This is a genomic window from Terrimonas ferruginea DSM 30193, from assembly GCF_000425585.1.
Lineage (GTDB): Bacteria > Bacteroidota > Bacteroidia > Chitinophagales > Chitinophagaceae > Terrimonas > Terrimonas ferruginea.
The window spans coordinates 1-115,343 of sequence record NZ_AUDS01000018.1; the positions used below are offsets into that span (position 1 = coordinate 1).

At 46.9% G+C, this 115,343-nt stretch carries 88 protein-coding genes (1 of these 88 running past the window's edge); 32 read left to right on the forward strand and 56 right to left on the reverse strand.

Annotation, left to right across the window (positions count from 1 at the left end; all coding sequences use genetic code 11):
• The 11 genes from H608_RS21485 to H608_RS21495 form a co-directional block, all read right to left on the reverse strand.
• A partial coding sequence (locus tag H608_RS21485; protein WP_038007497.1) for a hypothetical protein occupies positions 1–217 on the reverse strand: 217 nt, incomplete at its 3' end.
• Between the two features lie 205 nt (positions 218–422).
• Entirely contained in the window at positions 423–1,241 is an 819-nt protein-coding gene (locus H608_RS0106410; protein WP_028786948.1) for a ferritin-like domain-containing protein, read from the reverse strand.
• A gap of 52 nt (positions 1,242–1,293) precedes the next feature.
• Entirely contained in the window at positions 1,294–2,001 is a 708-nt protein-coding gene (locus tag H608_RS21490; protein WP_038007500.1) for a ferritin-like domain-containing protein, read from the reverse strand.
• Positions 2,002–2,368: 367 nt separating this feature from the next.
• Positions 2,369–3,154 (reverse strand): anti-sigma factor, encoded by a 786-nt coding sequence (locus H608_RS0106420; RefSeq protein WP_028786949.1) that lies wholly within the window; start codon positions 3,152–3,154, stop codon positions 2,369–2,371.
• A 31-nt stretch (positions 3,155–3,185) separates the two neighbouring features.
• Complete coding sequence (locus H608_RS0106425) at positions 3,186–3,728, reverse strand: RNA polymerase sigma factor (protein WP_028786950.1); 543 nt, start codon at positions 3,726–3,728, stop codon at positions 3,186–3,188.
• A gap of 108 nt (positions 3,729–3,836) precedes the next feature.
• On the reverse strand, positions 3,837–5,897 hold the full coding sequence (gene dnaG, locus H608_RS0106430) for a DNA primase (protein ID WP_245565730.1): 2,061 nt from the start codon (positions 5,895–5,897) through the stop codon (positions 3,837–3,839).
• Between the two features lie 41 nt (positions 5,898–5,938).
• Complete coding sequence (locus H608_RS0106435; RefSeq protein ID WP_081658812.1) at positions 5,939–7,720, reverse strand: M56 family metallopeptidase; 1,782 nt, start codon at positions 7,718–7,720, stop codon at positions 5,939–5,941.
• Positions 7,721–7,741: 21 nt separating this feature from the next.
• Positions 7,742–8,125: a BlaI/MecI/CopY family transcriptional regulator gene (locus H608_RS0106440; protein ID WP_028786953.1), complete on the reverse strand. Its 384-nt coding sequence runs from the start codon at positions 8,123–8,125 to the stop codon at positions 7,742–7,744.
• 331 nt (positions 8,126–8,456) lie between these two features.
• Positions 8,457–10,685, reverse strand: a complete 2,229-nt coding sequence (locus H608_RS0106445) for a sodium-translocating pyrophosphatase (RefSeq protein ID WP_028786954.1) — start codon at positions 10,683–10,685, stop codon at positions 8,457–8,459.
• A 165-nt stretch (positions 10,686–10,850) separates the two neighbouring features.
• Positions 10,851–12,356 (reverse strand): bifunctional ADP-dependent NAD(P)H-hydrate dehydratase/NAD(P)H-hydrate epimerase, encoded by a 1,506-nt coding sequence (locus H608_RS0106450; protein ID WP_028786955.1) that lies wholly within the window; start codon positions 12,354–12,356, stop codon positions 10,851–10,853.
• Between the two features lie 155 nt (positions 12,357–12,511).
• Positions 12,512–13,780, reverse strand: a complete 1,269-nt coding sequence (locus H608_RS21495) for a serine hydrolase domain-containing protein (protein WP_051268093.1) — start codon at positions 13,778–13,780, stop codon at positions 12,512–12,514.
• Between the two features lie 106 nt (positions 13,781–13,886).
• On the opposite strand from H608_RS21495, the gene serA reads away from it, so the two are divergent.
• A complete protein-coding gene (serA, locus tag H608_RS0106460) occupies positions 13,887–15,125 on the forward strand; it encodes a phosphoglycerate dehydrogenase (RefSeq protein ID WP_028786956.1) in 1,239 nt (412 codons plus the stop codon).
• An 88-nt stretch (positions 15,126–15,213) separates the two neighbouring features.
• On the opposite strand, the gene H608_RS0106465 is transcribed toward serA, so the two are convergent.
• A complete protein-coding gene (locus H608_RS0106465; protein ID WP_245565731.1) occupies positions 15,214–16,716 on the reverse strand; it encodes a c-type cytochrome in 1,503 nt (500 codons plus the stop codon).
• Positions 16,717–16,848: 132 nt separating this feature from the next.
• Here H608_RS0106465 and H608_RS21500 point away from each other — a divergent pair, with 132 nt between their 5' ends.
• The gene (locus tag H608_RS21500; protein WP_051268094.1) at positions 16,849–18,198 is read left to right on the forward strand and encodes an NAD(P)/FAD-dependent oxidoreductase; all 1,350 of its coding nucleotides are present in this window, start codon (positions 16,849–16,851) and stop codon (positions 18,196–18,198) included.
• A 313-nt stretch (positions 18,199–18,511) separates the two neighbouring features.
• Positions 18,512–20,026, forward strand: a complete 1,515-nt coding sequence (locus H608_RS0106480) for a DUF4394 domain-containing protein (protein ID WP_081658817.1) — start codon at positions 18,512–18,514, stop codon at positions 20,024–20,026.
• A 216-nt stretch (positions 20,027–20,242) separates the two neighbouring features.
• Here H608_RS0106480 and H608_RS24335 read toward each other — a convergent pair whose 3' ends face one another.
• The 8 genes from H608_RS24335 to H608_RS0106520 all read right to left on the reverse strand — a co-directional run bounded on the left by H608_RS24335 (position 20,243) and on the right by H608_RS0106520 (position 30,242).
• Positions 20,243–20,785: a hypothetical protein gene (locus tag H608_RS24335; protein WP_071836926.1), complete on the reverse strand. Its 543-nt coding sequence runs from the start codon at positions 20,783–20,785 to the stop codon at positions 20,243–20,245.
• 4 nt (positions 20,786–20,789) lie between these two features.
• The gene (locus H608_RS0106490; protein WP_028786960.1) at positions 20,790–24,017 is read right to left on the reverse strand and encodes a type I restriction endonuclease subunit R; all 3,228 of its coding nucleotides are present in this window, start codon (positions 24,015–24,017) and stop codon (positions 20,790–20,792) included.
• A gap of 73 nt (positions 24,018–24,090) precedes the next feature.
• On the reverse strand, positions 24,091–25,242 hold the full coding sequence (locus tag H608_RS0106495) for a DNA-processing protein DprA (RefSeq protein WP_028786961.1): 1,152 nt from the start codon (positions 25,240–25,242) through the stop codon (positions 24,091–24,093).
• A gap of 3 nt (positions 25,243–25,245) precedes the next feature.
• Complete coding sequence (locus tag H608_RS0106500; RefSeq protein ID WP_028786962.1) at positions 25,246–27,261, reverse strand: RecQ family ATP-dependent DNA helicase; 2,016 nt, start codon at positions 27,259–27,261, stop codon at positions 25,246–25,248.
• 1 nt (position 27,262) lies between these two features.
• On the reverse strand, positions 27,263–27,679 hold the full coding sequence (locus tag H608_RS0106505) for a hypothetical protein (protein ID WP_028786963.1): 417 nt from the start codon (positions 27,677–27,679) through the stop codon (positions 27,263–27,265).
• A gap of 16 nt (positions 27,680–27,695) precedes the next feature.
• The gene (locus H608_RS0106510; protein ID WP_028786964.1) at positions 27,696–28,511 is read right to left on the reverse strand and encodes an HNH endonuclease family protein; all 816 of its coding nucleotides are present in this window, start codon (positions 28,509–28,511) and stop codon (positions 27,696–27,698) included.
• Positions 28,495–29,778: an AAA family ATPase gene (locus tag H608_RS0106515; protein WP_028786965.1), complete on the reverse strand. Its 1,284-nt coding sequence runs from the start codon at positions 29,776–29,778 to the stop codon at positions 28,495–28,497. Before H608_RS0106515 ends, H608_RS0106510 begins: the two co-directional genes overlap by 17 nt.
• 68 nt (positions 29,779–29,846) lie before the next feature.
• Positions 29,847–30,242, reverse strand: a complete 396-nt coding sequence (locus H608_RS0106520) for a helix-turn-helix domain-containing protein (protein ID WP_245565732.1) — start codon at positions 30,240–30,242, stop codon at positions 29,847–29,849.
• Positions 30,243–30,399: 157 nt separating this feature from the next.
• Between H608_RS0106520 and H608_RS24030 the strand changes: the two genes are divergently transcribed.
• Positions 30,400–30,606 (forward strand): SymE family type I addiction module toxin, encoded by a 207-nt coding sequence (locus tag H608_RS24030; RefSeq protein WP_071836927.1) that lies wholly within the window; start codon positions 30,400–30,402, stop codon positions 30,604–30,606.
• Positions 30,607–30,631: 25 nt separating this feature from the next.
• Here H608_RS24030 and H608_RS21505 read toward each other — a convergent pair whose 3' ends face one another.
• The 4 genes from H608_RS21505 to H608_RS0106545 form a co-directional block, all read right to left on the reverse strand.
• On the reverse strand, positions 30,632–31,783 hold the full coding sequence (locus H608_RS21505; protein ID WP_038007508.1) for a restriction endonuclease subunit S: 1,152 nt from the start codon (positions 31,781–31,783) through the stop codon (positions 30,632–30,634).
• 136 nt (positions 31,784–31,919) lie between these two features.
• Positions 31,920–33,470 (reverse strand): type I restriction-modification system subunit M, encoded by a 1,551-nt coding sequence (locus H608_RS0106535; protein ID WP_028786968.1) that lies wholly within the window; start codon positions 33,468–33,470, stop codon positions 31,920–31,922.
• A 13-nt stretch (positions 33,471–33,483) separates the two neighbouring features.
• A complete protein-coding gene (locus H608_RS0106540) occupies positions 33,484–34,458 on the reverse strand; it encodes an HTH domain-containing protein (protein WP_038007511.1) in 975 nt (324 codons plus the stop codon).
• Between the two features lie 241 nt (positions 34,459–34,699).
• The gene (locus H608_RS0106545) at positions 34,700–35,773 is read right to left on the reverse strand and encodes a CBS domain-containing anti-phage protein (RefSeq protein ID WP_028786970.1); all 1,074 of its coding nucleotides are present in this window, start codon (positions 35,771–35,773) and stop codon (positions 34,700–34,702) included.
• A gap of 103 nt (positions 35,774–35,876) precedes the next feature.
• Between H608_RS0106545 and H608_RS0106550 the strand changes: the two genes are divergently transcribed.
• Together H608_RS0106550 and H608_RS0106555 are read left to right on the forward strand one after the other, a co-directional pair.
• The gene (locus H608_RS0106550) at positions 35,877–36,803 is read left to right on the forward strand and encodes an SAM hydrolase/SAM-dependent halogenase family protein (protein ID WP_028786971.1); all 927 of its coding nucleotides are present in this window, start codon (positions 35,877–35,879) and stop codon (positions 36,801–36,803) included.
• A gap of 6 nt (positions 36,804–36,809) precedes the next feature.
• On the forward strand, positions 36,810–37,292 hold the full coding sequence (locus tag H608_RS0106555) for a DUF2059 domain-containing protein (RefSeq protein ID WP_028786972.1): 483 nt from the start codon (positions 36,810–36,812) through the stop codon (positions 37,290–37,292).
• A gap of 134 nt (positions 37,293–37,426) precedes the next feature.
• Here the strand turns inward: H608_RS0106555 and H608_RS0106560 are convergent, their stop codons facing one another.
• The 3 genes from H608_RS0106560 to H608_RS0106570 all read right to left on the reverse strand — a co-directional run bounded on the left by H608_RS0106560 (position 37,427) and on the right by H608_RS0106570 (position 40,560).
• On the reverse strand, positions 37,427–38,569 hold the full coding sequence (locus tag H608_RS0106560) for a hypothetical protein (RefSeq protein WP_028786973.1): 1,143 nt from the start codon (positions 38,567–38,569) through the stop codon (positions 37,427–37,429).
• Between the two features lie 43 nt (positions 38,570–38,612).
• Positions 38,613–39,845 (reverse strand): MFS transporter, encoded by a 1,233-nt coding sequence (locus tag H608_RS0106565; protein WP_028786974.1) that lies wholly within the window; start codon positions 39,843–39,845, stop codon positions 38,613–38,615.
• Positions 39,846–39,906: 61 nt separating this feature from the next.
• Positions 39,907–40,560: a FadR/GntR family transcriptional regulator gene (locus tag H608_RS0106570; RefSeq protein ID WP_162142846.1), complete on the reverse strand. Its 654-nt coding sequence runs from the start codon at positions 40,558–40,560 to the stop codon at positions 39,907–39,909.
• Between the two features lie 200 nt (positions 40,561–40,760).
• Here H608_RS0106570 and H608_RS0106575 point away from each other — a divergent pair, with 200 nt between their 5' ends.
• On the forward strand, positions 40,761–41,663 hold the full coding sequence (locus H608_RS0106575) for an alpha/beta hydrolase (protein ID WP_028786976.1): 903 nt from the start codon (positions 40,761–40,763) through the stop codon (positions 41,661–41,663).
• A 490-nt stretch (positions 41,664–42,153) separates the two neighbouring features.
• Here the strand turns inward: H608_RS0106575 and H608_RS0106580 are convergent, their stop codons facing one another.
• From H608_RS0106580 to H608_RS0106600, 5 genes are all read right to left on the reverse strand, one after another.
• Positions 42,154–42,603, reverse strand: a complete 450-nt coding sequence (locus H608_RS0106580; protein WP_028786977.1) for a hypothetical protein — start codon at positions 42,601–42,603, stop codon at positions 42,154–42,156.
• Between the two features lie 94 nt (positions 42,604–42,697).
• Positions 42,698–45,001, reverse strand: coding sequence for an AAA family ATPase (locus H608_RS23470; RefSeq protein WP_051268097.1), 2,304 nt, complete (start codon positions 44,999–45,001; stop codon positions 42,698–42,700).
• Positions 45,002–45,070: 69 nt separating this feature from the next.
• Positions 45,071–45,436 carry a DUF1801 domain-containing protein gene (locus H608_RS0106590; RefSeq protein ID WP_028786978.1) on the reverse strand — a complete coding sequence of 122 codons (366 nt, stop codon included), beginning with the start codon at positions 45,434–45,436 and terminating at the stop codon, positions 45,071–45,073.
• The gene (locus H608_RS0106595; protein WP_028786979.1) at positions 45,436–45,813 is read right to left on the reverse strand and encodes a VOC family protein; all 378 of its coding nucleotides are present in this window, start codon (positions 45,811–45,813) and stop codon (positions 45,436–45,438) included. The genes H608_RS0106590 and H608_RS0106595 overlap by 1 nt, the downstream gene beginning before the upstream one ends.
• Before the next feature lie 51 nt (positions 45,814–45,864).
• Positions 45,865–46,320 carry an SRPBCC domain-containing protein gene (locus H608_RS0106600; RefSeq protein ID WP_028786980.1) on the reverse strand — a complete coding sequence of 152 codons (456 nt, stop codon included), beginning with the start codon at positions 46,318–46,320 and terminating at the stop codon, positions 45,865–45,867.
• Between the two features lie 292 nt (positions 46,321–46,612).
• On the opposite strand from H608_RS0106600, the gene H608_RS0106605 reads away from it, so the two are divergent.
• From H608_RS0106605 to H608_RS0106615, 3 genes are all read left to right on the forward strand, one after another.
• Positions 46,613–52,870 carry a T9SS type A sorting domain-containing protein gene (locus H608_RS0106605; RefSeq protein ID WP_028786981.1) on the forward strand — a complete coding sequence of 2,086 codons (6,258 nt, stop codon included), beginning with the start codon at positions 46,613–46,615 and terminating at the stop codon, positions 52,868–52,870.
• A 278-nt stretch (positions 52,871–53,148) separates the two neighbouring features.
• Positions 53,149–55,686 carry a T9SS type A sorting domain-containing protein gene (locus tag H608_RS21515; RefSeq protein WP_051268098.1) on the forward strand — a complete coding sequence of 846 codons (2,538 nt, stop codon included), beginning with the start codon at positions 53,149–53,151 and terminating at the stop codon, positions 55,684–55,686.
• A 150-nt stretch (positions 55,687–55,836) separates the two neighbouring features.
• Positions 55,837–57,690, forward strand: a complete 1,854-nt coding sequence (locus tag H608_RS0106615) for a sensor histidine kinase (RefSeq protein WP_028786982.1) — start codon at positions 55,837–55,839, stop codon at positions 57,688–57,690.
• Between the two features lie 5 nt (positions 57,691–57,695).
• On the opposite strand, the gene H608_RS0106620 is transcribed toward H608_RS0106615, so the two are convergent.
• Positions 57,696–58,376, reverse strand: coding sequence for a response regulator (locus tag H608_RS0106620; RefSeq protein ID WP_081658813.1), 681 nt, complete (start codon positions 58,374–58,376; stop codon positions 57,696–57,698).
• A 253-nt stretch (positions 58,377–58,629) separates the two neighbouring features.
• Positions 58,630–59,754, reverse strand: coding sequence for a hypothetical protein (locus tag H608_RS0106625; protein WP_028786984.1), 1,125 nt, complete (start codon positions 59,752–59,754; stop codon positions 58,630–58,632).
• 342 nt (positions 59,755–60,096) lie between these two features.
• Between H608_RS0106625 and H608_RS0106635 the strand changes: the two genes are divergently transcribed.
• Positions 60,097–60,717: a hypothetical protein gene (locus H608_RS0106635; RefSeq protein ID WP_028786985.1), complete on the forward strand. Its 621-nt coding sequence runs from the start codon at positions 60,097–60,099 to the stop codon at positions 60,715–60,717.
• Between the two features lie 8 nt (positions 60,718–60,725).
• On the opposite strand, the gene H608_RS0106640 is transcribed toward H608_RS0106635, so the two are convergent.
• Together H608_RS0106640 and H608_RS0106645 are read right to left on the reverse strand one after the other, a co-directional pair.
• Positions 60,726–61,484: a DUF3667 domain-containing protein gene (locus H608_RS0106640; protein WP_028786986.1), complete on the reverse strand. Its 759-nt coding sequence runs from the start codon at positions 61,482–61,484 to the stop codon at positions 60,726–60,728.
• A gap of 3 nt (positions 61,485–61,487) precedes the next feature.
• Positions 61,488–61,742 carry a hypothetical protein gene (locus tag H608_RS0106645; protein WP_028786987.1) on the reverse strand — a complete coding sequence of 85 codons (255 nt, stop codon included), beginning with the start codon at positions 61,740–61,742 and terminating at the stop codon, positions 61,488–61,490.
• Positions 61,743–61,893: 151 nt separating this feature from the next.
• On the opposite strand from H608_RS0106645, the gene H608_RS0106650 reads away from it, so the two are divergent.
• Positions 61,894–62,394, forward strand: a complete 501-nt coding sequence (locus H608_RS0106650) for a hypothetical protein (RefSeq protein ID WP_155990075.1) — start codon at positions 61,894–61,896, stop codon at positions 62,392–62,394.
• 40 nt (positions 62,395–62,434) lie between these two features.
• Complete coding sequence (locus H608_RS0106655) at positions 62,435–63,184, forward strand: helix-turn-helix domain-containing protein (RefSeq protein ID WP_028786989.1); 750 nt, start codon at positions 62,435–62,437, stop codon at positions 63,182–63,184.
• A gap of 544 nt (positions 63,185–63,728) precedes the next feature.
• Here H608_RS0106655 and H608_RS0106660 read toward each other — a convergent pair.
• The 8 genes from H608_RS0106660 to gyrA form a co-directional block, all read right to left on the reverse strand.
• Positions 63,729–64,910 (reverse strand): S41 family peptidase, encoded by a 1,182-nt coding sequence (locus H608_RS0106660; protein WP_028786990.1) that lies wholly within the window; start codon positions 64,908–64,910, stop codon positions 63,729–63,731.
• Between the two features lie 77 nt (positions 64,911–64,987).
• Positions 64,988–65,299, reverse strand: coding sequence for a TIR domain-containing protein (locus H608_RS24920; protein ID WP_071836928.1), 312 nt, complete (start codon positions 65,297–65,299; stop codon positions 64,988–64,990).
• Positions 65,296–65,787, reverse strand: a complete 492-nt coding sequence (locus tag H608_RS0106665; RefSeq protein WP_028786991.1) for a hypothetical protein — start codon at positions 65,785–65,787, stop codon at positions 65,296–65,298. Before H608_RS0106665 ends, H608_RS24920 begins: the two co-directional genes overlap by 4 nt.
• A 33-nt stretch (positions 65,788–65,820) precedes the next feature.
• The gene (locus H608_RS0106670) at positions 65,821–66,405 is read right to left on the reverse strand and encodes a Swt1 family HEPN domain-containing protein (RefSeq protein WP_211227041.1); all 585 of its coding nucleotides are present in this window, start codon (positions 66,403–66,405) and stop codon (positions 65,821–65,823) included.
• Positions 66,398–67,024 (reverse strand): DUF5343 domain-containing protein, encoded by a 627-nt coding sequence (locus H608_RS0106675; RefSeq protein WP_028786993.1) that lies wholly within the window; start codon positions 67,022–67,024, stop codon positions 66,398–66,400. Before H608_RS0106675 ends, H608_RS0106670 begins: the two co-directional genes overlap by 8 nt.
• 90 nt (positions 67,025–67,114) lie before the next feature.
• Positions 67,115–68,341: a PIN domain-containing protein gene (locus H608_RS0106680; RefSeq protein WP_028786994.1), complete on the reverse strand. Its 1,227-nt coding sequence runs from the start codon at positions 68,339–68,341 to the stop codon at positions 67,115–67,117.
• Between the two features lie 217 nt (positions 68,342–68,558).
• Positions 68,559–69,884, reverse strand: a complete 1,326-nt coding sequence (locus H608_RS0106685; protein ID WP_028786995.1) for a hypothetical protein — start codon at positions 69,882–69,884, stop codon at positions 68,559–68,561.
• Positions 69,885–69,934: 50 nt separating this feature from the next.
• The gene (gene gyrA / locus H608_RS0106690; RefSeq protein ID WP_028786996.1) at positions 69,935–72,538 is read right to left on the reverse strand and encodes a DNA gyrase subunit A; all 2,604 of its coding nucleotides are present in this window, start codon (positions 72,536–72,538) and stop codon (positions 69,935–69,937) included.
• Between the two features lie 301 nt (positions 72,539–72,839).
• Here gyrA and H608_RS0106695 point away from each other — a divergent pair, with 301 nt between their 5' ends.
• The 3 genes from H608_RS0106695 to H608_RS0106705 are packed head-to-tail and all read left to right on the forward strand — an operon-like array spanning position 72,840 to position 75,809.
• Positions 72,840–74,294: a hypothetical protein gene (locus H608_RS0106695; RefSeq protein ID WP_028786997.1), complete on the forward strand. Its 1,455-nt coding sequence runs from the start codon at positions 72,840–72,842 to the stop codon at positions 74,292–74,294.
• Between the two features lie 49 nt (positions 74,295–74,343).
• On the forward strand, positions 74,344–75,018 hold the full coding sequence (ung, locus tag H608_RS0106700) for a uracil-DNA glycosylase (RefSeq protein ID WP_028786998.1): 675 nt from the start codon (positions 74,344–74,346) through the stop codon (positions 75,016–75,018).
• Positions 75,019–75,074: 56 nt separating this feature from the next.
• Entirely contained in the window at positions 75,075–75,809 is a 735-nt protein-coding gene (locus H608_RS0106705) for a lysophospholipid acyltransferase family protein (protein WP_028786999.1), read from the forward strand.
• Here H608_RS0106705 and H608_RS0106710 read toward each other — a convergent pair.
• On the reverse strand, positions 75,803–78,595 hold the full coding sequence (locus H608_RS0106710) for a putative LPS assembly protein LptD (protein WP_028787000.1): 2,793 nt from the start codon (positions 78,593–78,595) through the stop codon (positions 75,803–75,805). The genes H608_RS0106705 and H608_RS0106710 overlap by 7 nt on opposite strands.
• 150 nt (positions 78,596–78,745) lie before the next feature.
• Here H608_RS0106710 and H608_RS21520 point away from each other — a divergent pair, with 150 nt between their 5' ends.
• The 3 genes from H608_RS21520 (at position 78,746) to H608_RS0106725 (ending at position 82,530) form a co-directional block, all read left to right on the forward strand.
• A complete protein-coding gene (locus tag H608_RS21520) occupies positions 78,746–79,714 on the forward strand; it encodes an N-acetylmuramoyl-L-alanine amidase family protein (RefSeq protein ID WP_051268099.1) in 969 nt (322 codons plus the stop codon).
• Positions 79,715–79,887: 173 nt separating this feature from the next.
• Entirely contained in the window at positions 79,888–80,880 is a 993-nt protein-coding gene (locus H608_RS0106720) for an MlaD family protein (RefSeq protein ID WP_028787001.1), read from the forward strand.
• Between the two features lie 72 nt (positions 80,881–80,952).
• Positions 80,953–82,530 (forward strand): OstA-like protein, encoded by a 1,578-nt coding sequence (locus H608_RS0106725; RefSeq protein ID WP_051268100.1) that lies wholly within the window; start codon positions 80,953–80,955, stop codon positions 82,528–82,530.
• Positions 82,531–82,535: 5 nt separating this feature from the next.
• On the opposite strand, the gene H608_RS23475 is transcribed toward H608_RS0106725, so the two are convergent.
• A complete protein-coding gene (locus tag H608_RS23475; RefSeq protein ID WP_028787003.1) occupies positions 82,536–83,762 on the reverse strand; it encodes a hypothetical protein in 1,227 nt (408 codons plus the stop codon).
• Between the two features lie 42 nt (positions 83,763–83,804).
• Here H608_RS23475 and H608_RS0106735 point away from each other — a divergent pair, with 42 nt between their 5' ends.
• Entirely contained in the window at positions 83,805–84,116 is a 312-nt protein-coding gene (locus tag H608_RS0106735) for a hypothetical protein (RefSeq protein ID WP_028787004.1), read from the forward strand.
• 2 nt (positions 84,117–84,118) lie between these two features.
• On the opposite strand, the gene nhaA is transcribed toward H608_RS0106735, so the two are convergent.
• On the reverse strand, positions 84,119–85,291 hold the full coding sequence (gene nhaA / locus H608_RS0106740) for a Na+/H+ antiporter NhaA (protein WP_028787005.1): 1,173 nt from the start codon (positions 85,289–85,291) through the stop codon (positions 84,119–84,121).
• A 101-nt stretch (positions 85,292–85,392) separates the two neighbouring features.
• Between nhaA and H608_RS21530 the strand changes: the two genes are divergently transcribed.
• The 5 genes from H608_RS21530 to H608_RS0106765 all read left to right on the forward strand — a co-directional run bounded on the left by H608_RS21530 (position 85,393) and on the right by H608_RS0106765 (position 92,469).
• Positions 85,393–85,911 carry a hypothetical protein gene (locus H608_RS21530; protein WP_051268101.1) on the forward strand — a complete coding sequence of 173 codons (519 nt, stop codon included), beginning with the start codon at positions 85,393–85,395 and terminating at the stop codon, positions 85,909–85,911.
• Between the two features lie 182 nt (positions 85,912–86,093).
• On the forward strand, positions 86,094–86,843 hold the full coding sequence (locus tag H608_RS0106750; protein ID WP_028787006.1) for a DeoR/GlpR family DNA-binding transcription regulator: 750 nt from the start codon (positions 86,094–86,096) through the stop codon (positions 86,841–86,843).
• Positions 86,844–86,884: 41 nt separating this feature from the next.
• A complete protein-coding gene (locus H608_RS0106755) occupies positions 86,885–90,016 on the forward strand; it encodes a SusC/RagA family TonB-linked outer membrane protein (RefSeq protein WP_028787007.1) in 3,132 nt (1,043 codons plus the stop codon).
• A gap of 20 nt (positions 90,017–90,036) precedes the next feature.
• Positions 90,037–91,674 (forward strand): SusD/RagB family nutrient-binding outer membrane lipoprotein, encoded by a 1,638-nt coding sequence (locus H608_RS0106760; RefSeq protein ID WP_028787008.1) that lies wholly within the window; start codon positions 90,037–90,039, stop codon positions 91,672–91,674.
• 27 nt (positions 91,675–91,701) lie between these two features.
• The gene (locus H608_RS0106765) at positions 91,702–92,469 is read left to right on the forward strand and encodes a DUF4397 domain-containing protein (protein ID WP_028787009.1); all 768 of its coding nucleotides are present in this window, start codon (positions 91,702–91,704) and stop codon (positions 92,467–92,469) included.
• A gap of 56 nt (positions 92,470–92,525) precedes the next feature.
• On the opposite strand, the gene H608_RS0106770 is transcribed toward H608_RS0106765, so the two are convergent.
• Both H608_RS0106770 and H608_RS0106775 read right to left on the reverse strand, forming a co-directional pair.
• Positions 92,526–92,906, reverse strand: a complete 381-nt coding sequence (locus H608_RS0106770) for a hypothetical protein (RefSeq protein WP_028787010.1) — start codon at positions 92,904–92,906, stop codon at positions 92,526–92,528.
• Positions 92,907–92,941: 35 nt separating this feature from the next.
• Positions 92,942–93,325 (reverse strand): hypothetical protein, encoded by a 384-nt coding sequence (locus H608_RS0106775; protein WP_155990076.1) that lies wholly within the window; start codon positions 93,323–93,325, stop codon positions 92,942–92,944.
• 419 nt (positions 93,326–93,744) lie between these two features.
• On the opposite strand from H608_RS0106775, the gene H608_RS0106785 reads away from it, so the two are divergent.
• The 6 genes from H608_RS0106785 to ychF all read left to right on the forward strand — a co-directional run bounded on the left by H608_RS0106785 (position 93,745) and on the right by ychF (position 104,866).
• Complete coding sequence (locus H608_RS0106785) at positions 93,745–96,891, forward strand: SusC/RagA family TonB-linked outer membrane protein (RefSeq protein WP_028787012.1); 3,147 nt, start codon at positions 93,745–93,747, stop codon at positions 96,889–96,891.
• Positions 96,892–96,909: 18 nt separating this feature from the next.
• On the forward strand, positions 96,910–98,580 hold the full coding sequence (locus H608_RS21535) for a SusD/RagB family nutrient-binding outer membrane lipoprotein (RefSeq protein ID WP_071836929.1): 1,671 nt from the start codon (positions 96,910–96,912) through the stop codon (positions 98,578–98,580).
• A 35-nt stretch (positions 98,581–98,615) separates the two neighbouring features.
• Positions 98,616–99,380 (forward strand): DUF4397 domain-containing protein, encoded by a 765-nt coding sequence (locus H608_RS0106795; protein ID WP_081658814.1) that lies wholly within the window; start codon positions 98,616–98,618, stop codon positions 99,378–99,380.
• An 86-nt stretch (positions 99,381–99,466) separates the two neighbouring features.
• Positions 99,467–101,941 carry an MG2 domain-containing protein gene (locus H608_RS0106800; protein WP_028787014.1) on the forward strand — a complete coding sequence of 825 codons (2,475 nt, stop codon included), beginning with the start codon at positions 99,467–99,469 and terminating at the stop codon, positions 101,939–101,941.
• Positions 101,942–102,095: 154 nt separating this feature from the next.
• Positions 102,096–103,586: a nucleoside recognition domain-containing protein gene (locus H608_RS0106805; protein WP_028787015.1), complete on the forward strand. Its 1,491-nt coding sequence runs from the start codon at positions 102,096–102,098 to the stop codon at positions 103,584–103,586.
• Between the two features lie 182 nt (positions 103,587–103,768).
• Positions 103,769–104,866, forward strand: coding sequence for a redox-regulated ATPase YchF (gene ychF / locus H608_RS0106810; protein WP_028787016.1), 1,098 nt, complete (start codon positions 103,769–103,771; stop codon positions 104,864–104,866).
• Between the two features lie 110 nt (positions 104,867–104,976).
• On the opposite strand, the gene H608_RS0106815 is transcribed toward ychF, so the two are convergent.
• Positions 104,977–108,447, reverse strand: a complete 3,471-nt coding sequence (locus H608_RS0106815) for a hypothetical protein (protein ID WP_028787017.1) — start codon at positions 108,445–108,447, stop codon at positions 104,977–104,979.
• 147 nt (positions 108,448–108,594) lie between these two features.
• Here H608_RS0106815 and H608_RS0106820 point away from each other — a divergent pair, with 147 nt between their 5' ends.
• Positions 108,595–109,140, forward strand: a complete 546-nt coding sequence (locus tag H608_RS0106820) for a hypothetical protein (protein WP_155990077.1) — start codon at positions 108,595–108,597, stop codon at positions 109,138–109,140.
• Between the two features lie 129 nt (positions 109,141–109,269).
• Here H608_RS0106820 and H608_RS0106825 read toward each other — a convergent pair whose 3' ends face one another.
• The 6 genes from H608_RS0106825 to thrC all read right to left on the reverse strand — a co-directional run.
• Positions 109,270–110,046: a succinate dehydrogenase/fumarate reductase iron-sulfur subunit gene (locus tag H608_RS0106825; RefSeq protein ID WP_038007523.1), complete on the reverse strand. Its 777-nt coding sequence runs from the start codon at positions 110,044–110,046 to the stop codon at positions 109,270–109,272.
• Positions 110,047–110,157: 111 nt separating this feature from the next.
• The gene (locus H608_RS0106830; protein WP_028787020.1) at positions 110,158–110,508 is read right to left on the reverse strand and encodes a four helix bundle protein; all 351 of its coding nucleotides are present in this window, start codon (positions 110,506–110,508) and stop codon (positions 110,158–110,160) included.
• Positions 110,509–110,630: 122 nt separating this feature from the next.
• Positions 110,631–112,607 (reverse strand): fumarate reductase/succinate dehydrogenase flavoprotein subunit, encoded by a 1,977-nt coding sequence (locus tag H608_RS0106835; protein ID WP_028787021.1) that lies wholly within the window; start codon positions 112,605–112,607, stop codon positions 110,631–110,633.
• Positions 112,608–112,658: 51 nt separating this feature from the next.
• Complete coding sequence (locus H608_RS0106840; RefSeq protein WP_028787022.1) at positions 112,659–113,342, reverse strand: succinate dehydrogenase cytochrome b subunit; 684 nt, start codon at positions 113,340–113,342, stop codon at positions 112,659–112,661.
• A gap of 113 nt (positions 113,343–113,455) precedes the next feature.
• Complete coding sequence (locus H608_RS0106845) at positions 113,456–114,019, reverse strand: hypothetical protein (RefSeq protein WP_028787023.1); 564 nt, start codon at positions 114,017–114,019, stop codon at positions 113,456–113,458.
• Between the two features lie 60 nt (positions 114,020–114,079).
• Positions 114,080–115,343: the 3' portion of a threonine synthase gene (thrC, locus tag H608_RS0106850; RefSeq protein ID WP_028787024.1), read on the reverse strand. Its footprint extends 32 nt past the window's final position; only the last 1,264 of its 1,296 coding nucleotides appear in the window; the start codon falls outside the window, past its right edge; its stop codon occupies positions 114,080–114,082.

The window sequence follows — 115,343 nt, forward strand, 5'->3', positions numbered from 1 at the left end:
CGGCCACCAGTGCCTCTACGAAGACCACTGAACCCGGCGTGAACCGCTTATCCAGCGCCTGCCGGCTCATACAAACAGCCTCCTGCTGCCATAGCTTCAGGCTGTGTTGCTGCAGGCTTGCCGCTCCATACTCATACTGATCAAACAACAACATCCGCACAAAACTCTCCACGCCCAATTTGCGTTTACGTTGGATCAATCCTGTTTGAAGTGCCAACGCATTTAACTGCTGCGGTGAAAAAATGGCGCTTAACTTACCGGCTATCTCATTGATCGCTTTCAGACTCAGTTCCCTTGAAACAAACCGTTTCTTCCTCTAACACTAAGTTGACGGCTATGGTGTCCTCACGAACCAGTTCTCCAAATTCACACTTATTACTTATTACTTATTACTTAATACGGCTGTTTAACCTTTGCCTTCTTTATACAATAAACGGTGCTACGATTGTTTCAACTGCCGATCTGCTGAGCGGCTCATCAAAACTTTCACTGGCCGCACTCGCCGATACAAACGACAGAATGTTCACACCAGCTTGTGTAGTGATCTCTTCACCATCATAACTGGCTTGTACATTGGAACCGATACCGCCGGTATCTTTACCCGTGATCCAGGGTTTGATGGAAATGCCCGTGTTACGCGCCTGCCGCATCTGACGGATATGTGACGCGTGACGCGCTTCCACAGAATGGATCTGCAACGCAGCAGTCAGTACATCATTGTTGGAAATGAGTGCACCTGCCTGTCCTTTGTAGGCACGTACACCGGTGTCTTCGAAGGTTTGCGCAACGGCCAGGAATACATCGTAATTGGTAAATACGGTAGGGAAGGTACCACGTGCGGTGAAGTCGAATGTAGGTTTAGCAACGGCTGTTCCTCCGAGACTGCTGATGGCAGTTTTCAGGAAATTCACGTGCTGGTTTTCGTGGTCGCGGATCGTATTGATGGCACCGACAGCCGGTGTACCAACAGGTACCAATGCCGGTGCAGCGGCGCCCCTGGTATAAAATTCGGCTTCCAGGTATTCAAGTGTCAAGGCAAAGTTCAATACGCCCACAATAGTACTGTTTCCCTGTCCGTATGCTTTTTTGAACATACCGCCGAGTGCCAGGGGTACTGCGGCGAGGGCAAGCTTACCACCAATTTTTGCAAACTGGCTTACGGCGCTTCTGCGTGAATCGAGTCGTTCGTAAACTTCCGGATCCACTTTTTCAATATCGGTAATGAGTTTATGGATATTCATTTGTTGTAGAGTTTAAAGTTGTAGAAAAGAAAAACCTATCTGTAGAAATTGATCAGGAAGTGGGAAGATTGCCAGCCCAGAGTTTAGATACGAGGAAGGATTTCGCTACATCCAGTACTGCTGGTGGTGCTTTTACAAGGTCGAGACCGTTCATGTCAACAGCAGTGTTGTCGGCAAAAGTACCATTGCTCAGGAGGTCGCGGATGTAAGCAGCGTGACGCGCTTCTACCGAAACAATTTTTCCTGCGAGCAAAAGATAGTCTGCAGATTGGATCAATTTACCTGCACCATTGTAGGCCGACACACCAAGGTCTTCAAAAGCTTTGGCGGTGTTGAGTACGCTGGTACGGCTGCTGAAGTCGATAGCAGCAAAATTTACTTCGAGACCGGGAATAGCATTGGAGCCGAGTGCGGTTTTGAAGAATTCGCGGTGCGCAACTTCATGATCACGGATATCCGTAAGCAGCGCAACTTCTGCCGGTGTTATGCCGCTGTACTGAGAAGCAATAACACGTGTGTAAAAAGCTGCTTCGAGTTGTTCCAACGCAAAAGCATAGTTGAGAATGCCTACATCACCGCGGCCGAGATCAATAAAGCCGGCGGGCGCCTGGTTGTCATTGTCATCGTCCTTGTCGCAAGAGGCTAATACTGCAGCGGCAGTTACACCGAGTCCGAGAGAGGCAAGAAATTTTCTGCGATGAATCACTGATGCATCGGGGGTTTGTTCTGCTGACGAAATCCCTGAGGAGTTTCTTTTCATAATTCCGGTTTTTTGTGGTGTTTAAATGTTCAGGGCAAACCGAATCATTTATAGGATGACCTTAACAGTTACGGCAACGGGTTTGAAATAGTTTCAGAAGCGTTAAAGTTTTTTGAAATGAATCGTGAATCGTCAATGGTGAGGGGGAAATAACTTATTACTTCCAACGGCTTTTTGATCTCTTCACCGTTGAACTAAAAAACGAAGACCGCCCTGAAAAGGGCAGTCTTCTGATCTGATTTCTTCGCTGTTGAAAGCTTGAAATGTCTTTATGTACGAGGGAATGTTGTCGACGGATTTAAATTCAAAATTCAAAATGCGTCGCCGGGACTGTTTGACTTATGACTTAATACTTAAAACTTACCACTTACCCTACTTTACCAAACACATACATCTGATCCAAAGTAGGGGTGGGACTGCCGCCGGCATTTTCCAGCGTGATGGCGAAAGCCTGTGCCCCCGGAATATTTTTGAGCTTACAAATAGATGCACAATCACCGATTGTACCGGCATCCACGGGAACGCCATCAACCAAGGCCCAAAGCTGGTATTGCTTACCGGATGGAGCGGGTGCGAGTTTGGATGACATCACATATACATCACGTGTGTGTGTGTCCCAGAATACGGTTGCCGCATTATTCTCTTTTCCTTTCACACCTGCCAGGCTTACTTTCATCATGGCGGAGTCGGCCATCATGTCGAGGTCTTCCTGCATTTCTATCAGGCGGGTCTGGTAGGTTTTGTTATCGGCAAAAAGGGTAGTGCGCTGCGATATGAGATCTGCGTTTTCCTGGCGCACATCGTGGTAGCGATTATAGTAGTGTATGTTGAGTGCCCCACTGACCACCAGCAGGATGAGCGAAGCCGCAGCCACCATCGGTGCCCAGCGCATGCGGCGTACCGGAGCAGCCGCAACAGGCGTTTCTTTTATACGCGGTGCTGATTCCGCAGGCATGGCTTCTTCTTTCAGTCTTTCAAATAACTGTTCTTTTACGCCAGCCGGCACAGACACGGCATGTTCTGCTGCTGTTTGTTCCAGCAGTTCCTCGAACGCTATGATCGCCTGGTCGATCTCGGGATACTGTGCACGAAGACGCTCGAGCTCCCGTATCTCGTCCTGATCTGCCAGTCCAAGGACATAGCTTTCGATCACTCCACTTTGTATGTAAGACTTAATATCCACTTTATACCTTAATCGTTTGTCTTAATTCTATCAGCGCTTTGCGAAGCCTGGTTTTAACGGTGCCTATGGGAATGTTCAATTGTTTGGCTATATCATCCTGTGTGTAGCCTTCAAAATAGGATAACTCCACCAATACTCTGTACTCTTCCTTCAGCGTATGTACAATTTTACGAAGACCGATTACATCGGTATTCGTCTGACTGCTTCCTGCGAGTGTAAGAGATTCATCTGTCAACTCGTTATTCCGTTTATTATTCTTCCAGTTCTTACTGCGCAACATGTCGATTGCCGCATTGCGTGCAATGGTCAGCATCCAGGTAAATAATCGCCCCTTCGATACATCGTAGGCGCTTATCTGCTTCCAGATTTTGACAAATACTTCCTGTAAAATATCCAGTGCGGTATCCGTATCCGGTAAAATGCCGAGGATAGCACCATGCAGCGAAGACGAGTAATTATCGTAGAGATAACTAAACGCAGCCTGGTCATGCTGCTTCAGCAAGCTAACCAGTTCTTCTTCATTATATCGCTGTAAGCTTTTCAACAAAGAAATTTAAATCAGATAATCAAGTTACGAAAACCGGATTATTCTGGTTTTATAAAATGGGAATTTTTTCTACATTCTGTAACGGGTAGGGAAAAAAGCGTACTGTCATCTGATCACCACCGTACCCAGGGCCTGGGTCAGTTCCATCTCCATTTTTTTAAGATGTCGATGGGTCTCGCGCAGCACGTTCAACTCTTCGGGGGTATGTTCCTTTTCCATGTCAACCTGGTTTTCCAGCAGCATCCGTTTGATTTTCCGCAGTTTGAGATAGTTTACCGCTGACAATACTTTCTCACTTGTTTTGTCTTCCCCGATTTTAAGAAACTTGTACAGTTCCTCGTCGTTGCCGGGTGACAGGGTCCGGATAAAATCCTCGTAGCTCTGTTCGAACAGGTTTTTCTGAAAGCCGGTGTTCTGGCTGAACTCCCGTCTCCAGTGTTCACTTTCTTCGTAGGGGAAGTTAAGCAAGGATACTGCCAATGTGCTCAACCCGGTATCCTGATGGTACACAAAGTAGTTCTTGTTGGCATGTTCGGGATCGTGCTGCAGCAATTCTTTGAAGGCATTCAGCAGTTTGATTACTTCCTGATTATCCATCAGGCTTTCATCCACCATCTCATCAAATATATAATTGGCTACTTTGCGGCCGTCTTCCCAGGGTTTGTCACCATGCTCGAGTAATACACGGGCGATCTCTTTTTCCTGCAGATCGTCTTTGAACATCAGGTTGAAGGTGGCTTCTTCATAATTGGCTTCTTCCGCCTTCCGGGCATTTTCCTCCCGTTGAGCCGCATCTTCGAATGGAAGTTTGCGTTCCTGTGTCGATATGCGGTCGCGGATGAACTTATTGACCAGGCTATGCATACCGCCCTCGTCGATCTGCAGGATCTGCGCGCACTGGCGGATATAGTCCTGCTGGCGGGTGAAGTCTTCCAGTTTGTTGATCCGGGAGATCGTCTCCGCCATTTTGTTCACCACTTCCGACTTTTTCACCGAGTCGCCGCCCGCATCTTTCAATGCTACTTCCAGTTGAAAGAGAATGAAATCTTTTTTATTGGTGTCAATAAATTCCCGGAATGCCGTTGCGCCTACTTTATTGACATAACTGTCGGGGTCTTCTTTGTCGGGGATGAGAACAAGCTTTACATTCAGCCCTTCTTCCAGCGCCATGTCCAACCCGCGGAGTGCGGCTTTTACACCCGCCGCATCGCCATCATATATAATGGTGAGGTTGTTCGTGTATTTTCTGATCAACCGCAGTTGATCCGTTGTTAACGATGTACCTCCCGAGGCCACTACGTTTTCGATACCTGCCTGGTGCAGCGATACTACATCGGTATAACCTTCCACCAGCAGGCATTCATCCGCCTTATCGATAGCTGTGCGCGCAAAGTAGGAGCCATAAAGGATCTTACTCTTGACATAGATTTCGTTTTCGGGCGTATTGATGTATTTCGGTGCACGGTCATTGGCCTTTAGTATACGGGCACCAAAACCAAGAATTTTTCCGCTTGAATTATGAATGGGAAAAATTACACGGCCCCTGTAATTGTCGGTAAGCTGTCCGTTACGCTCCGCTACCAAACCTGATTTTAATAATAATTCCGGGTTGTATTGTTTCGCTTTCGCTTCCTGCACCAGTGCATCGCGTTGCTCGGGAGCATAACCCAATTGGAATTTGCGGATGATCTCTTCGCGAAAGCCGCGTTCTTTAAAATAACTCAGGCCGATATCCTGGCCTTCTTCTGTTTCAAATAATTGCCGCGTGAAGAATTGACCGGCAAAATTGTTGAGGATATAAAGACTATCGGCGGTCTGGTATTGCTGCCGTTGTTCATCGCTGACAAAGGTTTCTTCGATCTCGATGCCGTAGCGGTTGGCCAGCCATTTCAGGGCATCTACATAGCTGTATTTTTCATGCTCCATAACGAAGCTGATGGTGTTGCCGCTTTTGCCGCAACCGAAGCATTTGTAGATTTCTTTGGAAGGGGAAACCGTAAAAGACGGCGTCTTTTCGTTGTGAAAAGGGCAGTTACCGATGTAATTGGAGCCGCGTCTTTTAAGCTTGATAAAACTGCCGACCACATCCACGATGTCCAGGCGCGCAAGTATTTGTTGTATGGTCTGGGGAGAAATCATAGCCGGACTGCAAATATACCGCGGCATGCGGTAAGATGTGAGTACAGGCTAAAGATTTGTACAGGCTGTTACAATTCAACTGTTTTCCGGTTGCGGAGCTTGTCAAGGCGTTTGAGTCCTTCAGCCGTCTGTCTTTTGCGCTCCAGGATGCTGCCGAGCGTGATATCCGTGTCGGGAATACCTTTCAGCTTTGAGCTTTCCAGTTGGCGTTGCAACTGATTGAACGTAACGAGGGCATTCTGGTAAACGTTTTGAATACTGTCGAGCCGGAGTTTATAGAGTTCTGTTTGGAGTTCTGTCTGAAGCGCCTGCCAGTTGATCTGATCGTAAGCCGCACGCATCTGTTGTTCCACCTTCCGCCATTCTTCGGCCTGCTTCTCTGCCAGTTTAGCTTCGTAGTCGGCCTTCACGGCTTCTTTCTCTACGTTGGTCATCGCATCTGCGATAGAGCCTTCTATGGTAGTCCAGTTGATGTTGCCCACTACTTTCTGGGAAGAAGTAACGACATCTCTTACGATGGCTTCGTCTTCGTCGCTCAATTGTACGTGGTTCTGAACATCGACATGTATGTTGTTCAGGTTAAAGGCGGCAGGAATAAAGGGTGATTGCTCGTTGTTAGCGCCTTTGCGTGCGAGTTCGGCAAGAACAGCAGGCAGACGTTTACCGAAAGAAAGTGCTTCCATGGCTACTTCTCCGTTTTGCATCGGACTACTGACGGTAAGTTGTGCCGGCAATTCGGTCGCATGAACGGCCATTGTTGCTTCTGCTGTTGCCTCATCAACCTCCGGGGCAGATACCGGATAACTTGCGTAAGCTACATCAGCAGGATTGATCTGCGCGTCTGCCAGCATGGGTGTGACAGCCGGTGCGGAATCTTTTTTAATAACTGGATAACTGAGGCCTGCCAGACACATTACTCCCAACAGGAACAAGGTAGCAAGTGTTACATTACGGTAAGGCACCGGGTTGCGGCGGCGTGCGCCAACGATCCACTCTATGCGTCCGAGTAATTCCTGGTCGGAACCTGCGGCAGGTAAAGCGAGTGTAGCCGGTTGTTGCAGCTTACCCAGCATCAGCAGGGCGCTTGCATATTCGATCTTGTCGTATTGAAATTGTAATACCAGTTCGTCGGCAGCGCGCTCGCGTTCACGTTCCTGTATGCGGACGAACGCTTTTACAAAAGGATTGAAATAAAGAACGGCGTGTATAAGGCGGCTGATGAGGTTGATCAGGTAATCGTAACGGCAGATATGTGCCAGTTCGTGCAGTAATATGGTTTCGATCTGGCCGGGATTGAGATGTGTGACTGCTGCTATTGGCAACAGGATAACCGGTTTCAGGTAACCTACCGTCAGCGGGGAAGTTACATGTTCCGACAACCAGATGGTGACTTTGCGGTTGATGCCGAGATGTTCTGCCGTACGCTTTACATATAAACGCCAATCAACGGCGGGTTTGCTCAAACCGCGGTAACGGATATGATGTACATAGCGGAGGTTGCGGTAAAAACGGACCAGGGGAATGAACAATAATGCCAGGTAGGCCATGGAGGCATAGGGCAACAACAGCGGAAGCCAGTTATCAAAACGGCTGGATGCATCGCTGAACAAAGGCGAAGCTGAAAAACCGGTATTGACATGGCCGGTTATTCCGCTCACCAGGTTGATCAGGAACCAGGCGAAACCCGTCAGGAGCAGGGAGGAGGCCAGCCGGGTTTTGGCGGCGGGCGTCATGCGCGCACGGAGAGCGGTGATTAGCTGATAGCATACCCACAAAATTCCCATTTGCCACAGGCTGTCAAAAACAGCCCATCCCAATGCCTGCAGAAAGTTCGACTGGCTTGAAAACATAAGCCGTGAATTTAGGTTTGGTTATTTGTTCTTGAGATCGTTCAGGAGCGCCTGGATTCTGTCCAGTTCTTCCTGGCTTGCTTTGCCCTCGCCAAGTGCCTGGATGACGAGTTGGGTAGCGGAGCCACCGAACAGGCCTGAGATCATTTTATCCAGCAGATGCTTCTGGGTTTTTTCTTTGTTAACGGCAGCCTGATAGATATGCGTGCGCATGGAATCATCTCTCTTCACCAGTCCTTTCTCGTGCATGATCTGCATCAGCTTGAGTGTGGTCGTATAGCCGACATCTTTGGTCGCGGCCAGTTCCTCATGCACTTCCCTTACGGTGGCTAACCCTTTGGCCCAGAGCAATTGCAGGATCTCGAGTTCGCTCTCGGTGGGTTTTACTGTTTTAGTCGTTGACATGGGTTATACAATTTGAGGGCAATATACGACCGATTTCGTAATAAATCATGCTTCAGGCAGAAATTTGCCCATTTTAACACGATTTAACAGTTAGACGCGGAGGCAGGGGAAAGGTTACAGAGGAGTCAATGAGTTAATTTGAAAATTTGAGAATTTGACAATAACAGGAATGGTCAGTATTTATCAGTCCATATATCTTTATACTTACTACTTACTACTTAATACTTAATACTTAATACCCTACACCCTAAGCCTTACACCTTACTTAAAAAACTAAGCCCCACTGTGGAAACAGCGGGACTTAAGTAATGGTTCTGATTAGATCCTTTAATTATTTATACTCGGCAGTAGTGTTGTTTTGATTTTGGCCGAGCGAAGCTATTACTTCTTTTTTAATTTCCTGCTTGTTATTTTTTGCTTCGCTGGGCGCTCTGCCTTCCAATTGTGCAAGGGTGGGAGCAATTACCAGGGAAACAATCGACATCAGTTTGATGAGGATGTTCATAGACGGACCAGAAGTGTCTTTAAACGGATCACCTACGGTATCACCGGTAACAGATGCTTTATGCGGCTCTGATTTTTTATAGTAAATCTGGCCGTTGATCTCCACACCTTTTTCAAAAGACTTCTTCGCGTTGTCCCATGCGCCACCGGCGTTGTTCTGGAACATACCCATCAGTACACCGCTAACGGTAGCACCGGCGAGGAATCCACCCAGCGCTTCAGCACCAAGACCCGGCAGGAAACCGATGATGATCGGAGAAACGATAGCGATGGCACCGGGCAACATCATTTTCTTGATAGATGCCTGTGTGGAGATGGCTACGCATTTGTCGTACTCAGGTTTGCCGGTACCTTCCATGATACCAGGGATGGTACGGAACTGACGACGCACTTCTTCCACCATCGCCATGGCGGCCTGACCAACCGCACGGATAGCCAGTGAAGAGAAGATGAACGGAATCATACCACCTACGAACAGACAAGCGAGTACGTTTGCTTTATAGATATCGATGCCGCTGATCCGTGATACACCTACGAAGGCAGCAAAAAGCGCCAGGGCAGTAAGTGCCGCGGAAGCGATCGCAAAACCCTTACCTGTAGCAGCCGTAGTATTACCCACCGCATCCAGTACGTCGGTTTTTTCACGAACATCGGGAGGCAGTTCGCTCATTTCAGCAATACCACCGGCATTGTCGGCGATAGGGCCGAATGCATCGATCGCCAATTGCATAGCAGTGGTGGCCATCATACCGGCAGCGGCAATTGCCACACCGTACAGACCGGCACACTCATAAGAACCCCAGATACCACCTGCCAGCACGAGGATGGGCAGGAACGTAGATTCCATACCGATCGCCAGACCACCGATTACGTTGGTAGCATGACCGGTAGAAGATTGTTTGATAATGCTCATCACGGGACGTTTGCCCATGGCCGTGTAATATTCCGTGATGATGCTCATCAATGCACCTACAGCAAGACCTACACCGATGGCGCCGAGTACACCCCACTTGGTGAACTCGATTCCACGCAACACCAATTGCTCCGGCAGCAGCCAGTAAACGAGGCCTGCAGCCGCAATAGCCGTGAGGACCATAGAACCCCAGTTACCCATGTTCAGGGCTTTCTGTACGGCAGAAGTATTGATACCTGCCGTGTCGCTGATGCGCACGAACAGGGTTCCGATAATAGAGAAGAGAATACCCAGACCTGCGATCAGCATGGGCAATACGATGGGAGAGAAACCTCCGAGGCTGTCATCACCAATGATCTGTGTTTCCTGACCCAGTACGATGGTAGCAAGAACGGTAGCCACATAAGAACCGAACAGGTCGGCACCCATACCGGCTACGTCACCTACGTTGTCGCCCACGTTGTCGGCGATAGTGGCCGGGTTGCGGGGATCATCTTCAGGAATGCCTGCTTCCACTTTACCTACGAGGTCGGCACCTACGTCGGCAGCTTTGGTATAGATACCACCGCCAACACGGGCAAACAAAGCGATAGATTCAGCACCCAGGGAGAAACCGGTCAGTACTTCGATGGTACGGATCATTTCGTCTGAGTTAACGGCAGCGTCGGGAGCAAAAAAATGTTTGAGAACGATATAAAGACCACCCAGTCCGAATACGGCCAGGCCTGCAACACCCACACCCATTACGGCACCGCCGGTAAAGGATACATTGAGTGCGCGGCTCAGGCTGCTGCGGGCAGCTTGTGCAGTACGTACGTTGGCTTTGGTTGCTGCTTTCATACCGATGAATCCGGCAAGTGCACTCAGTACGGCACCAATTACGAAAGCAACAGCAATAGACCAGTGAGAATGTGGATTAGCGCCGGCCATTACAGCAAGCAGAATAGCAACGATCACTACGAAATAACCCAATACTTTCCACTCGGCACGGAGGAAAGCCATGGCACCTTCAGCAATGTAGTTGCTGATTTCTTTCATGCGGTCGTTACCGGCATCCTGGCGGGATACCCAATTGAATTTAACAAGCGTGTAGAGGAGACCAAGGATTCCCATGAGCGGAACCAGGTAGATCAATTTGTCCATAATTACAGTTAATAAGACTTGATTAATAATGCCCTGCGGAAACCAGCCACGTCTCCGAAGGACGGCAAAGATAGGGGTTGGGTGGCATATTTTATAGCTTCCCGGCGGCGGTGGAAAACGCGTGAAAAGCCGCATTCATCAGGCTTACAGACGTTTGGCCCGGGATCAGGACAACAATTGGAGAAAGGCGGCACCGAGATACTCGGGAATGTCGCCGGCGATAAGCGCTTCCTGTGAGATCCGCACGGCGGCCAGATCGCCTGCGAGTCCGTGGAGATAAACACCCAGGATAGCTGCGTCCGCCGTTGAATACCCCTGCGCCAGCAGCGACGCGAGGATACCGGTCAGCACATCCCCGCTGCCACCGGTGGCCATGCCGGCATTACCGGTGGCATTGTACCAAACCCGCCCGTCGGGCAGGGCGATCACGGTATGATGACCTTTTACTACAATCACCACCTGCCATTCCTGCGCTTTGCGCATGGCCAGGCCCACCCGCTCAAATTCGTTGGACGTTTCACCGAAAAGGCGGGCAAATTCTTTGGGATGCGGGGTAAGAATGGCACCGTGGGGCAATACAGGCCGGGCCTGCTCCTGCGCCAGTATATTCAATGCGTCGGCATCCAGCACAACGGGGCAGGATAAACGCGGTAATAGTTCCAGCAACAGTTGCCTTGTCTCGCGAGCAGTACCCAAACCCGGACCGATCGCTACTGCCTGGTAACGTGAAAGATCATCCGGCGATTCCGATAGATAAGACGTGTTGGGATCTGTTATGACCATGGCTTCGGGCACGGCGGTCTGCAGTACAGGATATCCGCAGCCCGGAATATAAACGCTCAATAAACCTGCTCCCGCGCGAAGACAAGCGCGGGAGGATAAAACGGCAGCACCCATTTTTCCATAACTACCCGCCATCAATAATACGTGTCCATAAGTGCCTTTGTGGGCAAACTGATTCCGCGGACGATAGATCTTTTTTGCTTCTTCGAAATCGGTTAACTGGTAATCCGTTTCGGCAGCCGCGAGATAATGGGGGTGTAGTCCTATATCCAATATATGTACCAGCCCGGTGGCTTCGGCATTTTCGGCAGCCAGAAAGGCTCTTTTATAACACTGGAAACTGAGTGTGTGCGTGGCATGCACTACTGGAAAACCTTTTGAGCTTTCATCGGCCAGCAAACCGCTGGGCATGTCGATAGCAACGATGGTCTCGTTGCTTTCATTTATATGGGTGACGAGATCGGCTGTAAATCCCTCCAACGGACGATTCAATCCCGTGCCGAAAAGTGCGTCGATGATCCATATATCACCGGGAAAGACGGGCAACTGGGAACCGGGCTGTAAAAAGCGGATTTCCACACCGGGGAGCTGGTGTACGCGGGCCAGGTTAATCTGAAAATCCTCCGTGCCTTTGTGACCAAATTCAAGAATGTAGGCAATTACCTCCCGGCCCATTTGCGATAACAGCCTGGCAATGGCGAGTCCATCACCGCCGTTATTGCCTTTACCACAGAAAATATGAAGGGGAATATTGTCCGGAATACGGTCTGCGATCCACGCAGTACAGGCCTGTGCGGCTTTTTCCATCAGATCGATTGAGGAGATGGACAAGCGGGCCATGGTGTATTGGTCCCATTCCCGTACCTGTGCGGCGGTGAGGATTTTCATACAGAGTGAATTGTGAATGGTCAATGGTGAATCGTCAATAGGTTAACTCAAACAAGTTACTACTTATAATCTATTACTCACCCTTCGACAGGTCAATGCTTCGGCCTCGGGGAACCAACTCCCGGTTTACCTAAAACCTTCAACCTATAACCTTATCACTTACGCTTTAAAACTTTCTTCACTGGTTCCTTCTTTTTTGGAGACTCTTTGGTTTTAGCTGGTGGCGGTGGTGGAGGCGTAGACTCCGTACTGCTTTCCTGGTCCTCGCCGCCGGTGCGTCCGTCATAAGCGCCAAACAATCCGTATGCCTTGTGTGCAGCCTGGTAAATACCGCGGTTGAATTTATTTCCCAAAATAATAATAGTCACTTTTTCGTCGATCAGCCGCGCGAATGCAGGCGTAAACCCATGCCATCTTCCGAAATGATAAACGATTTTTTTACCATTCGGGTATTCGAGCAAACGCCAGCCTAGACCATAATTATGCAGGCTGTTGCGTTCACGGCTCTGCCCGGTAAAAGCCGAGTCAAGCAACGATTGACGGATAAATTTCCCTGTATATAAAACCTGGTCCCAGCGCAGGAGATCACGGGGCGTGGAGTAAATATTTTTATCGCCGTATGTGCCTTCGAGGAAATCATTTTTCCAGAAACCTCCATTGGGATCGAAAGAAGGAGTGGCTGTGGAAGAGTCTTTCAATGTGAACACATAGGTATGATTCAGTTGCATGGGTTCAAACAGCTCTTTTTTCATGAACTCCGGGTACGGCATACCGCTTACTTTTTCGATCAGCATGGCGAGCAGTACATAATTGGTGTTGCTGTAGCTGAAACGGGAGCCGGGGGTAAAACTGCGGGCCGGTTTTTCATTGACCAGGAATTTGAACATGTCTTCGTTGGTTACGTACACGTTTTGATCCCATTTGGTTTTATCGGCCATAAAATAGACATAGTTGGGCAGGCCGCTGCGATGGCTCAGCAGCATGCGTACCGTTACGCCGGGATAATGCGCCAATTCCGGGAAAAACTTCGTCAGTGAATCATCGAGGCCAACCTTGCCGTCCTGCACCAGTTTGAGTACCGCCATTCCCGTAAACGGTTTGCTGGTAGAGGCGAGATGCATTGAAGTAGTATCGGTCAGTGGATCTTTGGTCCGGAGATCGCGGTAGCCGACATATTTCTCATAGAGGATTTGTCCTTCTTTGGCTACAAGCACGCCGCCGTTGAATCCGCGGCGGAACAGGGCAGAGTCAAAAAAAGATTCAAGCATTGCTTCGTAGCGTGCTTTTTCTTTATCGCTTATTGCCGCGGGTTCCGGTATTGTATAGACAAACGAACTTTCGTTGTCGTTTTTCTTTTCAGATTTGACGTTACCACAGGAGCTTCCTAATATCAGGGCCAATAAAAAATAGCAGGTTCTTTTCACTAATGATCGTTTGTGACAAAAATAGAGATGCAACAATTTTTATACCGCTCTAACTTTTCCCCATTCCCGTAAATATCTTAATAACTACATGGGTTATATTTGCAACATGGCAACTGCAGAAAAAACTAGTTATCCCAAAGAAAAGATCCGCGTTTTATTTTTAGAGAATATCAGTGACCTCGCCGTTAAAAATTTCCGCAACAGTGGTTACACACAGGTAGAAAAAATCAGTAAAGCACTGACGGAAGATGAACTGGTGAAAGAAATCAAAGATGTACACATACTCGGCATCCGTTCCAAAACACAAATTACTCCGCGTATACTCGAAGCTGCAAAGAAACTGCAGGCCATCGGATGTTTTTGTATCGGTGTTAACCAGGTTAACCTGAAGTCGGCTACCGAGCACGGAGTGAGCGTATTCAATGCACCGTACTCCAATACACGTTCGGTTGCAGAACTTGTAATCGGCCTGGCGATTATGCTGATCCGCCGTATACCGGACAAGAACAAAGCAGCGCATGAAGGCATCTGGATGAAAGATGCCAAAGGCAGTTTTGAATTGCGGGGTAAAACGCTTGGCATTATCGGTTATGGAAATATCGGCTCGCAGGTAAGCGTGCTGGCAGAAGCGCTCGGCATGAAAGTACTGTTCTACGACACCGAAACCAAATTGCCTTTGGGAAATGCGGCAGATGGTAAAACATTGAAAGATGTATTATCAAAATCGGATGTGGTAACGATGCACGTACCCGAAACGGCGCAGACCAAAAACCTGATCAATAAATCTAACCTCAAATACTTCAAGAAAGGATCGATCCTGATCAACTATGCACGTGGTGAAGTGGTGGAACTCGAAGCCTTGCGCAAGTACATTGTAGACGGACATATCGGTGGCGCGGCCATCGACGTATTTCCCTGGGAGCCGGAGAAAAACGGTGACCGGTTCCAGACGCCTTTGCAGGATCTGCCCAACGTCATTCTCACACCGCATATCGGTGGCAGCACCGAAGAAGCTCAGCAGAATATCGGTGAAGATGTAAGTCTCAAGCTGCTTAATTTCCTGGAAAAAGGCAATACGTTCGGCTCGCATACCGTGCCTGCGCTCGCGTTGCCGCCGCAGGAAGGGTCGCACCGCATTCTCCATATACATAACAATGTACCCGGCGTGCTCTCCGCGATCAATACCGCACTATCCGATGCGAAGATCAACATCGTGGGACAGTATCTCAAAACCAATGAAGAAATTGGCTATGTGGTGCTGGATGTGGATAAACAGCTCAGCAATCGTGCGATGCAGTTGTTGAAAGAGGTGAAGGAGACGATTAAGGTGAGAATGCTTTATTAAAATTCAAAAGGCGGGAATGGTGAGTCGTCAATCGTGAATCGTGAATAGACTCCTTGGTTCGTGTATACACGAACCAGTTCACGCAAGGTTATTGACCGCTGGTGTCAGCTAACGCTTTGCCTCCGCAATCACCGGGAACGATCCTCATCTCCAGCTTTTCCAATCCCAGATCGATGCCGTTGATGTTTTTGTTTTGCAATGCATCGAGCAATTCCCGTTCGGACGCTTCCTTGACAAGCACGCTGATTACCTGTTGCAGGCTGATGGAAAATTCGGACACGCCGTATACTATTTTTTCTCCCTTTCTGCCGAAGGCAAATAAGATGGCGCGGTCTCTTAAAAAGAGCGGAACGCCACCATTTGTTTTGTCGAAATAATATCCCTTTTCATCTTTGCCATTCGAGACCGACAGGATTTGTTTATCAGGACAAAAGAGATAAACGTTGATATCCATGTCAAATGTTCCCTGCAACTGTGCCCACACTTTTACAGGCTGGGTTCCTGCATACCCTTCCATATAAGCATCGATATTGTACCAGCCGAATGTTTTGATCTGGAACTCATACATGCCGGAAGTAGGTCCGTCGGTGAAAGCGACCTTTCTTTCTTCAGGATCATCCAATTCCTTTTCACCCGAAAATGTATTGGCATTTTGCGGGGCAGGAGTGGCGGGCAGTGTGGGAATATCGTTGTTAAATTGTGAAGTCTCCGCTAGAGATGGTTTTATATACATCGTATCATCTTTACATAAGGCCGTAAAGCCACCGGAAGAACTATCTTTTCCGGAGGCTGTGGCCGGCTGTTGCGGTGGCGTCAATGACGGGTACTTCTCCTGATTGTTGATGTATTTAATAATGGCGTCTATTGATTCATTGTCGAGCAGAGGAAAGAGGTCCATTGCCGTGGGAGAGTATTTCGACATTTCAACGGCACGCGGATAGCCGGATGCGATCAGTTTTCTATTATTTCTTATCCACTCATACAATTGCGGCCGCGGCCATCTTTGCTCAACGCCTGCGAGGGCAGGGCCTGTACTTCCTGTTCGCATATCGGGGGAGTGACAGGTAGCGCATTTGCTGTGATAGAGTACGCTTCCCAATTGCAAATCCTGCGGAGGAGGATTGAGTGTATCGGGTTCAACCCAGTTAACGGTACCACTATCAGTTTCTACTCCTTTAAAAAGTTTCATGGTACTGTCGTAATAAGAATAAGGTATGGAAACCCCGAGCGGCTTCACCAGTGTTGTCATTGCCCCACCCGCTGTTGCATTGATATAGATCATGCCGCCGCTGCGCAAAGGCCGGCCATTTGATTCAGTGGTTAACCCAGCCGCCAATATCTCTGCCGACGTAAATGCTTCACGGATGGTGATGGCTATTTTGCCGCCTCCGGCAAAAGCATCCGAAGGAATTTTTACACGGGCACCGTGCGCCGTGATGATCGTGGTATCCATCGACGGATCGATCTGAAACACCTGTTCGCGCAGCATAGAAGGAGAAAACGGTTTTGGTGACATTTTTGCAGCCTGTCTGCAGGACGAGAAACAAAAAACAACAACGTACAACGAAAGAATGGCAAAGATGGCTCTCATGGTAAGGTTGGTTTGGATGGTGATTAAAGCAGCACAAAGTTAAATCTGTACGTCAGTTTTCGTAGTTATTTATTTTCCTTAATTTTCAATAAATATTGAAAATTGTGTAAATTTGCGGCATAAATTCTTATTATGAAAGTGGTCATCGTAGGTGCAGGGTTTGGCGGACTGAAGCTGGCCCGTGCCCTGAATAATAAACCCGGTTTTGAAGTAATCCTCATTGACCGGTTCAACTATCATCAGTTCCAACCTTTGTTCTACCAGGTAGCGACCGCGGGCCTGGATGCGAGTAATATTTCCTTTCCGTTGCGGAAAGTTTTTCAGAAAAGTAAAAACGTAAGAATCCGGCTGACAGAACTGCAATCAATCGTACCGGATCAGAACAAAGTGATAACGGACACGGAAGAAATCAGCTATGATGTATTGGTGATCGCAACAGGAGCGGACACCAACTTTTTTGGTAATGCACAACTCGCGGAACATGCATTTCCCATGAAGTCAACCGTAGAAGCGTTGCAACTTCGTTACCGTTTGCTGCAAAACCTCGAACAGGCATTGACCATAGAAAATGCGGATGACCTGCAACGCCGGATGAACATCGTGGTGGTAGGCGGCGGTCCTACGGGAGTAGAAGTATCAGGTGCGCTGGCCGAATGGAAAAAATATGTGCTGCCCAAAGACTATCCCGAACTGGACTTTGACAATATGAATATTTACCTGCTTGAAGGATCGTCCAAAACGCTTGCCGCGATGAGTGAAAAATCATCGGAACAATCGCGCAAATATCTCGAAAAACTGGGTGTAAATGTAAAGACCAATACGATCGTAAAAGATTACGACGGTAAAACGGTGCACCTGAATGATGGCTCAACAGTCGAGGCGGCTACCGTAATATGGGCAGCCGGTATTAAAGGAAATGTGCCCGCCGGTATTGAACCGGAACTGGTGGCGCGTGGCAACCGTATCAAGACTGACCGTCGTTGCCGGGTGATGGGACATAATAATATATATGCGATCGGTGATATCGCTTACATGGAAACACCCAAATACCCCAACGGGCATCCCCAGGTGGCACCTGTGGCCATGCAACAGGCGTCTTTACTGGCCGGTAACCTGATCGTGGAAGAAAGAAAATCTACCAAACCCTTCTATGAATTCGAATACCGCGACAAAGGGTCGATGGCAACTGTTGGCCGTAACCTGGCAGTGGTGGATGTGCCCAAGCCCAAACTGCACTTTGGTGGTTTTATGGCCTGGATGATCTGGATGGGACTGCATCTGATGCTGATACTGGGCGTTAAGAACAGGTTCTTCGTATTCAGCAACTGGTTATACAATTACTTCACGTATGATCAGAACCTGCGGCTGATCTTCAAGGAATTTGAACGGCCCGAGAATGAAACGCACAAGTCAAAAATCACAAGTCAAAAAGAAGGAAGTGCTGCCGGAACTGAACAACATGTGAAGACAGGTGCCGTTTAATCTCGTCCGCCGGTTCGGGATCGATAATTTATTAAAGAGTCGCTGAGAAGAGGCTCTTTTTTTTGTGTAACCTTCTAAATGTGTAAATAGATACACAGTATTTGTAGTGAATCCCCCTGGCTATACCAGCATAAATTATTTCTTATACAATTCTAATCTCTACATCTTTCATAGGGCATTTATCAACTTTACCTGCTAAAAAAACGGGAGACATATTTCCCCACTGCGGCATCCGGCTGCTTTTTTGCAATAAGTCCTGCTGAGCGAAAACCCTCACATTAAAAACTTCGTTCATTCAACAAAACTTATGAAGATGAAACCAACTCAGTCCCTGCTCAAATTTGGAGCAGTTGCTATTCTTTCCCTCACAATGGGCCTTACTTCCTGCGACAAAGATGATAATGATGACTTCAATTCGATTGATGTTGATGATTATTATCTGCTGACCTCCACCAATTCCCTGATAAAATACGATGGAGATAATCCTGGCCGCTCCGTTGCGACCACTGGTATTACCGGGCTGGCTTCAGGCGAATTGATTGTAAGTATAGACTTCAGACCTGGTACGGGACAGCTGTATGGTATCAGCAATGCCAGCAAACTTTATATCCTCAATACCAATACGGGTGCGACCACACAAGTTGGTACAACCGCCTTTAGTCCTGTATTAACTGGTACGAAAGTATCGATCGACTTCAATCCGGCGGCTGATCGTCTGCGTGTGATTACTGACAATGGTCAGAACCTGCGCATTCATCCTGAAACCGGCGCTGTTGCTGCTACGGATCCCGCTATCAACGGCGTGCCTTCTGCGTCTGTTACAGGTATTGCTTACACCAACAGCAAGGCAGGCACTACTTCCACTGAATTATACAATATCGAAGCCACTACCAAAAAACTCTACAAGCAGACAGATCCCAATGCAGGCACGCTGACAGAAGTTGGTTCGCTGAATGTAGATATTACAGGAAGTGCAGCTTTCGACATCAGCCCTGATAACGACGAAGCTGTTGCGGTGCTGAACACCAGCGGTGGAGCGGGTCTTTATACCATCAGCCTGAGCACCGGCCGTGCCAGCAAGGTCACAGATCTCGGCAATCAGACCATCATTGGTATAGCTATTCAGACTGATCCGGTAGCCTATGCCGTTGATCCATCCAACAACCTGATCATCTTTGATCCGACCGATCCAACGGACCGTGTGAATAAAACAACCAGCGGCATCAACAGCGGCGATATCATTGTGGGTATCGATCTGCGTCCGGCCAATGGCCAATTATTTGCCATGGGCTCCAATGGACGACTGTATTCGGTGAATACTGCAACAGGTGTGTTTACGCCTATCGGCGGAATCTTCCCCACACCATTGTCGGGCACTGAATTCGGATTTGACTTCAATCCGCAGGTAGACCGGATCCGTGTGGTAAGCAACAACCGCCAGAACCTGCGTTTGAACCCTAACGACGGATCGATTGCCGGTATTGACGGGATGATCAATCCAGGTACACCTGCAATTACTGCTGCGGCCTATACCAACAACTTTCCTGGTACAACCAGCACGGTATTATATGTAATCGATGCGGCCGCAGGCAAACTCTATCGCCAGGATCCCAACCCCGGTACACTGACCGAAGTTGGCGGATTGGGTAACACCTTTACCGGCAGCAATGGATTTGATATCGGTGGAAGAACAGGTGAAGCGTGGGCTTTGCTGACCAACAGCGGAACCACCTCAGTATATTCGATCAACCTTACAACAGGCCGTGCAGAGCGCAAAGGCAACCTGGGAACGACGGCTACGGCGTTTACGGTTGGCCTGGGCCAATGAGTTAATTTGAAGATTTGAAAATTTGATAATAAGGCGTGCCGGTTTTCCGGTGCGCTTTTTTTTAGTTATAAGTGGTAAGTGATAAGTTTTAAGTCTTTTGCGCCTTATGCGGCTTTGCGTGAAAATGACGCTACCTTTTCACACAAAGTAGCAAAGAAAGGAAGGCGCAAAGGTGGTTATGCAGTTTGAAGAAGCGAATCAGAGACCAAGGGGGATTCATCTATTTACGGTCCGTCTTCGGTCCCTGAGCTGGTCGAAGGGTTGAATTTTCCTCGCTCTTGACCGGAAGGCTGCGGATTCGTTATCCCATTGCTCATCGATGATGGTCAGGAGTTCGGGGCGTATATCCGGATAAATATGAGAAAGCTTATCGAGTATGGTAAGGGAAAAAGCTTTGGTAGCTGGTTTCTGTTGCGGATCAGTGACGAGGCGGAAGCAGGTGTCCATGATGATGCCGTGGTATTTTTCGGGCAGGGGTATGTCCTGCAGGAGGCGGAGGGTATTACGTCGCACGGCTTCGTGGATATTGGGTTTCTCCAGGTTCTTCAGCAACTTACCGAGGTGTTTGCCGACGAGTTTGGGATGGGCGATGGCGGCATAGGAGAGTGGCCAGGCAGCGCGCTGGATTACTTTGGGGTCTTCGTCATGCAGGAAGAGGTTTATTAACTGATCGAAGCGTTTTGAATCCTCTCCGATCCAATGGACAATTTTATCGCGTTGGGCTTTTGAATGTTCGGCTAGGAGGAGGGAGCGGAGCATGGGGCTAATTTGACGTCAATTCCTTAGCAATCGTTTCAGCCTGCTTCAACACTTCTTCCGTCGCCAGCATTTGCATGTCTGGAGGATAACCAAATTGACGTAAAATGCGTTTGACAGCCACTTTTAATTTTGCTTTTACACTTTCCTTGATATTCCAGTCGATAGTCGCATTTTGGCGTATGGTTTCCGTAAGAACGACTGCGAGTTCACGAAGTTTCTCATGCTGCATCAGTTGTTTGGCGCTGTCGTTATTCGCTACGGCTTTATAAAAGTAATATTCGTATTCAGTTAGGCCGCTTTTTTGAGGACCTTCTTTAACACTCACTACTTCCTTGCTAAGGTTGATAAGTTCTTCCAGCACTTCCGCAGCCGTAAGTATTTTATTATGGTATTTTCGGATGGATTGTTCCAGCATTTCCATCAGCGTTTTCCCTTCTACTATATTTCTCTTTGCAATAGCTTTGATCTCATCATTCAATAATTTCTTCAATACTTCCATTGCAATATTCTTGTGCTCCATGCCTTTTAGTTCCAAGAGGAAGTCTTCGGAAAGGATGGAGATATCCGGCTTCTTAATACCAGCGGCATCAAACACATCGATCACTTGTTCCGATACCAGTGCCTTATCGATTACCTGCCGAATAGTGGTTTCTATTTCCTCATTCGTTCTTCCAGACCCGGAACTGTCAAATTTGACTAATCTTGCTTTTACTGCTTGAAAAAAAGCTACTTCATCTTTGGCATCCATGGCCTGGTCATGCGGAATAGCGATCGCAAAAGCCTGGCTTAGTGCTGTTACCTCATCGATGTATCGCTTTTTGCCATTGTCCAAACCAAGAATATGATCTTCCGCAGCGAGGATCAGTGATAACTTGCGGGAAGTATCGGCTTCAAAAAAATCTTCGTATTTGAAGTCGTGATAAAGCTGGTTGATGACTTCTATTTTTTCCAACATCAACTGAACAGCTTGTTCCTGTAATATTGTCGGATCACCTTTGCCGCCGGCATCGGCATAGAAAGACAGGGCTTTTTTCAGATCCGAAGCGATGCCGAGGTAATCGACGATCAACCCGCCCGGTTTGTCTTTGTACACCCGGTTTACACGAGCAATGGCCTGCATCAGGTTGTGGCCTTTCATCGGTTTGTCGATGTACAATGTATGCATGCTCGGCGCATCAAATCCCGTAAGCCACATGTCCCGCACTATCACCAACTTCAGCTCATCATCGGGATTTTTCATACGGTCGGCGAGTTTCCGACGTTGCTCTTTAGTTGTGTGATGCTTTGAAATCAGAGCGCCTTCGGACGACGCTGCTGTCATGACTACTTTGATAGTGCCCTTGCTCAGATCGTCGGAATGCCATTGCGGTCGAAGTTGGATAATAGCATCATATAACTGGGCGGCAATGCGTCGGCTCATCGCTACGATCATGCCTTTGCCCTCAAATACGGTTTGCCGCTGTTCGAAGTGATTGACGATATCGTTAGCGATATTTTGTATTCTTTTTTCGCTGCCAATCAGTGCTTCGAGCTGTGTCCATTTGGCCTTGGCCTTTTGCGTATTAGTTAAATCTTCCTGATCCAACTCGTCATCCAGTTCTTTAACCAGCTCTTTGCCTTCTTCGCTCAGGTTTACTTTGGCCAGGCGACTTTCATAAAATATACGTACGGTGGCTCCGTCCTCTACAGCTTGTGCTATGTCGTAGATATCAACGTAATTTCCGAATACGGCTGGTGTATTTATATCGGTATTTTCGATTGGAGTGCCTGTGAAGCCCAAGTAGGTAGCATTGGGTAAAGCATCGCGCATATACTTGGCAAAACCGTACACGATCTTTTGTCCGGTTACATTACCATGGTAATCTTTCACCTCCTGTGTCTTGGCCTTGAGACCGTACTGCGTGCGGTGAGCTTCATCGGCAATAACAACGATGTTTCTTCGTTCCGAAAGTAGTTCATACACGTTGCCTTCTTCCGGCTGAAATTTTTGTATAGTTGTAAATACCACGCCGCCTGATGCCACGCGCAACAGTTCTTTGAGATGGTTGCGATCTTCGGCTTGTACGGGTTCTTGCCGAAGTAGCTGTTTGGAAGCAGCAAACGTATCAAACAACTGATCATCGAGATCGTTGCGATCAGTGATCACCAGGATAGTCGGGTTGTTCATCGCCAGCACGATCTTGCCCGTATAAAATACCATCGACAGCGATTTGCCGCTGCCCTGTGTATGCCAAACTACACCACCTTTGCGGTCGCCAATGGGTTGGCTTTTTACACTGGCTATGCCGTAATGCTCTGGATCTTCTTCTGCACTGCTTTCAGGTGTTCCTTCATCTACATCGAGACCAGCAGCACGAAGGGTAGAGGCTACAGCGCGGTTGACGGCGTAATATTGGTGATAAGCGGCCAGTTTCTTTACGGTGGTAATACTGGTAATGCCTGTTTGAGGATCTTCTTTCTTTGACTTTTCAAACACGATGAAATGCCGAAGCAAATCGATCAACGTTTCTTTGTTCAGCATCCCCTGGATCAGCGTTTCCAACTGGCTTACTAGATGGGATGCTTCCACTTTGCCATCGGCCGACTTCCAGGCCATGTAGCGGCTGAGTCCGGCAGAAAGGGAGCCTACACGCGCCTCCAGTCCATCAGAGATCACGACGAATCCGTTATAGGTAAATAACCCCGGAATAATATTTTTATACGTGTCTACCTGCCGGTGTGCCGAATCAATGGTGGCCTTTTCGTCGCCTGCATTCTTTAGTTCCATCAGCACCAACGGTATGCCGTTGATGAACAACAATACGTCAGGGCGTTTGTTATGACCGTTTTCTATAATGGTAAACTGGTTAACAACCAGGAACTCGTTGTTATGTGGGTTGTCGAAATCGATGAGCCAAACCCGGTCGCCACGTTCTTCTCCATCTTTTTGTATGGTCACGGATATACCTTCGGTCAGCAGGCGATGAAAGGTTTCGTTGTTGGCGATAAGCTCGGGTGACGCGATACGTTGTATTTCGCGGATAGCTTCTTGCTGCGCATCAGCGGGCAGGGCAGGGTTGATGCGGCGCACGGCCTCTTGCAAACGATCCAACAGCAGCACCTGTTCAAAGCTGCTGCGCTCAGGTGTTTCGCTATCGGGTGCTATATCAGGGCCGTAGATGTATTCGTAACCGAGGGTTTCGAGCCTTTCGATGGCGAGTTGTTCGATATGGTTTTCGGAGATGGGTGGCATACTGGTTGGCTACTGTATACTGACTGAAAGTTGGCAAAGGCTTGGTTACGGCTCCTTCCTACAGATTAAAGTTTTATGTAAAAAGTATTGATTGAGTAGTCGCTTTTGATCCTTTCAGCTTATATTGGTTTGTCTTTTTTTCTTTAACGATCTCTATAAAGTCCAATTTCTTTAAATAATTGTTCAACTTTTGAGCGGTCCAGTCCAATGCTAATTTAGCCAGTAATTCTTTAGCGGTCAAGGCACGTCCGTCGATTGCCAGACGTATTTTGGTATCTAAGGAGTCCGATTCATCAGGCTCCTGAACCATAGAAACCGGCTGCGATTCTAACACCGGATATGCTTTTGCAATTTCACGTCCGCTAAAGTCAACCGGGACAGCGCCTTTTTCGATCAGGATATTGTTTGCATTCTTTTCAGCAGCTTCAGGCTTACGCACATAAATTTTTCTTCCTTTTCTTAAACCATCGATCACACCAGACCATGTGCCCCCTTTTTCTGATGATTCCGCTACATAAATTTCATCGGCGAGGCCATAGATGATCGGGTTTCTTGCCATCGCCAGCTCGGTTTTCCAGGGTGCTTTAGGGAAAAATGTGCTCACAACCAGTACATCGCCATTAATGATCTGACTGTAGTAGGTTTTGAATCCTGATGCAAAGGTCATGATGCCTTGTGGCAATACAATAACGCTCTGCCCTTTGTACTTGATCGCAGAGTCTAAGGCCTGTTTATCTACTCCCTTTGCAAAACCGCTTACGACCACTTTATAATCTATGCTGGCCTTTTTTGCGACATTATCTGTGAATGCTAAAGATTTTTCAGATGCCGCCCTTGATCCGACTATCGCGATGGACTGTTCATTAAGGATTTTTTTATTGCCTTTCACATAAAGTACAGCAGGAGCGTGGGCAGTCTTTAAATTTTTCTTTAGTGTTTTCGAATACTCAGGCGATGTAATGGGGATTATTTCGTATCCCTGGCTTAAGAAAGATTCTGCAAGAAATGCATTACTGGCCAATTCAGCTTTAGCCTGTTTCAGATCTGTTACTTGTTTGTCATCTAATAAGTACGTCTTTCTCCAATCGTATTCTGAAAGACTAAAGAAATCAATAATGGAAATTTGATTCTCGTGGAAGAATTTTATGATGAGGTTGTTGATTTTAAGATGGCCCCATTTCGGCAAATGTGCCAGTGCGATCCAATATGCTGCTTCGTTTGTCATATATTATACAATATCACCCCCAACTGTTTTCGCTATTACAACCGGTGCGATGCGGGCTGCCCCAAAATTAGTCAAAACTTTGCCAATCTCCTTGATTGTAGCTCCGCTATCGAATACATCATCGATAAGCAGAATGCTTTTACCTTCTATCTCCACAGGCTCTTTATACGTGAATGAATTTCTGACATTTTCACTTTTAAGCGGTGCGTTTTCGAAGATCTTTTGCGCTGCTGTAGCCCTTAGTTTTACAAGATTGTGAGAAACGGGTATTTTCAACACCGCGGCAAACTTTACTGCAAAATTCTTTACCAGGTCGCCGGACGATGTTGGCGGTACATATACAACCAAATCAAATTGTTCCTGCCCAAAGCGTTTCCGAAATGCTTTCAGTACCAGTTTCAACAAAAAATCAGGAAAATCACCTCCCTGCTCATATTTACAGCGGTGAATCGCTGCGCCTACATTTGATACACCGTAATAGGATGCAGCCACCCCATTGACCATGTTCGATTTGCTGGATTCAACCTCCAGCTTAGGAAAATAGCTTTCTCTGAAAGCGCTCAGCTTTTGTACCCATTCGGGACTGCTATTTACGATGATCTTTTTTTCTCCCGTATTATCACAGTTTGTAAAGGCATGGTCAGCAGTATCACCCAGGTAATCGCATAAAAATTTCATACGTGAACCGGTAGTCGCTACATAAGCGATCATACTATCGAGCTCCTTCAATTTGGCCTCGCGAAGCGCTTCAAATGCCTGTGTATTCAAGGGCGGTGAGTTGGGAATAAATTCATATTTCTTATACCCTCCGATCATTACTTCCCTGATAATGCCCTGCTCCACCAGGTCTGCTTTAATTACTCTTATAGGTGTTTGCTTTAAATTGGTTCGCTTCATTAGTTCCTGCTGGCCAAGCAATTCGGTTTTTATGGCGGCGATCACCCTTTCGTATTTTTTTACCGATGGTTTGCCACCCTCAATAAAAGATTCGGGAAGTTTCTTGTCTTCAGGGTTATAAAACAAAATGATCGTAGAAGGCTCCCCATCTCTTCCTGCACGGCCGATTTCCTGGTAATAGTGTATGGGTGATTGCGGGATCTGGGTATGAATGATGAAGCGGATGTCAGGCTTATCGATGCCCATTCCAAGCGCGTTGGTAGAAATAATGCATTTCCACTCGTTTTTCATTAATCCGTTTTCAATGGCTATTCTCGATTCTGCATCCAGCCCTGCGTTGTAGCCTGTTGATGAAATACCCAGGTATTCAAACCATTTTGAATAGATCTCCGTGTCAACCCTGGTGCCCGTGTATAAAACACCCGATCCGGGGAGACGAGGTATATTCTCGCCCAGCCACATGAGTTTTTCATCTTCCGAATTGACCTTTACTACAAACAACCTGAAATTTTCCCGCATCAGGTTTCCCCGGATGGTGCTAATGTTTTTTCCTATTTGCTGAACGATATCCTGTTCAACCCGTTTGGTTGCTGTGGCTGTGGTTGCCAACACGGGGAGAGCTTGGGGGAGCAATTTTACCAGGTTGATGATCCGTTTGAAGGCGGGCCTGAAATCATGCCCCCAAACAGAAATGCAATGGGCTTCATCAATCACCACCATCGAGAGGTTCATTTGCTGCGTGGCTTCGATCCATTCGTTGTTTTCCTGCCGTTCGGGTGCTATATAGAGGATTTTAACCTTGCCTTGTTTGGCTTCGTTTATGATCTGGCTGTTTTGTTCGGGTGTTTGCTCGCTGTTGATGCATTTTGCAGAAATTCCTAGTGAGGTGAGCTTTTTTACCTGGTCGCGCATCAGGGCTATGAGCGGAGAAAATATAACGGTGGTACCATCAAATACCGATGCCGGGAACTGGAAGCATAAGGATTTGCCAAAGCCGGTTTTTTCGATCAGCAGCACTTTTTCGCCACGCAGGATTTTTTCTATGGCCTGCCATTGCTCGTCATAGAACTTCGGAAGCCTGAAAGTTTTTTGTAAAACTATTTCTGCTTCTTGCCTGGTCATGTTAGAGGTGAGTGATTAAAGAAATAGCATCTTGGGTGTTGACGATTCGATTGTTTTCTCTGCCTGTAGAAGGAGTTTTGGCTACGAATATATGACTGGGATATGCCCGCACGGCTGCTTCTATTTTCGGGTTGTCGCGGCAGGCACATATAACAAAGTCGCATCCGTGGCCTTGCATTTCTGCGAGCAATTTTTTTAGAGATCCATCACCTTTGATATAATCTCCCATACCTATGATGCCTACTTTCTTGCCGTCTTTCTGAAGAATATCGAACACATCTTCAAAATCGGGTTTTCCTAGAATGCGGAAATGTCCCGGTATCTGTACATAACTATTCCCTAATAAGAAGCAATAAGTTATGTTAATAGTGTGGGATTTGCCGGTATTTTCACTGCCTGTGAGTGCTATTACTTTCATTGTTATTTATTGAGTATTAAATCCAACCAGTGGCTTCAGGAGCTCTGTTAAATAAGTTTTGCAATACGGGGTGGTGATCTCTTTGGCGAATCATCTCTCTCCAAACAGTTTGATGATGTTCTTCTTTTATGTTTTTTATCATTTCATCCAATTGATTCTGATCAACACCCAAATCTCTGTGTGTGATATAATCAGAGAGCCTGCTTCTAAAATTACTAAAGGCAAGCTTTCTTGCTTTAACTAAATAAGATCTTGAATTTAACCCCAATATTTTAATAGTGTATGTAGCTCTCACGTTGTCTTTTTCAGCAGTATTTGCTTCAACTGGCACAAAGAAAAAAGACCTGTTTATATCAAGAAAAAGAAACTTAAGAGGGTTTTCATCTCTGGGATTAATCAATACGGCGTCGCCATCTTCAGGTGCCACAATGGTAGCGTCTTTCTCTCTTATAAGTTCTAAGTACGTATCGTCCTCCCGTTTAAATATAGCATACTTATTATTCTTTGGTCCATTGCATGTACCGCAAGCATAGCAATAATTTCCCCACACAAAACATTTGTCAGGGTACCAGTCTTTGGGATATATATGCTCTACCTCATCAGCCTTACTATCTTCACAATAATTGCAACGTTCTGGTCCGCAACACATGACATTAAGCTGTTTTTTAACTTCATCAAATGTTGCATTTCCTTTCCTATTATAAGACTTAAATTTACTTTTGGCTTCTTCAACTCGCTCTGCGTAAGTTGCTTTTCCATTTACCAAGTTTTGATACTCAAGTAACTTAGCAGAGGCAGTAGCATCGATGCCTGCATCATTCAGTTGTATCATTACTTGGCATTATTGATTTTAATTCATTGAGTCTGTTATTATCGCTTTCTGTGATCTCTCCTTTAAATGACTTCAGTGCCAATTGGGCCATCTCCGTTGCTAGTTCTTGCCCACTCTGTGATTGTGTAATATTCGTACCAAAGAGCTCTGTTCCATAAGCATCTAATAAATCTCCGTACAATAATCGTTCTTTATCTGTTCCTGTTACTTCTCCCGATTCTTGCTCAGAACCTGGTGCTCTAAGCCTCCAGATTGTCCCCCTTTCTGATGCACGACAAATTAAAGGACTATGTGTGGTTACAATAAATTGAATTTTCGGGAATACTTTAGTGAACCATTCTCCTATTCTAGCTTGCCATGTAGGATGCAAGTGAGCGTCTATTTCATCAATTAATACTACACCAGGTAATTCTATAGAATATTCACCTTGTTCAAAATTTTTGAAAACAGTAGGTGAGCCATAAGCCCGAACTAATTGTCTTATCAATTCAAAGGTCAGGCTTAAAATTGAACGATATCCATCACTCATTTGTGTTACATCAACCTTGTTATTGTTACCATCAATAAAAAAAACACCTTCGCTACTGATTGAATCCAATTTTGCTCGATGAGGTAATAGGCCCCCTTCATTTAAAAAAGATTTAAGAGCTTCAAGTATAGATGCTTCAGGATTATTTCCAGAACTGGAATTATGACCTTTTTCTAATGTCTTAATATGTAAGTCTTTTAACCAATCAATAGCTTCTGTTAATGCAACATCTTCACCAAATACAGACAAATGAGCTGCAGTTCGAGGATCAGAATAGTATACTTTCATCCATTCTTTTTCTCCACCTGTAAATCGCCTAAAAGGACCAAAAGCACAAGAGAACCAACCGGTAGTATTGCTCCAAATATTTTCTCGCGGAGCTCCTTTATTACCTTCTAAAATATAACCATTATCTTTTTTTACTAATGTAATTGTAGCATCAAAAGGCTTCTTTCTTGGCGCACTTCGACCAATTTTGCTGTCATATTCACTTTTTGTGACAAGTAGCTTTACTTCTCCGGGATCTTCCGTATTTTTTTTAACCCAATCATTTAAATTAAGACGTAGTGCTTTTGAATCGCTTGGTCCAATTATACCTAAGGCAATAGATCGAACAATAGTAGATTTGCCAGCGCCATTATCGCCTATTATGACATGCCAGCCAGCCGGATTATTAAATGTCATTTCAAATTTTGAAATGGAGCGTACATTTTGAATTATTACCTTATTTAGATACATATTCTTATTTCGTTAATTTCTTTTTTGAATAAATTTTAGCATAACTACTTAAGGCTAAAATTTATTTATTACTTCCCCATCAACCTCTCCAGCCGTTCCATCATCTCATCCTTCTCCTTCAGCATTCGCTCATAAAGGGCAATCTTCTCCTCGTGCAATTTGATGAGCTGATCAATGGGGTGAAATGTTGGATTATTGTTGACGACAGCGGCGTTGTCATTGAAAGTACTGGAAATAACAGTTATTGCCTGCTCCTCATCAAAATTCTGAAAAGCTTCTACCGGTATTTTCAGCGCAGAGGAAATTTGCTGCAGAAGCGGCAGCTCGATGCTTTCCTTCTGCTCCAGCAGCGAGATCTTTTTCTGGTTCCAGTCTTCGCCGAGTTCGGAGGCTAGGGCTTCCTGCTTGATGCCCAGCATTTCGCGGAAACGCTTAACGTTGCGGCCCTCATGTACTTGTTTCATAACGGTTGAGTTTGTCATCGGGCTAATTTACAGTTTTTTTGTATCGGTAGGTAGTGTTTTCAACGGGTAAAATACCCCGTTTTTTCACTGTTTTATCCCAGGCGGGAATAGTTTATCCTTTCCGGTTTTGCGTGCTTTGGGTTAAAAATCAGCAATTATGGATAAGCACACTAGAAAGACACGCAAGATGACCGTATGCAATTTCGGTGGGAATCGTTCGATAGGTATGGAGACATTTTCGGAGTTAAGGCTGCGCGGAAAATGGCTTAAAGATGCCGGCTTTGAGGGCGGCCATGTCGTTACCATCGAGTGCAATCCGCAAGAACTGATCATCCGCACCGACGGCACCCGCAAGTACAATTAATTGCACGAAAGGGTAGGGGACAACCTTATCCTTTCGTTTTTACGCTTATTTCTCCGCTCATGAGTTTGGGCAGCAGGGTGTTGCGGAGGGTGGTGAGGGTGCGGATTTGGGTTTCATTCAATTCAATTTTATCATCAATTGGCTTTGCTAAATTTTGAAATCGCAAAATGGTTTCCTCATCAGGTCTTACTATATCAAGTCCTTCTAAGTCCGATTTACTTATTGAACCAAAAATAGTTCCTGTTTCATTGAACTGTTTAATATCGTCCATTAAAGATTTTATCTTGTAATAGGTATAGCTATAAAAAGAATTGTCTTTCTTATAACTAAATGCAGCTACACCACGACCTATGCAGCATTTTTCATTTGCCATATTCTGTTCACCTACAGGAGCCCTTACACTGATTAATGTATCGTTTTTTTTTGCAAATCTCTTAGGATCGGTAGTGAAAACTCTGTTTGAAGGAAATCTGAAGCCAAAATCTGCATTGCCTTGATACATCGGGATACCAGTTCCGTCTTCGTTGTAACTCTCGCCAGGAGGTGATGCTCCCATTGTAAAATCAAATTCATCAGCTAATTTTTCTACTTTCCATTCATCCTTCGCTTCCTCTACAAACCACTGCCTGAAAAGGGTTTCAGCCATTTTTTCGAGCGTGGCATTCTGGCGGTGCAGTAGGTCTATTTTGTCATCCAGGCTGCTGAGGATGGATGCAATGGCTTTTTGTTCGGGGAGAGATGGAAGCGTTAAAATAAGGTCATCAAATGCTTGTTTTGGAACCCTTTGTCTGCCGGATGTGCCATCTAAATTAATCTCAGCATGATCCCGAACGTCAGTCCATCTGGATAAGTAGTAAACAAAATCTGTATCAGAGACCTTGTCTTTACCCCTAAAAACGTGAAATTCTGTAGAACCTAATCCGATACCATTTTTAAGGTTCTTAACCTGGCATATTTTGCCATTTTCAAGACAGGGTGTAATCCTTGCAAAGAGTGTATCTCTTTCCTGAAATCTGCTTCCCCCCGATGGCATCCTCTCCTGTGATGGTTCACAGTACCTTTTTCCATCTTCCAGATCCTTCATTTCAACAAAAGAAATAGCTTCATCCTTTTTTAAAGATACCGTGGGATTAACCAATACGAAATCCGAAAATATATATTCCTTCCATTTACTCATTTGCCTTCTTCTTTTTTGTATGCTGATCCACTAAATGGCAATGCTGGTACCATCCTTAGTGTCCTCGAAATCCAGGTCTTTTCTAAAACGTATAGATTTTACAGAAGTATTGGGATTCATGAATGACAGCACCCGACTATAGCTTTATTTTCTTCAGGTTGTCAGCTATTATCTTATTCAGCTTCGCCTCTTCCTTCAACTGCTCATCAAGTTCAGCCTGCAATGCCGTAAAACGTTCTGCAAAGTTAAAGTCATCCTCTTCATCGGGCAGACCTACATAACGGCCAGGCGTCAATACATAATCGAGCGAGGCTACCTTTTCAATAGGAGCCGTTGCGCAAAAGCCGGGAACGTCGCTATATTTCCCATCCTTGTTCCGCCAGTTGTGGTAGGTGTCGGTAATCTGCTTAATGTCGTCCTTTGATAGTTCGCGGGTACGGCGGTTGATCAAATGACCGAGATTACGGGCATCGATGAACAATATTTCCTTGCTGCGGTCACGGAATTTGCCGTGGCCTGCTGAGCCTGTCGAAGTACGATTACGGCTCATCAACCACAAAGCGGCCGGTATCTGCGTATTGAGAAAGAGCTTCGCTGGCAGGTTAACAATACAGTCGATCAGCCCGGCTTCCACCAGCGCCTTACGTATCTCGCCTTCACCACTTGTCTTTGAGGTTAATGCACCTTTCGCCAAAACAACACCGGCCTGGCCGCTGGGAGCCAGGTGATAAATGAAATGCTGCAGCCATCCAAAGTTGGCATTGCCCACGGGTGGCGTGCCATATTGCCAGCGTCCATCGCTGCGGAGGAGTTCGCCTCCCCAGTCGCTGACGTTGAAGGGTGGGTTAGCAATGATGTAATCAGCTTTGAGGTCTTTGTGCGCATCATTCAGAAAAGAACCTTCGCTGTTCCATTTTACCTGCGAACTGTCAATTCCTCTAATAGCAAGGTTCATTTTGGCCAGGCGCCAGGTGGTCTGGTTGCTTTCCTGTCCATAAATGGATATATCATTGATACGACCCTGGTGGTCTTCCACGAATTTTTCAGACTGCACAAACATCCCGCCTGATCCGCAGCAAGGGTCGAATACACGGCCCTTGTACGGTTCCAGCATTTCAACCAGCAACTCCACCACGCTGCGTGGCGTATAGAACTGTCCGCCTTTCTTGCCTTCAGCCAGGGCAAACTCTCCAAGGAAGTACTCAAATACATGCCCCAGCACATCGGCGCTGCGGGCTTTGACCGTACCCAAGGCAATATTGCTGATCAGATCGATCAGTTCGCCGAGACTGGTGGGGTCGAGGTTTTGACGGGCAAATACTTTGGGCAATACACCTTTAAGAGAGGAGTTTTCTCTTTCAATTGCATCCATGGCGTCGTCCACGATTTTGCCGATGGTGCTTTGCTTGGCACTGTTCTTCAGAAAATTCCACCGTGCGGAAGGAGGTACGAAGAATACATTGTCCGCTTTATATTCGTCACGGTCTTCCGGATCGGCACCTTTCTTTACCTCGTCTTGTAGTTTGGCATATTGCACTTCAAAGGCATCGGAGATGTATTTGAGGAAAATAAGACCGAGCACAATGTGTTTATATTCGGCTGCGTCGATGTTTTTACGAAGTTTATCGGCAGCTTTCCAGAGTTGTTTCTCAAGGGGTTCTTCGGTCGTTGTCTTTTGTTTGGCCATTCGTCTATACTAATTAGTTGGTATTGCTTTTTATATCTTTTTTTTCGATATATATTGTCAGTTCATCAAGAGAAAGAACTCTATCGTAGTCACTCTTTACTTTACCCAATTTACAATCTTCGCTGATAAGCTTTAAAAAGGTACTGAAGTCTGAGTTTTCAGTTGCTAAACGATTAACTGTATCCCAGTCGATTTCCGTATTAACTCTGGCTGGAAACAATATTTCACTTTCGTAGATGTTTTCACAGTTAATTTTGATAAGTCCTATGCCAAAGGCATTATTTAGTCTACGTATCTCATCCAGCAGTGACAGATCATCTTCCAGATTTAGTGTAACCAAATATCCTTCATTTGCCCAGCTTGAGTTAGAGACTGCTTGAAAATAAGCTTCCCGAAGGTTCGAAAAACTAATCTTTGTTTTGATCTCAAATGAAAACAACTTTATCGCACTAATTGATAAATGACTCTGAATATCAAGTGTCTCTTGCTTATAGTCTCTGAAAGGGAAGTAAACACCTACCAAATCGGGATGGAGCCACTCATTTCGCCCTTTGGTGCCTCTAATTGAATTTTCATGAAAGATTGTTTTTACGTTGGCTTTAAAATGGGGATCGCCATAGGTATAAGCCGCTAACAACGGGTGGAGAAGGCGCTCATTGAATTTCTTTAACTCCCTTTCTTCTTTTTGTACGAATGCTTCGTCCTGCTCCTTTTGTACTTTGTTAAGATCGATTTTCGTTATTAAACGTCGAAGGAAAAACTGCGCGGGCCGCTCGCTAGTTTGAATAATGGTTGAGTTTTCTCCAGCTCTTTGTATATCGGTATAGCAATAAGCACCTATGGTCGCCCACGGCGTTTTACCTGTAGAAACAAAATCTCCAATTGTACCAATCTGATGTGCCGTGTCCCATATTTCTTTGGGAGAAAGAGGTGTTTCAACTTCTGACAAAGTTTTTACAATGATATCCCAAAAGGTGGTTTTAGGCATAATAAGTAGTTCTAGGTTTTGTACTAACGATACTAATCAGTTGATTAACCATTTCGTATGATTTGGCGTTGCGAAGGTTCTCAACACTTGCCTGTAGTACGACCATTTATAGTCTCGGGTGACAAATTTAGCTTTTTTGTCGCCATGTTTAAATACAGCTTTGGCAAAATCGGCGGGCAAATTTCTTTTTTGGGTTATTAGCTGAATTTTGAATAAAATAAGACTTGGAAAATGCGATACTTTAGTGGACTACTCCTAAGTTTCTTATAGTCTGTAATAACCTGACGAAACTACGCAGATCTTCTGTTTCAGTTTCGGCCAGGCCATCTGGATCAAAATGCATTATCGTATTACGTATGGTCCTGATCTTCTCCAATTGTGCACAGAAATTTACCCGATCTATTGGCAACCCTATTTTCTCCCAAATTAAGGTGTTTTGGCAAAGTCGTAAATATTCGCCAAACGTGAGGTCGGAGACATCTGAGATTGTTCGTTCTTCATCTTTATCATCCTTGCCTTTAGCCAATTCGTCTTTGTCTAATTTTGTAAGCAATAAGCGCAAATGGTTTTCAATTTCTGCAACGAGGAGAAAAGGTTCTGTTAACTGTTTGAATTGGGCGCTAAGATCACTTGCCGTAACGATACCACATATCTCATTCGAACTGTTCCGCACAAGGACATAATCATGTTCTATAATGGACGGAATAGCCTTAAACAAGGAAGTGTCAGAGTTAATTAACTGATAATTCGGCTCCATCAAATCACGCACTTTTCTCGAGTGGAGCCCAACAGCTAGTTTTTGGCCGATCGATCTCCAACTGATAACCCCCTTCAAATCCCTTTTTTCGGTCTGCATAACCGGTAATTGTGAAAAGTCGAATGTCATCATGAGCGTAATTGCCTCGGATAGATCACTGTCAGGTTTTACTGCTATTAATTTTTTATTAGCCGCCTCAAGCCTGGAAACCCGGTAGGTTGGGTCGTCAAAATTGAGCATCTCATCATTTTTATTTGCTCCCAAATCTTCTCTCAATATGTCACTTTCCATTTTAATAGGCTCGGACACTTGATTGCTGGTTATGGAGTGAACGTTTTGAAACCTAATCAAGGAATCGATATAGGCACTACTAAAGTCAGGGATGGTCTCAAGATGTAATTCATACAGTGCATCCCTTATTGATTTGACAACGAACCATCCACGTCGCTGAGATCCCCAGAACCACCCAAGTAGGGTTCTCACTGTTACATCTTCAACGCTTTCCCCGGCGTCAACTTTCTTTTTAATTTCCAAAAGCTTCGAAGGAATATGGGCCATCGGTGTAATTTTAAGTTGCGGAAAATCAGAATATTATTTAACTTTTCAAAGTTTTTAGTACCCGGAAAAACACCCTTTTTATTTCAGGTGTACCTTCAACCTCATGAAGTATCTCCTCGTTATAATACTCCTTTCGTTCATCTCCTGCACCTCCCCCAAACCCCATAACGCCCTCGTACTCCAAACCGACTTCGGTACCAAAGACGGCGCAGTGGCTGCCATGCGCGGCGTGGCGAGGGGAGTGGACGCCAACCTCGATATTTTTGACCTCACCCACGAGATTCCTGCTTATAATATATGGGAAGCGGCTTACCGGCTTCACCAGTCCGTCGGCTATTGGCCAACGGGCACCGTGTTTGTTTCGGTTGTTGATCCGGGAGTGGGTTCGGAGCGGAAGTCGGTCGTAGCGAGGTTGAAATCAGGTGTTTTCATTGTTACACCCGATAACGGTACGCTCACTTTGCTCGTTGAATCGCCCGGCATCGAAGCCATCCGACAAATCGACGAGAAAATCAACCGCCGGCAAGGATCCGATAGTTCTTATACTTTCCACGGTCGCGATGTGTATGTGTATACCGCCGCGCGACTGGCAGCAGGTGTGATCAGTTTTGAAGAAACAGGGCCTTTATTGCAAAACAAGGTTGTCGCGTTGCCTTATCAGAAAGCTGTTAAAGAGGACGCTGTACTCAGCGGCATGATCCCCGTGCTGGATATACAGTACGGCAATGTGTGGACCAATATCCCTGATAGCCTGGTTTCACTCGCCGGCATCCAGCGCGGCGATACGCTATTGCTGGATGTTTTTCACAAGGATTCGCTGGTGTTTACGGGCAAGTTGCCAATGGCGCATACGTTTGCAGATGTAGCAGAAGGCCAGTCTTTGGCTTATCTTAACAGCCTGATGAATCTTTCCTTTGCTGTCAACCAGGGAAGTTTTGCGGAGAAGTTTAAGGTTGGAAGCGGAAACGAATGGAGAGTGAAAATTCAACCCTTCGACAAGCTCAGGGGCCGAAGTACAAATTTAAAATAAGAGCTCATGAAAAAAATATTGATCGCATTATGCTTCTTGCTTCCTGCGTCCAGCTTCGCCCAGGTGGATTCTTCTTTTTTGCTAAAGATCAAACAAGCCGAGACGGCAGATTTTTTGAAGACGGATACCCTGGCGGTTCCTGAAGATGCGCTGACGCAGAAGATCCGGCAGTTGCGCAGGGAAAAAAATGGCATCGATATCGAAATGGTATTGCAGATCAAGATCCGCGAAGAGCAGGAGAAAGATACCGTCCACGGAAAAGATTATTACGATCGGCTACTGACTGAAATCACTACCGGCAAGACCGGTAAGTTACTGGACAACGCGCTGATCAATATGTACCGCCAGACGTTTACTGAAACAGAAATAGACGATCTGCTGCGCTTTTACAAAACATCGGCCGGTAAAAAAATGAACAGCGATTATATTTTGCTGATCATCCGGTCGGTGAAGGATGCGGAAGGATTGATGAGGTTAATTCAAAATTAACCCTTCGCCCGATACTTCGGGCAAACTCAGGGACCAGTCAAAAAAGCGAGTTGAGAATAGCTGCGGCTCAGCATGAAAAGTTGCCAGGTTCACGCAAAGTTACATAAGGAGCAAAGGTGCGAAGCGAATAAAACTTACAACTTATTACTCTCCTTATACGTCTCATTCCAAAGTCCATTCGGTTTCAGGTAGACCATATTTTTCTGAAAATCAAGGATTGTATTGAAGCGTTTCAGCACTTCGTTACCAAGGATATGTGTTTTGAAACGGGCAGGATTGCTCATCGTCATCAACTGAACAGGGATATTCGTCAATGAATAGTTGCCAACATTGAAGCGCTCCTGGTTGACTGTCAACACCGGTACTTCTTTTCCCTGCCCATTGCGCATAATCACCTTTTTAATTACTTCCTGATCGCCGGGAAATTGTTGTTCATGCATCAATACCGTATCGAGCATGATCGTCCGCTGATAGCCATTGTCGAACAGGAAACGATTCGCATATTTTTTTCCTTTTACTTCCAGTGATGCGTTTATGCAGAATATCGTATGCGAATATTCGATCGGAAATCTCGCGTACGCCTTGCCGGGTTTGTAAGGCAGTCTCGAATGAACAATAAGCCCCTTGTTATCATAGTCCATTTCCACAATTTTTCCATCAAACAAATCCCAGCCAAAACGGCCATCGGTTCCCTGACCCGATAGTTCCACGTGATAAACCAGAAGACTATCCCATTTCATGTTACCAATCCGGAGCGAATTATCCGCAGTGAGACTTATTCCTTGTGTTTTACTTTTTATGGCTTCGTTGGTGAGCACCAATCCGGTAGTGCCTGTATCGAATTTCAGGTTAAGCGTATCCCTGTCATTGACAATTGCTTTTATTTTGAGGTTGTCGTAGTCGGTCAGTTCAAATGGAATCGTATCATGGGTTGACGGACTGATGTGTGAGTAGTTTTTTAACGGGGGATTTTCTACACGTGTATAACAACTGTCTTTTCCATTTACTAAAACAATAAAGTCGCGCGACTCTCCGGGTTTTAACACCAACTGAATAGAATCAATATCCGTGACGAAGCGGAAAGATTTCTTCGTCACACTTTTCGTCATCGTATATACATCCGGTTTTACGCGCGGATCCAGCGACCATCCACGCGGTTCATCCTTTCCTTCGATAATTCTCGCTTGCAGGGCGTTGGCTTTTATCAACGGAATTTTCTGCTGCGCCTCAGCGGTTATTACCATGATCAAAAGGGTAATGCTAAGCAGGTATTTCATCCTGGAATCAGTTTTTTTGCGGGAAAATTTATGCAATCCGGTTCTATGCTTTTGTCTTCTTCACTTTTTTTGTATCCGGTAAGAATACCGCCAATAGTCCCAGCAACGGCAGGTACGAACAAACCTGGTATACATAACCAATACTCGTACGGTCTGCCAGTTGGCCAAGCAGTGCCGAGCCCAATCCGCCCATTCCGAATGCGAGACCAAAGAACAACCCCGCGATCAATCCTACTTTTCCCGGCATCAGTTCCTGTGCGTACACGAGGATGGCAGAAAAAGCAGAGGCAAGGATAATACCGATGAATACGCTGAGGATGGAAGTGACGGCCAGACCGGCGTAGGGGAGGGCGAGCGAAAACGGCGCCACACCCAGTATCGAAATCCAGATCACATATTTACGCCCTATCTTATCGCCCAGCGGCCCGCCGATCAGGGTGCCGGCTGCCACGGCAAATAAGAACAGGAACAAATGAATCTGCGCACTGGAAACAGAAATATTAAATTTATCAATGAGATAAAAAGTAAAATAGCTGGTCATGCTGGCCATGTAGAAGTACTTCGAAAAGATCAGGATCAGCAAAATGCCGATAGCAATGATTACTTTTTTTCGCGGGAAAGGCGCAACATTGTCCTGTATGGATTTGGTTTGTTGCGCACGGAATATCAAATGCGCTTTGTACCAGGCAGCAACTCTTGTCAATACCATCATGCCTATTATGGCCAGTACCGCAAACCAGGCGATACGTTCCTGGTGAAAGGGTGCAATGATCAGGGCAGCCAGTAAGGGGCCGGCAGATGAACCTGCATTACCTCCCAATTGAAATACAGATTGCGCGAAACCACGTCGCCCACCTGAGGCCAGGTAAGCCACTTTCGAAGCTTCCGGATGAAAAACGGCCGAACCCATGCCCACCAACACCACTGCCAATAATACAAGAGGATAGGTTTGCGCAAAAGCCAGGAGTAATAATCCCGCAAACGAAAAAGCCATGCCCATCACCAGGAAATAAGGCTTGGGACGACGATCGGTATAAGCGCCGACAAACGGCTGCAATATGGATGCGGCGAGCTGAAATACCAGGGTAATCAGCCCGAGCGCGGAAAAGCTCAGGTTGAGGGAAGTCCTGAGGATCGGGTAACTCGCTGGTATCAGTGATTGGATCGTATCATTGACCAAATGCGATACGCTGATCATCACCAGCACGGGGTACACGGTACGTTCAGCTTTAGCGGCCGCCACGTCGGCCACGAGGTTAGTTGTTGTTGTTTTCATCTTTCAGTAATCAGATCATCTGAAGTTTGTGTTGTAAAAAAGATGCGGTTACGGCGCCGCATCAACGTGCATTATTGATCAAGGTGGCAATCGCTACAGCATCTTCTACATTTTTTGATTCGATGGCTTTAAGCAGGTCTTCGTGCCGGTCTTGCGACACCAGGAACTCTTGTGTATCGATGTATTTATGCAAAAACTCCAACCGCAGGTACTCTGCGATTGTCCGGTAAAGGTCGAGCATGATACCACTGCGGGACGCTTCCGCCAACGTGGTATGAAATTCAATATCTGCCTGTACGCAGGCATCGAGATTATTTTTTTGCGCGTATCGCCAGCGTTTTTTCAATTGCTGTTGCATTCGCGCAATATCCCGGGTCGTACGGTTAAGCGCCGCTTTCTCCACAATTTTAATTTCGAGCATCAGTCGTAATTCGTCCACTTCGGTGAATGAAGCTTCTTCCAAAAACTTTACCAGCGGTCTGCCCGCACCACTGCGCGAAGCGACGAACGTACCAACTCCCTGTTGTGAGCGAACCCAGCCACTGTTGGCCAATAGCCGCACCGCTTCACGGATGGAAGAACGGCCCACGCCGAATTGTTCCATCAATTCGGGTTCGGTCGGTAATTGCTCACCAACGGCATAGTTGCCGGATGTAATAGCAGTCTGTAACTGATCCGCTACTGCTTCTGCGAGACTTTTTCGTTGTAAGGCCATAGTCATCATATCATCTGATGACTGCGAAGGTAGATAATTCAAAATTAAAAAGTCAAATTCAAAAAAAGGTACATACGCCAGGTGATTCCAAAGTTTTATTTAGCCTATTATCCCAACTACTTTTGACACTTGAATTTTCTTCTGGCATGGATTTAGTCCTTTTATCCTATCACCGTTATTCAACCTGTCAATCTTAACCTATGTACACCAAAATCATTGCTTTATGTCTCGCCGGCGCTTTTATTTTAGCGGGCTGCTCCAAATCTTCCGACAACGAGCTGCCGGCGGATGAAGAACAAGTGATCACCGACGTTTCTTATGGTAGTCATGCGCAGCAAAAGATGGACGTTCATTTGCCTGCGGAACGAAACACTCAAACCCCTGTGGTAATTTTTCTTCACGGCGGTGGATTTGTAGCCGGCGATAAAGCAGAAGTCAATGCTTATACGCGCCTGTTTCTCGACCGGGGCTATGCCGTGGTGAACGCCAATTATCGCCTCGTTGATTCAACAGGTCTTTCTCAAACGCCGGTTCTTCACCAGGCAAGTGCTATAAAAATCTCCGATCAATTAAATGATATCCGTTCTATTACCGATAAGGTGGCCACCTCAGTTGGCTCCTGGAAAGTAAGTAGTTCGAAATGGCTTCTTGCCGGACATAGTGCCGGTGCCACGCTGGCACTGCTTTATGCACATGGCAATAAGAACAGCGACAAGCGCATTAAAGTGGTCGCGAATATCGCAGGGGCGACCAGTTTTGCTTTCTCCGATGAATCGGAAGCTGCACTTATGCCTCCGCTGTTGCTGGAAGTTTTATTCCGCGCTACAGGCGTGCCGGCTACCAATCCCAACAAACTGGCGTATATGGCTATCAGTCCTTATTGGGTCAGTAATAATTCTTCCAATGCGGTGGCGGCTATCAATATCCGTCCTGAACAGGATAGTGGTGATGATCTTTACCGTGCTTATACACAGTTGTTGACTTCGCGCTCCGTGGTTAATCAATATCTTATTATTACCGGCGCAGGGCATAGCCTGGATCCGGACAGTAAAAAGGCAGAGGCCGTAGTGGCGATCGATGCTTTTGCGCGAACAGCCTTATAAGTCAAAAGTCAAAATTCAAAAGTCAAAAAAGAGAATTAAGCCTGACTTCATATGCCGCATTTTTTTCACGCAAAGACGCATAAGGAGCAGGGGGAAATTCAAAATTCAAAAGTCAAAAGTCAAAAAAAAGAAGTAGCACCGACTTGACATGCCGATTTTTTTCACGTAAAGACGCATAAGGAGCAGAGAGAAAGTCAAAAGTTAGAGATCAAAAAGGAACTACGACTGACTTGATACGCCGCATTTTGACTTTTTAATTTTTACTTTTGAATTATAAAAAAGAGGCCCCGGTAGACACCGGGCCCGTTTTAAGCAAACCTTCCCTTGCGGAGAGGCCGATGAAAAGTAGATCGGTAAAACAGTAAAGGCTAATTCATCTGTTACCAAAGGCAACCTTTCAGTTGTGCTTTTCAGCACGCCTCTTGTACGCAGAGGGTCAGTTTGCCCTTGGATTTGCCTAAGCGAATGAAAAGGAACCATCAAGGTCTTGTCAGCTTAACTGCTCTTGTTCGGCTACCAGCGCCGCTATTTTCTGCTGCAGCCGTTGTATTTTCTTTTCGAGGTCGTCAAGACGCAGCTCATCTTCCACCACCTTGTCTTCGCACCACTCAATTTTGTTTTGCAGATGATCGGGGAATTCCCTGGTTACTTCGGGATCGGGCATGTGTACACTGATCAACGGTGTGTTGTGTTTGGTACGCGTGCAGCGGATCGTATTACCGATGATGTGAAAGACAGACGCAGGCTGCGCACGCCCGATCAGTTCCGGAGGTAAATGAAAGGTTGTTGAAATCGCTTCGAGTAACGGAACGATTTTTTCTTTTTTGTCTTTGGTTAATTTCCCGGCTTCTTTTGCCGGACCTGAAGAGGGAGGGTTGGCTTCTGCCGTTTCCGAAGCATTCACGAACGCTGTGTTATCAATTGTTGTGTTGTTATTCATTGTGATAATTTTTACCAAAACTAGCAGATAGAAAAGACCTGCGTATGGGATTATCACGTTGAAAAACAAAGAAAATACGGCTTTGAAAAAGTTCTTAAACAGCTATATCATCCTCTGTAATCGTTGTAAGTATTTCTGTAGTAAGCGTTGCAATGCCGGCGATACGGTTTGCCTGATTTTCCAGCGTTTTCTCGAACATATTTCTCACCAGCCTGCCATTGCCGAAACTTTCATTCCGGGTATCGTAGGCCTGCTGAAACAGTTGCTTCAATTGCACGCTGGCCTCTCCATTTATTTTATATTCGGAGCGACGGCAATACAGTTCAAATATCGCATACAGCTCATCCGGAGTATAATCACGGAACGAAATATACCGGTTAAAACGTGATTGAAAGCCGGGATTGGTGTTGATGAATTCCTGCATTTCGCCGGTATAACCGGCCATGATCACGACCAGTCTGTGACGATCATCCTCAATTCTTTTGATCAGTGCAGCTACGGCTTCATGCCCGTAATCATTGTTATGAGATCCGGCCAGCGCATATGCTTCGTCTATAAAAAGGACACCATTAAGCGCTCCGTCCACCGTCTTGTTCACCTTGGCCGCGGTTTGTCCCATGTACTCAGCAATCAGCCCCGAACGATCTGTTTCTACCAAATGTCCTTGCTGCAGCACACCCAGTGCTTTGTAAAGTTTTGCTACAATACGGGCGACGGTTGTTTTTCCCGTACCCGGATTTCCGGTGAACACCACATGATAGGAAAGACCGGATGTTTTTAATCCCGACGCTTCCCGCGTCTTTTGAATGCGGATAAAATTTACCAGTGTCTTTACTTCATTCTTCACTTCATCCAGTCCGATCATTTCTTCCAGTTCTGCCAGTATCTCTTCCAGGGATTGGGTTGTGGTCTCAACAATGGCTGTTTTGATCGCTGCCTGCGGAACAGGATGATGCGTAAGCTGGTATATTTTTTTAAGATTGGCTTCTTCGTCTTTTGAGATATGGCCATCTGCCTTTGCGAGGATATTGACCAGACGATAAATCATTCCGGCGTATTCATCGAAAAGGGGATGATTGATTTCTTTCAATTGAACAAGAAGACCAAACGGACTGTCGTATTTATGTGGAAGCGGATTGCCTTCTTTTCCTATCTCAAATAGCGATCGTACTGCATCTTCCTGTTCGTTTAATGCATATAAATGAGCCAGCACTTCATAATCTTGTTCGAGCAAGCTGTTTTTAGACAATAAACCCGAACAGGCAAAACCCATTCCAGCAGTTTCAAGATCTGTATTTTTATACTTTTTGCTATTCAATAATCGCGTTGCCTGGCAAAAGTCATAGATCATCAAAGCCCCGATAAATTGCCGATCGGGCGTTTTCCCGGTAATAGCCTCAATTTTTTTTATAATAATGTCGTCTTGTCTTGAGCTGCTAAAAAATCTATCCAATTCTTGAGAAAATTCTTTCAGCAGATCATAGTAGGACTGTGTAAATGCATTTGTCAGGGCAGGTTTTTTTTGCGTCATTATTTTCAATAATGGCGTGGTGGAAGTAATGGCCTCAAATGCCTCTGCAAACGCTTCGCCCGCGGGGTAGTTACTGATATAATAGTTGCGTTCGCCCAAACCCGGTACCGTAAACTCCAGCGAAGCATAGCGCACAACAGGGATTTGAAAATTATTGCTGAAGCGGAGATCGGGACCTCCGTTTTTGTTCACTTTGTCCCATACCTTATCGATGACTTCTGCATCTGCCGGAAAGGATGAAGTGATGAAACGCTGCGGATGAAAAAAGAAATCCAATTCTGCGGACGACGCGATGTTTGCCTGATCATTTCCGGTGAACCAGATGGCGATGCCGGGGTAAATAAACAGCGGGGGACCTGTCACATTTTTAAAACAAACAGCTTTGTAATCGGAATGAATAAGTTCCAGTTCGGTGACGAAAATGGCTATTTCACTTTTGGTGACACTGTGCGCTGCTGAAGATTTTATTTCGGTATTTCTGACGGAAGAAGTAATCTGCCATGTTTTTTGCGACTGTGAAATACGCTCGGCCGCTTCAATAAATGCGATATATTTCTCGTCCGTTACCTGTTGTTGAAAAGGACTGATGTCTACTGCCAGCAAAGATAATTCCGTTGTTACATCTGCGAGTTGCTGTCTTACACCGTCGACCTCAATCCGTAATTGTTCCCGCTCGCTGTCGGAGCTAAATATTTTTCCAAAAAATCCTTTTGTCTTACGGCGCAATTTCTTCTCCAGCGAACGCAGATTGCGCTCGATAGTGTCTTTTGATGCTTTGAGTTCTGTTCTCTTCTCCAGCGTTTCCTGGATGAGTTTTTTGGTGCTTTCAATATTGCCGGCAACAGCGAGAGGATAAGTTTTGCTCATAATGGTTGGCTTGTGATGAGCAAAAATATCTGATCGTTCTATGTCAGGGGAGGGGGATTTTTCCGGTAATTACCGTTTGGCCAGTTTCCGCTTGCAGGTTTTCAAAGATGCATGCAACAGTTGTTGCAGCAGTTTCAAAGGAATATCATCGTTGGGGTCGATGAGTAAAATTTTCATCCGGTCGCGCTTCTCCAATAACAACAACGGGTGTGTCAGTTCTTCGCTGTGTACAAAGCTGACATAGGGTTGCTGAAACTTTTTATGCACCCAGAGGTAACAAAACATTTTCCCTTTGTAACAAAAGAAAGGCAGTTTGTATTTCCATTCCGGCGTAATATTCTCCGGATCGACGGCCAGGATAATATCACGTAATGCCAGCAGGGTGGAACGGTATGGCTCAGGTTGCGTATTGTAAAAATTATCGAGTGCTTTCATCAATCAACCGGTTCCCATAATTGAATCTTGTTGCCTTCCGCATCGAGGATATGCACAAATTTGCCGTAATCGTATGCTTCGATTTTATCGAGTACGGTCACGCCTTCTTTCTGCAGTTCTTCCACCAAAGCTTCCAGGTTCTCAACACGGTAGTTGATCATGAAATCCTTTTCCGACGGTTCAAAGTATTTTGTGGTCTCGCTGAACGGACTCCATTGCGTGGAGGCTTCTTTTTTGCCTTCCGCATCTTCATACCATTTGAAAGTGGCGCCATAGTCATTGGTGTCCAGACCAAGATGTTTCTGGTACCAGTCTTTCATGGCTTTTGTGTCTTTACATTTAAAAAAAATGCCGCCAATGCCAGTTACTTTTTTCATATTGATGTAATGATTGAAATAGAGGTTAAATTTAAAGATTTTCCTTACACCTTATGCCTTTGGCCTTAAGCCTTCCAAATACTTCTCGAGCTTCTCCACATTCTCCCTTTGTCCCCGGTCAGCTTTATGCGCTTTCACAATGATATCAAACATTTCCGGGGAGTCAAATTCCAGCGACCAGTCAATAATAGTTTTATCATTGTCACGCTCAAACATTACTGTGGTCATGAAATGAGGATTAAAATGTTCGAAGACAATTTTCCCAAGCGGAATAATTTCTTTGAAAATACTGCGGTTGGGAAAGTTCTGCCCATTAGCACTGTGCATGGTGAGCCGCCATTCACCACCTTCACGAAGATCCATTTTGTGGATAGTATTCGTAAAGCCCGCCGGCCCCCACCATGTAGCGATTTGCTCCGGTTTCGTCCACGCGTCCCAAACGATTTCTAAAGGAGCGTTGAACGTAGCCACAGTCTGTAACGTTTTGCCGGTTATATGTTCCGTCATGTTATTTTCTTAGCAGTTACGCAATTGCCGCCATTCTCCGAATTACAAGTATACGCTTATGCTTTTCCTTGTGAAAGTACTGAGCATTTTGACATGTTTATTGTGTTTGTTCAAGTATACTGTTCGAGTACTACTATGCCATTTTCACTAAAGTATAAAGGCCTGTAATATTACGCTATTATTTCACGTGTCCTTTGTAATAAACCTTAGTTAAAAACACAGTTGCTATTCCGATACTTTATTACCAATGGAATCTGGATAATGAAGTAAGTAAACCCTAAAACTAACTCCTATGAGTTCAAAACTCTACCTGTTATTATTTATTGCAGCGTTTACCCGTATTCCAACTATCTATGGCCAGGCTCCCGGTGGCGTTCCTGCATCCGCCTGGTACAAGGCTGACGGCTCCAACACTATTTTTTCAGACGCCGGTGTAACGCCTGCCGCCAACAACGCTACCGTTCAGCAGTGGAACAGTATAACGGGCAGTTTCCCGTTGTTGCAGGCTACTGCAGGTTCGCGGCCTGTTTTTTCCAGCACTTCGGTACTCGCTAACTTCAATCCAACCGTTACTTTCGACGGCAGCAACGACTGGATGCAATTCACTGCCGGAGCCGGCGTTAATATTATTGACCGCGCCAACGGTACTTTTTATGCGGCTGGTTATATGAACCTGCTGAAAAGAAGTGGCTTTGCCGGTTTTCATCCTACAATGGACTATCCGGGAATGCATTTTTTTAGCGACAACAAGTTGTTGTTTTTTACGGGTGGCCCCGGTTACCAGGGACTGAGTCCTGATGTTATGCAGGCGCAAACCTATTTTACTGCCGGCAGTGGCTGGCAGAACGGTTCAGGCAGCAGCGCTGCCTATGCCGGCGCAACCGTTTCACTAAACGGTAACAGAGCCCTTTACAGCGGCAGTCAGCTCAACAATGCCAACCTGAGTACCGCTGCGCGGGATTTCCGCATTGGTGCCGACAACAACTACGGATCTTTCAGCGGCCAGCTTAATGAAGTGCTGCTTTTCGAAGACAGGCTTACGGCCGCACAAATGGACCAGGTAGAAACTTACCTTGCTCTTAAATACGGAACCACGTATGCCAATGGCAGCAGGGATTATAAAAATTCAACAGGCACTACCGTATGGAATGCCGTTGCTAACAACGGATATCATTACAATATTGCGGGCATTGCCCGCGACGACATGGGCGCTTTGTATCAGAAGCAGGCATGGAGCACCAATGCGGGTCAGCAGGTACTGATCGGTGTGGGTGGGCTGGCCAATACCAATGCTGCAAACAGCGGTACGCTCGCCGATAATCAATACCTCGTATGGGGTGACAACGGGCAGCCAAAAGCGCCAACAGTATCTCTGACGGGCATTGCCGGGCTATCTCACCGTTTTGCGTCTATCTGGAAAGTACAGCACAACGGTTCAGGCACAGTGAGAGTAGCATGGGTGAAAGGTTTGTCCAATCTGACACTTATTCAGAGTACGGATGCCATCATCAACGGAAGTGATGTGCCTACGGCAATGACCGGAGAGATCACGGTCAACGGCGTGATCTATAACTATGCCGATGTGACTTTAGCCAATGGTCAGTATTTTACTTTTGGTGCCAAGCTCGCAGGCCCCGGAGGTGTCACCGACAATTTAAGAGTGTGGTTGAAATCCAATGAAGGTTTTACTCCGTCATCCTGGACGGACTTCTCCGGATTCAATAACCATTACACGCAAACCAACACCAGCCGTCAACCCTTTACAGCGACCACCTTATACAATTTTAACCCGGTGATCGACTTTGGCAATAATACGAGTGCCAATGGCCGGTTTATGGTTGTCCCCAGCGGCAAACCTTTTTCTGCCAATGGTTTGAGTGGAACATTTTTTACCACCACACTTACCAGGGCGGGCGGTACAAGCGGGTACCGAGATATCTGGGGGTTTGGCGCCACTACTACCGGAGCAGGATTGATCAATGCCGACGTTCCCACCATCACCAAACTGAACAACAATATTGTTTTGTATAGTTCCACCACATCTGCCTTCCCTAATCTTTATCCCGATAATAAATTCCTGCTGAGTGATATGTCGTACACGGTAGGCGTGGCCGGGATTAAATATGGGTTAAACGGTGCCACCGCGTCTACCACACAAACCAGAACAGCCGCTGGCTCTCTTCAGGCAAATGGAAGTGTGTTGGGCGCACAACCGCAGGTGACCAACGGCGTGATCGGTGAAGCGATTGCGTATGAAAGAGACCTGACCGAAGCCGAGAAGCAACGTGTCAGAACTTATACGGCCATCAAGTACGGCATCACGCTTCCTCATAACTATATCGCCAGTGATGGCAGCACCGTTGTATGGAATCAGAGCACCAATGCCGGTTATACCAATAATATTGCCGGCCTGGCGAATGATGAAGGAAGCGCGTTGCATCAAAAGCAATCCAACAGTATCAACGACGGGCAGCAGGTGCTGATCAGCACGACTGGTTTAGCTAACAGTAATGCCGCCAACGCTGTTTCCCTTTCATCCGGACAATTCCTGGTTTGGGGAGATAACGGTCAGGCTAAATCGTTAGGTATTTCTCACAGTACTACCGTTGGTGGCAACCCCATCAACTTACGAATGGGTGCTGTATGGAAAGTGCAGAATACAGGCGCGGTAGGCACGGTTCGGATTGCATGGCGTAGCGGTATTGTAAACCTGCACCTGATTCAAAGCCCCGATGCCACAATTGATATCGCAGATACACATACCCCGATGAACGGTACCATTACCGTCAACAGCGTGGTGTATAACTATGCCGACGTAACCCTGATAAATGGATCTTATTTCACGTTTGGTGGTTATGTAGCCGGACCAGGCGGAGTGGGGCAGGACCTCTCTCTCTGGTACAGGGCTGATAACGGCGTGGAAACCGACGCGGCTAAAAAAGTAACCGCCTGGAATAATTCCACGGCCAATGATGTGAAGCTGACCATGAGCAGCGCGAATGCCTATGTCCCGTACAACGATCAGACAACTTTTACCAAAACCTGGAATTTCAACCCCACACTTTCGTTTGATGGCACCAACAACTATCTAAGAAATACCACTACAGCCTACCTGAACACAGCCGGCTCGGTGCATTATATTGCCGTAGCAAGATTGAACCCGGCTGCATCCAGCTACAACAGTCTCTTTTCGATCAGTGGCAATGATGATGGTTTCTTCCTCTACCCGCAAAGTGGCCAGGTGTATCCCATGCCTTCGATCGGAAACGGATTCGGCGCTACTGCTGCAGGGCCCGGATCAACTAACCGCTTCGGTATTTATTCATCAATACTGCCCAAAACCGGATCACCGGCGAACCAGCGTGGTTTTTATAATGGATTGGAAAAAATATATACGGCTCCTTATCCCAGAACCGGTGCTGCTTATGTGCTTCCAACCACCGGTGCTTACATCGGTGCAGACGGAACTACCGGTGATAACCCTGACGGAGAGATTGCAGAAGTGATCTTGTATCACGAGCCAGCAGGAGGGGATATGGCCAATGCGAGTCTCGCCAGGATACACAGTTACCTGGCTGTTAAATACGGCATCACCCTCGATCAGACTATACCGCAAAACTATGTCAACTCAACAGGTGCTGTGGTATGGAACGCCACAAACAATGCCGGCTATCATTACAATATTGCCGGTATAGCCCGCGACGATCAGGGCGGACTTTACCAGCGCCAGTCCCGCAGTGTAAACAGCGGACGGCAAGTGCTTATTTCCACCACAGGCCTGGCCAGCACCAACGCCGGCAACACCGGCGTGCTGGCCAATGGACAGTTCCTGATCTGGGGAGATAATAACCTTGCCAAAGCACCTGCTGTACCATTCGGTATCATCGGTGGCATACCTTACCTGCGCTTTGCCGCTATCTGGAAAGCCGCAAACGTGAACGCAATAGGCACGGTAAGGGTAGCCTGGCCAAAAGGACTTGCCTACCTGAAACTCGTGCAAAGCACCGACAATGTGTTTGACCTGGGTGATGTGATCACCGATATGAGCGGCACACAGATGGTCAACGGGGTGGAATATGCTTATGCCGATGTAACCATCACCGATGGTCAGTACTTCACCTTCGCGGCATACATACAGGCGCCGGGTGGTGTCACCAACAACATCAGCTATTGGTATCGCGCGGATAAGTTTGCCGAATCTGTTGCCGAGGGCACAGAGGTTAGTTCCTGGACTGATTTCACTTCCGGTACGGTAGTGGATCAAATCGGCGAGAATGCATTGCCTGTTTCAGCAAAAGGCGGCACTACTTATTTCAACTACAACCCGGGTATCAAGTTTACAACGGCCAATCAATCACTGGCGAATGTAAACGTGCAGACGGTTACCAACCTGAGTTATGACATTTTCACGGTAACCAAAGAAGGTATAGGAGCAGGCAGCAACGGAAGAATATTCAGTTCGCTCGTAAACAACAGCAATCAGAGTGGAAGCATCAACTACTGGGACGGTATCGGTATCATGGCCGATCAGCGAATGGAGCGCATGAACGTAGCCTATAGCAACCGTTACCTCGCCAACCCGGGTAACATCTTGTACTCCACCAACAGTCCGAGCATCATGTACACAACGTTTACCGATCTGAGTGTAGCCAAAGGGCTGAACGGCGCCACATCGGGTGCAGCCGGGACACATACCGCCAGGGGCCAGCTTAACGGCGGTCATGCTTTCGGCTCTACGGTATTTTCAGGTAACGGAAGTGACAATGCCGGTTTCACCGGTGACATAGGAGAACTGATCATTTATGGCAACGGCAATGTGACAGCGACCGAAAGGAACAAGGTTGAATCATATCTCGCCATCAAATACGGTGTTACATTACAGAACAGCAATAATTATACAACATCACAGAATGTAGTTGTATGGGATGCCACGGCGAATAGTGGTTTTTATAATAACGTGGCAGGTATCGGTCAGGACTTCATCTCTGCCCTGCATCAGAAGCAGAGCCGCAGCCAGCACGCGAATACAAACAACCAGGTAATAATTGCTTTGGGTGAAATCGCGGAGAGCAATTTGGAAAATGAGAACCAGGTAAACGACGGACAATTCCTCATCTGGGGTGACAACGGCAATACACAGGCTATGACGAGTACGGCGGGTACTTATGCTGCATTCCCTTATGCCGGCAGCACGGCCAATGGTCGCCGAATGAACCGGATATGGAAAGTACAGAACACCAATAACCTGAACAACCAGGTGATGATCCGTTTCCCGCAGACTTCGGTGGGTACGACTACCTTCCCGGCCAATGATCCCTGTGCCGGTTATGTGATCGTTTTTGCGGATGATGCCGCTTTCACTACTAACATCACCGTAAAACCGCTAACCGTCAATGGTACGGACTACGAAGTATTACATTCCTTTGCTGCAGGCACCGGTTATTTCACTTTCGGTAAGGCCATGCCTTTGAACAACGGTGAAGTTTATCTGGCACAGGTTATTGAAGAAACCGATATCTACAACGATGGTTGTTCGGTAGGTGAGTGGGCTTATTACCGTCAGACAACTGATCTCAATAAAAAACTGCTGGGTCTGTCTGGTTATACCAATGGCCAGCTCGATAATTTCGATGTAACGATTACGCCGGAAGGGACTTCTTACAACGATGGCGTCCGCATCACTAATCTGATGCCGCGTATCAGTACTGTAACGGATAATAATACAGGCGCAATAGCCAGCGGCAAGGTGCGGGTTTATTACAGTCCCGATGAGATGGGTGCTTCTTTAGTACCGGGCGCTACCACATCAGGCTGGTTCTTCTACGATGGACCGGCAGATGATGCGATCATCGATATCTACAGCGATGGCGTATTCGATGCAGGCAAATCACGCCCGCTGGTAGTGGCACAATCTGGTATCGAAGACGGTGTGTATTATGTAGAGTTCCATACTATCAATGATATGGGAAGCTTCCTGTATCTGTCGTCAACCGAGAATACATTTACCTTACTCCCTGTGACCCTGCTTTATTTTGCCGCACAGGAGCAGAGCGGAAAAACACTGCTTACCTGGGCCACAGCAACGGAGAAGAACAACAGCGGTTTCGGTATCGAGCATAGTCTGGATGGTATCAACTGGCGCAACATCGACTTCGTAGCCACAAAAGCAAGCGGTGGCAACAGCCTCGGCCGCCTGAATTACGAATACATCCATCAGGCTCCTGCAAACGGTAAGAACTTCTATCGTCTGAAACAGATCGACATCGACGAGCGTTTTGTATACAGCCCGGTAAGTACGGTTACGTTCGGTGAATTCAACCGCATAAAACTGTCTCCGAATCCTGTTAATACAACATTATTCATCACCGGACTCAGCGGTAAGTATGTAATAAGTGTTCTGAACGTAAGCGGACAGGTTGTAAAAACAATCAGGACGGATGGCGGATCAACAATGCAGGTAGATGTATCAACCTTAGCATCAGGTATGTATCTCATTCGTATCGAAAGCAGCACCGGTAACCAGGAAAGTTACAAAGTGATCAAGCGATAAAAGTCCAATACTGTTGCGAAACCTTACCAAAGGACGGCCTTATTATCAGCACCGGGTTGCAAAACCCGGTTTATTTCCACTTTAGAAACGCGTTTGTTTCTTAGTGTTTAACCACCTCTATACCTCCTTTTTTCATACCACTCACCGGGTAATACTTTGTTACCCGGTGATATATTTCCTTCGCTGGAAACCCATCGCCTGAATCGATCAGAACCTTTGTATGTATAGGTATCCTTACGAAACGCTATTATTTCGATTGCCAACCTAAAACGTGACTTATGAAAAAAAATGTATGCAGGTTAATTTTCGCTTCGCTGCTGATTTGCAGCGGAATGAAAGCCGGAGCCCAGATCGTCGGCAACTGTACGGTGAATGCCGGTGGTAACGCGATAGTCTGCGGATCATTCACCACACTCACCGGAACTGTGAGCGGCAATGTCGGCGCAGCAGCACCACTCTGGACTTTTGTGTCAGGGCCGGTGACGCCCGTGATCGTCAGTCCTAACAGCCTCACCACCGATGTGAACGGGATGACGGTTGACGGCAACTATACCTTTCGCCTGCAGCAAGCCTGTGCAATAGGCTTTAACACTTCGCAGGTCGTTATCACTGCCCATGCACGGCCGGCTTCCTTCACCGCGGGCCCGGATATTACAGATGTGTGCGCTGCTGCCGGCACCACCAGCCTGGGAGGCGTAATACCTGCCGGTTATACCGGTGAATGGCGCGCTGTCAATATCTGGCGATTTTATCGTGCATCCGAAACGGTCAGCACCAACGCACAGTTCAGCAGTACCACTTCAGCCAACCCAGTGTTCTCGCTGGTCAACAAAGCGAATCACGGAATAGATCCGGCTTATTGGGCTATTCTGCGTATTACTTCAGCGGATGGTGTTTGCTCTTATGAAGACACTACCGTTGTTCGCTTTATTCCAAATCCCGTGATCAACCCGGTTGTCAATACTTCCCGTTGTCAGTCACCCACCATTTCAACTCATTACATCACGCTGTCTGCCCCGCCTTACTTTAATACAAATTATCCGGGTGTGGCCGGCGCGGCAGCAGCGGGCACCACTATTTCTTTGAATGTAATAAGTCAACCTGCAGGTGCTAATATGTCGTTTGACCGGTTGGACGATAATATTTTTTTCTACTTTAATGGTGTCACACAACCGGGTACTTACACCTTTACTATTACGGTTACCAATAGCTGTGGCACTTATACGTCGCCGACACTTACCTACAGCTTTCAGGGCGTAACGCCCAGGCTGGTTAATTTGCAGCCTGCGGGTCACGAAGCACCCGAACAATTGGTGGTCTATGCGACCTCAGGCAGCGGCGGAGAAGTACATTGCAACATTGCAGGAACTACCGCGCCGCAATCCTTTTACTTTAGTGTGGATCCGGCTGATCCGCCAACAGTTATTACAACTGTTACGCCGTCAGGTATTATTCCCGCAGGTGGTCCACCAACCGTAACGGTTACGGGTACGGGTACTTATGACCGTGTAGTGACGGCAACACCACCCGCAGGAGGATGGAGGATCGGAACCTACCGGTTTACCATCAACACAAGAAATGCGGATGGCAGTTGTGGTGTCAATCAGACTTACTACATACATGTATCGGATCGAAGCCGGCCCGATGTGGAAATAGCAGATGTCAGTGTGTGTTATCCCGGTACCGGTGCTATCTCAGCCACTATTACGTTGCCTGATGTTTACAAAGGCATCGTTAACGGCAGCTATTTCCAGGACTTCGACGGACACTACGACATACAGCTGGTGTCTGCCCCTGCAGGAGCCGCCCCGCCCACGTATACCACTACCAATCTCCGTTCACTCACCAGTACCTCAACGGTTATATCCAATCTCAACCGCATCGGTAACTATAGTTTCAGGATCACACCTATTGCTTACAACCCAAGTGTGGGACCTTTCCTGGCACAGGAATATGCTTGTTCCGGAGCGCTGATGTCCGATACATTTCTCGTAAGAGTGGAGGGCCTGATCAATGCGAACGCCGGAAGCGATCAGGTATTGGGGAATGTAACAAGCGCCAGCCTGGCTGGAAATAATCCGGGTCTGGCATCCGGCGTATGGACCCTTGTTGCTTCACCAGCCGGATCGGCACCGCAGCTATCCGCCCCCAACAGCCCGCTTACGACTGCTACCAATCTGAATATCGCGGGAGCATACGACTTTGCCTGGACCATTACCACGCCCTACGGAGGTTGCGTAAGTGCAGATACCGTGAGGATAGTGTTGACCACTACGCTTGATGTACGGTGGTTGTATTTCAATGCAGAGAATAATGTTGATAAAATCCTGCTAACCTGGGGAACGGCAAGTGAGCAAAACAACAGGGGATTCGATGTTGAAAAAAGCAAAGATGGCATTGCCTGGCAGACCGCCGGCTTTGTAAACTCGCTGGCTTCTGCGGGAAACAGTGACCAACCGTTAAACTATCGCTTTACCGACAATCATCCTTTCGATGGCGTAAACTACTACCGGCTAAAACAACACGACCTCGACGAACGATATGCGTATAGCAGTGTGAAAAAAGTGACCCGGCCATCTTACGGACAGGTGCAGCTTTTGCCTAATCCCGTACAGGATAAGCTGACCGTCACCGGTTTGAAAAATATCGCTTCCATCCAGCTTTTGAATAGTTACGGGCAGGTAGTGAAAACCCTTCCCGGTAATGCGGCAACCACGGTATACATCAGTTTCACGGAACTACCTGCGGGCTTGTATATCGTAAAAACAACGGACCACTCCGGAACAACCACCCAGTACAAAATTATTAAACGTTAACAGGAAAGGATGTGTCTCATAAATCAGGATAGGGTTTAGACCACCCACGGCCGGGTTTTCCAACCCGGCCCTTTATTTTTCAAACCCTGCAGGGCAACAATTCGTACATTTGGCATCAACCAGAGCCTAACGTCAATTACTGCCCTCTTTATGCGTAAACATTTTGTTGCTATTCTCGTTGCTGCGCTTTTCTTTCATAACTTATCCCTACAGGCCCAGACTAACATCAAAGATTCCGCTGTTTCCCTACTGAAGGGATTGGAGAAAGCGCACAAAGGAGGAAAAATGTCTGACCGTATCTACCTCGATACCGTTCATTCCACCATGTTGTCTTTGTTGTCCGTAGACGTAAATTTTACCAACAAAGAATTATTGGCTGTACTGGAACCTTACCGGCAGACAGCCTGGAGCAGCCACCAGTTTGACGAAGACAAACGAACTTACTACAGTTTGCTGAGCAATCAGGCACAGTTCACCGGCAGGGCGGGCGAAATGTTGTACTATGCGGATAAGTTTAATGAGGTGGAAAAAGCCAACAGCGGGCGGGCATCCGTCACTGCGCTTACGATTCAATCCGATTACTATAATACCAACAACTCCTTCGACCTTTCGCAGGCCTTGTATAAAAATAACGAGGTGTTTGTACTTGGATTACCGGCGGAGGCCCGCAAGGAGACGACTACCATGCCGCAGGCCGTTCAGTCAGTTGTACTGCTGGTAAAGTTGGGAGAAGGACTTTATGGTGCAGGAGACACCATCAATGGCAATAAGGTATTGCAGGCTGCCAGAGAAGCAACTGAAACCGTTGAGTCGCGTTTCCCCGATGTTAACAGAGCCGTTGCCCATTCGCAATACGCCTACTATACACTCATTTATTACAAGGCCGATGCGATCGGATCTGCACCGCTTGCGCTGGAATCTTTTGCATTAATGGAAAAACAACTGCAAAGTGACAAGACGCCTGATTACCTGAAAAATTTTATCAGCTTTTTTCTCACCGAAAAAAAACTGGCTTTCTTCATCCGGGAGAAAAATACCGATAGCACGGCCGTTTACCTGAAGGCATTTGATGAAGAATATAAAAAAGATCAACTGGTGTATAACCTCTACATCACCAAACGCTTAAAATCGCTGGCCCTGTATAACGAAGGACGCTATCGTGAAGCAAGTGACAGCATGCTGGCGGCCATTAAACTGCTGGACAGTTCACGCACTATTGCCACGCGTGAAGTAGATGAAATGATGTATGCCCAGGCAAAAACGGAAGAACAGGACGTATTGCTGGCCGAGGCAAAAGCAGCGGCGCAGCGAAGAGAGAACACCATCCGTCTGATCGTTGCCGGCGCGTTGCTGCTGGTAACGGCTGGTTTACTATTTATCTGGCGCCAACGGCAGCGGCAGCGCAAAAAACTCATCGAGTTTAAATTGAACATGGCCAGAAATATCCACGACGAAACCGGACCTGCACTACTGTATGCAAAATCACTGGCAAAAAACTACCGGACCAAAGGTTATAGCGAAGAACTTACAGAGGAAGTGGAAAAGCAGCTAGACAATACGATTGCGGTGATCCGCGGTCTTTCGCACGACCTGAAATCTACCGAACTGCATTCGGTATTTCAATTGATTAAAGAACTGGATGGTGTGTTGAAAAAATTAAAAGGAGTAAATGTATTTACTTACTCGATCGATAAACAATTAAAAGAAGACCGTTTCATTAGTCACTACCAATATTCTCACCTGAAATCCATTCTGCACGAATGCATCACTAATTCGGTCAAACACAGCCAATTTGATAAAATACAAATGAGCTTCCGGCAGGAGAACAACCGCTTGCAGATTACTTACAAAGACAATGGGAAAGGCTGGGAACAGGGAGATGAGGCAAAAGGAATCGGACTTGAAAACATTGCCGAGCGCGTCAAACAAATGAACGGGGAATATCTTGTTACGAATAATTTCCCGGAGGGCTATGCAATTGATATCAAGGTGTTGCTACGATAGATTATTCAGAGATCGTCGAGTTGTACCACGCCGTTCTGCAAGGCAAATTTGATGATACCTGCCAGGTTTTTGGCGCCGATGCGCCGCGCTATATTACTCCGGTACTGCTCAACAGTCCGCTCCGACAAACCGATGCTCTTACTGATTTCCTTTGTATTCATCTGTTTGCATAACAGGCGGATGAGTTCGATCTCTTTCCCGGAAAACTTGATATTGGCAATAAGATGTTTGACCGAATAATCGTCTTCCGTACCGGAAAAACGGTTGATGATATGGATACGTGCCTCTGGGCTGAAATACTCTTTGTTTTGCAGCAGCAGTTGAACTGCTTTGATAAACTCCTCATCATCGTCTTTTTTCACCACATAACCATTTGCGCCAGCCTGCAGCATTTTCACAATCACATCAGCGGAATAAGTAAAGGAGTAGACCAGGATTTTTGCCATGGGATGCTTGTATTTCAAGTCCCTTACAAGTATATCGCCCGTGATATCGGGAAGAAAATTATCGACGATAATCATTTCCGGGTTATGCTTCAGTGCCAGGCTTTTGGCCGTAGCCCCGTCTTGCGCCATATAGAAGTTCTCGAATAAATCGCCGATCAGCAATTTAATGCCATTGGCAATCATCTTATGGTCATCGATTACTAAAACGGAGGTGTATTTCGTCGTTGTTGCAGTAGTCATATGAATGAATAAATGTCGGAAAGTACGTCTTGCCAATGTTATTTTTGGCTTCCTGTCATACGAGAAAATCCCGGATCAGCCCTTGCGGATTTGGTACGGGAAATGTCGCTAACGATTGAGTTTCTTACTCATGTGAAAGTAAAAATATGGCTTCCACTACAAACTTGTGGTGTTGATGATAGTATTTCTATTGCGTATTGCAATACTTCAACTAATTAATAGTATTTGTTCAATTGAAATGTGGTTCCATTTATTACCCGAAGAAATCAGGTTGAAAAACGGGCAGCGACACAGGGCTCGTCTTTTTTGACATCCAGCGACGGAGCAGGTCAATATTTCTGACCCTTGCCTGGTCGGTATAATCCCGGAATACAGCTTGTTTCAATACCTGCGAGATCATCGACGGCGGAATCGCTTTTGTCCGCTGACTCTTGTCAAGGTTTTTCTTCAGCTGTGCGCATTCAATAATCAGCCGGTTATCGTTATCAAATAAAATCTTATTTATGACTACAAGCTTCCCATCGATTAACAGTAATACATCGCCGGTATCTATACTTAATGTTTTGATGAATGCCGATTGCTGCTGTTCCTGAATGGCTTTTTTTTCGCTAACCAAATGTTGATCGTATAAATACGAGATAAGTTTTTTCAAATCTTCTTTCTGAAAAGACAAGTTCTCTCTGCGTAGCTCTTGCTTTAGAGCATTCAGCAATCGGGGTACATGGATCAATAAGCTATCTATTGTTTGAAAACCTTTCACCATGACCGGCACATTACATTCTGTAACCATTCTCCTGATTATATAGCGATCGATACCCAGCAGATCTTTGATGCTGGTGTCTGTTATGGTAAACAAATGTCTTTCCTGCGTACAAATTTTACGGGAGTCATTGGCCAGTTTATGAAGCGAAGCCCACTGATCGGCATCATCATTATCTTCCCAATAGAGATAACGGGAATCCTCAGCCAGGTCTGTTAAAAATTGAATGGCGTAATTGACAGAGGGGTCAGCGCGCACATGCTGTATGGTTAAAGGGAATTCGGTGCCCAACGCTTTCTCCAGGCGTAATGCGGCCGCAGTGGTCAGGCTTTCATAAAGGGACTTAAACTCCAGCAATTTCAGCGGATGTTGGCGGGTATTATTCTCAGATTGTTTACTAAGGGTGTAGATATAAAAGGGCTCGCCGTTAAATAGAGCATATTTCCGGGAAGGGGAGAGCTTTTCGTAGCGATGATTAACCGTAACGGTGTAAAATATCCGGATGATATGATTGGCAAAACTCTCGGTTGGTTGATACGTGATAGCCACACTTTCCATATACTTTCTCTCCCGTATCGTTTCCTCCACACGTTGATCAAGAAAAACAGCCAGTTTCATTGCATCTGACATAACTATCTTAAAAATAATTAGTTATAGGTTAAATTAGTGTCTACAAACGCAGCCAGGACGAACAGCCAAATTAGTTTACAAACTATTAAAAATCAACTGATTCCTTAGTATCGGGTAAAATATTCTGAAGAAAATGTCTCAAGGAGAGGGGTGAAATTGCTGGTACAAACCGATAATTATTTGATTTTCAATTTGATTTTATTCAGTTAGTTGGAGTCCCCCTTTTTTAAATTCCGGCTAATTTTTTATTTTGGAAACCCAGTAGATCGTAAATAAAACTGGAGAGGAGATTGAGGAGAATGTTTACTATAAACTCGAAGACTTGCATCTATGAATGAAGATACAAAAAATGAGCAAAAGCTCCGGCGTCTGCTAAAAAAAGGACTTGATCATTTCATTCCGGTCAAACGCATCATGCATCACTGGGCCATAGACAAGGAAGAAGCCATATCGCTGGCTACACAATTGGAAGAAAGAGGTTTGCTGGAGAAAGCTCCTTTCGATAATGCATGGATCATTTCGCTGCGCGGAGAACTTCTTCTCCATAAAAATGTACCACGCCGGTTCACCAGGAAAACCATTCATGAACAGTTAAATAAACTTCTTCATCGTGCAGAGACTGTCAACACATCCCGAAAGTTTCCCTATTATGTCGAATACCTGAAATTGATTGATCCACTGCCCGCCGACGAGTACGGAGGTCCGCTGAGGATCATTTACAGACTTCAGCGGAAGCCCATCAGCAGTGAGGTTTACGATCGGCTGTCACGGGAACTTGTAAAAGAAACAAAGAAGAAGCTATACTCCATGTTTGAACACCTGGTTTATCCGCAGGAAGCGGTCCGTCTTTTTCTGAAAGAGAGAAGCCAGGTATTGAAACTGCTGGCATGGGAGACCGAACTCCAGGATCTTCCCGGTCAGTTGATCTTCGAAAGTGGTGATGTAAAATAAGCAGGCACCTATCTCGTTTTCATGGCAATGATCGCCGACACAATACCGGCCAGCATATACAACAAAGCGGCAGAAACAGGCACCATGATGCTGCGGAAAATCAATCCGGATTTTTTATAGGGAAAAGTAGAGAAGTATTGGTAGTAAAACCAAATGCCGTACACGGTGGTGAGCACCAGCACGCCATTGTAGATCACATACAACCCCGCCGTGTTGCGATAAAACAGCATAAGAACGCTGAAAGCCAGGCCAATCAGCAACTCACCGCAAACTTTATACGCATTAAGGATCACGTGCTCTGTCAGGTTGAGCCGGCTGCGATAAAACCAGGCAAAACTGAGCAGGGCATTGAAGGGGATCATCACCAGCGGAATGAACTTGGGATACTTGGTGGCCACCTGCTCCATCTGCGACATAACGGCCTTGGTATTGGCAGGGAAAATATCGGTGAGCTTGACCTGCGAAATCTGTCCGAGAAATAAACCGAGGCCCGTGATGAGCACGATCAGGGTAAAATAATTGAAATGTTTTGCCCGCTTGCCCTCGATAAACTCCCGCGTGGAATGGCCCGGGCGAACGAATAATTCTTTGATCGTAAACAACAGGCCCTTGTCCACATGCCAGATGCCGTGCACCAGATCGTGCGCCAGGAAATGGTGAACAGAATAGCGATGTGTGGAAGCCTTCTGGCCGCAATGGGCGCAGAAATTCCCTTTCACCGGTTGGGCGCAGTTGAGGCAATTTTCGTTATGCGTATGCGGGCTCATGGATCAGGATTGCGGAGAACGGGATTTGATTTCTTTGTTGATCTTAGACAGGCCGATAACCGAAGGCAACATGGCCGGCCACAGACCAAAGGCTACCACAAGCAGGGCGTAATTCGGCTTTTTATTCACGAAAATGTAAATAATCAATCCGACCATGATCAGCCAGACGATGAAAAAAGCGGCCAGCACGCCGGTGAACAGGGACTTTTGTTTGTTCAATTCCCCGAGGGTTTGTTCGGAAAGAGGCTTCTTTGTCATAAGTAGTGTTGTGGTATACCAGAAATCCGCGCGAAAATCGTGAAACCTGCCATTCCGGTGCTACACAAAAGTGTAGTATTATACATCAAACTGCGTATTTTCAAACCCGCCGCAATGAATGACCTTGTCACTTCATCATAATCTCATTGACATGAAAATTCAACTTGCCTGGCTGTTCCTGGCCCTCTGTACACTTGCGTGCAAAAAAAAGAAAGAAGATGATGCTGCCGTCAAACCGGTCGGTTCCAACTATACCGTCACCGGATCGATGCGGGACTTCAGTAATGCCACCTACACCGGTTACTATCCGCAGGAAATCACACTTGACAAAGTAAACGATGTGCAGGGCACGATGTTGCCGACGGAGCTCGGCATTCCCGGCCATATCATACTGATCGGCGGATCCAAAAGTTACTACTCGAACTTTGCCCCAACGATAACACTGGATCCGAATACAAACAAAATAACGGCCATTACCAATCACTATGGGCAGCCTTCGCCCAATGGCCGTTCGGCCACACTCGATCCTTCGGGCATCAATGCCTGGGATCCGGCATCGAAAACAATCAAAATCAAATACTGGATGGATGAGCCGGCCGTATTCACGCCACACCGCGTGTCATTCGATGAAACCTGGACCTATATCGAATGAAATGAGTGACCAACTACACTTTCGTGTAGTTTTGTAGCCGATGAAAAAGAAAAATGCAGAAAGCCTGGTAACGCGCAGCAAATTGGTGCATATAAAGGAACTGGCAGGGCAGGAGGGGATGGGCTACCTGGAGCCGGTGAAGGCATTGTCGAGGCTGACCTATCAGAGCATCTACGTAATCGACTACTCTGACATGAGCTTTGAATACGTATCGGACAATCCGTTATTTCTATGTGGTTATACAGCGGCCGAAGTCCAGGCGATGGGCTATGCATTCTATGAAAAACACGTACCGCCGGGGGACCTGGAGATGCTATCGGAACTGAATGAAAAAGGTTTTGACTTCTTTGAGCGGTTGCCGCCTAAAGAGCGGAAAATGTACAGCATCAACTACGACTTTCACCTGCAGCATAAGAATGGCTCTTTCGTGCTGATCCATCACAAACTGACGCCGTTGTTGTTAACGGACGCGGGAAAAATGTGGAAGGCGATGTGTACGGTCTCGATTGCTTATCATAAAACGGCGGGCAATGCGGTAATTTATAAAGAAGGCGCGGATATCATCTGGCGATTTTGTCCGGATACACGTGCCTGGCAAAAGTTTCCGCGGCCTCAGTTATCTGAGCGGGAAATGGAGGTGTTAAGGTTATATGCGCAGGGGTTGACGATTAACGAAATTGCGGCGCGTGTGTCGGTATCGCCGGATACGGTGAAATATTATCGTCGAAGGATTTTTGAGACCTTGGATGTGGGGACGGTGGTGGAGGCTCTGGGGAGAGTAGTGAGTTAAATTCAAAAGTAAAAAGTCAAAATTCAAAAAGCGATCCCGCAAATGCGGGATTGAGCCTGTCCGAAATATCGGACGAAGTGTCAAAATTCAAAAAACGATCCCTGAGCCCGAAGTGTCGGGCCGATGCTTCAGCCCTCGAAGGTGCTCCCTGAGGCTCCCGAAGGTGCTCCCTGAGGCTCCCGAAGGGCACGCAAAGACGCGTAAGGAGCGAAGGCGCTAAGGGAAACCTCGCCGTTGTTGGTCTCCAGACCAACAACAAAGCGGGACGACTCGATATCATCGGGTTCTGCGAATGAGTGTCTTAGCGGTTGAAGGGTTTCGATTATTATGCAAAGACGCGTAAGGAGCGAAGGCGCTAAGGGAAACCTCGCCGTTGTTGGTCTCCCGACCAACAACAAAGCGGGACGACTCGATATCATCGGGTTCTGCGAATGAGTGTCTTAGCGGTTGAAGGGTTTCGATTATTATGCAAAGACGCATAAGGCGCAAAGGGAAGGCTCGCCGTTGTTGGTCTCCCGACCAACAACAAGCGTGAATTGCGATGCTAATTGATTTCTCTCGCCTTTTGAATTGTCTCTTCCATATTCTGTGTCAAAACGGCCGGCACGTAATTCTCTCTTGGTGTGCCGTTGATATGATAGAGGCGTTCGGTCGGAAACTGGTAGCCGATTTTGGTTTCGGTCAACTGAAAATTAGAAATGGCGCCCAACAGACCGGCCATTGGAGTGCCGATGGTGGTAGCGCGTTTCATACCATCGAAGCCGATGGCCATGCCTTCGCCCATACTGCCTGTCCAGCGACCGACGAGGATAAAAACATTCCCCTTATAAATATCTTTCCGAGGCGTGACATACTCCACCCAATGCCGCTTGGTCTGGTAAGCCTTCTCATCAAACTCATGAACCTGGTAGGGGAGTTGTTCCGTTATAAACCTGCCCATTATTGCTCTGGCGACTGTTGAATTGCCACCACCAGGCGTTTCCGTGAGATCGATGATCAGGTCTTTATACTGGAAAAAGCTGTCCAGCGTTTGATCAAACTCAGCGATCAGGTTATTATTGCCGAGGGAATTATTAATCTTGATATAGGCGGTAGTATTGTTGAGCGATTTTTTAAACAGCAATTCGTTGCTATTACCGTAAGTGACCGGTGTGAATGTTTTCTCTTTGCCTTTATCAACAACAACAGTAATCTCGCGTTTGGTGTCATGTGTACCGGCGAAAAGCATATCGATAGCATACTGGATCATCTTGGGCGTATGCTTATCGGTGAATCTGGGCAGGAACTGCTTCAACTGCTCACCGACGGGTTTACCGTTAAAAAATTTTATCTCCATATCGATCTTCAGCCCGGCCAGGTCGGCACCGAAGCCTTTGCGGAGATCTTTGATGAGGTATTTATCGTTTACTTTCTCCACGTACAAATCGGTTCCAGAGGGGACAAGCCGGTTAGAGGACGGCAGGTTGGTGTTGAGGGAAGAATGTCCGTTGTACAATTCATTCAGCACGTTCTCGAGTAACCGGATAAACTCGTTTCTATCCGTGATCTTTGTTGACTGCGGCTCATAAATGGTCTTGACCTTATCCCAATCGATCTGTTGCTGATTGAGGTAGGCATAATTGTCTTTGATATCCTGCCAGAATTCGAGGAAATCTTTTTGGTAGGAGGGTTGGGCGAAGGATAGGGTGGTGGTAAGGAGAAGGAGAGGGAGGAGGTTTCGTGTCATATTTTGTGGTAGTAACACTTTCTTTAAGGCCGATGTTATCAGGGTAAAATATCAATCCAAAGCCCACACAGTTTACTTCAAAAGATAATGCGAGGCATTAAGTTGAGTAAGAACATTCGGCTTATTTCTATTATTGGAATTCCTCGACTTCTCGCCTTGGAGAGTTCAAAATTAACCCACTTTGAATGCCAAACATTTGGACTAACTATAAGTATTAATACATTACATGTTCTAAGTTCCTCTAAAACGCGATCTTGTTTACATACGGAATCATTGTTTATTAAATCTATAAAAACTTCTGACCAGGGACGTAGCAAACAATATAAATTTAAAAGAAATTCTTTATTTATCTCTTTATCTAATGTAGTATAACTTACGAAAATCTTCATTTTATATAATCGAAGAGAAACAGAAACAACGCTAGTGTATCGAGAATAATAACTATAAAATATAATCGAGTTGATGCATTGATAATTGACCTTTTAATCCTATTCTTACTGGTTCTTGAATTATCGAGAGTATAATTGTCTTCGTTTGATGGTAGTACAATAGGAAGAAGCGCATGTCGGTTTTTAATTTGCTTAAAGCGAGCGTCCATTTTTTCTCTCAACTTCTCTTGATAAAAATATGTAAAACTGTCGAGTAGCCAAAAAGCTGATGCTAGTAAATATATAGTTACAAATAAGGAGAGGTCAAGTTTGTCACCGGCTAATTTGACAAGAGATGGTATTGCTATCCCAATTAATACAAATAGCAATTTCTTTAGCTCAAGGCTTAAATTTGAAAAATTTAAGGTTGCAGCATGGAGTTGGTCGATTATCTTCCAGTCTATCTCGTCATCGACAGTTTTTATATATTGTTTGTCAGTATTTGCCATAGAAGTTAACAATGTAAAACAGCGACTAATAGGTTATAAACCTATTACGCGATTCCAATCCGCTATATACATATAGATTCTTTGAAATTCCGACGGAAGAAGCATTCTATTGTGGGCTATGAAGTTTCTGGTTTTTTCTAATTCTTCCATTCGCTGTTTAAGCCAGTGTTGAGATGGAATAATATTGCTAAATAAGTTCCATTTTTCAATAATTATACTTGCTAACATTCCAAAATCAACAAAACCTAGTAAATCCGTTTTTTCTCCTTCCAGCCAGCTATCCCTTACTGCCGCAGCTTGCCTCATTTCTGCATGACTCTTAATTTTGGTAGGTAATTTGTTCCACCAATCCACCCCTTCAGTTTCACTCAATGTACCTCGGATATAGGATCTAATTTCATTTTCAAAACAGAATAAAAGGGAGTAAAGCCTCGCCATTTCAAGAGCATTATTTCGTAGCCCAATATTAAATGGAGACAATGCTTCACTTAACAGTTGTTGATCCGCATAGGCCGAATCAGCTCCAATTTGGATTCCGGCATTTTGGAAACGAGTTGATTCTGATTCGAACATTAATCCTCTAAAAAAGAAATCACGGATATCCTTTCGTTTATTCAAGTAAATGATCTTTTAATGATTTAAAAATCGCATTATATACCTCTAAATCCTTTGTTGCCGGGAGATGAATTTGAATGTTGTAGTGTAATCCTAAGTTAAGATTACTACCGTTTTTATATAAGTTTTGATTTTGAATGCCTGTCTCATCAGGTTCTGTTTCTTTATTTGTTGACGGTCGTTGAGTCCCACTTTTTTTGTCGCTATCTAATTCGGCCAAATCTAGTAATGCATAGAATGTCTTTGTCATTAAATTGGCAACAACATCACTTGTGTTATGATAGCTCTTGAATTTGCCCTCAATTAAAGCCCTATCGGAAGGAGAGGGTTTTTCTTTAATTAAGAAAATGTCTGAGTATGCTTCTTTCAGTGCGTCCCCCATCACAGATTTTGAAGCAGAATGATTTCTATAATCTTTATATCTCTGAGTTGGAGAGCCGTCAGGTGTTAGAAACCCTAGGGCTTTCAATATTGGAATAAATGGTCTGTGATTGTTTGATTTATAGCCCCAGTCTAAAAGTAATTGATTTGTGAACTTGTCCGGAGCTTGAGCATCACGTATTTTTCCAAAAAATTCAGCAAATCGTTTATGTTCCTGGGTATATGTGCTAGGTAAAGCCATGTCAGTATTAAATGTAAGAAAAAGGATTGTCCGTAAAAGTTATATCTAAATGCAAAGAACGAAAGCTGATGAGTATCTAGTATATATATACTAGTGTTTTCGGATGTTACTATATGTTTGAATACTTGCGAAATATTCAAACGTATAGCGCCCAACAGGAAATCGAACTCCCAATTCCATTGATTTTAAGTGAATGTTAAAGTCAAAAGTGGTCCCAGTTCCAGCTCTTATTATATGAACAGGTGTTCCGTTTGGTGACTCAGTCAAACGTATTGTTAGACTGGGTATGTCATTTAACTGAGGTTCGACTCTTCCACTGCATGTGAACATATATGTTGGCTCTAATAAATTAACTGCTATTTCTCCTGATGCCGTATTCCCGTCGTTAATAACTTGTTTTTGTTCAATGATTTTGGCAAGCGGGGTCTCTCGCTGCCCTTGTCTTTGTTTCGCAACATCAAGAATTTCTGCAACAGCAGCAGTGTTCGTTGTTCTTCCAGAGCTTTCACTGGCAAATGCTAAGAACCTATCTGTCCTGTACATCAGAAATGTCTGTTGGGTTTCCTCGAAAAACTCTTTCCGTAATTCATACTGGGGCCCTACAATCTTTCCGGACGCTTTTTCCCACCAATCTTCTTTCTCTTCAGACGTAACTAAAATTAGCGGCTTTTGTGTTTCTTTGATATAGTCGAGAATTTGACGCCAAATAATATAATCTCCATAGGGCCTGTCGCCATCTTTATCCAAATCTTTGAATCCGGGGGGGATTTTCTTTTCACTTCTTCTTTTGCCTTCTTTTAAGACTTCAGATAGTAGTTCTTTATCGAAAGAAGAACCTATACTTGAGTCAAACAGTTCACAAATCTCCTTAAGAATAGGATCGTTCTCTCGGTAATTAGGGTTTTGAGCCCTTATGCTATTCAATTTGGCTTCTGCAGAACTAATTGCTGTATTTATTGTTTTTTCAAGTTCTTCAGCTAAGGCATCTGGAATTATTCTATTGCCTTTTAACTTTTTTAAAGGTTCTTCACTGACTTTCTTTATATCATTTAGACTGCGATCGGCGTCATTAAAGGAAGTCACTGAAGATAGTATAACATTGTTACGATTTTTGAAAAATTCATCAGCTACTTGATGCGATATCCAAGCACGATTTTTGAAACTTTTCAAAGAATCTAAAATAGCCTGTCTTGTGTCTTGGTGATAGCGATATAAATCCAACAATACATTTGTATCTACAGTCAAGACTGCTTCGCTCCATATTTTTCTTATCTGTGTGCTAGATAGTGGGAAATACCAATTGAAAGCCTTTTTCATTGTATTAAAGTTAGATCCAAATATGTATTTCAAAATTCCAGTTAACAAGGTAGGGAGAATAGAATATGTTGCATAACAAATAACCGGGGAAAAACACCCTATTTCGATTGTCTCATAATTTACATTATGTTAAATAGGTATTCGGCCCACCAAACCCTCCACCACAAAAAAACGGCGACCCTAAGGCCGCCGTCATTAATATACATTCCTTAAAAGCTTATTTCAGCTTGTCATCCAAATCATTCCACTTCTTCTCCGCCGCAATATACTTGTTCAGATCCGCCCCTTTCGCGCCTTCACGCTTGTAAGAGTAGTATTGCGCCAAGCTTCCCACAATCAGCTTGTATTGACGTTTTTCCACTTTGTCCAACTCAGGCTTCTTGGCAAACAGTTCAGCCGCTTTTTCAAAGTATTCACGTCCCTGGTCGTAAGTCGCATCGTATTGCTTTTTCAGTTCCGCTTTCTTCGTGTTGTCAGCCGCCGTGGCTTTACCACCGGGACGCTTGCGGATCTCGGTTTCCACCTCGGTCATTTCGTTTTGCTTTCTGTCGGCTTTGTTCATGAAGTGATCACCTATATATATGAACGCCTGCGCAGCTTTGTCGGGATTCGCAGTTGCAGCTTTGTTCAGCGATGTGATCATTTTGCCTTCCAGTTCTTCAGCATTGGCTGGCTGCACAGCGCCCTCTTTGCGGGAGTTCAACGTGTCATATAACAGTTCACCCAATCCCATGTTCGCTTTGTAGTTCTCCGGATCTTTCGCCAACACGCCCTCCAGCGCTTTTACCTGCGCATCAAATCCCTCTACCGTACCAATCGCAAAGTCCACTTTGTCGTAGTTGAAGTAATCGCTTTTCGGATACAGTTCTTTACCCAGGGCTTTGTATTTCTCGAAGTTGACGTCGTCTTTCTTTTCCGCATAGTAACGCACCAGGTAACGGTACACTTCCTCGTAGTCCGGTGTGTTCAGTTTCAGTCCGGCCAGGCGCGTGTAGTATTTAACGGCTTCACCTTCTTTCTTCGCATTGTCGGCCACCACCGCCGCCAGGATGAGCGCGTTCGTGTCGGCCGTTACTGTCCAGAGTTTTTTATCTGTCATCAGATCGCCAAGCACCACTGCTTTTTCGAGGTTGGGCAGGCCCGCCTCCCAGCTTTTGTCGAGGTAGTTTCTGAATCCTGCATTGAAGTAGCCTGCATATATGTTACCTACGGTATTGGCATATTCAGCGTCCGCGATCAGTTTCATTTCCGGATCCATTTCACGGAATTTGAGGAAAGCGCTGTAGGCTTCTTCACGCAGTTGGGCAGCTTCTGCCGCCGGCAGTGTGGTATCCAGTGCCAGCGCCGAGTATACCGTTGCTTTTTGCATATATCCTTCGGGTTTTGACGTGTATTTTGCATTCGTCATACCCTTGTCAACCGTTGCCTTGGCATTTTTGTATTGACGCAGCAACAGCAGGTTTTTGACATCTTCATACCGCTGCGCGCCTGCAGTCACCGCTAGCAAGCTCATCGTTAATAAAAGAATACTGAACTTTTTCATTGATGTTATTAATTGATGAAAAAAATAAGCTTTCTTATCCCGGTTTCTTTTTATGCTACCGGTGGTTGTTCTTCTTCTGATGCATTTTCTGCCGGAGGAGTTGCGTCACCCGGGGTTTCGGAGCTTCCTTCCACCGCCGGCGTTTCGCCTTCCATTATTTCTACCTGAATTTCTTCCTCATCCAGTTGCGTGATCGCGGCAATTTCATCTCCTTCGTCGATGCGGATCAGTTTCACACCCTGCGTCGCACGTCCTAATTCGCTGATATTGGCCACTTTCATCCGGATCGTTACGCCACTTTTACAGGTGATCATCAGGTCTTCCGTTTGCGATACGGCCAGCATGCCTACCAGGTTACCGGTTTTCTCGGTTACACTGATCGTTTTCACGCCTTTGCCGCCGCGGTTGGTAAACCGGTATTCGTCGAATGCCGTACGCTTGCCAAATCCTTTCTCGCTGACTACCAACACCGTTTTGGATGCGTCAGTCTCAGGATTTACACAAATCATACCAACAACTTCGTCTTTTGCATCGTCTACTTCGATACCGCCCACACCGATTGCGCCACGTCCGGTCGGACGTACACTTTTCTCGGAGAAACGGATCGCGCGGCCACTTTTGACGGCCATCATGATTTCGCTGTTGCCATCGGTCATGCGCGCTTCGAGCAGTTCATCGCCTTCGATTACGGTGATCGCGTTTACACCGGTCGTACGCGGACGGCTGAAGTCAACCAGCGCCGTTTTTTTGATCACACCTTTTTTGGTACACAGTACGATGTTGTGTCCGCTTACGAATTCTTCGTCTTTCAGGTCTTTCACGTCCAGTATCGCGCGCACTTTGTCACCTGGGATCAGTTGAATCAGGTTCTGGATCGCACGGCCTTTACTGGTTTTCTCGCCTTCCGGTATCTGGTATACATTGAGCCAGTAACATCTTCCTTTTTCTGTGAAGAAAAGCAATGTATGGTGGGTGGATGCTACAAACAGGTGCTCGATATAGTCTTCGTCGCGTGTTTTACCGCCTAATACACCACGGCCACCACGGCGCTGCGAACGGAATTCATCCGCCGGCGTACGCTTGATATAGCCGAGATGCGAGATGGTGATCACCACGTCTTCTTCTTTGATCAGATCCTTGATGCTTACTTCATTGTCGAGGTAAGTGATCTCACTCTTCCGTTTGTCGCCGTATTTATCTTTGATTTCAGTGAGCTCGGTTTTGATGATTTCATAACGACGGCCTTCGTTACCCAGGATATCACGCAGATCGGCGATCAGGGTCATCAGTTGATCGTATTCTTCTTTGATCTTCTCGCGCTCCATGCCGGTCAGACGTTGCAGACGCAATTCGAGAATGGCGCGGGCCTGGATTTCATCGAGTCCCCAGCCGGCGTTGATCAGCGCTTCGCGTGCTACATCTGGTGTGGCAGATGCACGGATCAGCGCAATCACTTCGTCCAGGTGATCCAGCGCAATCAGGTAACCTTGCAATATGTGGGCGCGTTTTTCCGCTTCGCGTAATTCATATTGCGTGCGGCGTGTTACCACTTCGTGGCGGAATTCAACGAACTCGCTGATGAGGTCTTTCAGGTTCAGCGTGCGCGGACGGCCTTTCACAATCGCCACGTTGTTAATACCAAAAGACGTTTGCAGTTCCGTGTGCTTGTACAACTGGTTGATGACAACGTTGGCCACGCCATCACGTTTCAGATCCAGTACGATACGTGTACCTTCTTTGTTGTTGGATTCGTTGTTTACGTGTGCAACGCCTTCGATCACTTTTTCATTGACCAGTTCGCCAATGCGGTTGGTCAGTGAGTCGCGGTTTACCTGGTAAGGTACTGCCGTGATGATGATCTGTTCACGTCCGCTGGGTTTGGTTTCCACGGTCAGTTGACCGCGCACTACTACCCGTCCGCGTCCGGTATGCATGCCTGCTTTTACGCCTTCCATACCGTATATGATGCCACCGGTCGGGAAGTCGGGTGCTTTCACGTGTTCCATCAGCTCATCGATCGTGATCTCACGATTGTCGATATAGGCTATGCAGCCGTCGATCACCTCGGAGAGGTTGTGCGGCATCATGTTCGTGGCCATACCAACGGCGATACCGCTGGAGCCGTTCACCAGCAATTGCGGGATACGGGTAGGCAGGATGGATGGTTCTTTTTCCGAGTCGTCGAAGTTGAGCTGGAAATCGACGGTATCTTTTTCGATATCGTCGAGCATGTGTTCGCCGAGTTTGGCCAGCCTTACTTCCGTGTAACGCATGGCAGCCGGATCGTCTCCGTCCTGGTTACCAAAGTTACCCTGACCGTCTACCAGGGTGTAACGCATGTTCCAGTCCTGGGCCAGACGCACCATGGCGAAGTATACCGAGCCGTCACCGTGCGGGTGATATTTACCCAGCACTTCCCCTACTACTCTCGCTGACTTTTTGTACGGTTTGTTGGCATTAAGACCGAGTTCATTCATCGCGAACAGGATACGGCGGTGAACGGGTTTGAAACCGTCGCGCACATCCGGCAGCGCCCGCCCCACAATCACCGACATGGAATAGTCGATGTAGGCGGTTTTCATTTGCTCTTCGATGTTGACAGGAATGATCCGGTTAGTATCCTGGGTTTCCTGTGGGCCGAAATTTTCTTCCATTGTGTTGAAGTTAAGATCCGAATGACAGGCCTTTTACCTGCCACTTCCCTGCTGTGTCTGCAGCCTTATAATTAATTCATTTTCAAGGCACTTGTCCTCAGTGTCGGACGGTCGCAGGTGAAGCCCGCAAATTTAACTTTTCTAACACTTAAATCCGATAAAAAACCAGGGTTTTTTACCCTAGTTATCCACCTTGGTGGATTAACAATCAATTAGTAAGAACCAGCCAGTTTATAACAGAGCTTTTACACTTGGCGGCACAAATTTTTCGTTCTTTCACGGAAGCAAAAATGTGGATCAAATGGGAACTTATCTGCTGTTGCGCGATAACAAAGAAAACGGGCCTTACACGCTCGATCAGCTTTTGTCCTTCGGACTTAAAGCGTATGACCTTGTCTGGATCAACGGTCGAAGCGCCGCGTGGCGCTACCCGAGCGAGATCGAAGAACTGCGTCCGTACGCGCCGGTCGTGGAGGAACAACCCTTCGACCGGTTTTACAAGAAACCGGAAGATACCGTACAACCCAAACCGCAGCCAAAGCCTGTCCAGGATGCGCCCCAACCCGCTTACCAGGCTTATCAGCCCAAGATCACTACTCAGGTCGAGGAAAAGCCTGCCAAAAAAGAACCCGCCCGTAAATCGGTTTTTGTAACCTTACCCGCTACGCCGATTGAGAATTATACCGAAATCGAGCAGGCACCCGTTCTGTCCGAAGAACCCGCCCCGACCATCAAAGTCGTGGAAAACAAAGAAGCCATTCATACCAAATTTTCCCAACCGCTCGACGAAATCAAGGAGCAATACGTCAAAACCTTACTCGACCGCAAACAAAAGATCAGTCGCCGCAGCGTATGGATGCAACAACTCCGCATCGCCGGTATCATGGTGTTGTTGATCGGCGGCGGTATTTTCCTCGGCTGGGCCATGAGCAACCGCGGCGAGGCACCGCATTTACCCGGAGGGCCAACCAGACAACTGGCGCTGGCCGCCAACCAGGAAGAGACAGTTCAAACGGATCCAATCCCCGATAATACCGCATCAACACCCGCCGGCGTGCAGGAAGGTGTGGTGATGTCCACCGGTGCCGAAGAACAAACCGAAGCGGATATCAAAACAAAAGAAGCACGCGACGCTGCTGCCAAAGAGGCACGTCTGCGCAAGATCATCGCCAACTCCCCTCCGCCTACTCCGGAGGAAAAAATGCTGGGCGAAGTGACCGCGAAAAAAGATCCACCAGCGGCAAAAACCGAACCCAGCCGCGGCGCAAAAGCTGTCATGACCAGGGCCGATCGGCCAAAAACACCTGCTGTTGAAGAGGCGGATAGCTATCAGCGTGTAACCACCAATGCGGCCACCGGCGAACGCAACCGGTCTTCGAGAGATAATCAGGATAATATTGAAAATAAATCAACTAGACGGTCTGTTTCAAATTCTGGTTTAAAAGAAAGCAATGCACTGATCGCTTCCGACCGCGACGTGCCGAGAGAAGTAACCGTGCTCAGCAACAATTATAAACGCGTACCCTTCGGCGGCATCCGCGATCTCCGCCTCACCGTCTACAACCGCTCGGACGATCCGCTGGAAAAAGTAATCGTGGAACTGAAATACATGAAACCCGGCGAACAGGTACTGAAAACACAGTGGATCGAATTTCCTGCAATAGACGCCAAATCGTCGGCTACCATCAGGATGCCCGATACCAACCGCGGTATTGATGTCACGTACCAGATCTCTTCGGTGGTGAAAGCGCGGTAAGCTTTTTTGCCACTGAAGCCGTACCTTGCTGCCGCTTAAGTATCATCGTATGGCCGACGTTAAAATAGAAGAAAGCTGGAAAAAGGTATTGCACGCAGAATTCAGCAAGCCTTATTTTCAAAACATCATATTACACCTGAAAACAGAAAAGACGCAGGGCAAGACCATCTACCCGCCCGGCCCTTTTATTTTCAATGCATTCAATACGACGCCTCTTTCGAAAGTGAAAGTGGTAATTCTTGGCCAGGATCCCTATCATGGCCCGGGCCAGGCACATGGCCTTTGCTTTTCCGTGCAGAACGGCGTGCCGGCACCTCCTTCTCTCGTTAATATTTTTAAAGAACTCCGTGATGATATCGGTATGGAGATTCCCATGCACGGCAACCTCACCAGGTGGGCAGAGCAAGGCGTGTTCCTGCTCAACGCTTCCCTGACCGTACGCGCCGGCGAGCCGATGAGCCACGCAAAGATCGGCTGGGCTACTTTCACCGACGAGGTGATCAAAACCATTTCGGCGGAATGTGCGCATGTCGTGTTTTTGTTATGGGGGAAATTTGCACAGGAAAAAAGCGCACTCATCGACGGCACCAAACATCTCATCCTTAAAGCAGCGCATCCTTCGCCGTTGTCTGCACACAATGGATTTCTGGGATGTAAGCATTTTTCCAAAACAAATGAATACCTGATGCAGCAGGGCATTCCGCCCGTAGACTGGCAGCTCTGACCAATGCCTTACTTTTGCGCTGTGCGTATTCGTTTTGTTCAAAAGAAATTCAATAGATGTCATTTATAAAAGCTGTGGCCGGTCGTGTATGGGCCGTGTGGGGATTGCTCACTTTCGTGGTTACTTTTTTATTGGTGTTTCTGCCTTCGATGGTTTGTTACCTGATGCCTGAACCGCGCAGCACCGCTTACTTTATTCATGTTTCCCGCATCTGGATGCGTGTCTGGTTTTTCCTGGTGGCTTGTCCTGTGCGTGTGCGTGGTAAAAAGAATTTTGAAAAAGGCCGGGCTTATATCGTCACGTGCAATCACAATTCCCTTATTGATATTCCGTTGTCTTCTCCTTTTATTCCCGGCCCCAATAAGACGATCGCCAAGACTTCTTTCGCCAAAGTGCCGCTGTTTGGTCTTTATTATCGCAAGGGTTCGGTACTCGTCGACCGCAACAGCGAACGCAGCCGCCGCCAGAGTTTTGATGAGATGAAGAAAGTGCTGGCAATGGGTATGCACATGTGTATTTATCCCGAGGGCACCCGCAACCGTACTGACCAGCCGCTGAAGAAATTTTATGACGGCGCTTTTAAACTGGCGACAGATACCAATACTCCTATCATTCCGGCGGTCATCTTAAATACGCGCAAAGCGGTACCCGCCAATAAGCCCTTCTTTTTCCTACCCAAACGCCTGGAAATACATTTCCTCGAACCTGTACCGGCCAATGGATTATCTGCGGCTGAATTACGCGAGAAAGTGCGCGGGATCATGAGCGAATATTTCACCGCTCATCAGTAAGTAACGAAAGTACGTGTACGGTTGATGCGCAGATCCTGCAGCATGCCCGACTTCGGACTGATGGTGAAGTTGAAGTAACGGTACGGCGGTGTTGGTGTTACGTTGATGGACAATTGCCAGCAGTGCATATCCCTCGAGATCGACATAGAGAAGGTCTGAATATCCTTTGTACGGAAGTCATAGAAAGTATTCGCACTGATGTTCCATTTCGGTGTAAGGTTGAAACTGCCGCTAATACTCGCATTCGAGTTTAATCTTCCTTCAAACGCAGCCAGCGTGGTGTTGAACACCTGATTATAGACAAGTGAATAAGATATGTTCACCGACCAGGGAATGTTAAAGTCAACAAATTCGCCCGGGTTCTGCCGCATGTAATCGAGCAACCGCTGCTGATCGGCCTGCAGCGTGGGATCGGCAAATTGCTGCGCCAGTTTATCTTTTTTCAGTTTTTCTTTGTCGGGGTCTTTTGGTTTGCTCTGAAAACTGGTGGACATCGACACACTCACCGTTGACAGACGTCCCACTTTAAATCCACCTCCCTCCCACGCAAATTTATCAATGGGCTGGCCGATGGCATTGGTTTGATAGGGATCGAGTATACCGGATGCACTGATGTTGATCTTGTCAAACAGATTGGTACGGAATGCCAGTTGGAAGGGCGAAAGCCGCATGGAATCGGCAAAAAAGTTATAGGAGGCGCCGAGACTCAGACCATCGATCAGCCGCACTTTCCGGGTGCCGTTGCTGGTAGTGTCTTTTTTATCCCGCACTTTCATCTCCACGTTGTTATCGATCAGAAAGCTGATTCCTCCCACTCTGCCGCTGCCGTAACCCGCATAGGGTTGTGCAGTTTGCAGTTCACCAAACATCGCCGTGTATCCCGGTGCAATTGTATCACGGTAATAATAACGTGAAGAAAGATCGGGCCGGTAGTTGAGACTGAACGATGGCCTTATCACGTGCCTGATCGCCATCACTTTTCTATTCTTGAATTCATAGGTACCAAACAGCGCCGTATTGAACGAAAGTGCAAAGCTGGTTTGCTGATCGATGAAGAATCCGCGTGTGGTGGTCGTATCCAGTTTCTGGTTGGCCGTATTCCAGCGATAACGTGTTTTCTGATTGGCCCATACCTGCGAATAAGATACGCTGGGTGCGATGACCAATGCGCCGTTGAACACCGCCGGTAAGGATAAAGTAACCGGAATGTTGTGCTGCGCGCCCCATTGCAAGGTATCGAGCAGGTAAGAGAAAACAGATTTACCGTATACGGATTTATAATTGATTGAATCGTAGAAAGAGAACGAGTTGCGGAAGTTGCCCTGGTAACCGATACCCAATTGCTCATACCATTTACGCGAGCCTACCATTTCTTTTTTCTGGAAAGGATAAAGCGTGCTCACCGTAAAACCCGCGTCCGGCAAACTGATCGTTACCTGCCGGTTGAGGTTGTTCTGGCTATGGTTCGCCGATAAGGTCAGGTTATAAGGTTTGCCCACCCATGTTTTGGAATACATGATGGACGATCCCATGATGTTATTGAAGTTGGTACGCGCATCATTGGTCACGTTGCGGTTGTAGTTGGTGGAACTGGCGTTCACGCTTGCCGAGAAGGTGGTGCCGGGCCGCGCGCGCGAATCGGAACTATGTGCCCAGGCAATACTGTAGCTGCTTGCTTTGTAATAATCCGGGTCGCCTTTAAAGTTACGTTTGGTAGACAGCAGGCCGATGTTAGCCGATCCATTGTACTTATAGCGTTTACGGTAAGTGGGGTTGATATTACCCGACCATCCACCGTAAGAATAGATGTTGCCGTATACTTTTACGTCCCAGTACTGGTTGATCACTTTATAGTAACCCAGCCCTTCGAGACCAAGACCAGCCACATCGTTGGTGGCAAACTGCGGAGCAAGAATACCGGAATGGCGTCCCTGGCTCAGCGGGAAGAAACCGAAAGGCAGGTAAATGGGAACAGGTACGTCTTCAAATTCCGGGTGTATGGCGCCGGTGACCGCCAGTTTTTTGTTGACCACTTTCATCCGGCTCGCGCGGAAGCCGAAGTGCGGATGATCGGAAAGATTACAGGTAGTGATAAAACCGCCTCGGCCGAAGGTAGTGTTGGCATCTACTTTTTTGGCTACGTCGAAATGGATGAATGCGCCACTGTTTTCGGTGATCGTATTTTTGGTAAGACCACGTTGCGTTTTGAAGTTGTAACGGATGGTGTCGCTCGTGAAGGTGTTTTCAGCGCCTTGCGAAAATTCAGCCGTTTCCACTACATCACCGGTACTGTCTTTCCGGTTAACGGCGGTGAGTACCTGTGTGGCCTGATCGATTTCAACCTGCGGTGCTTTCAGGCTGATGTCCTTGTATTCGGTTTTCGTTTTGCCGTATAAAAAGATTTTTTTCGAGGTCACCATTACCACGGCGGAATCCTCTGCGTAATAGTTAACAGGTCCGTCGAGCGAGTCTTTTGAAAGTTTTAATGAAAAGGTATCAACCTTTTGTGCAGGTAGGGAGTCTTCTCCTAAATCGAGTGAATCACGGCCGGGTATAGTATCCGCTCTGAGCGGACGTATGGTATCCGATCCGGTGAAACGCAGTCTGGACGTGCTGTCTGCGGCATTACGCGGCTTGATGGTGTCGGCCGCTGTTGTTAAAGGTGTGTAAAAATTACCTTGCGTGGTATGGAAAGCTACACTGTTCCGCGTTACTGTGCAGATGATTAATGCAGTCAGTATGGCAGAAAAAAAATATTTTAGTTTAAATTTGTCTCGCAGCCCCATATATTTCCAGGCAGCAAATGTAAATCATTCGGACTTAAACAAATTGTGAAGATTGCAATAACCCATTAATTTAACTGGCAAGGTCCTGCCGGTGTGTACAGCGATAGCAGATGAGCAAGGACCCGCCACCAAAAATTCCAGTAGTTTTCCATGAAAAGAGCCCTTTCATTAACCCTGTTTGCACTTGCCAGTTGTTGCTTTGTTTCGTTTATCAATCCCACGAAGGATACGGTAGCGCCCGGTAAACCGGCGGTACGTACGTTGATCATCGACCCGGGTCATGGTGGTGATTTTGCGGGAGCCCAGGGATTGTTCTCCAACGAGAAACAAGTATCACTTGAAGTTGCACTTAAATTAGGTAAGGCATTTCAGAAAGAATTTCCTGAGATCAAAGTCGTTTACACCCGCACGAGCGACGCCAATGCCGGCAACAAGAAAACATTGAACGAAGATTTGCGTTACCGCGCCGATCTGGCCAACTCTTCCGGCGGCGATCTCTTTATTTCCATTCACTGCAATGCAGCGGGCAAACGTCCCGGCGGCTGGTATGAAAAAGTAGTGGTAGGTAAAACGGCCAAGACCCGCATGGTAGGCAAAGGCAAAAAGAGAAAGAAACAGACTTATTACGAATACCAGTACCAGAATGTATACCGCGAGAACACGGCCAAAGGTACCGAGACCTATGTATGGGCCGTAAATAAGAACGACGCCAAGATCAGTTCCGTTGCCAAAAACAACGAATACTATGGGGAAATGGATTCCGTTTCCGGACTGAAACTCCCCGACCCTTCCGACCCCGCAGAAATGGCGCGTATGCTGGTGTACGCGCAGAACTATTTCAAAAAGAGCCTGACATTGGCCGATTTTGTAGAAAAAGAATTTGCCGCTTCCGGCCGCACAAGCCGTGGCGTGCGTCAGCGTAATGATACCGGTATCTGGGTGCTCCAGGCAACAGGTATGCCGAGCATCCTGGTGGAAATAGGCTTTATTTCTAACAAAGAAGAGGAAGAATATCTTAATAGTGAAAAAGGCCAGGACGAAATTGTGCGGAATATTATCAACGCTTTTAAATCCTATAAAGCAAAACTGGAAGCCAAAGGTCCCAAAAAGGCATTCTGATCCGATTCTTTTACAAATGATTGAAACAGCGGCTCCGGTCGCTGTTTTTTAATGTACTGTCCTGCTGTTTCGGGTGGTTCAACGGCCGGCCCCGGGCCTCTTATTAACTGGTTTTCAAAATAAATGGCTAATTTGGCACTCTGTTAGCATACGAAGTGTGTAAAGTTACCAGCATGAAAATCAGCAATGAAACCAAAGTTGGCATCCTGGCGGCAGGAGCCATCGCCCTGCTTATCGTTGGATTCAATTTTCTCAAGGGGAGGGATGTTTTTAAAAAGAAGAATACCATTTATGCCATATTCGAGAATGTGGGATCGCTTGATAAATCGAACCCGGTGAAGATATTGGGTCTTACCGTTGGCCATATAGATGATATAGAGCCACTGGACAAAGACGTTAACGGTATCAAGGTCACCATCGCTATGGATAAAAAGGTGAATATCCCCGATAATTCCGTCGCCTATATCGAACCCAGCCTCCTGGGAACTCCCGTATTGGTGATCCAGAAAGGAAATTCATCCCGGAGCATAGAAATGGGACAAGAGCTCAAATCCGTTTCCCGCCAGGGAGGCATGCTCAGTTCCGTTGCACCACAACTGGAACCTGTTTTTGGTAAAATAAGCAACACCATCGATACCCTGAATTTGATCCTTGGTAATGTGAATACCATATTCGACGAGTCGGTCAAAGGTCATATCCGTTCTACCCTGGCCCAGCTCGATGCCAGTGCCGCCGCTCTCAGCAACATGCTGCAGGCTGCCAATGGCAACCTTACCGCTACCCTGGGCAATGCCAATTCCATTACGGCCAATATTGCTAAAAGCAACGACAGCATTACCGCGATCATCAGCAATGCCAAACGTTTTACCGGCAGCCTGGCAAGTGTCAACATCGGCCCGATCGCCGACTCTATGCAGGTGGCCGTCAACCAGCTCAAGGGAATTGTAAACAGTATGTCCAGCACCAAAGGATCGCTGGGCGCGCTGATAAATGATCGCGAGTTATATGATAAGATCAACAACACGGTACTGAGTGCGGAGATATTGCTCGACGACCTGCGGGCTCACCCCAAACGCTACGTTAATATTTCCGTGTTCGGAAGAAAAGATAAAGGTGGGGCGCTAACTTCGCCACTTAAAAAGGATACGGTTCGCGTAGACTACTAAGTCCCCGAACCCGATTTTAATATGAAGCCGCCTGCGACCCGACTAATCTTCAAGTATTTCCTCCTGTCTGCCATGCTCCTATTGCTGGCAAACATGATTCATGCACAGGAGCCGGTACCGGTACCTTCCGATACAGTCAACTCCATTAAGATTGTCAGCAACACACGCAACCTCACCATGAAGCGCGTGGACGACAGCACCAATCTTACCATCGTTGCCGGCAATGTAAAAGCGCTGCAGGGTAATACTATTTTTTATTGCGACAGTGCGGTGGACAACAGCCGTACCCGCATCTTCGAAGCATGGGGAAATGTGAGGATCGTGGATGGTGACACCGCTACTATCAGCGCCCGTCACCTGATTTATCACCGCGATAAAAAAATCGCCTACTTCGACGGAAACGTAAAACTTACCGATGGTAAAGGTTCATTGACCACGCCGGACCTGGAATACGACATGTCCACTAATATTGGTATCTACAAAAATGGCGGACGGGTAGTCAATCAGAAAACGGTACTCACAAGCCAGGAAGGTTATTACTACGCAGACCTGAAAGACGTCTATTTCAAAAAAGATGTATTCCTGAAAGACCCGGCATATACCATTACCACCGATTCACTTTTATACAATACACAAAGCGGCGATGCCCGCATCATAGCCCAAACTTATATTGTAGACAGCAGCGGACGGAAAATCCGGACCAAAGAAGGTTTTTATAACCAAAGGACCGGTCAGGCTCAGTTTGGACGTCGCTCTGAAATCATCGATGGCAAAACGCGCATCACCGGAGATGTGATTGAACTCACAGATAGCATTTACCGTGTCACGGGCAATGCCATCATCAGCGATACTGCGCAGGGTACTACTATTCTCGGAGGACTGGTGTTCCAGGACAAACGTACCGAAGCCGTACTGGCTACGCGCAAACCGGTGATGATCGTGAAGCAGGACAAAGACTCTATTTATATCGCAGCCGATACTTTATTTACGGCAAAGCTCACCGCACTTTATGGTGCACGTGATTCGTTGACAGTGGATACCCTGAAAGGCACGAAAGTGGCCAGGCTGAATGACAAAGACAGCACCAACCGTTACTTCGAAGCATTTCATAACGTGCGCATCTTCAATGATTCGATCCAGGCTACCTGCGACAGCATGTTCTATTCCTTCCAGGATTCCACCTTCCGGCTCTACCAGGATCCCGTGGTCTGGGCCAACAACAGCCAGATCACCGGTGATACCATTTATCTCCATACCAAAAACAGGAAGGCCGACCGGGTTGAAGCATTTGAACGCAGTTTTATGGTCAACAAAATGGATCATGAAGCGTATAACCAGATCAAATCAACGCGCATGGACGGTTATTTTGTCAATGGAAATATCGACTCCGTCCGCGCGAAAGGCTATGCCGAATGTATTTACTATATAAGAGATGATGCCGACAGTTCCTATACGGGCATCAATCAATCGAAATGTGATATCATTGATATTTATTTCCAGGAACAGGCATTGCATAAAATTGCTTTCCGCAGCCAGGTGACCGGTACGATCTGGCCTATCCGTCAGAAAAGCCCGGCTGAAATGCGTCTCCCGAATTTCCGCTGGCTCGAAGAGCGCCGTCCTAAAACGAAATACGAATTATTTGAGTGATCCGTCTACGGATCGATCGTCCACGTAAATGGTGACTGCAACAGCGGTTTGTTTTTCCAATCCAGCGGTTGCAACATGGCCGTGATGGTATCGGTGCCGAGCACTCCACTGATAAATAAGGGACCATTTGCCTCCGGCTGGCTGTAAGCAAATACTTTCTCCTCTCCCGTTTCCGGATCCTGCAACCACCATTCATGTGTGACGGTATCGCAACGGAAAGCGTAGTCCTGCATTTGATCATCCATCAATTGTGTAACAAAATAGTTTTGGCGATGAATAAACACACGGCGCCAGCGAAACTGGTCGGTGGTTAATGGTAACAATGTATCCTGGTTAACGATAAAAACGGGCACATCATAAGCTCCGTGAAAAGCCGGGCGTGGTGCGGCATCATCATTATAAACACCGCTTTTGAGGTAAGGAAAAAGTGTAAACAGGATGATGGCTCCAAACAGCGCCAAGCGCAATAACATTCTTCGTTTGTTGATCAAAGTCCTGCTACCGAATAATGCATGCCACCATCTTCTTCTTTCCGCATAACACAACCACGCCGCCAACAGCAGCAACAGGAAGGAGTAAACTTTTACCGAAATACTAAAAGAAAAATTTACGGCCACCACATTGGCCATGATCGTTAATGCGAGCAACGCACCGCCGGGTCTTGTACTTCTTAAACACAACAATATCGCGGCCAGCAATTCGGCTATACCTAAAAAAATACTGTAGCTCCGCGAAATGCCCATCGTGCTCCAGTAGAGCAGATCGGGATAGGTATCCGCGAGTGGCGTATATAAGGTGTTGGGCTCTGGCTGATAGAATTGCCATTTGAATATTTTATTCCAGCCATACATGAATAAATGCATGGCGAGATAAAAAGCCGCCAGGTTGATCAGCCAGCAACGCGCTTTGTCATAATTGCGAGGCTTCCTGTCCACCAACGACCAGCTCAACGTACCAATGACCGCGAGTAAAAAACAATGCAGCAAATGAATATAAAGACCGGGTGTATCAGAGGCTAATTTATAAGTAGCAGTGGCCGGTAATCCCAGTATATAAAAGCCGGTGTAACCATTCCATTTAGTGAATAACGGAGCGAGCCAATTAGCCGGATGAGGCAGCGAGTCCTGCGGCCAGGGCAATGTAAGAATCAACAACAGGAAAAAGAAGGCCCCGAAACGAAAAAATACCGTCCGGACGGGAGGCCATGCAACTGGTGGGCGGGTATCTTGCATCCTTAAAAGTATCTGATAAATTTCAGGATACAAATTACGATTATGATCCGCAATCTTCTGCTTCTGACCATTGCCTCGCTGGCCGTTACGGCTGCTTCGGCACAAACGAAAAAAGTAGCGCACCGCAGTCACAGCGGTGCTGCCGCGCATTTCAAACCCGCCTCTGCCGGTTCGGGATTCGGTTTACCGGATAAGGAAACCATGAAACAATGGGAGGAGGACCGCAAGCGCAGGCAGCAGGCCGACAGCCTCGCCGCAAAAAAACGTGCCGACAGTCTTGCTAATCAGGCACCGCCCAGGCCGAAGCCAAAAGCAAAACCAGCGCGTCGTTCCGCTACAGCGAAAGTGAAATAATCTCAGGTTTCCTCATCTTCCAGGAGAGGTTCGGGAGCGTGCCTTTCGCGCAGGAACAATGCCAGCCATCCCAGTCCTGCCACTGCAGCAATCAGCGATGACAGCAGTATGGCAATTTTTGCGGTGGTGATGTAATGCGGGTTATCGAATGCGAGTAAAGTAATAAAGATCGACATCGTGAAACCGATGCCTCCCAGTATGCCGGCGCCAAAAATATGTTGCCACTTCAATCCCTGCGGCAGGCTGGCAACTTTCAACAACACAGCCATCAGGCAAAACAAAGTGATGCCGACGGGTTTTCCGATAACAAGACCGGTGAAAATGCCCAGACTTTCGGATGAGGTTAATTCCTTTGCCCAGCCCGCTTCAATAATGATACCCGTATTGGCCAATGCAAAGACGGGCAGGATAAAAAAGGAAACGGGTTTGTGAAGAAACGATTGCAGTTTATAGGAAATCGTTTTAGGACCGCCGCTTCCAAACGGAATGGCAAATGCCAGCAGCACACCGGAGATGGTTGCGTGTACGCCGGAGTGCAACATAAAATACCACATGCCCGCTCCCAATAGCAGGTAGGGCCATAACTTATGCATGCGCAGCCTGTTCAGCACCAGCATAACGATAAACAATCCCAGGGCAATGCCCAGGTTCAGTAAAACAATTCCCTTGGAATAAAACAGCGCAATCACCATGATAGCGCCGAGGTCGTCGATCACGGCCAATGCAGTGAGAAAAACTTTTAAAGTCGCCGGTACGCGATTGCCCAGCAGCGAAAGAATACCCAAAGCAAAGGCGATATCTGTTGCCATGGGAATACCCACGCCATCTGCGAAAGCGGTTCCTTTATTCAATAACCAGAAAAGCAAAGCGGGCAGCGCCATTCCGCCGATAGCACCGATGGCCGGAAATAACGCGTGTCTTACCTGCGACAATTCTCCTTTGTAAATTTCCCGCTCCAATTCCAGTCCGATCATTAAAAAGAAGATGGTCATTAAACCATCATTGATCCAGTATTCAAGCGATTGCCCGCCAACGTTGGTATGCCAGAAATGGACATACGACTCTCCCACTGCGCTGTTGGCCAGCAGCAGGGAAAGGGCTGTGCAAAAAAGGAGTATCAGGCCGGCAGCCTTTTCACTTTCAAAAAATTGTCCGAATAATTTGGTAAGGCGCATATGTGTGCAAAAATAAGGACTGTGACCCTTAACGACGATTTTGCATTTCATTTAAACTATGCGGCGCAGTTTTTCCGTTCTACCGCAATAACTCATTTAATATGAAAAAAACTGTTCTATCTCTGCTCGTGGTGCTGACCGTATGTAGTGTACAAACCGTCAATGCCCAGGAAACTGAAACGATTCCGGAAAGCACTGCTCCCGCTTATAAGGCTGCGATAGGTATCCGGTTGAGTAGTAGTCAGGCGATCGTTAACAATTCCATTTCTTTCAAATATTTTTTCCAGGAAAACAAAGCGATCGAGGCCTTGCTTTCACTGGGTGATCCGCTGGCGATCGGCGCTTTGTATGAACTGCATAAACCGATCGGTGCTGCGGAAGGATTGCGTTGGTTTTACGGCGGTGGTGCGTATTTAGGTTTTGTAAAAACGTACAATGTCAATAAAGACCACAATGAAACGATTCCCAATTTTGGGGCGCAGGGCGTTGTGGGTCTCGACTATAAATTCTCCAATATTCCGCTGAATCTCGCGATCGACTGGAAACCCGAATTGAACCTGGTGGAGGATATCAATTTTGAGCCGGCGGTGATTGGCCTGACGGCGAGGTTTACGTTTTAAAAGTAGTAAGTAGTAAGTAATAAGTTTTAAGTCAGCGAAGGGCTGTTGTACCTATAACTTAAAACTTATTACTTATAACTCTTTTCCCCATAAAACCGGCATTTTTCCACATTCTGCAAAAATGTACGGTTTTTTGCGTTTTTATGCGGGAATATATTACTTTAGGGGTCTAAACGAAACAATTGCTTAAGAAAGAACGCCAGGCTTACATACTGCACCAGGTAAACCTGCACAATAAGGTGCTTTCCGCCACTCTTTGCCAGGATATTAATGTCTCGGAAGACACGATCCGCCGCGACTTGCAGGAACTTGCGGAAGAGGGCAAACTTATAAAGGTGCACGGCGGAGCTCTCTCCCATTCTTTTAACGAAGTTCATTTCTCTACGAACGGAGTATATTCGCAAAGTCAGAAAAAGAAGATTGCTCAAAAAGCCATCAGCCTTATCCACAACGGAATGTTTATCCTCACCAGCGGTGGTACCACCATTATTGAAATGGCGCGTTCACTTCCGCATGGTTTGAAGGCCACTTTTATATCGGGCAGTATTCCGGTGATCCTGGAATACATGAATCATCCCAATATCGAAGTGATCCTTATTGGCGACCGCATTTCCAAAAATTCAAAAATTACCGTAGGGCCGGAAGCTATCGCAAAGATTCGCCAGATGAAGGCGGATATTTGCTTTTTGGGTATTAATTCTATTGACCTCGAACACGGGGTTACTGACAATGACTGGGAAGTGGTGCAATTGAAAAAAGCGATGATTGAATCGTCCCAGCGGGTTGTTTGTATGACGATTGCCGAAAAAGTCAATACGTTTCAACCGATCCAGGTTTGTGAGATCGGCAAAATCCACACCCTGATTACAGAACTACCTGCAGACAATGCCCTGCTGCAACCCTATCAGCAGGCCGGTATACAGGTGTTATAATTGTTTACTGCTTAATTATTATACTAAAACAACATCATGCTATGAGAAAAGCTCTCCAGTTATTAGTAGCCTTTCTATTGATGATCGTCCTGGTACCGCAAGTTGCTTATGCACAGGAAAAGACCATTAGTGGAACGGTACTTTCGGATGACAAAACACCGCTGCCTGGTGTGACGATCCGGGTAAAGGGCACCCGCCGCATCACACAGACGGATGCCAACGGTAAGTTTACCCTCCAGGTAAGCCCGGGCGAAACCCTGCAGGTAACTTATGTAGGTTACGAGCCGCAGGAAATCAAAGCCGGTGACGGCGCTACGTTAGGTATCACGCTGAAAGCTTCGGAAGGAGCGCTCGGCGAAGTGGTCGTAACGGCCATGGATATCAAACGTAATAAACGTGAATTGGGTTACTCAACCCAAACAGTAGGCGGTGATGATATCCGCGAAACACAACGCGAAAACTTCATCAACAGCTTACAGGGACGTGTAGCGGGTCTGACCATCAACCCTACTTCAGGAACTGCCGGTTCTTCCAGCGCTATCGTATTACGTGGTTTCAACTCTCTTTCACTCAGCAACCAGCCTCTCTTCGTTATGGACGGTGTAATCATGGATAACACCTCTCTCGACGAAAACTCACAAGGCGGTTCAGGTGTCGGCATTGTTGAACGCGGCGCCGGTCTTACTTCCACCAACAACCAGAAGACGGACTATACAAACCGTATGGCCGACATCAACCCCAACGACATTGAATCGATCACCGTGTTGAAAGGTCCTGAAGCTACCGCACTGTACGGTAGCCAGGCAAGCTCCGGTGCCATCGTTATCACCACCCGCAAGCCCAAGTCCAGCAAGTTTGCACTGCAGTACGACAACAGCCTCCGCTTCTCCAAAGTGACGCGTTATCCCGAAACCATTGACGGATATAAGAATGGTGAGAATGGTGTAGCCTCTGATGTGTTCCGTTATTTCGGTCCTGCTTACGAACCGGGCACAAAATTGTACAACAACAAAGACGCGTTCTTCAAAACCAGCTTTACGCAAAACCACAACCTGGGTATGGATTTCGGTTTCAAGAAATCTTTGTTCCGCTTTACTGCGTCTTATTTTGACCAGGACGGTGTGGTGCCAAACAACACTTATAAGAAAATCAACTTCCGTTTGTCCAACACCACAAAGGTTGGCAAATGGCTGGAGCTGACACCTGCCATTTCCTATATCAGAGCGGAGAACCGCAAGGTACTCCGCAGTGCGGGCGGCTTTCTTATCGGTCTCATGATGTGGCCGAACACCATTGATATCCGCAACTATGAGGCAGCCGATGGTTCAAAAATTCCGCTGTTCAGCAACAACCCCAATGCCGATTACGACAACCCGTTGTTCAACGTTAACAAGAACAAGAACTATGACGAGAACGATCGTTATGGTGCCACGCTGGGTATCAACATCAACCCCACTTCGTGGCTGAGCTTCTCCGGTCGTTTCGGCTATGATACTTACGATGCCGAAGGTTATCTTCAGTATCATCCGCAGTCTTACTACATCGCTTCTACCGTGAATGGTATCCAGGACAACTGGTGGAGAAAATACACTGGTTACAACCACACCATCACCGGTACAGCACGTAAGTCGCTCGGTAAATTCAGCGGACGCCTGATGGTTGGTACCATGTGGCAGGATTATCAAACCGAGATGTTCGCAGTAAGCGGTAACAACCTCTCCGATCCTAACCGCACCGACAGTGCCAACACCGCACCGAACACACGTACTTACCTGCTTCGCAATGTATACGGTGAAAACAACCTGTTTATCACCAAGATGTTTGCTTACTTCGGTGAAGCGGCTATTGCGTATGACAACAAGGTGTTCCTGAACTATACCCACCGTTTTGAAGAAGCATCTACCCTGCCGAAACAAAACCGTAAGTATAACTATCCCGGTGCGAGCCTCAGCCTTATCATGACCGACATCATTCCCGGTCTGAAAAGAGGAGGCATCGATTATGTGAAACTGCGTGGTTCACTGGCCGGTACTGCCCGCCTGAACCTGCCTTATTCCACACAATCGATTTTTACCAACGTAACTTCTTCCGGTGGTGGTTTCCAATATGGATTTACCAACAACAACCCGGATCTGGAGCCTGAAAGACAAAAGACTTTCGAGGTTGGTACGGAATGGCGCTTCTTCAAAGGACGTCTGTCTGTTGATGCTGCTTATTATAACACATTGACAAAAGGCCAGATCATCGAAGGTTTCCGTCTGAGCTACGGTACCGGTTATGTACTCAACACGCAGAATGCGGGCAGCACACGCAACGAAGGTGTGGAAGTGACCGTTTCTGCCAACATCGTGCGTAAGAAAGACTGGAACTGGGACATGCAGTTCAACTTCAACCGCATGTGGAGCCGTGTAACAGAAATGCCGGCCAACGTTGCGGAATACTATATTGCTGACACATGGGTTTATGGTAATGCCCGCGGCGGTATCATGAAAGGTGGCCCAACCACTACCATCACTGCTGCAGGTTACCAGCGCAACAACGCCGGTGATATCCTTATCGATCCTACCAACGGTTTGCCGCTCGTAAATACTGTTTACTCTGTATTCGGTGACCGTAACCCTGATTTCCGTCTGGGTTGGAACAACGTGATCAGCTATAAAAACTGGCGCCTCAGCTTCCTGTGGGATCTGAAAGTCGGTGGTGATATCTTCAACGGTAACAACAAGTTCCTGACCAGCATCGGTAAGAGTCCGATCACCGCAGACCGTTATACCCCGATCGTAGTGGAAGGTGTACTGCGCGACGGTAAAGAAAATACCGCAACGCCTACACGTAATACTTATAGCATCATTCCTGCGTACAACTGGACATATTATGCTGAGCGTATGCCGGAAGAAGTGTTCATTGAGAAAAATGTAAACTGGTTCCGTCTGCGTGATCTGAGTGTGAGCTACAATTTCCCTCAGAGCTTTGTACGCCGCATAGGTGTGATCAAATCACTGGGTGCATTCTTTACCGTAAACGACCTGATCCTGATGACCAACTACTCCGGTGCTGATCCGTCCGTGAGCGGTACTTCTGCCGGTGCACGTGGTGTTGGCTCTGCAGGTTTCGACTACGGTACATTGCCTACTCCGATCAACCTGAACTTTGGTATCCGTCTTTCCCTGTAACCCTCAAAAAAGAAATGAACATGAAAAAGATATTTGGTATTTGCATGGCTTCGGGGATGGCAGCACTGCTGCTGGGAAGCTGTAGCAAACAAATCGACGATGCCTACCTCAATCCCAATGCGGAAACTGTAAAACCCATTGAGCAATTGTTGCCAGGCATTATTGACAACATGACCTGTAGCTTTTCTGCTGCCGGTACCAACTATGGTACTACACAGGATGGCATGTATCTCGGCAAGTATATCCAGTTCTGGGTCCAGAATACGGCCAGCAACCAGTATGATGCGCTGGGCGGTGTAATCGGTAACAGTGACCTGCTCGGCAACGTATGGGCCATGCATTATTATGGCCAGGGACAGAACCTCAACCGTGTTATCCAATGGGGCAGTGAGCAAGAGAAATGGGATTATGTGGGTGTGGCTTATGCCATCCGCGCATGGTCATGGCTCACACTCACCAATACTTACGGTGAAGTGATCCTGAAAGAAGCCTTTAACACGAACCTGCGTGTATTTAAATACGACACACAAGCCGAAGTATACGACGAAGTACGTCGCAACGCTCACCTGGCAATTGAGTTCCTCAACCGCACAGATGGCAACGTAAGTCAGGCCAACCTGGCTATCGGCGACAAGTACATGAACGAAGGCGACGTGAACAAATGGAAAAAATTTGCTTACGGTGTATTGGCGCGTTCATACAACCAGCTTTCCAACAAAGCTGATTACAAGCCCGATTCCGTAATTAAATACACTCAATTGGCCGCAACAACCAATGCCGAGAACACTTACGCAAAATTTTCCAATGCAGGTCCTACCGGTACTTTCCACTTCTGGGGTCCGCAGCGCGCCAACTTTGGTGTACAACGCCAGTCTAAGTTTATTGCTGATCTCATGTCGGGCGTAAATGAGATGTTTAATGGCGTGAACGATCCACGTGCGTGGTATATCCTGCGCGAGAATCCGAATGGCACCTTCAAAGGCTTCCGTCCTACTTATGGTCTGGAAACAGCCGTACTGCCTGTGGCAAATGATCGTCCCAATAACTTCTGGGGTGGTTTAAATGCGGTAACAACGGCACCTACTCCGGATACTGTACGTTACGTTTATCAGAACGGCCCCGCTTTCCCGATCATTACTGCATGCGAGATGAAATTTGTGGAGGCAGAAGCGCAATACCGCAAAGGCCAGAAAGGCCTTGCACTCGCGGCTTACCGTGAAGGCATCCGCCTGAGCATGGACATGCTGGCTACGGTGTATCCCAAAAATGTTCCGGAAGCCCGTAAGATCACCTCCGGTATGATCACTTCATACCTGGCTGATACGCGTGTGGTACCTGCCGATCCAAACCAGCTGACACTTTCGCATATCATGTTGCAAAAGTATATCGCACTCTACGGGTATGGTGTATATGAAACCTGGACGGATATGCGCCGTTTCCACTACACTGATACGGAAACAGCCACTGGTTTGCAGGTATATCGCGGATTTGAGCTGCCTCCTGTTGACCGCCGTTATGTGAATAACTCAGGTAAAGTTGTTTACCGCTGCCGTCCGCGTTACAACTCTGAATATCTCTACAACGTAGACGAACTGAGAAGAATCGGTGCGCTGGACCTCGACTATCACACCAAAGAAATGTGGTATACACAGCCCTGATCTATCCACCAATAAAAACAATGCAACATGAAAAAAATCAAGCATATAAAATTTCTTGCAGCGGGATCTCTGGTGGCACTGGCAGCGCTGATCTCCTCCTGCGACAAAAATCTCAACGACCGCAACAAGCTGGATAAGGATGCTTCCAATTCAGTATATGTAAAATTTGTGAACCTAGCCGGAAGTGCTACCCGTAACTATGTATACGTGGATGGTAAACAGGTGTCGGGCGCACAAATGGTTTATGGTGAAACACTGCCGGTACACTCTTCAAGCTATGGACTTAAGATGACGGCAGGCCTGCGTTCATTCGTGGTGCGCGACACGCTGGCTACCTCCACACAGGTACCGCTTACCTTCAACGGCAATTTCGATGCTAACTCTTCTTATACAGTGTTCCTGTACGATTCGATCATCCGCATCAAACAGGTAACGGTGAAGAATAACATCGAGATTCCTTCGGATTCAACATCGCGTTTGAAGTTCGGCAACTTCATGTACCTTACCAATGGCGGTACTGCACCTGCGGTTGATCTGTATTCCAGCTTCTTTGGCCGCAGAATTTTCACCAATATTGCTCCAAGCCAGGTGACGGAGTTCATCACTTATCCTGGTGCACATGCAGCCGGTGATACCTTGCGGACCTATGTAGCAGGAACCAATACGGTACTGAATGAATTGATCGGATATACCACCACCAAGAAAAGAAGTTATGTAGTGGTGGCAAGAGGCAACTATAACAACGTTCTTACCACCGGTACCGGACGTTTGCTCTCAAGCCATACGATCTGGTAACAGAAATGAAAGTTTCTGAAAGAAAAGAGGCTGTCAGACGACAGCCTCTTTTCTTTTTAGTAGTAATAGAGATTGTACGGACCGCTGGCCGGATCAACGTCTGTACCAATCACAACAGACGACTGCCTCGTTTCAGAAAGCGTAAGCTGACCATTGTACATGCTTACATGGTGCGACTGAATTTGTGAAGAGCTGCCGTTATACATGATATCGACATCAAATTCGACATTGCCTTCACCGGCTTCATTTCCCTGCCGTTCAACAGAGAGAATAAACTCACGGGCGCCGATACCTACGCCGGTAGTGATGTAGAAGGTTTCATCTCCTACTACCACAGTCTGTTTGTTGAACTTAGCCACTGAGGCTGTACCGGATGGAGTGAAAGAGCAAAGCAGCATGGTTGTCGCTGCGAGGACTACGAACATTGTTTTTTTCATACGATCAAGTTTTCGGTGATTAAGAAATACGAGGTTTAATAGTAATAAATGTTGTAAGCATCTGTTACCGGATATACATCTGTGCCTACTGTTGCTCCCGCCTGTCTTGCCTGCTGGAGTGTGAGTTGGCCATCAGACATGCTGACGTGATGCGTTTCCGGATAATAAGGATTGCCATCAACAAAGATGTCGACGTCAAATTCAACATTACCCTCGCCGGCTTCATTGCCGACCCGTTCTACATAAAGAATGAACTCACGGGCGCCGTAACCGATACCAGTAGTAATAATGAAGGACTCATCCCCCGTCACTACTACCATTTTTTGGGCCGTTTTAACTACAGCTCCCGAACCAGCCGGTGCGAAGGAGCAAAGCAGCATTGTTGTCGCTGCCAGGACAAAGCACATTGTTTTTTTCATATGATCAAGTTTTCAGTAAAATACAAAAACGCGTGAACGATACCAGCACTATGCCCCGCGAGTTGGTGCGATCGGGTACAAACCCATAAATGATTGAGTAGAAACTACTGCGACAGTATCCGTGATTTTTCTATTTGCGGCTTTCTGCGGTTGAGTTGAAGGCTAATTTGTTCCCTCTGCATTTTTTTTCAGCTTTTTGCGCTATTGTGCGGAATTAATGATACATTAGCGTTGACACTGCTTATGAAGAAACTCGGCTGGTCACTGTATTTCTTCTCTTCATTCTGTATGCTTTTCGTGAGGCATACCACTTTACAAACCTATTCCATTGAAAAAAACGGCCGGTTTATCCCGGAGAGCTAACCTGTAACAGTTGAAGCTTTATTTGTCCATTTTTATAACCAAAACAACTCACAGCTATGAGAAGAAACCTGCTCTTTCCCCTTGCTTGCTTCCTGCTGTTTTTATTGCTGCCACCGGCATTGAAGGCACAGGAGAGATCTGTATCGGGCACGGTACTGGCAGATGATGGCACACCTATGCCAGGTGTGACCGTATCGAACCAAACCAACGGCAAAAAGACACAAACCAACTCTGTTGGTTATTATGCCATCGAGGCCGCTACAGGCCACAAACTTCATTTCACCTTCGTGGGTTATGTTGCGCAAACAGTTACCGTACCGGCTGGAACCCTGGTGAATGTAAAACTGGTATCTGCGGAGAATGACATGGAGAACGTGGTAGTGACGGGTTATGGTCAGAAGCGTAACAAACGCGAACTGGCTTACCAGGCCCCTACTGTAAGTGGCGAGGAAATTGCGCAGACAAAACGGACCAACTTTCTGAATGCCCTTGCTGGTCGCGTGCCGGGCCTCACCGTTACATCCACGTCCGGATTACCCGGCGCAAGTGCCCAGATTATGTTGCGTGGTGGTACGTCGATCGGCGGCAGTAACACGCCGCTATTTGTAGTAGACGGTATGCCGGTTGTCGATGCGTCCGTTGACCAGAACGATCTTAACAGCGCATCCATCACCACTTCTGCATCAGGTGCGGCAACCCTCGCTCTTTCCAACAGGAACAGCGACTATACCAATCGTATCGCGGATATGAACCCCGAAGATATCGAGAGCGTTACTATCCTGAAAGGTCCTGAAGCCACCGCTTTATACGGATCAGACGGTGCCGGTGGAGCTATCGTTATCACTACCAAAAAGGGCAAGACGGGTAAAACACAGGTGACTTACACAAACGCACTTTCGATTTCACAGGTTTACCGCTACCCTGAAACGCAGTCTACCTATTCACGTGGTGCCAATGGTGCTTACGATCCTACAGCGTATAATTCCTACGGGTATTCTTTCTTCGGTCCCAAGTACCCCGATAATACACCGCGCTACGACAATATCCGCAATTTCTTCCGTACCGCTTTCAGTCAGCAACACAACGTTTCACTGGAGGCGGGTACTTCTACCCTCAACTATCGCCTTTCCGGTGGTTATGTAAATTCAACAGGTGTTGTACCGAATACCAAACTGGTACGTTATAATTTCCGTTTTTCTGCATTTGCAGAATTGAGCAAACGTTTCAAACTGAATACGACCATTGCTTATGTTCGCTCAGACAATGATAAAGCGACCAAAAGCGCAGGTAGTTTTTATACGAACCTGATGACCTATCCTACCGATGTAGATGCCCGCGATTACATCAACGCCGACGGCACCAGGAAAGTATTAAGAAATGTATCGCCTGCCGCAGAACTGAACAACCCTTTCTGGGATGTAAACAAAAACAGATCGAACGACCGTAACGATAACCTTACCGGCAACATCAGCCTTACCGCCAAACTGGCTAAAGACCTGACAGCAACCGGTATCCTCGGTATCAACTCTTTCACTACCATGGGCACCATGGTATATCACCCCTATTCACGGGAAGGTTATACCCTGGGCGGCTACCTCTCCACTTATGAGCAGGTGTTCAATGGCCTTAATGGTACCTTTCGTTTGAACTACAGCAAAACGATTGCGAAGAAGTTCACCAACTCGTTCTATCTCGGCGGCTTCTTTGAAGACAACAAGCAAACGCTCAATTCTCAAAGAGGTGAAAAATTTTATGAGATCGATTTCGTGTCTATCAATAACACGGATCCTACCAGCCGCATTGCATCACTGTCTCGCCGTGATACGCGTAAAGTGCGTTTCTATGGCGGCTACACGCTTGGGTACAACAACCTCGTGTATGTAACTGTCACCGGCACACGCGAAGGCGTATCCAACCTTACTTCCAAATTTTACAACAAGCAGCCATTCTTCAATTACGGATCTGTATCAGGCAGCTTTATTGTATCCGATCTGAAATTCATGGAAGCAACCAAAAGCTGGCTGAGCTTTGCGAAACTGCGTGCTTCATATGCAACCACGGGTCGCGGCCCCTACTCGCCTTATATCATTGACCCTTCATTCGGAAGCGTACTGTCTACCGGTGGTGGCTTTGCCTTGGGTGTAACGGGTAACAATACCAACCTGCGCCCTGAGTTCAACAAGAATATGGAGATCGGTGGTGAACTGAAATTCCTGAAGAACCGTCTTGGTCTTGATGTGGCTTATTTCAATAACAAAATAAAGGACAACATCCTGGCTAACCGCATCAGCTATGCTACAGGCTTTATTCTCCGCTGGTTCAACGGTGGACGTCTGGCCGCTAAAGGATGGGAGATTCAACTTACCGGCAGCCCCGTTCGCAGTAAAGACTTCAACTGGGACGTAACTGTTAACTTCGACAAAGCCAGAACAACGATCGAAAAACTTCCGGGCGATCTTCCGTTCTACTATGATTCTGATACATGGGTATTTGGCAGCGTACGTTCACAGGTAGCAGTAGGTCAGTCTCTTGCTAACCTCTCTGGTTTTACTTTTGAGCGTAATAACAAAGGTCAGTTACTGATTTCTCCGACCACTGGTCTTCCTATCCAGTCTACCACGGACTACGTAACTATCGGCGACCGCCAGCCGGATTTCAAAATCGGCATCATCAACTCCGTTTCCTACAAGAACTTTTCTTTGTCATTCAATCTTGATCTCCGCAAAGGTGGCGATGTGTTCAATGCCAACGAAATGATGATGACGATGAACGGTTCGAGCGTGCGTACACTTGACCGTGAGCAGCCGCGCGTGATCGAAGGTGTATTGAAAGATGGTCTGGAAAACACCGACAAGCCATCGATCAACACCATCGCCATCACCCCTTATTTCCGCAACAACTATTACAATGGTGTGATTGCAGAGTCTGACTACATCGAAAATGTAAACTGGCTCCGTATGCGCGACATCACAATTGCTTATGACTTGTCTTCTAAGTTACTGAAGCGTCAAAAGTTCTTTAAATCAGCCAGCGTATATGCAACAGGAACGGATCTGTTCATTATTACCAACTACAGCGGCATGGATCCGAACACCAACGCCCTGAATGCATCCAACGCCAAAGGTTTTGGAGGTGCCGGCATCGATTATGGCGCCATTCCTACTCCACGCGCATTCAACTTCGGTGTAAAATTTGTTTTCTAACCGCTAAACAATCTGACAATGACAAAGAAATATTTAATAATAATATTGGCAGCGTTGACGATGGGGACAGGTTGTAAAAAATACCTAGACATCAACAGCGATCCTGATACCACGCAAAATCCGTCCAACCGTTCTGTACTGCCTCAGACACTTTCGGCCATTCCCACCGCCCTGCAATCGGACGGTGGACTGTATGTGGCCAAGTTCGTTCAGAACTGGCTTACCTGGAACAGCGCCAACCAGAACGTATACGACGCACAGGGTTATGCCTGGAGCGGCGGTACCATGGCCGCTACGTGGACACTTACTTATCTTAACCACGGCCCTAACATTAATTACATCATCGACAAAGGGTTGAAGGATAACGAACCGCAATATGTAGGTGTAGCGCTTGCATTGAAAGCCTGGTCATTCCTGCATACAACAGACTATAACTCTGATATTCCTTTTAGCGAAGCTTTTAAAGAAGGATTGTATTCTTTCAAATACGACTCGCAGGCTGTGGTGTACAAAGGTGTTGACTCACTGTGCCGACTGGCGCTTCAATACCTCGACCAGGGCATTGCCCGCGGTAATTCGGGTACACTTTCCGGTGCCGATTTGGTATACTCGGGCAACCTGGAGAAATGGAAAAAATTCGTTTACGGAACCTTAGCACGTGTATGGCACCATCAATCCAACAAATCCACTTATAAGGCCGACTCCGTTATCAAGTACGTGAACAATGCCATGACAACTGTGGACGATGACTTCTGCGTACCGTTTGATGCAAACCTGAATAACAATTCAAATTACTTCGGAACTTTCAGGGACAACGCACGGCTATGGCGCCAGAGTACATTCATTGTTGGCCTGCTTGACGGCACCACACTGGCCGGCAGCAGCGTTGGTTACAACCGCGATCCCCGTATGTCTTACATGCTGGCAGCCTCGCAGGATACCACCAACGGCAACGGGGGTTACAGAGGTGTGGAACCTGGCGTAGGTGATCCTTATTCTTCACTGACCGGTACTTATGCTGTCAACTCTACCAACTGGATCAACGCACGTAAACGCGTTGCCATTAACTGGGGAGATAGTATGTATACCAACCCAAGCGCCAACGTATTTGAAAACAATGGTAAATACCTGTTCAAAAACAAGGCGGTTTATCCGGTGATGACACTGGCCGAAATGCAATTTATCAAAGCGGAAGCTGCGTTTATTGCCGGCGACCGGTCTACGGCTTATACCGCTTACCGCGCGGGCATCCAGGCACATTTCGATTTCATCAACAGAAGCTATGGTAATATCCGCGGTGCCGCCAACCTGTACAACAACAGCCCGATCTCTGCCACTAATATCACGCGTTACCTGAACAGCGCCAATGTGAAACAGTCCGCCGGTACATTGACGCGCACCGATATTATGCTGCAGAAATACATTGCGCTGTGGGCATGGGGATTCTTTGAAACATGGGTGGATATGCGTCGTTATCACTATCTTGACCTTGATCCGGATACAGGCGACCAGGTATATAAATCCTTTAAAATGCCTGTTCCACTTTCCGCAACAAACGATGGCAAACCTGTTTACCGCGTGCGCCCTCACTTCACTTCCGAGTATACCTATAACCGGGATGAACTGAACCGTATCGGTGCGTTGCAGCAGGACTATCATACCAAAGAAATGTGGTTCAGCCAACCTTAATCAACCAGGGATTTCACCTTTTTAAATTAAATTTTATGCGACATATTATTACCGGAGCTCTCGCCCTAATGGTACTATCCGCAGTAACGTTTTCCTGCAAGAAAAATGAACTGCGTAGCGCTCCGTTTGAATATACTGACGGCAAGGCTTTAGTAAAGATTAATCACGCCTGCCCTTATGCTAAAAATCCGGGCATTATCATCAAAGTAAATGGAGAGAAGGTCAGTAGTGCCATCACCTATAGCACGCCTTATCCGGGTGGAGGTCTGAATACCGGAGGCAACTCGTATGCAGATTACCTGGCCTTCGCACCCGGCGATAACAAGGTCAGCCTCACCATTCCATTCGTAGGAACCAATCGTGATTCAATAGTACTGCATGAAGGCACGTATAATGTAAAGGCAAATATTTACCAGACTATTCACTTTACCGACACGTTGGAAAATACGGTTGGCGTTACAACCATCGATGCCTCCAACAAGCCCGATTCCGGTTATACAGAGTTTCGCTTTGTGAACCTGATCCCGAACTCTACCGGTATCGATCTTTATTTCGGCCCGGACCGTGTGGCGGCTAATATTCCTTACAAAGGGACAACCGAGGCCTTCCTGCTGCCGGCCGGTAACTCGCTGGCATGGACGCTTCGTGATGCAGGTGGCACCACTACTTTGGGAACCGCTTACACCAGTGCAAGTACGGTAGCTAACCAGCGCGTATTTACTGTTTATGCGCGTGGCTATCGCGGATTGCCGACAACAGATATCCGCAGTCCAAAAATTTCATTTGTTTATAACAAATAAATTCGTGTGAGTATTCAACTGTTCCCCGTCCGTGAAGAAATGTAGCGGACGGGGTCAGTTTTTTTTATCCATCCAAAATCGAATATATGCGTATAACGCTTCTTGCTATATGTCTGGCCATCGCTGCTTCATCCCACTCACAGACGGCGTTGTGGTCGGCTCCCGATTCGGCGCTGGCTGACTTCAGAGATAATTATCCGCAGGAAAAAGTATACCTGCATACCGACCGGGACATATATGGCGCAGGAGAAACGATTTGGGGTAAACTTTGGTGCCTGCTGGATCAATCGCCCAGCTTCTTAAGCCGCATCGCTTATGTAGAACTGGCCGACAAGAACGGCAAAGTGGTACAGAAAAAAATGTACCGGCTCGATACAGTTGCCAGTGCTGCCGTTGATATGGATATTCCTTCCGGATTAGCTACCGGCACTTACTCACTCAGCGCTTATACTTTATGGATGCTGAATTTTCCGGCATTTGTTAGTCATAAAAATATTTATATCCAGGGAGCAAGCCCCTCTGAAGCAAAAACAACAGAGGCCAAAGCAGTACTCAACCTGCGCTTTCTGCCCGAAGGGGGCGAATGGATACTCGGACTCAACAACCGCGTGGCCTTTCATGCCACTGACGCCAATGGTATGCCGGTGAGTATAGAAGGCTACATTGCGGATAATACCGGCTCACGCGTTACCACTTTCAAAACCGAACACAATGGCATGGGCCTGGTGGAACTTACACCCGCAGCCGGAAAATCATATGCTGCATATGTGCGTTTTGGCGGTTCTGCAGAGCGTAAATATGTACTGCCGCCGGTAAAAAGCGACGGTGTTACCCTGCGTATCGAAAACACCAATGCAAAACGGCTTTTTGTGCTGGTTAACCGCAGCGAACAAAACAAAGCACGGTTCCGCGAGCTTGAAGTGATTGCACAGATCAATTATGAGATCGTATATCGCGCCAAACTCAACCTTGACGAAGAACAGAACGCCGTTTCCATCAACAAAAAAGACCTGCCTCCGGGCATATTACATATAACCGTATTTGACCAGCAACATATGCCGGTTGCCGAACGTATCTGTTTTATCGAAAATTATCAGCTTACACAACCCGACATACACCACGAAGAAAAGGGATTGGCTGCACGCAAACGTAACACCGTAAGCTTCGGATTGCCGCAAGATAAAGTGTATGCCCTGTCGGCCCAGGTATCGAGCTACACAGCCGGAGAACCCGTTCACAACAATGCGGATAACCTGATCGCATCGTTGTTGCTGGGTAGTGATATCAAGGGTTATATTCATCAACCCGGATATTATTTCCGCAACAAAGACACTGCTACCCTTCGTCATCTGGATTTGTTGCTGATGACACAGGGATGGCGCCGTTTTGAATGGAAACAACTTCTTGCAAAAGAGAAGCCTGTTATCAGTTATCCCGTAGAGTCAGCGATGAGTTACCGGGGCACCGTAACGAAAAGTGACAGCAAAGAACTGATCAAAGATGGTAAGGTGTCGTTCATGATCAGAGGCGTGGATTCCTCGTCATTGCTGGCGGAGGCTACGCTTACGGATAAGGGTGAATTCATTTTGCCGGATGTTAATTTTATCAAAAGTGCCGAAGTGGCCTACATGGGAACAGACAACAAGCGTTCAAACTTCATTGTGGATGTACACATGCTGCCTACTTACATCGATAGTTTACAGAAAAGCCGCTATCGCCCGGAAATTACGCTTGATTCGGCGGAGTTGCTGGCGCAGCAAAGAGCGTTGGCGCTTGCCATGAACCAACACACGCAACAACTGCAGGACAGTGTGAAGATGCTAAACAATATTGTGATCAAATCGCGTAAGCTATCGCGGGAAGACTCACTCAACGTGGCTTATGCAGGAGGCCCATTCCTTATGGGCCGTTCGATCGATCCGACAGCTTATAAATCCTACAGAACCATCTGGCAAATGATACAAGCAGCTATACCGGGAATTACGATTGAAGGTAATCCATTTGCCCCTACGAGCGTTACCATGAATCGTTTTGCCGGCATGGGATCCGCCAGTGGCGGCACTGAAGAACTGGCCGGCAGTTCCGACGGATCGATCAGCAATGGCATTGTAATGGAAGAAAACGGCATTGCCTACTTCCTGAATGAAATAAATGTGAGTTTCGACGTGATCAATACGTTGACAGTGGAAGATGTGGCGCTGATCAAAGTAATGAAAAATGAAGCGGCCGCATTGGGTGCCTCCCAGGGAGCCATCGCCATCTACACCAAAAATGGTTTCGATGCCGCTGCGCGGGTCTATGACAAACGTTATATTCGTGTAAAGAAAGAAGGCTATGCCGTAAGCAGGGACTTTTTCGATCCACCTTATGCGCGCGGCGACTCAATGACCACCGCCGATCAGCGTTATACACTTTATTGGAGCGGCAAACTTCGGCCCGCCAACGATAAGCAGTACCGTTTCCGTTTTTTTAATAACGATTCAGGTAGTAAATTTAAATTGATTATACAGGGTATCAGCCGGGATGGTGAGTTGGTTTGGAAGGAGCAGATACTCGAGTGAGTAGTAAGTATTAAGTAGTAAGTATTAAGTAGTAAGTAATAAATTTCAGGTAAATGGCTATATTCACTATTGACTATTCACTATTGACTATTCACTATTGACTATTCACTATTGACTATTCACCATTCACGTTTTTGACTTTTGAATTTCCCTCATGGCATTAAGCAGAATCTGGTCCGCTTTTATAATCGTTGCTTTAAGTGTAGCCCTGTTCCGGTTTGCCTTCAATGGCAGCCAGGATGATATATTCGGACGAATGGTAACCGGTTCGTCGAAAGACGAATTCCGTTTCTACGCTATCGGCGATCCGGCAAAATATGGTTACCCTTCCATCGACAGCTTTACACGCAAAGTGGCGCCCTACTCTTTCAAGCGCCAGGATGCGCCGGATGAAAGCACTAAATTTTTGCTGACCGATAATCTTGCTTCGGATTCTGTAAAAATTCTCACCGGTAAATTCACAGCCTTACGTGCAGTCGAATATTCTTATGTTACCGGCAGACTACAAAAGCCGGTAGATGGTGTAATAGAAACCTGTAAGAGTGCCGTCAACATCTGTTTAGGATTAATAGGCATCATGGCTTTGTTCATGGGATTCATGAGCATTGCAGAAAGAGCCGGCGGCGTCCGTTTTCTTTCGCGCATCGTGGGACCTTTCTTTTCCAAATTATTTCCCGAAGTGCCTAAAAATCATCCGGCCATCGGTCACATGATGATGAACTTCTCGGCCAACATGCTCAACCTCGATAACGCTGCCACACCTTTCGGCATCAAAGCCATGGAGAGCCTGCAGGAACTTAACCCGGATAAAGAAAGAGCCTCCAACGCGCAGGTAATGTTTCTCTGCCTCCATGCATCCGGTCTTACGTTGATTCCTATCACGATCATTGCGGCACGTGCTTCCGTACGGGCAGCCAATCCCACCGATATTTTCCTGCCCTGTATGATCGCTACGTTTATGGCCACCATCGCCGCCATGATCATCGTTGCCTTCAAACAAAAGATCCGGTTGTTTCAGCCCGTAGTCATTTTATGGGTAGGCGGATTGTCGGCGCTGATCGCCGGACTGGTGCTGTTGCTGGTGTCGATGAATACAGTCGGTGTAAACCTCTTTTCAGATCAATTGAGCAATGGCCTGATTTTATCTATCTTCTTATTGATTACGTTGGGTGGGCTGTATAAACGTATCAATATCTTCGACGCATTCGTAGAGGGCGCCAAGGGCGGTTTTGAAACCGCTATCCGCATTATTCCCTACCTGGTAGGCATACTCGTTGCCATCAGCCTGCTCCGCAGCAGCGGCACGTTTGACGTGGTGATTGCCGGTATGAAACAACTATTCGGAGCCTTTGGGGCCGATACGCGTTTTGTAGACGGCCTGCCGACCGCCCTGATCAAACCAATGAGCGGCAGTGGCGCACGCGGAATGATGTTCGATACGATGAACGCTTTCGGCCCGGATTCGTTTGCCGGCCGTCTCTCCTGCATTCTGCAGGGTTCCTCCGACACCACTTTTTATGTGATTGCCGTTTATTTCGGCGCCGTGGGCATCAAGAATACGCGTTATTCTATCGGGGCCATGTTGCTGGCCGACCTGGTGGGCATTATCACGGCGATAAGTTTGTGTTACCTGTTTTTCGGGTAAGTGAATCATCGTGAATGGTGAATGGTCAATCGTCAATGGAAGAGTCATGGCTGTTCCATCTCCACATTTTCACATTTCCACATCCCGCAGGGCACATTTTCACATTCAAAAAGCGCCCTGCGCTTTTTGTTTCGTATCTTCGCGCGCCGAATTTTACTTAAAACTGAAAATCTCGAATTACCATGGCATTACAGGCAGGCATCGTCGGTCTTCCGAATGTGGGCAAATCAACGCTCTTTAACGCGGTGAGCAACAGCGCAAAAGCACAGGCCAGCAACTACCGTTTCTGTACCATCGAACCCAACGTGGGGCTAGTCGATGTACCCGATAGCCGCCTGAGCAAACTGGCCGAACTTGTACAGCCTCAACGGGTTGTGCCTACGCAGATCGAAATTGTTGATATCGCCGGACTGGTAAAAGGTGCCAGCCGCGGTGAAGGGCTGGGCAACAAATTCCTCGGCAACATCCGCGAGGTGGATGCCGTTATCCATGTGATCCGCTGTTTCGAAGACGAAAACGTACTGCGTGAAGAAGGCGCGATCAACCCTGTTAGCGACAAAGAGATCATCGATACCGAACTGCAGTTGAAAGACCTGGAGAGCATCGAGAAAAAGATGTCGAAAACCGAGAAAATGGCCAAAACCGATCCCAAGGCCAAGGCAGAACTCGCCGTTTTGCAGCTTTGCAAAGATCATCTCGAAAAAGGTCGCAGCATCCGCGAGCTCGGACTGAGCAAAGAAGACAAGATCGCGGTAGCGGATCTGTTCCTGCTGACGGACAAACCCGTATTGTACGTTGCCAACGTGGACGAAGCTTCCATGCACACCGGTAATAAATATTCCGAAATGCTGAAAGAAGCCGTGAAGAATGAAAATGCTGAAGTAATCATCATGAACAACAACATCGAAGCGCAAATCGCCGAGATGGATAATGTGGACGACCGTCAATTGTTCATGGAAGAATACGGTATGACCGAGCCGGCTCTAGACCGCCTGATCCACTCAGCCTATAAACTCCTCAATCTTTATACTTATTTCACCGCCGGTGTGCAGGAAGTGCGTGCCTGGACCATCCACCAGGGTTGGAAAGCGCCCGCCGCAGCCGGTGTGATCCATACCGACTTCGAAAAAGGTTTTATCAAAGCTGAAGTGATCGGCTACGACGATTACGTACAATATAAAACCGAAGCCGCCGCCCGCGAAGCAGGCAAGCTGCGCATTGAAGGAAAGGAATACATTGTGAAAGATGGTGATGTGATGCATTTCCGGTTTAATGTGTGAGAACAGTTATAAGTTGTAAGTAGTAAGTTATAAGTAAAACAGCCCGCAGAGTCTGAAAAATGAACTTGTGGCTGTTAACTTACTACTTAAAACTTATTACTTAATACTTACTACAGTAACGCTGTAATAGTCGCTCTTCCGGTATGAATCGTGCGGGTACTGCCAGGCTTGCGTCCATCATACTGAAAATTTAACTCCAGGTTATTCAGCAACCTTTTGGTCAGGGTGATATTCCAAAGGAAATTTTTACCGGGCAACAAACCATCCAGCATAATATAACTCACCGTGGTGGTGGTGCTGCCAACCGCCGCTTTGTAGTTGATGTCTTCATAACTGAATTTACCGGAGATCGAGGTATTCTGCAGAATATTGTATTTGGTTTCTGCCGTAAACCTGTTCGACACCGCTTTCTCGCCACCGAATACCGGCTCATTTCTTTTCGTTTCGTATTTATATCCCGACGCAAGACGGAATGTGGTTCCGCGGATAAAGGTTAATACCGGTTCCACACTCTGGCTGTTGAGATCGTAGTTGCGATTATCAAACTGCGCGTTATCAGTATACAATTCATTGTTGGCGTAGCGTGAATTAACCAGTAACTGAAATGCCCTGTTGAGATTCCAGCGCAGTTTCAATGTCCAGTCACGCGAGCGGCGACTTTCATATCCATAAGTAAGTAATGATTTACCACTGCTCCGCAAATTGCTGAGGTCCACACCCCATTTGCTGCCGAAACGGTTGAACGAAAGTGTATTCAGCAAAACTGTATTCAAGGTGATGAGGCCGGTATCATTCACGCCATATTTAAACGGATTAAATTCAAAATTTCCCTTGGCCAGCGACTTTTTGGTGATCTGCATCGACGACCCGAGATTGAATCGTCCGATGAATTGGTGAAAGGCCGAAGCATTGCTGTTACCCCATTTCACGCGCGGATTGAGGGCTATGCTATAATTCAGCGTCGTGTAATTCGCTTTGATGTATTCATTGGTCGGTGTAAAAATGCGGATGAATTTTGCCTGGTCAGGAAAAGCAGCGAGTTCAAATTCATTTAATTGCTGAAGACCGTCCTCGTTGTAATCGATCCAGGCAAATTGTCCCGTACCTGCGGGCACCTCAAGATAAGCATAGTCACGTTTCTGCTCCTGCCCCGATCCTACTTCGTATAAAACGTTTCCCGTGATTAATCCTTTCCATTCATTCATCACATATTCCACCCGGCCGAGAATGGTTTCATCTTCCGTTTGGGTGGTGATTTTTTTGTCATAGATATGCAGTTTACGGAAGGTGGTATTCACATACAATTGCCGCGATGCATTTCCCAGCAACTCTGCCTGCAGATTGAGGTTGTAGCTGCGGTCGCCTTTGGTGAATTCATTGGCTGCCGGGTATTTGTATTTGTCTGCACGTGTGAAAAACGTAGCGCCGTAGCGGTTGCGCTTTCTTTCATCGGAACGGAAATAAACGGAATAAGTATCAAAAGAAAATGCATCGGCAGTCAGGCTGTCCGTGCTTTTGTCTTGCACCTTGTTATGTTCCAAAGCATACCGGAAGCCTAAGCGCCAGTTGTCCAGTTTTTTTAATTCTTTGTTGATGTCGATCGTCGGACGCAGGAACGATCCCTGGTTGCGGCCTGTTTCAAAATTCGTCAGCACCAGTTCATTGTTGAAGCGCCATCCGCCAAAGTCGCCCTGGTGCAGCACGGCATGTTGCACACCATTGTAAGAAGCAGAACGGTTATAGGTGGTAATGCGGTAGTTGAAGGTATGCCCGGCCTCGTTTCTTAATCCAGCCGATGCACGGATAATTTGTTCATTCGCCGGTTCGGGAAGTAAAGGCAGGCCCCAGTCACGCGAAAATTCTACACTGCGCAAACGTTCCAGCGGCCTGAATTTTTGTTGCACGTATTCATAATCACCGGACGTAATGAGTTGCAGTTTATTTTTCTTTTTGAGCAATGCAGTATTGAAGACCTGAAACTTTCCGGCATATCCGTTGTCATCTCCATTGTCTACCCGCGAGAAGGTATTCACATCATAATTACTCATCGCCCCTTCGACCTTTACGAGCGTGTTTTTGTTGAGCTGATAGTCTAATCCCAGGTTCAGTAACTGTTGTTTCTTTGGTGTGATCAGTAAGAGCACCGGTTCGTAACGGCCCTGTTTTACGCCGGCGATGGGATCGATGAATTCAAACACTTTACCATTGGCGCCATTGAAACTTGGTACATAGTTGCCATTGCCCTGCCCTACATCCGTAAAAGCCAGGCTGTATTTGGCCTGATCCGGATCGGTGGAATAACGATAAAATGAATCGAGTCCCGTACCCGGATTATAGTATATTTTTTCATACAATACTTTACCCGCTGCAAACGTGTCGAGTGCCGCAGATGGATAAAATGCCTTCTGAATACTGTCTCCTAACTCCGACAAGAATTGCTTCTGCCTTGTGTCGAGCACCTGGTTGATAGAAGAGTTTTTAGCATCGCTGTTGTTGAAAAATCCGATGCGGACGGTAGCTTTTTTATCAATGACCACTTCCTGGTTCAGGTAAATATTGGCGTTGAGAAAATTACGGTCTGCATATTCAAATTCAATCTGGATACGGCTGTCTTTGGTGATCATCCTGCGTGGCGTGAACGTGACTTCCGCAGTATTATAATTGATCACATAATCCTGGTCTTCGCCACGTTGCAATAATTCACCGTCGATAAATACACGTTCGGTATTGGCAAGTACAATAAAGAAAACTTCGTTGTTGGCGCCTTGCAGGCGATAAGGTCCCTGGTTGCCTTCCAGTCCCTGGATCACGTTGCGGGTAAACTTTCCTTTGGCAATGGATCCGCTGACCAATGTGTTGGATTGTAACCCGGGTGTGATCTCGTTGGTCGTTTGAAAGGATAAACCCTGCAATCGTTTATAAAAACGGAGGAAATAAGACTGATTCTGCCGGATGTCGATATCGCCAATGTTGAGTTGCCAGTTCTTTTTCCGGAAACGTATATACACTTCATCAAATTCATTCAATTGTTGCGTATTGCCGTCGGGTTGAATAGGAATGTTGTTGTCGGTGATCGCGGCCTGCAATTCGATACTGTCACCCAGCATACCGCTCAGTTGAATATTGAGGGTAGAGTTCAACACCGCATCCTGGTTATTACCAAAACCGATTTGCCGCCCGAAACTACCGGATGCCTGGATATTACCAAAATTGAACAGCCCTCTCCCTTCGTTTTGCAGGATCGGCAGCGGTGAAGAGGAAGCGACCGAATAGGTAACGAGGCTGTCGAAGTTCAGCGTTTGGGCAACGGGATTCAGTTTATAGGGAAACACGCGATAGGTGACGGCAATCATACCGGCTGTTGGACGTTGTTTCCAGTAAAGCATGCTGCGTACAAAGTCAAGGCTGTAGGATGCCGTATCCACTTCTGTAACCACCAATGTACCGGGAATAATCGAAAGTGTATCGAGCCGGATGCTGTCGGCTTTTACTTCGATGAGTTTTTTGCGGAGGTTGGAGCTGGCAGCGCCCGGCACAGGCAATTGCCCGTAGCTCCGAACGAACAGGCACAGCAGGATCAAAACCGATATTATTCTCCGCACAACACGCAAAAGCAGTGAGTTTTACTCGAAAGCGTAAATTTCGGCCATTTATTGCGTATGACCATCGCCGTCGGTTTTATTTACGAAAAAAGTGAGAACTTGGGTGCTGGCAAACAGTTCTCCCTTATGTTTTTACGCTATTCTTTACGTTTTGTAGTCTGTATTAGTTTCTGGTGTTACGCCATGATGGCTCACGGTCAGGACAAGCGTCATCACCTGGCCGATGCATCGGTGAACATACCGGTTGGCGACTTTGCCGCTACGCATGTGGCGGGCCTGGGTATCGGCTGGCAATGGTACAGTAAGGGAGTGCCCGATGGAAAAAAAGCAATACCGGTACAGCTGAACTGGCTGGCGGGTGCTGAACTTGCCGGTTATGCAGGCAAAAAAATGACTACAGCGGGATATTCCTTTACCAACAAACCTTACCTGGTTGCGCGTGTGGAAGGTGGCGCGGGCTTTACGGTTACACAGCGGGCGTGGTTGTTTGTGGCGGCAGGTCCGGGATTAGGCTTGTATCGCGGCGATCCGGGGTTTTTATTGACGGCGCAGGCGGGCGGTTATTATTCTTTCGGGGAAAAATGGTCGGCAGGTCCTTATTTGCAATGGGTGCGCGAGCCCCAGACCCGATCGCTTTTTCATACGGGAATTAAAGTGGGAAGAGTGTTTTAAATTCAAAAGTAAAAAGTCAAAAATCTCAATGATCAATGATGAATCGTGAATGCCTTTTATTCCTTGGTTCGTGCATACACGAACCAAGGCTGTTGGATTCACTGGCTTAAAACTTAATACAGCTGTTTATTAACTCGTCGGGCTCAGATCTGCGCTGAGACCTGCTTTCAGGTATTCGCTGTTCAGGCGGGCGATGTTGGTGATGGAAATCTCTTTCGGACACACCGCTTCGCAAGCGCCGGTATTGGTGCAGGAACCAAATCCTTCTTTATCCATTTGTGCCACCATGGCGAGGGCGCGTGTCTTGCGTTCGGGGCCACCTTGCGGCAGCAGGGAAAGATGCGACACTTTCGCTGACACAAACAGCAGGGCTGAAGAGTTTTTGCAAGCTGCGACGCAGGCACCGCAACCGATACAGGCGGCCGCTGCGAACGCTTTGTCCGCTTTTTCTTTTTCAATAGGGATGGCATTACCGTCAACCGAAACACCGGTGTTCACCGATACGTAGCCACCAGACTGAATAATCCGGTCAAAAGCGGTACGGTCAACGATGAGGTCTTTCAATACGGGGAATGCATTGGCGCGCCAGGGTTCAACGGTGATGGTATCGCCGTCTTTGAAAGCGCGCATGTGCAACTGGCAGGTGGTTGTACCATGCCAGGGACCATGCGGGCGTCCGTCGATATACATCGAGCACATGCCACAAATGCCTTCGCGGCAATCGTGGTCGAATGCGATCGGCTCTTTTCCTTCCTGGATCAACCGCTCGTTCAACACATCAAACATTTCCAGGAATGACATTTCAGAAGAAATATCAGTAACGGAATAGGTTTCAAACCGGCCTACTACGTTCTTGTTTGCTTGTCTCCACACTTTGAGTGTGAGGTTCATTGTATAATGTTCCATAATGAGGAATGTGAAAATTTGAAAATGTGCCCCGACTTCGTCGTGGGCCGTGTGAAAATGATTATCATTTTCACGTCAATTTATTATTCCCTGCATCTTTCCGCCTTTCGGTTATACCGATTGCCTGGCAGATAAAATGATTCGCGATAACAAGCGCTTTAACTCAAGCGCTTGTTCTTTTAAAGAACTGTTTTCAGGATATGTTTCACTCCTTTCACATATCAATAACCAATAAATACTCTCGCTTGTTTCCTTCGCTGCGATTTTCATTTTGTGAATAAAATCCGCGCGACTCTCTGCGTCCTGCGCCTCAAAAACATTTGCGCCTATCGCTGTTCCGCTTCTAAGCAATTGATTAGCTACGGCGTATTTATGACTCCGGCTCAATAAATCACAAAATCTTATGATATCTGTAGCAAAGGCTAATGACTTGTCGACTATTAAATTTTTCCGGTTAGACATTTTTACCTGCAATCTTTCAATTCGGTAAAAAATCACCAAAGGAAAACCACGTTTATAAAGAACTATTTTTCTCCCTACACATTTACAAATGGCCCCCGACGAAGTCGGGGCACATTTGCACATTACTTGTAGTTCCGCTGGCTCGGCTTAATCACCTCATACTTCAACTCCTCCTTGTGCAACTGCCAATTACTTTCGCCTTTGAATTCCCAGGCGGCGACATACATGAACTCATCGTCCTTACGCTCTGCTTCGCCATCGGGTGTCTGGCTTTCCTCGCGGAAGTGACCACCGCAGCTTTCATTGCGCTCAAGTGCGTCAAGGCACATCAGCTCGCCCAGCTCGATGAAGTCAGCCACGCGGCCGGCTTTGTCCAGCTCGGGGTTCATTTCGTTGATGGTGCCGGGTATGCGTACGTCTGACCAGAATTCTTTTTTCAATTGTTGTATTTCCGCGATCGCTTCGGTGAGACCTTTTGCATTGCGCGCCATACCACATTTTTCCCACATGATCTTGCCCAAACGTTTGTGGAAGCTTTCCACACTTTGCTTGCCTTTGATAGACATCAGCCTTTCCAGACGGCCCGCTACTTCTTTCTCCGACGCTTCAAATGCTTCGTGCGTGGTGGGAATGGCTTTCGTTGCAATCTCGTCGGCAAGGTAGTTACCGATCGTATAAGGAATAACGAAGTAACCATCGGCCAGTCCCTGCATCAGCGCAGATGCCCCGAGACGGTTGGCACCGTGATCACTGAAGTTGGCTTCACCTAATGCATACAAACCTTTTACGTTGGTCATGAGCTCGTAGTCGACCCACAGACCACCCATGGTATAGTGAACCGCAGGATAGATGCGCATCGGTACTTCATAAGGGTTCTCACCGGTGATCTTCTCGTACATGTCGAAAAGGTTACCGTATTCTTCTTTCACCACTTCTTTACCCAGGCGAACCAGCGTGGCTTCATCCGGATTTTCGATACCGAGTTTGTTGGCTTCGGTACGTCCGTATTTATTGATGAGGTTGAAACGGAAGTCGAGGTAAACCGCTTGTTTGGTGGTACCTACCCCGTAGCCGGCATCGCAACGCTCTTTGGCAGCGCGGGAAGCTACGTCACGGGGAACCAGGTTACCGAAGGCGGGATAACGGCGTTCGAGATAGTAATCGCGCTCGTCTTCGGGAATATCGTTGGCTTTGCGGGGATCGTCTTTTTGTTTGGGCACCCAGATACGGCCGTCGTTGCGGAGCGATTCCGACATGAGGGTCAGTTTGCTCTGGTGATCGCCGGTAACAGGGATACAGGTTGGGTGAATCTGCGTGAAGCAGGGATTGCTGAAATAAGCACCCTGGCGGTGTGCTTTCCAGGCAGCCGTAACGTTGGAACCCATGGCGTTGGTAGACAGGTAGAATACGTTGCCATATCCACCGGTGCAAAGCAACACGGCGTGACCGAAGTAACGCTCGAGTTCGCCGGTTACGAGATTGCGGGCTATGATACCACGGGCTTTGCCATCGATCTTCACGATCTCGAGCATTTCGTGGCGGGAATACATTTTTACATTGCCAATGGCCACCTGGCGTTCCAGCGCCTGGTATGCACCGATCAGCAACTGCTGGCCGGTCTGACCTGCCGCATAAAAGGTACGTTTCACCTGCGTGCCACCAAAAGAGCGGTTGTTCAGCAGGCCGCCGTATTCACGCGCGAAAGGCACACCTTGTGCCACGCACTGGTCAATGATATTGACACTCACTTCGGCCAGTCGATGTACGTTGGCTTCGCGCGCGCGGTAGTCGCCTCCTTTGATCGTATCATAAAAAAGACGGAAGACCGAGTCCCCGTCATTCTGGTAGTTTTTTGCAGCATTGATACCTCCCTGAGCAGCGATAGAGTGCGCGCGACGGGGAGAATCCTGAAAGCAGAACGCTTTAACCTGGTAGCCGAGCTCACCGAGTGAAGCCGCCGCCGAAGCACCGGCCAGACCGGTACCAACGACGATCACTTCCAGTTTACGTTTATTGGCGGGGTTTACCAGTTTGCAATGGCCTTTATAGTCAACCCACTTTTCTTCTAATTTACCAGCAGGGATTTTTGAATCTAACATAATCAATTTGAAGATTTGAAAATTTGCAAATCTGAAAATCAAGGCCGGCTGTTAAACCCAGCCGAAGTAGAAGCTTACCGGCATCATCGCGAACGCCAGCGGTACGATAATAGAGAACCCGGCTCCGAGTCCCTGGATCAGTTTGATGTATTTGTGGTTGCTCAGCCCCAGCGTGCGGAAGGCGCTCTGGAAGCCGTGCAGCAAATGCCACGCGAGAGAAATACAACCTATCACATATAAAGCAACTACCAGCGGATTGTCGGTAAATACCGCTACCATTTCACCATAAAGATTGTGGTATTCTTTACCATCGATAAAGACCGGTTCAAGACCTGTAATGCGGGAAGGAACCCAGAAATGTGCAATGTGCATGATCAGGAACAGCAACAGCAACGTGCCGAGCAGGCCCATGGACTTGCTGTACCAGGTGCTGCCACGGCTTCCCATTTTCACATTGTACCCGATCTTGCGTTTCGCATTGTTCTGCGCAACCAGTACAAATCCCTGAATGATGTGGAGCAGAAAACCAGCAAAGAGACCGATTTCCAAAATTCGCGGAACAACGTTTGCTCCCATGAAATGTGCGGCTTTGTTGAACATTACACCATCGTCCATCGCCCAGATACAGGCATTAAGTCCAACGTGTACAACGAGAAAGGCGATCAGAAAAAGACCCGACAAACTCATGATGATCTTCTTGCCGATTGATGAAGTAAAAAATTCAGACCATTTCATACGTAATCAGAGGATGATGATAAAATTTTGGCAAATTTACTATTGAATGACGAAACAATGACAAAAACTTTCCTATAGGGCCGGGAATGCCACCGGTAACCTTGCCGGTATCGTTATTCCAACCGCGCCTGCTGCTCTCCGTCTATCTTTTTAAACAGGTGAAAAGGTTTGTAGGTACGCCAGTTCAACAGCTCTACCAGCTCAATATAACGGTTCAGATGTTTCTTGCGGAAATCATGTTGCGTTGCCTGCGGCATGTTGAGACACACAATCCAGCCATCTTCATCTGCCAGCTCTTCGAATAACTCTTCGTAATAATCGGAGGTATCACTGTGAAAGTTCAGCACATTCTCTGCAATGAGGATGAATTTGTGAATGCCCTCGTACATGAATTTCTCGAGCACTTCCCTTTTGAGTACTGCAATATCATTTTCGATGGCATCGTTCCACTCGCCGATCAGTTCGATGATGGCATATTCTTCCTCATAGTCCGCCAGCAATACTTTCAGGTAAAGCGTGCGGCTGCCGAAATCATCCCATTGCGGATGGATGTAATAGTTGTAAACAGTTTGCGAAAACTCAAACTCAGAATACGTGCGGTCAAAAAAGGGAGAAAGTTTATCCTCTTCACTCACGTAAATGTGACGCCAGTTATAAAATGGTTCTATATCATGCATAGGCGGTAATCGCCTGCAAAGATAACAAACTTTCTCCCTCGTATTTCCCCAAAAAACCAGTTAAATCTGGCTGAGCAGCCAGGTCCGCAGCGCATCATATTCCGGTTCCATTTCAACGCTGTTTTTCGGACGTCCCACCAGGTCTTTGACCGCTTCCGGCCATTCAATGGGTTTACCCGTCACCTTTTCCACTGCTTCCGGGAATTTGACCGGATGCGCCGTTTCCGCTACCCAGCCGCGCTGGCCCGGATGCGACTCCAGATAACGTTGCAGCGCCAGGAAACCCACCGCACCATGCGGATCGCACAGGTATCCGTATTGATTATAAACGGAACCAATCGTTTGCAGGGTTTCCTCATCTGTAATGGTGGCCGCTGAAAGAAAATCTTTCAGTTCATCGTAACCAAACAGTTCCAGTATGCGTACAAAATTGCTGGGATGCCCTACATCCATCGCATTGGACAAAGTAGACACCGCTTGTTTTGGTTTGAGTTCACCGGTAGACAGGTAGTGACTGGCAATATCGTTGACATTGCAGGCCGCGATAAAATGGTTGACCGGCAACCCCGTGCGCGCCGCCAGGATGCCCGCGCAGATATTACCGAAGTTGCCGCTGGGCACGGCTATTACCGGCGGTGCCTCGCGGTGAGGCCATTGCTTCCAGGCAAAGAAATAATAAAATTGCTGCGGAAGCCAACGCGCCACATTGATCGAGTTGGCCGAGGTAAGGAATAATTGCCGGTTTAATTCTTCATCCGCAAATGCCTGTTTTACCAGTCGCTGGCAATCATCGAAACTGCCATTGACTTCCAGCGCGCGGATATTTTTTCCAAGCGTTGTCAGTTGTTTTTCCTGCACCGGGCTCACTTTTCCCGAAGGGTAAAGGATAACCACCTCTACTCCTTCCACACCATAAAATCCACTGGCTACTGCCCCACCCGTGTCGCCCGATGTGGCAACGAGCACCGTTACTTTTTTGGTTTCATTACGTAAAAAATAACCGAGGCAGCGGCTCATAAATCTTGCGCCCGTGTCTTTGAAGGCCAATGTGGGTCCATGAAAAAGTTCCAGCGAGTACATATCTTCTGTTACTTTAACCAGGGGCACGGGAAAGCTGACTGTTTCCGAGACGATGCGTTGCAATTCATTTTCCGGAATGCAATCACCTACATAGGGCCGTATCACCCGAAGCGCAATTTCTTCATTGGAAAACTGCTCTATGTTTTCAATGAGTTCTTTATCGACGGACGGTAATGTTTCGGGGAAATAAAGTCCTTTGTCCGGCGCCTGGCCTTTGATGGCCGCTTCACGGAAACTGACCACC

Coding starts and splice junctions, on each gene's coding strand:
- H608_RS0106620 (WP_081658813.1), bottom strand. CDS start 58,376: ATGACTACTGCAACAACGACGAAATACACCTCCGTTTTAGTAATCGAT.
- H608_RS21535 (WP_071836929.1), top strand. CDS start 96,910: ATGACAAAGAAATATTTAATAATAATATTGGCAGCGTTGACGATGGGG.
- H608_RS0106605 (WP_028786981.1), top strand. CDS start 46,613: ATGAGTTCAAAACTCTACCTGTTATTATTTATTGCAGCGTTTACCCGT.
- H608_RS0106595 (WP_028786979.1), bottom strand. CDS start 45,813: ATGAAAAAAGTAACTGGCATTGGCGGCATTTTTTTTAAATGTAAAGAC.
- H608_RS0106580 (WP_028786977.1), bottom strand. CDS start 42,603: ATGAATAACAACACAACAATTGATAACACAGCGTTCGTGAATGCTTCG.
- H608_RS23470 (WP_051268097.1), bottom strand. CDS start 45,001: ATGAGCAAAACTTATCCTCTCGCTGTTGCCGGCAATATTGAAAGCACC.
- H608_RS0106575 (WP_028786976.1), top strand. CDS start 40,761: ATGTACACCAAAATCATTGCTTTATGTCTCGCCGGCGCTTTTATTTTA.
- H608_RS21515 (WP_051268098.1), top strand. CDS start 53,149: ATGAAAAAAAATGTATGCAGGTTAATTTTCGCTTCGCTGCTGATTTGC.
- ychF (WP_028787016.1), top strand. CDS start 103,769: ATGGCATTACAGGCAGGCATCGTCGGTCTTCCGAATGTGGGCAAATCA.
- H608_RS0106600 (WP_028786980.1), bottom strand. CDS start 46,320: ATGACGGAACATATAACCGGCAAAACGTTACAGACTGTGGCTACGTTC.
- H608_RS0106735 (WP_028787004.1), top strand. CDS start 83,805: ATGATCCGCAATCTTCTGCTTCTGACCATTGCCTCGCTGGCCGTTACG.
- H608_RS0106640 (WP_028786986.1), bottom strand. CDS start 61,484: ATGAGCCCGCATACGCATAACGAAAATTGCCTCAACTGCGCCCAACCG.
- gyrA (WP_028786996.1), bottom strand. CDS start 72,538: ATGGAAGAAAATTTCGGCCCACAGGAAACCCAGGATACTAACCGGATC.
- dnaG (WP_245565730.1), bottom strand. CDS start 5,897: ATGCCGCGGTATATTTGCAGTCCGGCTATGATTTCTCCCCAGACCATA.
- H608_RS0106500 (WP_028786962.1), bottom strand. CDS start 27,261: ATGACCAGGCAAGAAGCAGAAATAGTTTTACAAAAAACTTTCAGGCTT.
- H608_RS0106805 (WP_028787015.1), top strand. CDS start 102,096: ATGGCATTAAGCAGAATCTGGTCCGCTTTTATAATCGTTGCTTTAAGT.
- H608_RS0106650 (WP_155990075.1), top strand. CDS start 61,894: ATGAAAATTCAACTTGCCTGGCTGTTCCTGGCCCTCTGTACACTTGCG.
- H608_RS0106445 (WP_028786954.1), bottom strand. CDS start 10,685: ATGGACAAATTGATCTACCTGGTTCCGCTCATGGGAATCCTTGGTCTC.
- H608_RS0106465 (WP_245565731.1), bottom strand. CDS start 16,716: ATGAGAGCCATCTTTGCCATTCTTTCGTTGTACGTTGTTGTTTTTTGT.
- H608_RS0106695 (WP_028786997.1), top strand. CDS start 72,840: ATGGGAACTTATCTGCTGTTGCGCGATAACAAAGAAAACGGGCCTTAC.
- H608_RS0106800 (WP_028787014.1), top strand. CDS start 99,467: ATGCGTATAACGCTTCTTGCTATATGTCTGGCCATCGCTGCTTCATCC.
- H608_RS0106705 (WP_028786999.1), top strand. CDS start 75,075: ATGTCATTTATAAAAGCTGTGGCCGGTCGTGTATGGGCCGTGTGGGGA.
- H608_RS21505 (WP_038007508.1), bottom strand. CDS start 31,783: ATGAGTAAATGGAAGGAATATATATTTTCGGATTTCGTATTGGTTAAT.
- H608_RS0106755 (WP_028787007.1), top strand. CDS start 86,885: ATGAGAAAAGCTCTCCAGTTATTAGTAGCCTTTCTATTGATGATCGTC.
- H608_RS0106655 (WP_028786989.1), top strand. CDS start 62,435: ATGAAAAAGAAAAATGCAGAAAGCCTGGTAACGCGCAGCAAATTGGTG.
- H608_RS0106710 (WP_028787000.1), bottom strand. CDS start 78,595: ATGGGGCTGCGAGACAAATTTAAACTAAAATATTTTTTTTCTGCCATA.
- H608_RS0106765 (WP_028787009.1), top strand. CDS start 91,702: ATGAAAAAAATCAAGCATATAAAATTTCTTGCAGCGGGATCTCTGGTG.
- H608_RS0106665 (WP_028786991.1), bottom strand. CDS start 65,787: ATGGCAAATACTGACAAACAATATATAAAAACTGTCGATGACGAGATA.
- H608_RS0106820 (WP_155990077.1), top strand. CDS start 108,595: ATGTTTTTACGCTATTCTTTACGTTTTGTAGTCTGTATTAGTTTCTGG.
- H608_RS0106435 (WP_081658812.1), bottom strand. CDS start 7,720: ATGTTTTCAAGCCAGTCGAACTTTCTGCAGGCATTGGGATGGGCTGTT.
- H608_RS0106540 (WP_038007511.1), bottom strand. CDS start 34,458: ATGCCTAAAACCACCTTTTGGGATATCATTGTAAAAACTTTGTCAGAA.
- H608_RS0106560 (WP_028786973.1), bottom strand. CDS start 38,569: ATGAAATACCTGCTTAGCATTACCCTTTTGATCATGGTAATAACCGCT.
- H608_RS0106570 (WP_162142846.1), bottom strand. CDS start 40,560: ATGGCCTTACAACGAAAAAGTCTCGCAGAAGCAGTAGCGGATCAGTTA.
- H608_RS0106645 (WP_028786987.1), bottom strand. CDS start 61,742: ATGACAAAGAAGCCTCTTTCCGAACAAACCCTCGGGGAATTGAACAAA.
- H608_RS0106555 (WP_028786972.1), top strand. CDS start 36,810: ATGAAAAAAATATTGATCGCATTATGCTTCTTGCTTCCTGCGTCCAGC.
- H608_RS0106845 (WP_028787023.1), bottom strand. CDS start 114,019: ATGCATGATATAGAACCATTTTATAACTGGCGTCACATTTACGTGAGT.
- H608_RS0106675 (WP_028786993.1), bottom strand. CDS start 67,024: ATGGCTTTACCTAGCACATATACCCAGGAACATAAACGATTTGCTGAA.
- H608_RS0106410 (WP_028786948.1), bottom strand. CDS start 1,241: ATGAATATCCATAAACTCATTACCGATATTGAAAAAGTGGATCCGGAA.
- H608_RS0106490 (WP_028786960.1), bottom strand. CDS start 24,017: ATGCCACCCATCTCCGAAAACCATATCGAACAACTCGCCATCGAAAGG.
- H608_RS0106520 (WP_245565732.1), bottom strand. CDS start 30,242: ATGAAACAAGTACATGAGGGCCGCAACGTTAAGCGTTTCCGCGAAATG.
- H608_RS0106825 (WP_038007523.1), bottom strand. CDS start 110,046: ATGGAACATTATACAATGAACCTCACACTCAAAGTGTGGAGACAAGCA.
- H608_RS0106550 (WP_028786971.1), top strand. CDS start 35,877: ATGAAGTATCTCCTCGTTATAATACTCCTTTCGTTCATCTCCTGCACC.
- H608_RS0106510 (WP_028786964.1), bottom strand. CDS start 28,511: ATGATACAACTGAATGATGCAGGCATCGATGCTACTGCCTCTGCTAAG.
- H608_RS0106590 (WP_028786978.1), bottom strand. CDS start 45,436: ATGAAAGCACTCGATAATTTTTACAATACGCAACCTGAGCCATACCGT.
- H608_RS0106545 (WP_028786970.1), bottom strand. CDS start 35,773: ATGGCCCATATTCCTTCGAAGCTTTTGGAAATTAAAAAGAAAGTTGAC.
- H608_RS0106635 (WP_028786985.1), top strand. CDS start 60,097: ATGAATGAAGATACAAAAAATGAGCAAAAGCTCCGGCGTCTGCTAAAA.
- H608_RS21520 (WP_051268099.1), top strand. CDS start 78,746: ATGAAAAGAGCCCTTTCATTAACCCTGTTTGCACTTGCCAGTTGTTGC.
- H608_RS0106760 (WP_028787008.1), top strand. CDS start 90,037: ATGAAAAAGATATTTGGTATTTGCATGGCTTCGGGGATGGCAGCACTG.
- H608_RS0106725 (WP_051268100.1), top strand. CDS start 80,953: ATGCTCCTATTGCTGGCAAACATGATTCATGCACAGGAGCCGGTACCG.
- H608_RS24335 (WP_071836926.1), bottom strand. CDS start 20,785: ATGCTCCGCTCCCTCCTCCTAGCCGAACATTCAAAAGCCCAACGCGAT.
- H608_RS21530 (WP_051268101.1), top strand. CDS start 85,393: ATGAAAAAAACTGTTCTATCTCTGCTCGTGGTGCTGACCGTATGTAGT.
- H608_RS24920 (WP_071836928.1), bottom strand. CDS start 65,299: ATGAAGATTTTCGTAAGTTATACTACATTAGATAAAGAGATAAATAAA.
- H608_RS0106775 (WP_155990076.1), bottom strand. CDS start 93,325: ATGAAAAAAACAATGTGCTTTGTCCTGGCAGCGACAACAATGCTGCTT.
- H608_RS0106625 (WP_028786984.1), bottom strand. CDS start 59,754: ATGAAACTGGCTGTTTTTCTTGATCAACGTGTGGAGGAAACGATACGG.
- H608_RS24030 (WP_071836927.1), top strand. CDS start 30,400: ATGGATAAGCACACTAGAAAGACACGCAAGATGACCGTATGCAATTTC.
- H608_RS0106685 (WP_028786995.1), bottom strand. CDS start 69,884: ATGAAAAAGTTCAGTATTCTTTTATTAACGATGAGCTTGCTAGCGGTG.
- H608_RS21500 (WP_051268094.1), top strand. CDS start 16,849: ATGAAAGTGGTCATCGTAGGTGCAGGGTTTGGCGGACTGAAGCTGGCC.
- nhaA (WP_028787005.1), bottom strand. CDS start 85,291: ATGCGCCTTACCAAATTATTCGGACAATTTTTTGAAAGTGAAAAGGCT.
- H608_RS0106615 (WP_028786982.1), top strand. CDS start 55,837: ATGCGTAAACATTTTGTTGCTATTCTCGTTGCTGCGCTTTTCTTTCAT.
- H608_RS0106720 (WP_028787001.1), top strand. CDS start 79,888: ATGAAAATCAGCAATGAAACCAAAGTTGGCATCCTGGCGGCAGGAGCC.
- H608_RS0106795 (WP_081658814.1), top strand. CDS start 98,616: ATGCGACATATTATTACCGGAGCTCTCGCCCTAATGGTACTATCCGCA.
- H608_RS0106565 (WP_028786974.1), bottom strand. CDS start 39,845: ATGAAAACAACAACAACTAACCTCGTGGCCGACGTGGCGGCCGCTAAA.
- serA (WP_028786956.1), top strand. CDS start 13,887: ATGGCAACTGCAGAAAAAACTAGTTATCCCAAAGAAAAGATCCGCGTT.
- H608_RS0106480 (WP_081658817.1), top strand. CDS start 18,512: ATGAAACCAACTCAGTCCCTGCTCAAATTTGGAGCAGTTGCTATTCTT.
- H608_RS0106785 (WP_028787012.1), top strand. CDS start 93,745: ATGAGAAGAAACCTGCTCTTTCCCCTTGCTTGCTTCCTGCTGTTTTTA.
- H608_RS0106505 (WP_028786963.1), bottom strand. CDS start 27,679: ATGAAAGTAATAGCACTCACAGGCAGTGAAAATACCGGCAAATCCCAC.
- H608_RS0106840 (WP_028787022.1), bottom strand. CDS start 113,342: ATGAAATGGTCTGAATTTTTTACTTCATCAATCGGCAAGAAGATCATC.
- H608_RS23475 (WP_028787003.1), bottom strand. CDS start 83,762: ATGCAAGATACCCGCCCACCAGTTGCATGGCCTCCCGTCCGGACGGTA.
- ung (WP_028786998.1), top strand. CDS start 74,344: ATGGCCGACGTTAAAATAGAAGAAAGCTGGAAAAAGGTATTGCACGCA.
- H608_RS0106535 (WP_028786968.1), bottom strand. CDS start 33,470: ATGGCCAAACAAAAGACAACGACCGAAGAACCCCTTGAGAAACAACTC.
- H608_RS0106495 (WP_028786961.1), bottom strand. CDS start 25,242: ATGACAAACGAAGCAGCATATTGGATCGCACTGGCACATTTGCCGAAA.
- H608_RS0106835 (WP_028787021.1), bottom strand. CDS start 112,607: ATGTTAGATTCAAAAATCCCTGCTGGTAAATTAGAAGAAAAGTGGGTT.
- H608_RS0106515 (WP_028786965.1), bottom strand. CDS start 29,778: ATGTATCTAAATAAGGTAATAATTCAAAATGTACGCTCCATTTCAAAA.
- H608_RS0106830 (WP_028787020.1), bottom strand. CDS start 110,508: ATGTCTAACCGGAAAAATTTAATAGTCGACAAGTCATTAGCCTTTGCT.
- H608_RS0106770 (WP_028787010.1), bottom strand. CDS start 92,906: ATGAAAAAAACAATGTTCGTAGTCCTCGCAGCGACAACCATGCTGCTT.
- H608_RS0106680 (WP_028786994.1), bottom strand. CDS start 68,341: ATGAAAAAGGCTTTCAATTGGTATTTCCCACTATCTAGCACACAGATA.
- H608_RS0106450 (WP_028786955.1), bottom strand. CDS start 12,356: ATGAAAATCCTCACCGCCGCACAGGTACGGGAATGGGACCAATACACC.
- H608_RS0106660 (WP_028786990.1), bottom strand. CDS start 64,910: ATGACACGAAACCTCCTCCCTCTCCTTCTCCTTACCACCACCCTATCC.
- H608_RS0106440 (WP_028786953.1), bottom strand. CDS start 8,125: ATGTCAACGACTAAAACAGTAAAACCCACCGAGAGCGAACTCGAGATC.
- H608_RS21490 (WP_038007500.1), bottom strand. CDS start 2,001: ATGAAAAGAAACTCCTCAGGGATTTCGTCAGCAGAACAAACCCCCGAT.